Source organism: Streptomyces sp. NPDC051104 (assembly GCF_040682835.1).
Lineage (GTDB): Bacteria > Actinomycetota > Actinomycetes > Streptomycetales > Streptomycetaceae > Streptomyces > Streptomyces cynarae.
In genome coordinates this window covers 411,675-525,127 of record NZ_JBFBBS010000001.1, presented here as the reverse complement: position 1 = coordinate 525,127, position 113,453 = coordinate 411,675, and the positions used below count along the sequence as shown (strand labels likewise).

The 113,453-nt window shown below is 69.6% G+C and carries 103 protein-coding genes and 7 pseudogenes (1 of these 110 only partly in view); 64 read left to right on the top strand and 46 right to left on the bottom strand.

Annotation, left to right across the window (positions count from 1 at the left end; all coding sequences use genetic code 11):
- Positions 1-239 precede the first annotated feature (239 nt).
- Together AB0N14_RS02575 and AB0N14_RS02570 are read left to right on the top strand one after the other, a co-directional pair.
- Complete coding sequence (locus tag AB0N14_RS02575; protein WP_366023890.1) at positions 240-2,063, top strand: phosphoenolpyruvate carboxykinase (GTP); 1,824 nt, start codon at positions 240-242, stop codon at positions 2,061-2,063.
- Positions 2,064-2,378: 315 nt separating this feature from the next.
- Positions 2,379-2,630 carry a hypothetical protein gene (locus tag AB0N14_RS02570; RefSeq protein ID WP_366023889.1) on the top strand — a complete coding sequence of 84 codons (252 nt, stop codon included), beginning with the start codon at positions 2,379-2,381 and terminating at the stop codon, positions 2,628-2,630.
- A gap of 224 nt (positions 2,631-2,854) precedes the next feature.
- On the opposite strand, the gene AB0N14_RS02565 is transcribed toward AB0N14_RS02570, so the two are convergent.
- A complete protein-coding gene (locus tag AB0N14_RS02565) occupies positions 2,855-3,280 on the bottom strand; it encodes a hypothetical protein (protein ID WP_366023888.1) in 426 nt (141 codons plus the stop codon).
- 100 nt (positions 3,281-3,380) lie between these two features.
- Positions 3,381-4,592: a pyridoxal phosphate-dependent aminotransferase gene (locus AB0N14_RS02560; protein WP_200419037.1), complete on the bottom strand. Its 1,212-nt coding sequence runs from the start codon at positions 4,590-4,592 to the stop codon at positions 3,381-3,383.
- A gap of 125 nt (positions 4,593-4,717) precedes the next feature.
- On the opposite strand from AB0N14_RS02560, the gene AB0N14_RS02555 reads away from it, so the two are divergent.
- Positions 4,718-5,464, top strand: a complete 747-nt coding sequence (locus tag AB0N14_RS02555; protein WP_366023887.1) for a hypothetical protein — start codon at positions 4,718-4,720, stop codon at positions 5,462-5,464.
- A gap of 144 nt (positions 5,465-5,608) precedes the next feature.
- Positions 5,609-6,511, top strand: coding sequence for a serine protease (locus AB0N14_RS02550; protein WP_366023886.1), 903 nt, complete (start codon positions 5,609-5,611; stop codon positions 6,509-6,511).
- A 212-nt stretch (positions 6,512-6,723) separates the two neighbouring features.
- Here AB0N14_RS02550 and AB0N14_RS02545 read toward each other — a convergent pair whose 3' ends face one another.
- The 3 genes from AB0N14_RS02545 to AB0N14_RS02535 form a co-directional block, all read right to left on the bottom strand.
- Positions 6,724-7,602, bottom strand: a complete 879-nt coding sequence (locus AB0N14_RS02545; RefSeq protein ID WP_366023885.1) for a hypothetical protein — start codon at positions 7,600-7,602, stop codon at positions 6,724-6,726.
- A gap of 198 nt (positions 7,603-7,800) precedes the next feature.
- Positions 7,801-9,459: a D-aminoacylase gene (locus tag AB0N14_RS02540; protein WP_366024241.1), complete on the bottom strand. Its 1,659-nt coding sequence runs from the start codon at positions 9,457-9,459 to the stop codon at positions 7,801-7,803.
- Positions 9,460-9,528: 69 nt separating this feature from the next.
- Positions 9,529-10,794, bottom strand: a complete 1,266-nt coding sequence (locus tag AB0N14_RS02535; protein WP_366023884.1) for an amino acid deaminase — start codon at positions 10,792-10,794, stop codon at positions 9,529-9,531.
- Positions 10,795-10,932: 138 nt separating this feature from the next.
- On the opposite strand from AB0N14_RS02535, the gene AB0N14_RS02530 reads away from it, so the two are divergent.
- From AB0N14_RS02530 to AB0N14_RS02510, 5 genes and pseudogenes are all read left to right on the top strand, one after another.
- On the top strand, positions 10,933-12,006 hold the full coding sequence (locus AB0N14_RS02530) for a sugar kinase (protein ID WP_366023883.1): 1,074 nt from the start codon (positions 10,933-10,935) through the stop codon (positions 12,004-12,006).
- Positions 12,003-12,764 (top strand): IclR family transcriptional regulator, encoded by a 762-nt coding sequence (locus AB0N14_RS02525; protein ID WP_200419042.1) that lies wholly within the window; start codon positions 12,003-12,005, stop codon positions 12,762-12,764. Before AB0N14_RS02530 ends, AB0N14_RS02525 begins: the two co-directional genes overlap by 4 nt.
- A complete protein-coding gene (locus AB0N14_RS02520) occupies positions 12,761-13,171 on the top strand; it encodes a RidA family protein (RefSeq protein WP_366023882.1) in 411 nt (136 codons plus the stop codon). Before AB0N14_RS02525 ends, AB0N14_RS02520 begins: the two co-directional genes overlap by 4 nt.
- A 144-nt stretch (positions 13,172-13,315) precedes the next feature.
- Positions 13,316-14,836, top strand: coding sequence for a gluconate:H+ symporter (locus AB0N14_RS02515; protein ID WP_366024240.1), 1,521 nt, complete (start codon positions 13,316-13,318; stop codon positions 14,834-14,836).
- Between the two features lie 53 nt (positions 14,837-14,889).
- Positions 14,890-15,803 (top strand): annotated as a pseudogene (locus AB0N14_RS02510) (IS982 family transposase).
- A 14-nt stretch (positions 15,804-15,817) separates the two neighbouring features.
- Here the strand turns inward: AB0N14_RS02510 and AB0N14_RS02505 are convergent.
- Positions 15,818-17,275 (bottom strand): FAD-dependent oxidoreductase, encoded by a 1,458-nt coding sequence (locus AB0N14_RS02505; RefSeq protein WP_366023881.1) that lies wholly within the window; start codon positions 17,273-17,275, stop codon positions 15,818-15,820.
- A 39-nt stretch (positions 17,276-17,314) separates the two neighbouring features.
- Here AB0N14_RS02505 and AB0N14_RS02500 point away from each other — a divergent pair, with 39 nt between their 5' ends.
- Both AB0N14_RS02500 and AB0N14_RS02495 read left to right on the top strand, forming a co-directional pair.
- The gene (locus AB0N14_RS02500; protein ID WP_366023880.1) at positions 17,315-17,965 is read left to right on the top strand and encodes a TetR/AcrR family transcriptional regulator C-terminal domain-containing protein; all 651 of its coding nucleotides are present in this window, start codon (positions 17,315-17,317) and stop codon (positions 17,963-17,965) included.
- 363 nt (positions 17,966-18,328) lie between these two features.
- Complete coding sequence (locus tag AB0N14_RS02495) at positions 18,329-18,919, top strand: hypothetical protein (protein WP_366023879.1); 591 nt, start codon at positions 18,329-18,331, stop codon at positions 18,917-18,919.
- A gap of 504 nt (positions 18,920-19,423) precedes the next feature.
- Here the strand turns inward: AB0N14_RS02495 and AB0N14_RS02490 are convergent.
- A complete protein-coding gene (locus AB0N14_RS02490) occupies positions 19,424-20,464 on the bottom strand; it encodes a M4 family metallopeptidase (protein ID WP_366023878.1) in 1,041 nt (346 codons plus the stop codon).
- 74 nt (positions 20,465-20,538) lie between these two features.
- Positions 20,539-20,922: a hypothetical protein gene (locus tag AB0N14_RS02485; RefSeq protein ID WP_366023877.1), complete on the bottom strand. Its 384-nt coding sequence runs from the start codon at positions 20,920-20,922 to the stop codon at positions 20,539-20,541.
- 186 nt (positions 20,923-21,108) lie between these two features.
- Here AB0N14_RS02485 and AB0N14_RS02480 point away from each other — a divergent pair, with 186 nt between their 5' ends.
- Positions 21,109-23,658, top strand: coding sequence for a DUF6185 family protein (locus AB0N14_RS02480; protein ID WP_366023876.1), 2,550 nt, complete (start codon positions 21,109-21,111; stop codon positions 23,656-23,658).
- Between the two features lie 57 nt (positions 23,659-23,715).
- Positions 23,716-25,170, top strand: a complete 1,455-nt coding sequence (gene argG, locus AB0N14_RS02475) for an argininosuccinate synthase (protein ID WP_366023875.1) — start codon at positions 23,716-23,718, stop codon at positions 25,168-25,170.
- Between the two features lie 274 nt (positions 25,171-25,444).
- Here argG and AB0N14_RS02470 read toward each other — a convergent pair whose 3' ends face one another.
- On the bottom strand, positions 25,445-27,145 hold the full coding sequence (locus AB0N14_RS02470; protein WP_366023874.1) for a glycoside hydrolase family 18 protein: 1,701 nt from the start codon (positions 27,143-27,145) through the stop codon (positions 25,445-25,447).
- Positions 27,146-27,485: 340 nt separating this feature from the next.
- On the opposite strand from AB0N14_RS02470, the gene AB0N14_RS02465 reads away from it, so the two are divergent.
- The 16 genes from AB0N14_RS02465 (at position 27,486) to AB0N14_RS02390 (ending at position 41,188) form a co-directional block, all read left to right on the top strand.
- Entirely contained in the window at positions 27,486-28,352 is an 867-nt protein-coding gene (locus AB0N14_RS02465) for a hypothetical protein (RefSeq protein ID WP_366023873.1), read from the top strand.
- A 96-nt stretch (positions 28,353-28,448) separates the two neighbouring features.
- Positions 28,449-29,162: a Flp pilus assembly protein CpaB gene (gene cpaB / locus AB0N14_RS02460; protein ID WP_366023872.1), complete on the top strand. Its 714-nt coding sequence runs from the start codon at positions 28,449-28,451 to the stop codon at positions 29,160-29,162.
- 75 nt (positions 29,163-29,237) lie between these two features.
- On the top strand, positions 29,238-30,848 hold the full coding sequence (locus AB0N14_RS02455; RefSeq protein ID WP_366023871.1) for an AAA family ATPase: 1,611 nt from the start codon (positions 29,238-29,240) through the stop codon (positions 30,846-30,848).
- On the top strand, positions 30,845-31,258 hold the full coding sequence (locus AB0N14_RS02450; RefSeq protein WP_366023870.1) for a TadE family protein: 414 nt from the start codon (positions 30,845-30,847) through the stop codon (positions 31,256-31,258). The genes AB0N14_RS02455 and AB0N14_RS02450 overlap by 4 nt, the downstream gene beginning before the upstream one ends.
- Before the next feature lie 8 nt (positions 31,259-31,266).
- Positions 31,267-32,607 (top strand): CpaF family protein, encoded by a 1,341-nt coding sequence (locus AB0N14_RS02445; RefSeq protein ID WP_366023869.1) that lies wholly within the window; start codon positions 31,267-31,269, stop codon positions 32,605-32,607.
- A 25-nt stretch (positions 32,608-32,632) separates the two neighbouring features.
- Positions 32,633-33,580, top strand: coding sequence for a type II secretion system F family protein (locus tag AB0N14_RS02440; protein ID WP_366023868.1), 948 nt, complete (start codon positions 32,633-32,635; stop codon positions 33,578-33,580).
- Positions 33,581-33,593: 13 nt separating this feature from the next.
- Complete coding sequence (locus AB0N14_RS02435; RefSeq protein WP_366023867.1) at positions 33,594-34,484, top strand: DUF5936 domain-containing protein; 891 nt, start codon at positions 33,594-33,596, stop codon at positions 34,482-34,484.
- A 2-nt stretch (positions 34,485-34,486) separates the two neighbouring features.
- Positions 34,487-35,785 carry a histidine kinase gene (locus tag AB0N14_RS02430; protein WP_366023866.1) on the top strand — a complete coding sequence of 433 codons (1,299 nt, stop codon included), beginning with the start codon at positions 34,487-34,489 and terminating at the stop codon, positions 35,783-35,785.
- The gene (locus AB0N14_RS02425) at positions 35,778-36,533 is read left to right on the top strand and encodes a response regulator transcription factor (RefSeq protein WP_366023865.1); all 756 of its coding nucleotides are present in this window, start codon (positions 35,778-35,780) and stop codon (positions 36,531-36,533) included. Before AB0N14_RS02430 ends, AB0N14_RS02425 begins: the two co-directional genes overlap by 8 nt.
- A gap of 111 nt (positions 36,534-36,644) precedes the next feature.
- Entirely contained in the window at positions 36,645-36,863 is a 219-nt protein-coding gene (locus AB0N14_RS02420; RefSeq protein ID WP_366024239.1) for a hypothetical protein, read from the top strand.
- Positions 36,860-37,468, top strand: a complete 609-nt coding sequence (locus AB0N14_RS02415; protein ID WP_366024238.1) for a pilus assembly protein TadG-related protein — start codon at positions 36,860-36,862, stop codon at positions 37,466-37,468. The genes AB0N14_RS02420 and AB0N14_RS02415 overlap by 4 nt, the downstream gene beginning before the upstream one ends.
- Positions 37,469-37,483: 15 nt before the next feature.
- A complete protein-coding gene (locus tag AB0N14_RS02410; RefSeq protein WP_366023864.1) occupies positions 37,484-38,077 on the top strand; it encodes a hypothetical protein in 594 nt (197 codons plus the stop codon).
- 7 nt (positions 38,078-38,084) lie between these two features.
- Complete coding sequence (locus AB0N14_RS02405; RefSeq protein ID WP_366023863.1) at positions 38,085-38,747, top strand: OmpA family protein; 663 nt, start codon at positions 38,085-38,087, stop codon at positions 38,745-38,747.
- A gap of 82 nt (positions 38,748-38,829) precedes the next feature.
- Positions 38,830-39,405 (top strand): dihydrofolate reductase family protein, encoded by a 576-nt coding sequence (locus AB0N14_RS02400; protein ID WP_366023862.1) that lies wholly within the window; start codon positions 38,830-38,832, stop codon positions 39,403-39,405.
- 40 nt (positions 39,406-39,445) lie between these two features.
- On the top strand, positions 39,446-40,309 hold the full coding sequence (locus tag AB0N14_RS02395) for an LLM class flavin-dependent oxidoreductase (protein WP_366023861.1): 864 nt from the start codon (positions 39,446-39,448) through the stop codon (positions 40,307-40,309).
- A 108-nt stretch (positions 40,310-40,417) separates the two neighbouring features.
- Positions 40,418-41,188, top strand: coding sequence for a class I SAM-dependent methyltransferase (locus AB0N14_RS02390; RefSeq protein WP_366023860.1), 771 nt, complete (start codon positions 40,418-40,420; stop codon positions 41,186-41,188).
- Positions 41,189-41,349: 161 nt separating this feature from the next.
- On the opposite strand, the gene AB0N14_RS02385 is transcribed toward AB0N14_RS02390, so the two are convergent.
- A complete protein-coding gene (locus AB0N14_RS02385) occupies positions 41,350-41,685 on the bottom strand; it encodes a DUF192 domain-containing protein (protein WP_366023859.1) in 336 nt (111 codons plus the stop codon).
- A 749-nt stretch (positions 41,686-42,434) separates the two neighbouring features.
- Here AB0N14_RS02385 and AB0N14_RS02380 point away from each other — a divergent pair.
- The 4 genes from AB0N14_RS02380 (at position 42,435) to AB0N14_RS02365 (ending at position 47,542) form a co-directional block, all read left to right on the top strand.
- A complete protein-coding gene (locus AB0N14_RS02380; protein ID WP_366023858.1) occupies positions 42,435-43,208 on the top strand; it encodes an isoprenyl transferase in 774 nt (257 codons plus the stop codon).
- A 349-nt stretch (positions 43,209-43,557) separates the two neighbouring features.
- Positions 43,558-44,883, top strand: a complete 1,326-nt coding sequence (locus AB0N14_RS02375; protein ID WP_366023857.1) for a PhoH family protein — start codon at positions 43,558-43,560, stop codon at positions 44,881-44,883.
- A gap of 443 nt (positions 44,884-45,326) precedes the next feature.
- A complete protein-coding gene (locus AB0N14_RS02370) occupies positions 45,327-46,022 on the top strand; it encodes a transglycosylase SLT domain-containing protein (RefSeq protein ID WP_366023856.1) in 696 nt (231 codons plus the stop codon).
- Between the two features lie 173 nt (positions 46,023-46,195).
- A complete protein-coding gene (locus AB0N14_RS02365; protein ID WP_366023855.1) occupies positions 46,196-47,542 on the top strand; it encodes an AI-2E family transporter in 1,347 nt (448 codons plus the stop codon).
- Positions 47,543-47,739: 197 nt separating this feature from the next.
- Here AB0N14_RS02365 and AB0N14_RS02360 read toward each other — a convergent pair whose 3' ends face one another.
- Both AB0N14_RS02360 and AB0N14_RS02355 read right to left on the bottom strand, forming a co-directional pair.
- Entirely contained in the window at positions 47,740-48,273 is a 534-nt protein-coding gene (locus tag AB0N14_RS02360) for an alkyl hydroperoxide reductase (protein ID WP_366023854.1), read from the bottom strand.
- Between the two features lie 3 nt (positions 48,274-48,276).
- A complete protein-coding gene (locus tag AB0N14_RS02355; protein ID WP_366023853.1) occupies positions 48,277-48,831 on the bottom strand; it encodes a peroxiredoxin in 555 nt (184 codons plus the stop codon).
- A 152-nt stretch (positions 48,832-48,983) separates the two neighbouring features.
- Between AB0N14_RS02355 and AB0N14_RS02350 the strand changes: the two genes are divergently transcribed.
- Entirely contained in the window at positions 48,984-50,000 is a 1,017-nt protein-coding gene (locus tag AB0N14_RS02350) for a LysR substrate-binding domain-containing protein (RefSeq protein WP_366023852.1), read from the top strand.
- A gap of 16 nt (positions 50,001-50,016) precedes the next feature.
- Here AB0N14_RS02350 and AB0N14_RS02345 read toward each other — a convergent pair whose 3' ends face one another.
- The 5 genes from AB0N14_RS02345 to AB0N14_RS02325 form a co-directional block, all read right to left on the bottom strand.
- Positions 50,017-52,347: an FtsX-like permease family protein gene (locus tag AB0N14_RS02345; protein ID WP_366023851.1), complete on the bottom strand. Its 2,331-nt coding sequence runs from the start codon at positions 52,345-52,347 to the stop codon at positions 50,017-50,019.
- The gene (locus AB0N14_RS02340; RefSeq protein WP_366023850.1) at positions 52,344-53,033 is read right to left on the bottom strand and encodes an ABC transporter ATP-binding protein; all 690 of its coding nucleotides are present in this window, start codon (positions 53,031-53,033) and stop codon (positions 52,344-52,346) included. The genes AB0N14_RS02345 and AB0N14_RS02340 overlap by 4 nt, the downstream gene beginning before the upstream one ends.
- Positions 53,030-53,554, bottom strand: coding sequence for a PadR family transcriptional regulator (locus AB0N14_RS02335; RefSeq protein ID WP_366023849.1), 525 nt, complete (start codon positions 53,552-53,554; stop codon positions 53,030-53,032). Before AB0N14_RS02335 ends, AB0N14_RS02340 begins: the two co-directional genes overlap by 4 nt.
- 244 nt (positions 53,555-53,798) lie before the next feature.
- Positions 53,799-54,047: a hypothetical protein gene (locus tag AB0N14_RS02330; RefSeq protein ID WP_366023848.1), complete on the bottom strand. Its 249-nt coding sequence runs from the start codon at positions 54,045-54,047 to the stop codon at positions 53,799-53,801.
- The gene (locus tag AB0N14_RS02325; RefSeq protein WP_366023847.1) at positions 54,044-54,979 is read right to left on the bottom strand and encodes an SPFH domain-containing protein; all 936 of its coding nucleotides are present in this window, start codon (positions 54,977-54,979) and stop codon (positions 54,044-54,046) included. Before AB0N14_RS02325 ends, AB0N14_RS02330 begins: the two co-directional genes overlap by 4 nt.
- 238 nt (positions 54,980-55,217) lie before the next feature.
- Between AB0N14_RS02325 and AB0N14_RS02320 the strand changes: the two genes are divergently transcribed.
- On the top strand, positions 55,218-57,614 hold the full coding sequence (locus tag AB0N14_RS02320) for a transglycosylase domain-containing protein (RefSeq protein ID WP_366023846.1): 2,397 nt from the start codon (positions 55,218-55,220) through the stop codon (positions 57,612-57,614).
- 91 nt (positions 57,615-57,705) lie between these two features.
- On the opposite strand, the gene AB0N14_RS02315 is transcribed toward AB0N14_RS02320, so the two are convergent.
- The 4 genes from AB0N14_RS02315 to AB0N14_RS02300 form a co-directional block, all read right to left on the bottom strand.
- The gene (locus AB0N14_RS02315; RefSeq protein WP_366023845.1) at positions 57,706-59,865 is read right to left on the bottom strand and encodes a SpoIIE family protein phosphatase; all 2,160 of its coding nucleotides are present in this window, start codon (positions 59,863-59,865) and stop codon (positions 57,706-57,708) included.
- 274 nt (positions 59,866-60,139) lie between these two features.
- Entirely contained in the window at positions 60,140-60,841 is a 702-nt protein-coding gene (locus AB0N14_RS02310; protein ID WP_366023844.1) for a DUF402 domain-containing protein, read from the bottom strand.
- Between the two features lie 95 nt (positions 60,842-60,936).
- A complete protein-coding gene (locus tag AB0N14_RS02305; RefSeq protein ID WP_366023843.1) occupies positions 60,937-62,322 on the bottom strand; it encodes a class II fumarate hydratase in 1,386 nt (461 codons plus the stop codon).
- A gap of 456 nt (positions 62,323-62,778) precedes the next feature.
- Positions 62,779-64,455: a fumarate hydratase gene (locus AB0N14_RS02300; protein ID WP_366023842.1), complete on the bottom strand. Its 1,677-nt coding sequence runs from the start codon at positions 64,453-64,455 to the stop codon at positions 62,779-62,781.
- A gap of 221 nt (positions 64,456-64,676) precedes the next feature.
- Here AB0N14_RS02300 and AB0N14_RS02295 point away from each other — a divergent pair, with 221 nt between their 5' ends.
- Together AB0N14_RS02295 and AB0N14_RS02290 are read left to right on the top strand one after the other, a co-directional pair.
- Positions 64,677-65,381 carry a DUF1707 domain-containing protein gene (locus AB0N14_RS02295; RefSeq protein WP_366023841.1) on the top strand — a complete coding sequence of 235 codons (705 nt, stop codon included), beginning with the start codon at positions 64,677-64,679 and terminating at the stop codon, positions 65,379-65,381.
- Between the two features lie 163 nt (positions 65,382-65,544).
- Positions 65,545-65,916, top strand: coding sequence for a WhiB family transcriptional regulator (locus AB0N14_RS02290; protein WP_366023840.1), 372 nt, complete (start codon positions 65,545-65,547; stop codon positions 65,914-65,916).
- Positions 65,917-66,005: 89 nt separating this feature from the next.
- On the opposite strand, the gene glpX is transcribed toward AB0N14_RS02290, so the two are convergent.
- Positions 66,006-67,040 (bottom strand): class II fructose-bisphosphatase, encoded by a 1,035-nt coding sequence (gene glpX, locus AB0N14_RS02285; RefSeq protein WP_366023839.1) that lies wholly within the window; start codon positions 67,038-67,040, stop codon positions 66,006-66,008.
- Positions 67,041-67,168: 128 nt separating this feature from the next.
- On the opposite strand from glpX, the gene AB0N14_RS02280 reads away from it, so the two are divergent.
- On the top strand, positions 67,169-67,687 hold the full coding sequence (locus tag AB0N14_RS02280) for a DUF4245 domain-containing protein (protein WP_366023838.1): 519 nt from the start codon (positions 67,169-67,171) through the stop codon (positions 67,685-67,687).
- A gap of 30 nt (positions 67,688-67,717) precedes the next feature.
- On the opposite strand, the gene AB0N14_RS02275 is transcribed toward AB0N14_RS02280, so the two are convergent.
- Both AB0N14_RS02275 and xseA read right to left on the bottom strand, forming a co-directional pair.
- A complete protein-coding gene (locus tag AB0N14_RS02275; RefSeq protein WP_366023837.1) occupies positions 67,718-67,960 on the bottom strand; it encodes an exodeoxyribonuclease VII small subunit in 243 nt (80 codons plus the stop codon).
- A 9-nt stretch (positions 67,961-67,969) separates the two neighbouring features.
- Positions 67,970-69,205 (bottom strand): exodeoxyribonuclease VII large subunit, encoded by a 1,236-nt coding sequence (xseA, locus tag AB0N14_RS02270; RefSeq protein WP_366023836.1) that lies wholly within the window; start codon positions 69,203-69,205, stop codon positions 67,970-67,972.
- A gap of 90 nt (positions 69,206-69,295) precedes the next feature.
- On the opposite strand from xseA, the gene AB0N14_RS02265 reads away from it, so the two are divergent.
- Both AB0N14_RS02265 and ppgK read left to right on the top strand, forming a co-directional pair.
- Positions 69,296-70,300 (top strand): 4-hydroxy-3-methylbut-2-enyl diphosphate reductase, encoded by a 1,005-nt coding sequence (locus tag AB0N14_RS02265; protein WP_366024237.1) that lies wholly within the window; start codon positions 69,296-69,298, stop codon positions 70,298-70,300.
- 65 nt (positions 70,301-70,365) lie between these two features.
- A complete protein-coding gene (gene ppgK / locus AB0N14_RS02260; protein ID WP_366023835.1) occupies positions 70,366-71,112 on the top strand; it encodes a polyphosphate--glucose phosphotransferase in 747 nt (248 codons plus the stop codon).
- Between the two features lie 82 nt (positions 71,113-71,194).
- Here the strand turns inward: ppgK and AB0N14_RS02255 are convergent, their stop codons facing one another.
- The 3 genes and pseudogenes from AB0N14_RS02255 to AB0N14_RS02245 form a co-directional block, all read right to left on the bottom strand.
- Complete coding sequence (locus AB0N14_RS02255; RefSeq protein WP_366023834.1) at positions 71,195-71,848, bottom strand: DUF6542 domain-containing protein; 654 nt, start codon at positions 71,846-71,848, stop codon at positions 71,195-71,197.
- A gap of 379 nt (positions 71,849-72,227) precedes the next feature.
- Positions 72,228-72,338: pseudogene (locus tag AB0N14_RS02250) on the bottom strand (glycosyltransferase); the annotation flags it as partial.
- A 121-nt stretch (positions 72,339-72,459) separates the two neighbouring features.
- Positions 72,460-73,473: a GNAT family N-acetyltransferase gene (locus AB0N14_RS02245; RefSeq protein WP_366023833.1), complete on the bottom strand. Its 1,014-nt coding sequence runs from the start codon at positions 73,471-73,473 to the stop codon at positions 72,460-72,462.
- 377 nt (positions 73,474-73,850) lie between these two features.
- Here AB0N14_RS02245 and AB0N14_RS02240 point away from each other — a divergent pair.
- The 3 genes and pseudogenes from AB0N14_RS02240 to AB0N14_RS02230 all read left to right on the top strand — a co-directional run.
- Positions 73,851-74,291: pseudogene (locus tag AB0N14_RS02240) on the top strand (ABC transporter permease subunit); the annotation flags it as partial.
- Positions 74,283-77,090, top strand: coding sequence for a discoidin domain-containing protein (locus tag AB0N14_RS02235; protein WP_366024236.1), 2,808 nt, complete (start codon positions 74,283-74,285; stop codon positions 77,088-77,090). The pseudogene AB0N14_RS02240 and the gene AB0N14_RS02235, both read left to right, overlap by 9 nt.
- A 540-nt stretch (positions 77,091-77,630) precedes the next feature.
- Positions 77,631-77,897 (top strand): hypothetical protein, encoded by a 267-nt coding sequence (locus AB0N14_RS02230; protein WP_366023832.1) that lies wholly within the window; start codon positions 77,631-77,633, stop codon positions 77,895-77,897.
- Between the two features lie 4 nt (positions 77,898-77,901).
- Here AB0N14_RS02230 and AB0N14_RS02225 read toward each other — a convergent pair whose 3' ends face one another.
- From AB0N14_RS02225 to AB0N14_RS02215, 3 genes are all read right to left on the bottom strand, one after another.
- A complete protein-coding gene (locus tag AB0N14_RS02225) occupies positions 77,902-78,264 on the bottom strand; it encodes a hypothetical protein (RefSeq protein WP_366023831.1) in 363 nt (120 codons plus the stop codon).
- 158 nt (positions 78,265-78,422) lie between these two features.
- On the bottom strand, positions 78,423-78,770 hold the full coding sequence (locus AB0N14_RS02220) for a DUF317 domain-containing protein (RefSeq protein WP_366024235.1): 348 nt from the start codon (positions 78,768-78,770) through the stop codon (positions 78,423-78,425).
- Entirely contained in the window at positions 78,767-79,327 is a 561-nt protein-coding gene (locus tag AB0N14_RS02215; RefSeq protein WP_366024266.1) for a hypothetical protein, read from the bottom strand. The genes AB0N14_RS02220 and AB0N14_RS02215 overlap by 4 nt, the downstream gene beginning before the upstream one ends.
- 198 nt (positions 79,328-79,525) lie before the next feature.
- Between AB0N14_RS02215 and AB0N14_RS02210 the strand changes: the two genes are divergently transcribed.
- The 4 genes from AB0N14_RS02210 (at position 79,526) to AB0N14_RS02195 (ending at position 84,522) form a co-directional block, all read left to right on the top strand.
- Positions 79,526-80,104 carry a TetR family transcriptional regulator gene (locus AB0N14_RS02210; RefSeq protein WP_366024234.1) on the top strand — a complete coding sequence of 193 codons (579 nt, stop codon included), beginning with the start codon at positions 79,526-79,528 and terminating at the stop codon, positions 80,102-80,104.
- Positions 80,105-80,157: 53 nt separating this feature from the next.
- Complete coding sequence (locus tag AB0N14_RS02205; protein ID WP_366023830.1) at positions 80,158-80,844, top strand: hypothetical protein; 687 nt, start codon at positions 80,158-80,160, stop codon at positions 80,842-80,844.
- A 1,064-nt stretch (positions 80,845-81,908) separates the two neighbouring features.
- The gene (locus AB0N14_RS02200) at positions 81,909-83,564 is read left to right on the top strand and encodes an FAD-dependent monooxygenase (RefSeq protein WP_366023829.1); all 1,656 of its coding nucleotides are present in this window, start codon (positions 81,909-81,911) and stop codon (positions 83,562-83,564) included.
- Between the two features lie 349 nt (positions 83,565-83,913).
- The gene (locus AB0N14_RS02195) at positions 83,914-84,522 is read left to right on the top strand and encodes a TetR/AcrR family transcriptional regulator (protein WP_366024233.1); all 609 of its coding nucleotides are present in this window, start codon (positions 83,914-83,916) and stop codon (positions 84,520-84,522) included.
- Positions 84,523-84,598: 76 nt separating this feature from the next.
- On the opposite strand, the gene AB0N14_RS02190 is transcribed toward AB0N14_RS02195, so the two are convergent.
- The 3 genes from AB0N14_RS02190 to AB0N14_RS02180 all read right to left on the bottom strand — a co-directional run bounded on the left by AB0N14_RS02190 (position 84,599) and on the right by AB0N14_RS02180 (position 86,677).
- Positions 84,599-84,811: a recombinase family protein gene (locus AB0N14_RS02190; protein ID WP_366023828.1), complete on the bottom strand. Its 213-nt coding sequence runs from the start codon at positions 84,809-84,811 to the stop codon at positions 84,599-84,601.
- Positions 84,812-84,814: 3 nt separating this feature from the next.
- On the bottom strand, positions 84,815-85,924 hold the full coding sequence (locus AB0N14_RS02185; RefSeq protein WP_366023827.1) for a tartrate dehydrogenase: 1,110 nt from the start codon (positions 85,922-85,924) through the stop codon (positions 84,815-84,817).
- A gap of 87 nt (positions 85,925-86,011) precedes the next feature.
- Positions 86,012-86,677 (bottom strand): GntR family transcriptional regulator, encoded by a 666-nt coding sequence (locus AB0N14_RS02180; protein ID WP_366023826.1) that lies wholly within the window; start codon positions 86,675-86,677, stop codon positions 86,012-86,014.
- 438 nt (positions 86,678-87,115) lie between these two features.
- Between AB0N14_RS02180 and AB0N14_RS02175 the strand changes: the two genes are divergently transcribed.
- The 4 genes from AB0N14_RS02175 (at position 87,116) to AB0N14_RS02160 (ending at position 91,685) form a co-directional block, all read left to right on the top strand.
- Entirely contained in the window at positions 87,116-88,447 is a 1,332-nt protein-coding gene (locus AB0N14_RS02175; RefSeq protein ID WP_366023825.1) for an MFS transporter, read from the top strand.
- A 115-nt stretch (positions 88,448-88,562) separates the two neighbouring features.
- Complete coding sequence (locus AB0N14_RS02170) at positions 88,563-89,651, top strand: GAF domain-containing protein (protein WP_366023824.1); 1,089 nt, start codon at positions 88,563-88,565, stop codon at positions 89,649-89,651.
- A gap of 55 nt (positions 89,652-89,706) precedes the next feature.
- On the top strand, positions 89,707-90,591 hold the full coding sequence (locus AB0N14_RS02165; protein WP_366023823.1) for a polysaccharide deacetylase: 885 nt from the start codon (positions 89,707-89,709) through the stop codon (positions 90,589-90,591).
- Between the two features lie 65 nt (positions 90,592-90,656).
- The gene (locus AB0N14_RS02160; RefSeq protein ID WP_366023822.1) at positions 90,657-91,685 is read left to right on the top strand and encodes an asparaginase; all 1,029 of its coding nucleotides are present in this window, start codon (positions 90,657-90,659) and stop codon (positions 91,683-91,685) included.
- Between the two features lie 89 nt (positions 91,686-91,774).
- Here the strand turns inward: AB0N14_RS02160 and AB0N14_RS02155 are convergent.
- Both AB0N14_RS02155 and AB0N14_RS02150 read right to left on the bottom strand, forming a co-directional pair.
- Positions 91,775-92,331 (bottom strand): annotated as a pseudogene (locus tag AB0N14_RS02155) (IS481 family transposase); the annotation flags it as partial.
- A gap of 83 nt (positions 92,332-92,414) precedes the next feature.
- A pseudogene (locus AB0N14_RS02150) lies at positions 92,415-92,828 on the bottom strand (recombinase family protein); the annotation flags it as partial.
- A gap of 55 nt (positions 92,829-92,883) precedes the next feature.
- Here AB0N14_RS02150 and ychF point away from each other — a divergent pair.
- The gene (ychF, locus tag AB0N14_RS02145; protein WP_366023821.1) at positions 92,884-93,972 is read left to right on the top strand and encodes a redox-regulated ATPase YchF; all 1,089 of its coding nucleotides are present in this window, start codon (positions 92,884-92,886) and stop codon (positions 93,970-93,972) included.
- Between the two features lie 87 nt (positions 93,973-94,059).
- Here ychF and AB0N14_RS02140 read toward each other — a convergent pair whose 3' ends face one another.
- Positions 94,060-94,542, bottom strand: a complete 483-nt coding sequence (locus tag AB0N14_RS02140; RefSeq protein WP_366023820.1) for a hypothetical protein — start codon at positions 94,540-94,542, stop codon at positions 94,060-94,062.
- A gap of 101 nt (positions 94,543-94,643) precedes the next feature.
- Here AB0N14_RS02140 and AB0N14_RS02135 point away from each other — a divergent pair, with 101 nt between their 5' ends.
- From AB0N14_RS02135 to AB0N14_RS02120, 4 genes are all read left to right on the top strand, one after another.
- Positions 94,644-95,336: a response regulator transcription factor gene (locus tag AB0N14_RS02135; RefSeq protein WP_366023819.1), complete on the top strand. Its 693-nt coding sequence runs from the start codon at positions 94,644-94,646 to the stop codon at positions 95,334-95,336.
- Positions 95,333-96,640, top strand: a complete 1,308-nt coding sequence (locus tag AB0N14_RS02130) for a HAMP domain-containing sensor histidine kinase (protein ID WP_366023818.1) — start codon at positions 95,333-95,335, stop codon at positions 96,638-96,640. Before AB0N14_RS02135 ends, AB0N14_RS02130 begins: the two co-directional genes overlap by 4 nt.
- A gap of 85 nt (positions 96,641-96,725) precedes the next feature.
- On the top strand, positions 96,726-97,355 hold the full coding sequence (locus AB0N14_RS02125; RefSeq protein WP_366023817.1) for a PepSY domain-containing protein: 630 nt from the start codon (positions 96,726-96,728) through the stop codon (positions 97,353-97,355).
- Between the two features lie 678 nt (positions 97,356-98,033).
- Positions 98,034-99,050 carry a hypothetical protein gene (locus tag AB0N14_RS02120; RefSeq protein WP_366023816.1) on the top strand — a complete coding sequence of 339 codons (1,017 nt, stop codon included), beginning with the start codon at positions 98,034-98,036 and terminating at the stop codon, positions 99,048-99,050.
- On the opposite strand, the gene AB0N14_RS02115 is transcribed toward AB0N14_RS02120, so the two are convergent.
- From AB0N14_RS02115 to AB0N14_RS02105, 3 genes are read right to left on the bottom strand one after another with little or no spacing between them, the layout of a single operon-like run.
- Positions 99,039-99,173 carry a hypothetical protein gene (locus tag AB0N14_RS02115; RefSeq protein WP_366023815.1) on the bottom strand — a complete coding sequence of 45 codons (135 nt, stop codon included), beginning with the start codon at positions 99,171-99,173 and terminating at the stop codon, positions 99,039-99,041. The genes AB0N14_RS02120 and AB0N14_RS02115 overlap by 12 nt on opposite strands.
- Positions 99,174-99,182: 9 nt before the next feature.
- Complete coding sequence (locus AB0N14_RS02110) at positions 99,183-99,530, bottom strand: hypothetical protein (protein ID WP_366023814.1); 348 nt, start codon at positions 99,528-99,530, stop codon at positions 99,183-99,185.
- 31 nt (positions 99,531-99,561) lie between these two features.
- A complete protein-coding gene (locus AB0N14_RS02105; RefSeq protein WP_366023813.1) occupies positions 99,562-101,790 on the bottom strand; it encodes a transglycosylase domain-containing protein in 2,229 nt (742 codons plus the stop codon).
- 482 nt (positions 101,791-102,272) lie between these two features.
- On the opposite strand from AB0N14_RS02105, the gene AB0N14_RS02100 reads away from it, so the two are divergent.
- Both AB0N14_RS02100 and AB0N14_RS02095 read left to right on the top strand, forming a co-directional pair.
- On the top strand, positions 102,273-102,653 hold the full coding sequence (locus AB0N14_RS02100; protein ID WP_366023812.1) for a BlaI/MecI/CopY family transcriptional regulator: 381 nt from the start codon (positions 102,273-102,275) through the stop codon (positions 102,651-102,653).
- A 26-nt stretch (positions 102,654-102,679) separates the two neighbouring features.
- Entirely contained in the window at positions 102,680-103,096 is a 417-nt protein-coding gene (locus AB0N14_RS02095; protein WP_366023811.1) for a hypothetical protein, read from the top strand.
- Between the two features lie 290 nt (positions 103,097-103,386).
- On the opposite strand, the gene AB0N14_RS02090 is transcribed toward AB0N14_RS02095, so the two are convergent.
- A complete protein-coding gene (locus tag AB0N14_RS02090; protein ID WP_366023810.1) occupies positions 103,387-104,298 on the bottom strand; it encodes a M56 family metallopeptidase in 912 nt (303 codons plus the stop codon).
- Positions 104,184-104,543 (bottom strand): BlaI/MecI/CopY family transcriptional regulator, encoded by a 360-nt coding sequence (locus AB0N14_RS02085; RefSeq protein WP_366023809.1) that lies wholly within the window; start codon positions 104,541-104,543, stop codon positions 104,184-104,186. The genes AB0N14_RS02090 and AB0N14_RS02085 overlap by 115 nt, the downstream gene beginning before the upstream one ends.
- Before the next feature lies 1 nt (position 104,544).
- On the opposite strand from AB0N14_RS02085, the gene AB0N14_RS02080 reads away from it, so the two are divergent.
- Together AB0N14_RS02080 and AB0N14_RS02075 are read left to right on the top strand one after the other, a co-directional pair.
- A complete protein-coding gene (locus AB0N14_RS02080) occupies positions 104,545-104,739 on the top strand; it encodes a hypothetical protein (protein ID WP_366023808.1) in 195 nt (64 codons plus the stop codon).
- A 662-nt stretch (positions 104,740-105,401) separates the two neighbouring features.
- Positions 105,402-107,009, top strand: a complete 1,608-nt coding sequence (locus AB0N14_RS02075) for a glycosyltransferase family 2 protein (RefSeq protein WP_366023807.1) — start codon at positions 105,402-105,404, stop codon at positions 107,007-107,009.
- A 12-nt stretch (positions 107,010-107,021) separates the two neighbouring features.
- On the opposite strand, the gene AB0N14_RS02070 is transcribed toward AB0N14_RS02075, so the two are convergent.
- Positions 107,022-109,268, bottom strand: coding sequence for a bifunctional glycosyltransferase family 2 protein/CDP-glycerol:glycerophosphate glycerophosphotransferase (locus tag AB0N14_RS02070; protein WP_366023806.1), 2,247 nt, complete (start codon positions 109,266-109,268; stop codon positions 107,022-107,024).
- Positions 109,269-109,378: 110 nt separating this feature from the next.
- Positions 109,379-109,522, bottom strand: coding sequence for a hypothetical protein (locus AB0N14_RS02065; protein WP_366023805.1), 144 nt, complete (start codon positions 109,520-109,522; stop codon positions 109,379-109,381).
- A gap of 337 nt (positions 109,523-109,859) precedes the next feature.
- On the opposite strand from AB0N14_RS02065, the gene AB0N14_RS02060 reads away from it, so the two are divergent.
- From AB0N14_RS02060 to AB0N14_RS02050, 3 genes are read left to right on the top strand one after another with little or no spacing between them, the layout of a single operon-like run.
- Positions 109,860-110,165: a hypothetical protein gene (locus AB0N14_RS02060; RefSeq protein WP_366023804.1), complete on the top strand. Its 306-nt coding sequence runs from the start codon at positions 109,860-109,862 to the stop codon at positions 110,163-110,165.
- A 56-nt stretch (positions 110,166-110,221) separates the two neighbouring features.
- Positions 110,222-110,572, top strand: coding sequence for a transposase family protein (locus tag AB0N14_RS02055; RefSeq protein WP_366023803.1), 351 nt, complete (start codon positions 110,222-110,224; stop codon positions 110,570-110,572).
- Positions 110,557-110,823, top strand: a complete 267-nt coding sequence (locus tag AB0N14_RS02050; RefSeq protein ID WP_366024265.1) for a hypothetical protein — start codon at positions 110,557-110,559, stop codon at positions 110,821-110,823. Before AB0N14_RS02055 ends, AB0N14_RS02050 begins: the two co-directional genes overlap by 16 nt.
- Here the strand turns inward: AB0N14_RS02050 and AB0N14_RS02045 are convergent.
- Positions 110,770-111,200: pseudogene (locus tag AB0N14_RS02045) on the bottom strand (transposase family protein); the annotation flags it as partial. The gene AB0N14_RS02050 and the pseudogene AB0N14_RS02045 sit on opposite strands and share 54 nt — an antisense overlap.
- A 95-nt stretch (positions 111,201-111,295) precedes the next feature.
- Between AB0N14_RS02045 and AB0N14_RS02040 the strand changes: the two are divergent.
- Positions 111,296-111,475, top strand: a pseudogene (locus tag AB0N14_RS02040) (IS256 family transposase); the annotation flags it as partial.
- Between the two features lie 538 nt (positions 111,476-112,013).
- Here AB0N14_RS02040 and AB0N14_RS02035 read toward each other — a convergent pair.
- Together AB0N14_RS02035 and AB0N14_RS02030 are read right to left on the bottom strand one after the other, a co-directional pair.
- Positions 112,014-112,961, bottom strand: coding sequence for an alpha/beta hydrolase (locus tag AB0N14_RS02035; protein ID WP_366023802.1), 948 nt, complete (start codon positions 112,959-112,961; stop codon positions 112,014-112,016).
- A gap of 48 nt (positions 112,962-113,009) precedes the next feature.
- Positions 113,010-113,453, bottom strand: partial view of an LUD domain-containing protein gene (locus AB0N14_RS02030; protein WP_366023801.1) — the 3' portion only. The gene runs 201 nt beyond the window's last position; 444 of the gene's 645 nt are visible here — the last part of the coding sequence; its start codon lies beyond the right edge, outside the window — the gene reads right to left on this strand; its stop codon occupies positions 113,010-113,012.

Below are 113,453 nucleotides of genomic sequence, written 5' to 3'. Positions count from 1 at the left end.
GACTGTGGGGGTACGGCCGCCGCGCAAAAAAACCTTCTGTCGAACTCTACGTGCACGCAAAGAAACGCGGCGACGTGTGGCGATCCCCACTCCGCTCAGGTGTGACGTCCTCTGGACAGATGCGCAATCTCGTCGGATGATCAAATGAGTGCGGTCGGCACCGGATGAGCGGCTACGAAGCATCCGGGTCGCAGCCCCCACGGGGCAATCAACACAAAATCCCTCATCTAGGAGCGATCGTGGCGCGCGACATCGCGGCTCCCTCAACCGTCCCCACCCAGCACAAGGACCTGATCTCGTGGGTCAACGAGGTCGCCGAACTGACGCAGCCGGACAGCGTGGTCTGGTGTGACGGATCCGAGGCCGAATACGAGCGCTTGTGCGATGAGCTCGTCCGCAAGGGCACCTTCAAGAAGCTCGACCCGATCAAGCGCCCGAACTCGTACTACGCCGCCTCCGACCCGACGGACGTGGCCCGGGTCGAGGACCGGACGTTCATCTGCTCCGAGAAGGAGGAGGACGCGGGTCCGACGAACCACTGGAAGGCGCCCGCGGAGATGCGGGAGATCTTCCAGGGCGAGAACGGCCTGTTCCGCGGCTCCATGCGCGGCCGGACGATGTACGTCGTGCCCTTCTGCATGGGCCCCCTCGGCTCGCCGCTCTCCGCGATAGGCGTGGAGATCACGGACTCCGCGTACGTCGCGGTCTCCATGCGCACCATGACGCGCATGGGCCAGGCGGTCCTCGACGAGCTCGGCTCCGACGGCTTCTTCGTCAGGGCCGTCCACTCGCTGGGCGCCCCGCTGGAGGCCGGCCAGGAGGACGTCCCCTGGCCCTGCAACTCGACCAAGTACATCTCGCACTTCCCGGAAGCCCTGGAGATCTGGTCGTACGGCTCCGGCTACGGCGGCAACGCGCTGCTGGGCAAGAAGTGCTACGCGCTCCGTATCGCCTCCGTCATGGCGCGTGACGAGGGCTGGCTGGCCGAGCACATGCTGATCCTCAAGCTCACGCCCCCGCAGGGCGAGTCCAAGTACGTCGCCGCCGCCTTCCCGAGCGCCTGCGGCAAGACGAACCTCGCCATGCTGGAGCCGACGATCTCCGGCTGGACCGTCGAGACGATCGGCGACGACATCGCGTGGATGCGGTTCGGCGAGGACGGCCGCCTGTACGCGATCAACCCTGAGGCCGGCTTCTTCGGCGTCGCGCCCGGCACGGGCGAGCACACCAACGCCAACGCGATGAAGACGCTGTGGGGCAACGCGGTCTTCACCAACGTCGCCCTCACCGACGACAACGACATCTGGTGGGAGGGCATGACCGAGGAGTCGCCCGCCCACCTGACCGACTGGAAGGGCAACGACTGGACTCCGGAGTCGGAGACCGCGGCCGCCCACCCCAACGCCCGCTTCACGGTCCCGGCCTCGCAGTGCCCGATCATCGCGCCGGAGTGGGAGGACCCGAAGGGCGTGCCGATCTCGGCGATCCTGTTCGGCGGCCGCCGCGCCACGGCGGTCCCGCTGGTGACGGAGTCCTTCGACTGGAACCACGGCGTCTTCCTCGGCGCGAACGTGGCGAGCGAGAAGACGGCGGCGGCCGAGGGCAAGGTCGGCGAGCTGCGCCGCGACCCCTTCGCCATGCTCCCCTTCTGCGGCTACAACATGGGCGACTACATGGCCCACTGGATCGAGGTCGCCAAGGACAAGGACCAGTCCAAGCTGCCGAAGATCTACTACGTCAACTGGTTCCGCAAGAACGACGAGGGCAAGTTCGTCTGGCCGGGCTTCGGCGAGAACAGCCGCGTCCTGAAGTGGATCGTGGAGCGCCTGGAGGGCAAGGGCGAGGGCGTCGAGACCCCGATCGGCATCCTGCCGGCCAAGGGTGCCCTGGACACGAACGGCCTCGAACTGTCGGACTCCGACCTGGAGTTCCTGCTGACGGTCGACAAGGAGGTGTGGCGCGAGGAGGCGGCCCTGATCCCCGAGCACCTCAACACCTTCGGCGACCACACCCCGAAGGAGCTGTGGGACGAGTACCGTGCCCTGGTGCAGCGCCTGGGCTGACGCCCCATTTGAACTCCGCGGCCGGTCGGACTTGCCCTGACCTGCGACGTCGTCAGGACCGGCCGCGGTGACAGCATCAAGCGAGGCCGGGGCCCGTACAACGGTGTACGGGCCCCGGCCTCGCTGCGTCATGACCCACTCGGCGTGAAGAATATGCCGCTGGCTCACTCCCGGCGGCTTTTTTCGGTGCGGAGGCCGCTCGGGTGATCTCCTTCTGTGACACGGACCGGATCGTAACCATTGAGTTGCCGTGAGTTAGGAATGAATGTCCCGGCCGGTCCCCAGGGCCCGTCCGGACTGACTGACACCTACACCGTGACGGACGCCACCCCGATCACCTCTGCCGACCTCCTCGGGACGGCGTCCATCGCGACGTGCGCCGACAACAACGACGAAGTCACCGGCGGTGGATACCTCGTCTCCGGCCCGCTGAACGCTGTCAACGTGGTCGAGAGCCGTCCGGTCGACTCCGCTCCCGACGCGTGGCGGGTCAGCGCCGACGCCCTCCTGCCCGCCGGGACGACCGTCACGGCCTATGTCGTCTGCGCGAGGGTTCCGGGCGTGTAACTCCCGAACGATCGGCGGCGTGATCTCGGCCGGCCGTACCACCGGGGAAAGGCGACGGCGCCTCGAGGCTTCGGTCTCGTGGGTGCCGTCCGCCGTTTCCGACGACGCGCCGTGCTGAGCCCAAGTGAACGCGGGCCGGCCGAAGTCGTGGCGCCCGGTCCGCGCGTCTTGGTCGTCCACGCGGACCGGGGCCGTCGAGGGGAGCCGTCGTGCGGCTCGGAGGCTCAGCCCGCGGTGATGGGCTCGCGCGGGTCGGCCAGTGCGGCGCTGTGTGCGTCCATGCGTTCCGCCGACAGGATCGCCGCCGCCGTGTCCGCGCGGGACGCCGCCACCACCAGGGCGCGGCCGGCCAGTGCGTGGGCGCGGCGGTGGAGCGCCATGACGTGGGACTCGCCCCCGCGCTGGGTGGCCGTGGCACGGACCGGCGGCACACCGCGCAGGCGTGCCACCTGCCCGGCGAGGCGTTCGGCGGCCGCGTCGAGGTCCGGGCAGGGTGCGAGCGCACGCAGGTCGTCCGTCACCGTGAGCAGCGCCGCCAGATGGCCCGCGAGCTGGATGTCCAGCTCCTCCTCGCGTGAGCGGTGCGGGAAGTCGGCGTCGGTGGGGTCGGCCATCGTGTGGACCGACTTGGTGCGGATCGGTTCGTACATGAGATGGCCTCCTGTGCTCTGCCAGGAAGCCATCTTAGCTTAGAAGTCGTCTAAAGTTGGCTGGATCGCAGAATCGGTCGGTGCTCGCGCATCGCAACCTTCACGGCTGGCTGTAGCCGTCCAGGAAGTTCCCGATGCGGGTGATCGCCGATGTCAGGTCGGCCACCGTCGGCAGGGTCACCACTCGGAAGTGGTCCGGCTCGGTCCAGTTGAAGCCCGTTCCCTGGACGACCATGATCTTCTCGCGGCGCAGCAGGTCCAGGACCATCTGCCGGTCGTCCTTGATCTTGAAGACCTTCGGGTCGAGGCGGGGGAAGAGGTACAGCGCGCCCTTGGGCTTCACGCAGGTCACGCCCGGGATCTGGGTCAGCAGGTCGTATGCCGCGTCCCGCTGCTCCTTCAGTCGCCCGCCCGGCAGTACCAGGTCGTTGATCGTCTGGCGGCCGCTGAGTGCCGCCACCACGCCGTGCTGGCCCGGCATGTTCGCGCACAGGCGCATGTTCGCCAGGATCGTCAGGCCCTCGATGTACGACTCCGCGTGCGCCCGGGGGCCCGAGATGGACATCCAGCCCACCCGGTAGCCGGCCACCCGGTACGCCTTCGACATGCCGTTGAAGGTGAGGGTCAGCAGGTCCGGGGCCACCGCGGCGGTGGGGATGTGCCGCGCGCCGTCGTAGAGGATCTTGTCGTAGATCTCGTCGGAGCAGACGAGCAGGTTGTGGCGGCGGGCGATGTCCGTCAGACCTCGGATGACCGTCTCGTCGTACACCGCGCCCGTCGGGTTGTTCGGGTTGATGATGACGATCGCCTTGGTGCGGTCGGTGACCTTCCGCTCCACATCCGCGAGGTCCGGCATCCAGTCGGACTGCTCGTCGCAGCGGTAGTGGACGGCCGTGCCGCCCGACAGGGACACCGCCGCGGTCCACAGGGGGTAGTCGGGTGCCGGTACGAGTACCTCGTCGCCGTCGTCCAGCAGGCCCTGCATGGCCATCACGATCAGCTCGGAGACGCCGTTGCCGATGAAGACGTGCTCGACGTCCGTCTCGATGCCGAGGGTCTGGTTGTGCATCACGACCGCCCGGCGCGCGGCCAGGAGGCCCTTGGCGTCGCCGTAGCCGTGTGCCGTCGAGACGTTGCGGAGGATGTCCTCGAGGATCTCGGGCGGGCAGTCGAAGCCGAAGGCGGCCGGATTGCCGGTGTTGAGCTTGAGGATGCGGTGACCCGCCGCCTCCAGCCGCATCGCCTCCTCGAGAACCGGGCCCCGGATCTCGTAGCAGACGTTGGCGAGCTTCGTGGACTGGATCACCTGCATGTCCGCGAGCTTACGGCCGCGTAACGGCGCACGCGGCGTGTTTTCCACCACGTGAGACGGGAGAGATCGGCCGGTTGTCACCGCGACTGCACCACCACTCCCTCTCGCCTCTACAATGCGCGCACATGTCATGGCAGCATCACCCCGGTGACGGGGCGTACGGCCCGGATGACGGGGCATACGGGTCGAACGGCGCGGCGGCCGGGTACCCCGCCGGTGCGTCACATCCGGGTGGCGGCGAGGACGGGAATCAGCCGAACGTGTATCACCCGTACGCCGTAGCGGAGCCGGACTACGACGGCTACGCCGATCCGGCGGTCGCCCACGGCTGGCAGAACGCCTACGACGAGACCCGCGAGCTGCCTGTGACACCTGTGAGTCCCGGTGGCGGCAGTGATCCCGGAGTCGTCGGGGAGACCCGCGCTTCGCGGCGCCGGGCCCGGACCCCGTCGCGCTCCCCTCTGCCTCGCCGTGCGGCCCTCGCCGTGGGCGCGCTCGGTGCCGTGGGCGTCGTCGTCGCACTCGCCGGCGGCTTCGGCTCCGGTTCCTCCAGCGCACCTGCGGACGCCGGGCAGTCGGCCCGGCCGGAGGCGGCACCGTCCGCGTCGCCCACGGAGGCGACCGCCTCCTCCACCGCCACCGAGCCGTCCCGTACCGCCGCATCCGTGGCCGCCGTCACCAAGGCGTCCGCCACGCCCGGCGCCTCACGAGGCGCCGCCCCGGTGCCGGCGGCATCCGAGACGCCCACATCCGCCGCGCCCACCGCCGGGGGGTCCTCCGCCTCTCCGACCGTCACCGCGAGCGCCACCACGCCGGGCAACTTCGGCGGCAAGCCCGGCCGTGGGCGGGGGGCCACCAAGGCGCCGAAGTAGGACAGCCGCCCGGAGCCCGCGGCCGAAAACCGCTCCTTGTCCCCGCACGCCCCTCCATTGACAATGCGCATGACAAGTCAGGGACGGCCGGAAGACCTCCGGCCGTCCACGTCATCGCCACCTCATCGAGAGGGGACCCCCCACATGAGCAAGCCTCTCGCCGCCGCGCTCCTCGCTCTGGCTCTGGCCGGAGCCGGCGCGGCGCCGGCGGTCGCGGCACCCGCGCCCGCCGGGACGGCGACGGTCACGGCCGCCCCAGCGGCAACCGCCGCGTCCGCCGGGACGGCGACGAAGGACAGGACGGCCACGATCCAGGCCGTCGACTTCGCCGGCACCGTCTCGCTCAGCAACTGCTCCGGCTCCGTCATCCGCTTCCCGAACTCCGCGGACAGCGATCCCGCGCTCGTCCTGACCAACGGCCACTGCCTGGAGACCGGATTCCCCGGGCCCGGCGAGGTCATCGTCGACCAGGCCTCCAGCCGCTCTTTCGGCCTGCTCAACTCGTCCGGCACCAGGATCGCGACGCTGCGCGCGAGCAAGGTCGCCTACTCGACGATGACCGACACGGACATCACGATCTACCAGCTCACCCGCACCTACGCGCAGATCAAGAGCTCCTACGGCATCAGTGCGCTCACTGTCGCCGACACCCATCCCGTCGCCGGCACCGCCATCAAGGTCGTCTCCGGCTACTGGAAGCGCATCTACAGCTGCAACATCGACGGGTTCGTGTACCGGCTGAAGGAGGGCGACTGGACCTGGAAGGACTCGGTCCGTTACACCTCCGCCTGCGACACCATCGGCGGCACCTCCGGGTCGCCCGTCATCGACAACGCCACCGGCAAGGTCGTCGCCGTCAACAACACCGGCAACGAGGACGGTGAGCGCTGCACGGAGAACAACCCCTGCGAGGTCGACGCGAGCGGCAACGTCACCGTTCGCCAGGGCATCAACTACGCAGAGGAGACCTACCAGATCCCGGCCTGCTTCGGCGCCGGCAACAAGCTGAACCTCAGCGCGAGCGGCTGCGTCCTGCCCAAGCCGTAGGAGACCAGTCCGGCGGGCGGTCCGAGGTCACACGCGAGTCCTGCGGATCGCCCGCCCCGCAGTACGTCCGTCCGCCGCCCGTCCTCGTTGACGACCGCGGGAGGCGCGGCGGCTCCGGCCGGCCCGGAGTCCTTGGGCGCTCCGGCCACGGCCCGAGCATGAGTCCCGGAAGCCACTGCCGGGCATGCGGAGGGTCTCGTAGTCGCGGTCGGTCAGTCCTGCGCGAACAACTCCTCCGTGCCGGCGGCCGTGAGCGCCCGGTCGAACCAGGTGACGAGGGTTTCGAGGTCGGTGCAGGTGACGATGCGCTCGCGGGCGGCTTCGGGGATGTCGATGCCTCGGAGGTCGAGGATGCGGAGAATGTCCTCGGCCTTGCCCTCGGCCTTGCCCTTCAGGCGGGTCTCCTCGATGAGGGTGCCGCTGCCGGGGAAGCGGCTGGTGCGGGTGGCCATCAGTTGCCTCCAGAGTGCGCGGGTCTGGGCGTCGCCCAGGCCGATCTCGGTGAATTCAGCCCAGTCCGCTGCGGTGTCGCCTCCGGTGCTGGCGAGAGCTGTCGCCAGCGCGTCCAGTATCGCAGGGAGGGCGGGATCCTTGGCGTGGGTGAGTGCGGAGAAGACTGAGACGGGGAGGTCTCGTGCCGCCTCGTCCGGGTCGGTGATCGCGGGGAAGTTGTCGGGGCCCAGGACCAGTGGGAAGACCGCGATGCTGGTGTGGGTCGGAGGGCCGATGCGGATGGGTTCTGCTGCCCAGGACGCGGTGGTCTTGTCCTGGCACACGACGAGCAGGATCGGGGGCAGCTCGTACTTGGCGTACAGGTGGGCCAGGTAGTACGTCCAGCTGTTGAGCTTGTCCGGGTCGCGTCTGCCCTGCGACTCCACGGCGAGCAGGTAGCTTCCGTCGCCGGCCGTGTCGATCCGCAGCAGGGTGTCCACACGGCGTTCCAGCGGCTTGATCTCCGTGAGATCGGTGTCCAGGAGTTGGATCGCCGTGGTTTCGGGGAAGGCGATGCCGGCCTTCGGGAGGGCCCGGGTGAACAGACCCGGGTCCTCCCTGAAGATCTGGTGCAACGCCTCGTGTGCTGAGCTGACCATGTGACGCAAGGTAGTGAGTTACTGCGCTCCGGTGGTCGAACGTGATGCGTTCAGTCGTTCGGGTGACTTTGCTGCCGGCTTATGCCGGCGATGGCTGGTGTGGAGTGTGGGAGTGGTTGCGCAGGGCGGATATCAGGGCTGCGGGCCGACGTGCACACGGCCAGTCCATGGAGTACGCGCGGCGCAGGTGGGCCGCGGTCATACCGGATTTCTGCGGACGGCCCGCCCCGGGTTTCTGCGGACCGACCGCCCCGCCAGTACGTCCGTCCGTCGGCCGTCCTCGATCACGAAGCGGCCGTCGATCAGGACGTACGGGATGCCCGTCGGCAGCGTGCGCGGTCGCCCGAAGGTGGAGCCCGCCGCGACCGTGGCCGGGTCGAAGAGCACCAGGTCGGCGCGGTGGCCCTCGCGCACCAGGCCCCGGTCCGGCAGGCGGAGGCGGGCCGCCGGGCGGCCGGTCAGATGCGCCACGCACTCCTCCAGGGACAGCACCCCCGACTCCCGTACATACCGGCCCAGATACTCCGGGAAGGTCCCGTACGCCCTTGGGTGCGGCTTGTCACCCTGGAGGATGCCGTCCGAGCCGCCGGTGTGGACGCGGTGCCGCATGATCGCCCGCACGTTCTCCTCGTGGCCCACGTGCTGGAGGATCGTCGAGCCGAGGCGGTCCTCGGTCAGCAGGCGGCGGGCGAGGGCCCACGGGCTCTCGCCGCGCCGGTCCGCCGACTCCTGGACGGTCCTGCCGACGTACGACGCGAGCGCCGGGTCGCTCACGCCCGAGATCTCGATGGTGTCCCACTCGACGGGCACACCGTGGCAGCCGTCGGCGCCGACGACCTCCATGTGGTGCCGGATCCGCTCGGCCGTCGTGTCGTCGGTGAGCCGCTTGAGGATCTCCGCCGGGCCGCCCTCGCTCGCCCAGCTCGGCAGCAGGGCCGCCAGCGTCGTGGAGCCGGGGGTGTAGGGGTAGGTGTCCAGCGTGATGTCGGCGCCGGCCGCCAGTGCCTCGTCGAGCAGGGACAGCAGCTCGGGGGCGCGGCCCTTGTTCACGCCGAAGTTCATCGTGGCGTGGGCGAGGTGGAGGGGGCAGCCGGCCTCCCGGGCAAGGCCCACCATCTCCTCGTACGCCTCCAGGGCGCCCGCCCCGTAACTGCGGTGGTGCGGGCAGTAGTAGCCGCCGTAGGAGGCCACCACCCGGCACAGTTCGGTCAGTTCGGCGTCCTTCGCGTACATGCCGGGCGTGTAGGTGAGCCCGGACGACATGCCGACCGCGCCCTGTTCCATGCCCTCCGCGACCAGCCGCCGCATCCGGTCCAGCTCCTCGGGCGCCGCCTCCCGATCCTCCCAGCCGACGGCCAGCATCCGCACCGTGCCCTGCGGGATCAGATAGGCCGCGTTGACCGCGATGCCCTCGTCCAGGCGGTCCAGGTACTCGCCCACCGAACGCCAGGTGAAGTCGATGTCGTCGCCGTACCCGTTCCAGCCGGTGATGGCACGGCGCACCTCTTCGAGCGTGCGGTCGTCGACCGGGGCGTACGACAACCCGTCCTGCCCGATGACCTCGAGCGTCACGCCCTGTGCGGCCTTGGCGCTGTGGTCCGGGTCGCGCAGCAGGGCGAGGTCGCTGTGCGCGTGCATGTCGATGAAGCCGGGGGAGAGGGCGAGACCCTCCGCGTCCAGCTCCCGCACCGCCCGGGGGCGCTGGCAGCCCGCCTGGGCGGCCTCCTTGACGATCGAGACGATCCTGCCGTCCTTGATCGCCACATCGGCGCGGTAGGAGGGGCCGCCGGTGCCGTCGACGACGTCGGCGTCCCGGATGACGAGATCGGCGAGGTCGGCGAAGTCCACGGGGTCCATACCGTCCACGGGGCCTCCTGGAAGAACGTGTGATGTGGTCGACCTAGAAGAACGTGTGATGTGGTCGACCTAGAAGAACGTACGGATGTAGTCGACGACCGTGCCGTCCGCCTCCGCCACCGGGATCAGCTGCCACTTGTCGAACGACGTGCACGGGTGCGACAGGCCGAGGCCGATCCAGTCGCCGACCTCGACGTCCGCTTCCGGCGTGGTGCGCAGCCAGGCGTGCTGGTCGGACAGGGCGGTCACCGAGACGCCGGTGGCCGGCCGCTCCTCGCCGTCCCGGCGCACCACCTGGGCGAAGGGCAGGTCCAGGTCGTAGGCCGCGTCCCGCTTGCCCGCGTTGACGAAGGCCTGCTCGGGGCAGGGCCGGGACACCACCTGCGCCCACAGCCGGAACGCCGGCTCCAGCGCGCCCTCCTCCGGGATCCGGGTGAACGGGGTGATCCTGCGGTAGTGGCCGTCGTCGTGCGAGACGTACGCGCCCGAGCGCAGCAACTTCAGGACCGTCGCGGAGAGTTCGGGGATCTCCGTGAAGACGTCCGCGACCGCGTCGAACCAGGCGCTGCCGCCCGCGCTCACCACGATCTCGTCGCATCCGGAGAAGCGCCCGGCCATGTCGAGGTCGACGGCCAGCGCGACCAGTCGGCGCAGCCACGCGCGCACCCGGTCGGGGTCCGGCTGCGGCACCTCGCCCTCGTATCCGGCGACTCCCACCAGCCGCAGTGTCGTGGTGGCGGCCACCGCGTCCGCGACCGCCGCGCACTCCGCCTCCGTCCGCACACCCGTGCGGGCCCCCTCGCCGGCGGCCAGCTCCACGACCACGTCCACCGGGCGGGTGGTTCCGGTCAGCGCCGCGTCCATGAGTTCGACGCCGCGTACGGAGTCGACGTAACAGATGAACCGGAAGTCCGCGTCCGCCGCCAGTTGGTCGGCGACCCAGCGCAGGGCCGCGGGGTCGACCAGTTCGTTGGCGAGGAACACCCGTTGGATCCCGAACTCCCGTGCCACGCGCACCTGGTGGGGGACCGCGAGCGTGATTCCCCACGCGCCGTGCTCGATCTGGCGGTGGAAGAGCTGCGGCGCCATCGACGTCTTGCCGTGCGGGGCGAAGGCGAGGCCGTGACGGGCCGCGTACGTCTCCATGAGCGTCAGGTTGTGCTCGAGGCGCTCGGCGGAGAGGGCCAGCACGGGTGTCGTGAATCCGCCGGTGAACAGATTGCGGCGCTGGGCGGCCAGCTCGCCGACGGTCAGGCCCTCGGCGTCCGGCGGGAGGCCCTTGAAGCGGTGGTCGACGCGTTCATCGGCCAGGCGGACGAGCGCCTCGGTGCCCATGGAGCCTCCTGATCTGGGGCGTTGCAGAGCGTGCAACGGTCATTGCGCGTTTCGCTTACGGCTGTCTAACATCTCGGCCGACGCGGGGTCAACGGACGCCGACCGAACCCGCACCCCCGCAAAGGAGCTACGACCATCGTGACCACCGACGGATCCCGCAAGGCCCCCGACGTCGTGGACGTCGTCGCGCTCGGCGAGTCCATGGTCACGTTCCTGCCCACGGTGCCGGGGCGGCTCGCCGACGTTCCGTCCTTCGAGCGAGCCCTCGGGGGCGCCGAGTCCAACGTGGCCTGCGTGCTGGCGGCCGCCGGGCACTCCGCCCGCTGGGTGAGCCGGGTCGGCGCGGACGGCTTCGGCGACCACCTCGTGGAGACGATCGGGGCGTACGGCGTCGACGTGTCGTCCGTACGGCGGGATGCGGGGCGGCCCACCGGCGTCTACTTCCGCACGGCCGGGGACCGAGCCACCGACGCCCACGAGGTGGCGTACTACCGGGCCGGCTCGGCGGCCTCCGCGATGACGGTGGACACCGTCGACCTGGACGCCGTGCGCGCCTGCCGCGTGCTGCACCTGTCCGGGATCACGGCCGCGCTGTCCGGGCCGTGTCTGGACCTGCTGCGCGAGCTGACCGCGCCCCGCCCCGGCCGCCCGCTGGTCTCCTTCGACGTCAACCACCGTCCCGGGCTCTGGCGCGACGCGGCGGGAGCCCGGGTGCTGCTGGAACTGGCGCGGGGCGCGGACATCGTGTTCGTCGGGGACGACGAGGCGCGCGAGGCGTGGGGACTGCACGGCGCCCGGGCCGTCCGGGAGGCGCTGCCCGAACCGGAGATCGTCGTCGTCAAGCAGGGCCGGGGCGGGGCGACGGCGCTCGGCAAGGACACCGACGGCCCGGGCGAGGACGCCACGGGCACCGCCACCTTCGTGCCCGCGCTGAACGTCGACGTCGTGGCCGCCGTCGGAGCCGGGGACGCCTTCGCCGCCGGTTTCCTCTCCGCGACCCTGCGCGGACTGCCCGTCCGGGACCGGCTGCGCCACGGCCACCTGATGGCCGCCGCCGCGCTCACCGCCCCCGGCGACCTCGCCACGCCCCCCGCCCGCGACCACGCCGACCGCCTGGCCGCCCTCGACGACACCGCGTGGGGGACACTTCGACTCGGCCCCGGCTGGACCGAAGCCGCACCGCGGGCCGAGGAGGAGGTACGTACGCCATGAGCCAGACCGTCGACCGGGCACTGAGCATCCTGCCGCTGCTCGCCGAGGGACCCGCCGATCTCGGGCAGGTCGCCGACCGGCTCGGCGTGCACAAGTCCACCGCGCTGCGCCTGCTGCGCACCCTCGACGAGCACGGCCTGGTCTACCGCCAGTCCGACCAGCGCTACCGCCTCGGCGCCCGTCTCTTCGCCCTCGCCCAGGAGGCGATGGAGAACCTCGACATCCGTGAGATCGCCCACCCCCACCTCGTGCGCCTCAACGAGGAGTGCGGCCACACCGTGCACCTCGCCGTCTACGAGGAGAACGAGGTGCTCTACATCGACAAGGTGGACAGCCGCTACCCGGTCCGCATGTACTCCCGGATCGGCAAGCCCGTCGCCATCACCGTCGCGGCCGTGGCCAAGCTGCTCCTCGCCGACCTGCCCGACGCCGAGCGCCGCGCCCTCGCGGAGAAGCTCGACTACCCCCACTACACGGCCCGTTCCACCCCCAACGCCGCAGCGTTCCTGCGCGAGTTGGAGCAGGTGCGCGAACAGGGCTGGGCCACCGACCTCGGAGGCCACGAGGAGTCCATCAACTGCGTCGCCGCCCCCATCCGCGGCGCCGACGGACGGGTGGTCGCCGCGATGTCGGTGTCCGCACCGAACGTCGTCGTCACCGCCGAGGAACTCCTCACCCTGCTCCCGCAGGTGCGCCGTACCGCGGACGCGATCAGCGGCGAGTACTCCGGCAGAACACCAGTAAGGGACCCCGAATGACGGACAAGATCGCCCTCACCCCGAAGACCCACACCACGCCGCCCGCGAAGTTCTCGCACGGCGTGAAGAAGGGGAACATCCTCCAGGTCGCCGGCCAGGTCGGCTTCCTGCCCGCCGAGGAGGGCAAGGCGCCGACGCCCGCGGGACCCACCCTGCGCGAGCAGACCCTCCAGACCCTCGCCAACGTCAAGGCGATCCTTGAGGAGGGCGGCGCGACCTGGGACGACGCCATGATGATCCGCGTCTATCTGACGGACGTGGACCACTTCGCGGAGATGAACGAGATCTACAACGCCTACTTCGAGGAGCAGGGCCTCACCCAGCCGCCCGCCGCCCGGACCACCGTCTACGTGGGCCTCCCGGCCGGCCTGCTGATCGAGATCGACGCGCTGGCCGTCCTCGGCTGACGCCCCGTCGGCTCCCGCTCACTCCCGCACTCCGTACGCCGTCGCGGCGCGACGCCCACCACCCCCTGGGGCGCCGCGCCGCGACCACCCCTGCCCCGAACCCCCATGGACTTACGAGAAGCGAGAGGACCCCCTGTCATGCCCATGTCCTTCTCTTCGCTCGCGGCGTCCCCCACGCCACCGCCCCCACCCCACACCGGCGGCCTGCTCACCCTCGTCCACGGCACCGCCGGCCTGCTCACCGTCGCCGCGCTCGGCATCGCGCTGCTGCTGGTGCTGATCATCAAGGTGAGACTCCAGCCCTTCGTGGCTCTGCTCGCGGTCTCCATAGCCGTCGGCCTCGGCGCGGGCTTGTCGGTCACCGAACTCTTCGGCACGGTCCAGCGCTCCGACGCCGTCTCCCTCATCGAGTCCGGCATGGGCGGCACCCTCGGCCATGTCGCCATCATCATCGGACTCGGCACGATGCTCGGGGCGGTCCTCGAGGTCTCCGGCGGCGCCGAGGTGCTGGCGTCCAGGCTGCTGGGCCTGTTCGGCGAGCGGCGCGCGCCGCTCGCCGTGGGTCTGACCGGCCTGATCTTCGGCATCCCGGTCTTCTTCGACGTCGGCATCTTCGTCCTCGCGCCGATCGTGTACGCGGCGGCGAAGCGGGGCGGCAAGTCGATCCTGCTCTACTGCCTGCCGCTGCTCGCGGGCCTGTCCATGACCCATGCGTTCCTGCCGCCGCACCCGGGCCCGGTCGCCGCCGCCGGTCTGCTCAAGGTCGACCTCGGCATGGTCATCCTGATGGGCATCGTCTGCGGCATCCCGGCCGTGCTGGCCGCGTGGGCGTGGTCCGCGTGGATCGGGAGGCGGATCTTCGTCCCCGTACCGCAGGACATGGTCGAGGCGGCCGAGGAGGCGAAGGCGGCGCTCGAGCAGGAGCAGCGGGCGGCAGGCGTGACGCCGCCGGAGAAGCCGGTGCCGCTCTCGATCGTCTTCACGATCATCGGTACGCCCCTGGTCCTGATCCTCCTGGCCACCTTCTCCTCGATCGCCTTCGACCCTTCCCCGAGCTCTCCGACAAGCTCCGAGCAGGGGGGACCCCCATCGGGCCGCTCGGTCATCGAGTTCTTCGGCCACCCCTTCGTGGCGCTGACGATCGCGCTGCTGCTGGCGTACTACCTGCTGGGCATCCGTCGCGGCTGGTCCCGCAAGTCGCTCGAGACGGTGTCCACCGCCTCGCTCAAGCCGGTCGGCAACATCCTGCTGGTGGTCGGCGCGGGCGGGATCTTCGGCGCGGTCCTCAAGGGCAGCGGCGTCGCGCAGGCGCTCTCCGACACGTTCCACGACGTGGGCCTGCCGGTGATCGTGCTGGCGTACCTGATCTCCCTGGTCCTGCGGGTGGCCCAGGGCTCGGCGACGGTCGCGATCGTCACGACGGCGGGCATCGTCGCGCCGCTGCTGACGGGGGGTCACCACTCGCAGGCGTTCACGGCCCTGGTCATCATGGCCATCTCGGCCGGCTCGATCTTCGCCTCGCACGTCAACGACGGCGGCTTCTGGATGGTCGCCAAGTACTTCGCAATCAGCGAACGGGACACACTGCGGACGTGGACCGTGCTGGAGAGCGTACTGTCGGTGGCCGGGTTCGCGGTGGCGGCGGTGGTGAGCCTCTTCGTCTAGATGATTGATTCCAAGGGGTAGCGCACGGACGCGAGGGTGCCCAGTCTCGATGTGTGACGACCGAGATAGACACCCTCGCAACTGCACTGTACGTGCGAGTCGATGACCTCTTGACGGCCTCGCCGCATCTCGCCCCGTGGCGGCCGCGGGTGGGCCTGGAGCCCAAGCTCAGCGACGCGGAGCTGGTCACCCTCGCGGTGATGCAGGCCCTGCTGGGCTTCGTCTCCGAAGCCCGCTGGTTGCGCTACGCCCACGCCCACCTGCGGTATCTCTTCCCGTATCTGCCTCAGCAGCCGGGCTGGAACAAGCGCCTGCGGCGAGCCGCCGAGCTGGTCAGGCGGATCCTGCGCGAGCTGGCCACCGACACTGCGCTGTGGACCGACGACGTATGGATCGTGGACTCCACGCCCGTGGAGTGTGGACGCTCCCGCGAGACCGCGAAGCGCTCCGACCTGGCCGGATGGGCCGAGTACGGCTACTGTGCCAGCCACTCACGGTTTTTCTGGGGACTGCGCCTGCATCTGGTGTGCACCCTGCACGGCCTGCCCATCGCCTTCGCCCTGACTGGCGCCAAGGCCGTCGAACGCGAGGTGCTGCTGGACATCTTCAACGTCGACCGGGTCTGCTCACCGGGCGGGCGAGGCCAACGCTGCTGGCGGACAAGAACTACTACGGCCGCGACTTCGAGCGCCACCTCGCCGACCTGGGAGTCCGTCTGCTGCGGCCGGCCCGCAAGGGTGAACCGGAGCGGGGCGGAGCCGAGCTGTTCAAGCCGCTGCGACAGCTGATCGAGTCGGTCAACCAGACCTTGAAAGCTCAACTCGACCTCGAACGACACGGCGGCCGCACGCCCAGCGGAGTCACCGCCCGCGTCCTGCAACGACTCCTCGCCCTGACCGCTGCGATCTGGCACAACCACAAGACCGGTGGACCGATCATCCGCTCACTGGCCGCCTACGACCACTGACGGAATCCAATCATCTAGGCGTCGATGCCCATGCGGGCCGCGTACTCCACCAGCCCCTCCGCGGTCTCGCCCGCCCAGCCCACGTAACCGTCGGGACGGATGAGGAACACCCCTGGACCGTACGCCTCGTACGCCGGAATCCGGACCGTGCGGGCTGTGGCGAGGTGCGGCAGGTCACCGTCCGTGCCGACCGCGAGCAGCGTCCAGTGCGGCCCCCGGAACTCGTCAAAGAGGCGTGTGCCGCCACGGATGCCGTCCGGGGCGCGGTCACCCGCGTGCAGGGCGTCCTCCGACAGGCCCTCCCGGGTCTCCACCGCGAGCGAGGAGCCCCGGTAGCCCAGGCCGAGCTGCTGCGTGGCCGCGCCGCGCCGGATCTCGCCGCGGTGGACCTTGGTGGACAAACCGAGCATGTCGGCGGCGTTGGCCAGCCGCTCCTCCTCGTAGGAGTCGAGGAGAGACTCCGGAGCCTTGCCGCTCAGCACCGCGCCCAGCTTCCAGCCCAGGTTGTACGCGTCCTGGATGCTGGTGTTGAGGCCCTGCGCGCCCGCGGGCGAGTGGACGTGCGCGGCGTCCCCTGCGAGGAAGACGCGGCCCTCGCGGAACCGGTCGGCCAGCGCGGCCCGCGGCCGGAAGTTGGATGCCCAGCGCAGCTCGGTCACGTCCTCGGGGGAGAGGTGCGAGCGGGTGGCGACGACCTTGCGGATGCCGTCGAGAGAGATGTCGATGTCCGTGCCATCCGGGAACTGGGCGATCACCTGGAAGTCCTCGGTCCCCGCCAGCGGGAAGATCACCATGAGGCCCTCGCCGCCGGCGGGCGGGAACATGTGCACGTTGTCGCGATCGAGCCTGGTGAGGCGGACGTCGGCGACCAGCATGGGATTGGGGTCGACGGTCTCGCCGGTCATGCCGATGCCGAGCGCGCGTCGCACGGCGCTGCGGCCTCCGTCGGCGGCGACGGCGTAGCGGGCGCGGACCTGCGGACCCGACGCGAAGGAGGCCGTCACCCCGGCCGTGTCCTGCGCGATCCCCACCAGCTCCCGCCCGAACGCAACGTCTCCGCCGAGCTCTTTCAGCCGGGCGAAAAGGATCTCCTGCGTACGCCACTGCGGCAACATCCACGTCTCGTGGTAGGGCGCCGCCTCCGTCGCCTCGGTCTCGTCGACCATCTTGTGCTCGCCCTTGCGCTCCCCGTCCTGCCAGACAATCGCGGCCGGGTAGGGGCCGGCCGCCGCGCGAACCGCGTCGAGCATGCCGAGGTCGTCGAGGACCTCCTGGGTGCGAGGCTGCAGACCCTTGCCGCGCGAGCCGGGGAAGAGCCCGTCGGAGCGCTCCACGACGAGGGCGCGTACCCCGCGCCGGGTGAGATCCACCGCGAGCGCGAGCCCGGTGGGACCGGCACCTACGACGAGTACATCGGTATCGAATGGATTGACGGCACCCACGCCTATCTCCTTAACGCTGTTAGGTTCCATGATTCCAAGCATGCGATTAACGGCGTTAAACTGTCAAGCGTGGTTACCGAGAGATCCCCCAAGCTGGACAAGGAACGAGTCGTCGACACCGCCCTGCGACTCCTCAATGAGGTCGGCCTCGACGGGCTCACGCTCCGGACGATCGCCAGGGAGCTGGACGTCAAGGCGCCGGCTCTCTACTGGCACTTCAAGAACAAGCAGGCACTGCTGGATGAGATGGCGACCGAGATGTACCGCCAGATGACCGCGGACGCGCGGATCCCCCCGGACGCCACCTGGCAGGAGCGGATCCTGGCGGGCCAGCGCGCCCTGCGCGCGGGGCTACTCGGGTACCGCGACGGCGCCAAGGTGTTCAGCGGCACCCGCTTCACCGGCATCGAGCACGCGGCCGAGATGGAGGCGAACCTCCGCGCCCTGCTCGAAGCGGGCCTCAGCCTCCCCCAGGCCGTCCGCGCCACCACCACAGCCCTCCTCTTCACCCTCGGCTTCGTCGCCGAGGAACAGGGCGTCTGGCCGCTGCCGGGGGAGCGCCGCGAGGGCTACGACGTGGAAGAGCGCGCCGCCCGCATGGCCGACTTCCCCCTCGCGGCCGCCGCGGGCGCCGAAGTATTCCAAAGCTTCGAGGAACGTTTCGAGGAGGGGCTACGCCTGGTGATAGCCGGGATCGAGGCGCGATACGGGGCGACGTGAGGGGTGCGGGCCCCGTCCTCGATCGCCGGAGTGGCACGTGCACGTACGGGGTCATGTGATCGCCGAAACCGAGGCGCCGGGCGGGATCGCTCGGCCGGTGGGGTCCAGGCGCGGGCAGAGACGCCGCGACTGGAGGGGTTGAGGTGCTGGGCAAGCTCTCTCCATATATCTCGGTCGTCACACAGCGAGACCGGGCACTCTCCCGTCCGTCCACTACTCCTTGGAATCAATCATCTAGCCGTCCGGTGACGACGTGAGGGCCAAGACGTAAGACACCCAAGACGTAGGACATCGGGCTGGATTCGTATAACGATGGAGGGGCTGGCTGTGTCCGGCACAGGATCTTCGACCATACTGCCCGCTGTGGAGCAGCGCATTGGTTCGAGCAGCCAGCCCCTGGACGGCGCCGGGGTCGACCCGGCCTTCATCCCCGGGCTCACCTCACCCGTGTCCGTGGACCAGAAGGATTCCGTCGAGCCGGACGACTCCGTGGAGCCGGACGACTCCGTAGAGCCGGAGGACGTGCTTCCGGACAAAGAGGCCGCCGCCGGGGAACCGGAGCAGGAGGCCGCGTCCGGGGAACCGGAGCCGGAGGCCGCCGGCGAGGAGTCCCCCGCGGAGGAGCAAGAGGCCCCTGACGGCCCGGTGTTCGAGGCCGCGGACCGCCGCGCCCGGATCGTCGCCGACCGCAGCGGTGTACGGCTCCGCCTGGACGACCAGGAGTGCGAGTTCCGCTGGGACGAGATCGGCGCCGTGGAGACGGAGACCGCGCGCTTCGGGAAGCGGTTCACGGTGACCGTGCACACCCCGGAACGCCGCTGGTACCCCATCGAGATCGAGGCCGACTCCCGCGCACGCTTCAAGGAGTGGGAGACCCGGCTGGACGAGGTGCTGGACGCGTACTTCGAGGACGGCGAGGAGGAACCCGCCGCCCCCGAGAAGGACGACGACTGACCGTGGGATACGGCCCCCCGGGATACGGGCCCCCTGGGCACCATCCCCCTGTAGCCGGTCCCCCTGTAGCCGGTCCCCCTGTAGCCGGTCCCCCTGTATACGGCCACCCGTCGCCATCGGCCGGACCACCGGGCTTCGGACCGCCGCCACCGGCCTACACGCCGTACCCGTCGTACGCTCCCTCGGCACCCCAGGTCCCACCTGGACCCGACTTCCTGGCCGCCGACCGTCACAACTCGGTGGTGGTGGACGCGTCGGGTGTCGCCTTCGAGATGCGCGGTCTGACGGCGGACTTCCCGTGGCCGGTGGTCCGCAGCGTCCACTACCGCCCCGGCCCCGACGAGAAGGTGCTGATGGTGGCGGTCGTGCACGTCGACGGCCGCGTGTTCGAGTGCGTCGTGGACGCCAAGCGCCGCGAGAAGCTGGAGGAGTGGTTCGCCGAACTGGCGGCGGTACTCGGGCACTACTACCGCCCGATGGGCCGACTCACAGCAGGCGGTCCGCTCACTGCGTGGGCACGCCGACCGCTGTCCACGCCTGGAGCACCGCGTTGCGCTCCTTCGTCCCGTACGCCTCGGCAGCGGCCGTCGTCAGCCCGGCGAACGACCTGAAGTCGGCGTCGGGAGCGAGCCTGCCGCTGGTGAGCACGTCGTACCAGATGCGGCCGGCATGCTCCCAGGCGTAGCCGCCGAGCTGCGTCGCGGCGAGGTAGAAGGCGTGGTTGGGGATGCCCGAGTTGAGGTGCACGCCGCCGTTGTCCGCGAACGTCTCGACGTAGTCGTCCATGTGGGCGGGCTGTGGATCCTTGCCGAGCTCATCGTCGTCGTACGCGGTACCCGGCGCCTTCATCGAGCGCAGGGCCACACCCTGCACCCCGGGGCGCAGCAGCTCCTCGCCGATCAGCCAGTTGGCCTCGTCGGGGGTCTGGCCCTTGGCGTACTGCTCGACGAGGGAACCGAACACGTCGGACATGTGCTCGTTCAGGGCGCCCGACTGGCCGAAGTACTGCAGATTGGCAGTGAACTGGGTGACGCCGTGGGTGAGTTCGTGGCCGATGACGTCGGGGGACTGGGTGAAGTCGCCGAAGATGCGCCCGTCCCCGTCGCCGAAGACCATCTGCTCGCCGTCCCAGAAGGCGTTGTCGTAGTTGTTCCGGAAGTGGACGCTGGCGCCCAGTGGCGAGCCGTCTCCGTCGATGGAGCAGCGGGACAGCGTCTGCAGATAGAAGTCGAAGGTGGCGCCGAGGCCGTCGTAGGCGTGGTTCACGGAGGTGTCCGGCGCGTCCGCGTCGCCTTCGCAGCGTACGCGTCTGCCGGGCAGCTCCTGCAGGTGCTGTGCGTCACAGACGGTCCGCTCGGGATGGTCGGCGGCGCGCGTCGGCGGCGCGACGGTTGGTCCGATCTCCGCCGTCAGTCTCCGGTGGACACGTTCCGCTGCGTCGAGCGCGAGGGTGCGGCGTGCGGGCTCGTGCACGGCCGGATCCTCGGCACGGGCGAGCTTGTTGAGCAGATGCGGGGGCACGATGGCACAGACGTCATGCGTCATGGGATGCGCTCCGATCGATGCGGACGAGCTGGTGCGAGGCGGGTCTGGCGCCACGCACCCGAGGTGACGGCGACTCAGCAACCTTTCTGCTCGCGCCCCGGGCACAGGTCGAGCGGGGAGCACAGCAGGACGACCTGATACGGCTCTCCCCCGGACGCCGCGCTCTGCTCATGCGGCACGAACCGCCACTGCGAGGGCTTGATGTGCCGTGTCCTGTCCGCCTTCTCCACGTGGGTGTGCAGTGTGCGGGCCTGGAGATCGTTGGTCTCCACCAGGACCTCGTCCGGAGCGAGCGGGAAATGGTCGTGCAGAAGACACAGGCCGAAACGGTCCAGGTTGCCGTGCTTCTCCAGCACCGCCACCAGGTCCCGGACGAACTCGGCGTCCTGGGGTCCCAGCCCTTCGGCTTCCTCGAAGCGGGGGAGCGGCCTTCTCGGGGACACCTTTGCGTCGGTCATAGCCCCTCCGTCAAGTGACTGACAGTCATCACAGTCCAGTATCAACTGTTGGTGGTGTACCTGCAATTTCGCTGGCTGAGGGCCGAAGGGGTGGGCGGTTCGGCTGCTGCAGTGTGTCTGTGCATGACACGTAGAGGGCCGTGGCTAAATCGCTGGGTACGCGCAGCCAGAGGAGGAGTCGGCGCATTGACGGAGATCCGGTGGTGGCGACTGCTGTCGCTGGTGGTCGTGGCCGTGGTGTGGGGGTCTTCGCCTGCTGAGGCGCGGCAGGTTACCGGTGACGTCTGCCGCGCGGATCAACTCGACTCCACTGTCGTTGACGCCGAGATTCGGTTCGATCAGCACCGCAAGAACTACGTCAAGGTGTCTTCCAGGATGACGGTCAAGGTGCCCAATAAATGGCGCCATGCGAGACATCTGACATTCGATCGGCAGTCCTCTGAGTATCGGGTGGCGATGCGCTGCCTGTTGCGCGGAGGGGGAAATGCCGGTCGGGTCGACGAGTGGCGCCCCAATGAGCCGCGGGTGACCGCACAGGAACACTGGGTTACGGTGCGGTACGACGCGTTCAAGTGGATCCAGAATTACAAGCCTTTCCGGGTCGGGCCTTGGGAGCTCAGCACTGCGGGGAGAAAGAAGTGGGAGGTTCACCTCCGGCCGTTGACTCTGCAGAAAGTTTCCTGGAAGCACGTCCGGGCCAAGGTGGACGACCTCAATTTCAGTGATCGGTCCGAACTTGCATCGGCTGCCAATAAGAAAGGTCTTGCGTGGAGCGATCAGATGCCGGAGCATATTTGGTTCGAAGTCGATCTACCGTGGCAGCGCGACTTGTACCTGCACCTCGATCAGTCGTTCTGGAAGTACGCCGGTATTGCTTTGTGGTGGGTGTGTTGCTCGTATGTAATTGCACTGGCCGCGCTTCGCGCTCGGTACCCATCCCCGGCGCTGAGTGGAGGGAAACAGGAAGCGCAGGGGTCGAGTGCGCGTGCTGACAGACCTGCGCAGTCGGTTCTGCAGTGGGCTCTCCTCAGCGGGGCGGTGGCGCTGATGCTGCTTCTGCTGAACCCGCAGCGGCAGCCAGTCGTACTGAGGTGGCGCTCGCTCATCTGTATCACCGCGGGCTGGGCTTTGATCCTTGTCGCACGCCCTTGGTGTCGCGGCATGTTGCCCGCTGCCCCGAATGCAGGGAACGGCAAGTCCGACAGCGCCGAACGCCGTCAGGCTCGTGCTGTCATCACGACCGCTTCGGTGGTGGCGGCCCTCGGCCTGGTGGTGGTGCTGGCCCCTGAGCTCTTCGGCCTGCCGGCGGACCTGGTATCGAAAACGGCACCGGCCGCCTTCGGCGACGCCGGACTCGTACTGATGGGCCTGGCGACGCTGTGGTTGTGGCTGGCCGCGATGGCCGCATGGGCATGGCGCTTCGCACGAGAAGGAGGACTGGCCCCTGCGTCATGGACCGCCAAGTGGGACGGCGCTCCGGTCCGCTGGCTAGCGGCCGTCGGAACTCTGCTGGGGGCGGTCGCCGTGGCTCTGCTTGCCTGTACGTGGTGGGCGAACGACCATCAGTGGAAACGTCTCGCGTGGCTGACTGATCACACGGACGACCCCGGTGGCATTCTGGCCAATTTCTCTTTCGCCGATCTCACATGGATGTTCGCATACAGCTGGACCGTGGCAGGCCTCGCCCTCATTGCCCTCCTGCATTTTCGCGTACAGGCCCAGCGGGCTCGTGGCGGTAGCAAAGAGGAACTGTTCGCCTTGGGGCCGGACAAGCCCGAGGTTCTTATGACAGTCGTGCTGTTCGCCTTCTTCGTGGGGCTCAGGGCCGTCACCTTTCTGGGTTTCAAGGGCCAATACGGCGTCTGGCTGTTTCTGAGCATCTGCTCGCTTTACGGGGTTCTCGCCGTAGGGCGGAGGCGTTCTGTACTGGCGCAGATGGGGGAGCGCTTCTGCATGCAGAGGCTGGGCGCGAGGAGGCGCCGGAAAGAATTGATGACAAAGGCCCATCAGTATCGCAACCTGAACCGCCAGCTGCACTTGGTGGACCAAGGGCATGCTGGTGGCGTCACGTCTGAGCAACTGGAGAGTCAGCTGCATGAGCTGCACCAGTGGTTGGTTGCTGGCTGCGGCAGGAAGAATCCGGTCGAACACATCTCTGTGCTTGATGTCGCTCTGGCCTGGGGGCCGGCGGCCCACTGGTGGTCCAATGCGCTGGTTGCCGCACGCACGGCTTTCTGCTTCGGGGTTCCGGCAAGCGGTGTCCTTCTGTTCCTGGACCTGAGAGACTCAAGGAATTGGTTGGAGATCTTTTATACACCCACTGGAATTCCGCAGGTCGTCGTGGAATTCGTTCTCTTTCAGGCGGCATGGGCAGTGGCCGGCTTCGTCCTGGGCGCGTTGTGGCGTCTGTTGCCGGGGCGTAGCAGCCCCGCGCGTGCATGGAGCCTGTCCGTTGCCTACGCCATCCCCATCTCCCTGGCTGCGCTGCTCGTCCGTCTCACTGACGCCGACTACGGCTACGTGTTCCTGTACGTCGTGCTGATGCTCACGATCCTGACGCTCACCAGCATCTGGATGGACACGGTGACGTTCCGGGAGGAGCGGCAGTTCTGGCCCAGTCGTTTCGCCCTGCTGCTGTCCATCTACCAGCTGCGAGGCGTCTCCGGACAGATCGCTTGGCTTCTCGCGCAGGTCGTAGCCGCCGTAGGCATCTGGCACCAACTGGCTCGTCGCTGAGCCCAGAAGCGACCACATCTTGCATAGTCATGCAGAAGTGTGCATATACTTATCCTCGTGTCCAAGGTGCTGACTTCCCTGCCTGTCGGTGAACGAGTCGGGATCGCCTTCTCCGGCGGTCTCGACACCTCTGTCGCGGTCGCGTGGATGCGCGAGAAGGGCGCCGTGCCCTGCGCCTACACCGCCGACCTCGGCCAGTACGACGAGCCCGACATCGCCTCCGTGCCCGGGCGTGCCACGGCCTACGGCGCCGAGGTCGCCCGGATCGTGGACTGCCGGGCCGCGCTCGTGGAGGAGGGGCTCGCGGCCCTGGCGTGCGGTGCCTTCCACATCCGCTCCGGCGGCCGCGTCTACTTCAACACCACCCCGCTCGGCCGGGCCGTCACGGGCACGCTGCTGGTGCGTGCGATGCTCGAGGACGACGTGCAGATCTGGGGCGACGGCTCCACCTTCAAGGGCAACGACATCGAGCGCTTCTACCGCTACGGTCTGCTCGCCAACCCCTCCCTGCGCATCTACAAGCCGTGGCTGGACGCCGACTTCGTCAGCGAGCTCGGCGGCCGCCAGGAGATGTCCGAGTGGCTGCTGGAGCGCGACCTGCCCTACCGGCACAGCGCCGAGAAGGCGTACTCGACCGATGCCAACATCTGGGGCGCGACGCACGAGGCGAAGTCCCTGGAGCACCTCGACACCGGCATCGAGATCGTGCAGCCGATCATGGGCGTGAGGTTCTGGGACCCGGAGGTCGAGGTGACCCCCGAGGACGTCACCATCGGCTTCGAGCGGGGCCGGCCGGTCACCATCAACGGCAAGGAGTTCGCCTCTCCGGTGGACCTGGTCCTCGAGGCCAACGCGATCGGCGGCCGGCACGGCCTCGGCATGTGCGACCAGATCGAGAACCGCGTCATCGAGGCCAAGAGCCGCGGCATCTACGAGGCCCCGGGCATGGCGCTGCTGCACGGGGCGTACGAGCGGCTGGTGAACGCCATCCACAACGAGGACACGCTCGCCAGCTACCACACCGAGGGCCGCCGCCTCGGCCGGCTGCTGTACGAGGGCCGCTGGCTGGACCCGCAGGCGCTGATGCTGCGCGAGGCGCTGCAGCGCTGGGTGGGGACGGCGGTCACCGGAGAGGTGACGCTGCGGCTGCGGCGCGGCGAGGACTACTCCATCCTCGACACGACCGGACCGGCGTTCAGCTACCACCCGGACAAGCTCTCCATGGAGCGGACCGAGGACTCCGCCTTCGGCCCGGTCGACCGTATCGGCCAGCTCACGATGCGCAACCTCGACATCGCCGACTCCCGCGCCAAGCTGGAGCAGTACGCCCGGCTCGGCATGGTCGGCGGCAGCCCGGACCCGGCGCTGATCGGTGCCGCCCAGGCGGCCTCGACCGGCCTGATCGGCGCGATGCCCGAGGGCGGCGCGGAGACGATCGCGTCCCGTGGAGAGGGCACCGCCGACGAGGCCGAACTGCTCGACCACGCCGCGATCGAGTCGGGTACCGACTGAGAGCCCCGAACAAAATGGGCGCCCGGCTCACGACGCCTGACACGCACTCCCCCCAAGCTCTTCGAGCAGGGGGCCCCAGCCGCGTTGCCGGAAGGCCCTAGTAGCTCCGCTACGAGGACCTTCCGGCGCCTTGCGATCGCACGCACCAGACGCCGCGAGCTGATCGGACTCCCATTTTGTTCGGGGCTCTGAGACCCGGACGGGTCCTGTCCTTGAGCGCACGGCCCGCCGCCTCCGCCGGAGGGGCGGGCCGGCCGACGCGGTCAGCCCCTGCCTAAGGCAGCGTGTGCACGTGCGGGCCCACCGAGTTCGACCACGCGTTCCCGGACGCCGCGTCCCAGTTCGTCGACCACGTCATCGCGCCCCGGAGGTCCGGGTACGTCGTCGACGGCTTGAACGTGCCGCAGTTCGTTCCCTTCGCCAGGCAGTCCAGGGCGTTGTTCACCACGGAAGGCGACACATAGCCGCTGCCCGCGGCGCTCGTCGAGGCGGGGACGCCGAGGCCCACCTGGGACGGGGACAGGCCGCCCTGGAGCTGGATGCAGGCCAGGGCCGTCAGGAAGTCCACCGAACCCTGTGAGTACACCTTGCCGTCGCAGCCCAGCATGGAACCGCTGTTGTAGTACTGGGTGTTGACGACCGTCAGGATGTCCTTCACGTTCAGCGCCGTCTGGAAGTACGCGTTCGACGTCGACTGCATGTCGATCGTCTGCGGGGCCATCGTGATCACGAGGGATGATCCCGCCTTCGACGACAACTGCCTGAGCGCCTGCGACATGTACGTCGCGTTAAGGCCGTTCTCCAGGTCGATGTCCACCCCGTCGAAGCCGTACGTCTGCATCAGCGTGTACACCGAGTTCGCGAAGTTCGTCGCCGACGCCGCGTCGCCGACCGACACCGTGCCGTTCTGGCCGCCCACCGAGACGACCACCTTCTTGCCCGCGGCCTTCTTCGCGGCGACATCCGCCTTGAACTGGTCCACCGTGTAGCCGCCCAGGCCGGCCGAGTCGAGGGTGAAGCCCACCGCGCCCGGCGTGCTCGTCGCGTCCGCGAACGCGACCGCGATGATGTCGTACTGCGACGGCACGTCCGAGATCCGCTGCACCGTGGCGCCGTTGTTGAAATTCTGCCAGTAGCCCGTCACCGCGTGCTTCGGGAGCCCCGTGCCGCCCCCGCCGCCGGACGACGCCGTCGTGGCCGTCACCGCCGCCGACTTGGCCGACTCGCCCGCCGCGTTCGTCGCCGTGACCTGGAAGGAGTACGACGTCGAGGGGGACAGGCCCGTCACCGTCGCGGACGTACCGGTCGCCGACGTCACCTTCGTGCCGCCGCGGTACACGGTGTAGCCCGTCGCGCCCGTCACCGCGTTCCAGGACAGGGACACGGAAGAGGACGTCGTGGCGGAGACCGCCAGGCCCGTGGGGGGCGACGGGACCGTGGGGGAGGGGTCGCCGCCCCCGCCGCCGTCCGGGCCGTACACCGACACGTCGTCGGCGTAGTACGCCGCCTGTCCGTACCAGCCGTGCAGGTACACCGTCACCGACGTCGTCGAGGCGCCCGTCGTGAACGTCGTGGACAGCTGCTTCCAGCTCGTCGAGTCCGGCGTCCACGTCGACACGTCCGTCGTGCCCGTCCCTGTCGCGCCCAGGTAGGTGTACCCGCCCTGCACCCATGCGCTCAGCGTGTACGTCGAGTTCGGCTTCACGGCGACCGTCTGGGCGCACTGCGCGTAGTCCTGGCCCGCGGGTGTCGCCTTCAGCGCGGCCGTGCCGCCGTGCACCGGGGAGGACACCGTCGTGCCGCTGCCCGCCGAACAGGTCCAGTTGGCGAGGCCCGACTCGAAACCGGCGTTCTTCGCGTTGTTCACGTCCGCCGCGGCCGCGTGGCCGGCGCCCAGCAGGGAGAGGGCGAGGGCGGCTACGGCGGCCCCGGCGAGGGTCCGTCTGCGGCGGGGCAGGGCTGGTACGCGGTCCACTTCGGCCTCCGATGTGGGGAGAGGAAAGGGAGGAAAGCGCGGGAGGGCATTGCGGAACGGTGGCCACCGCCTGATGCTCCAAGAATTTGGTCCAGACCAATCCCGGTGTCAAGGGTTCGTGCGCCTTCAACGCTCCTGCGAGCGTCGGGAGTTGGGGCATATGCCCCTACTCTGCGTGGATCACGTCCCCACCTTCGGTGAGATGATCTTTCCAATTCTGTGTTGAGCGGGGCATGCCGTGGATATGGTGCTGTTGCAGGACGACGCAACAGGACGTCACAGGGGCCATCTGAGGCGGTGGTTGACCACCCCGCCGCAGTGAACGGGGTGGTGAGCAGCCGTGCCGACCGCGATAGCCGTCACCAGTCCCGACCTGGTGCTCCCACCGCTCGACCGGCAGACGCCGACCGCCGCCGTCCAGCCCCAGCCCACGCTGGAGGCGTCCCTGACCGGCATGCACGCGCTGATCGAGCAGCACGGGTACGTCATCGCCCTGCACCCCGCTTCCGGCGACGACCCGGCCGTGCAGCGGCTGCGCACCGTCCGCTCCGTCCTGGAGAGCGACCGCGTCGCGCTGCTCGGCATCGACCTGCCCCCGCTCGGACTCGCGCTGCTGGCCCAGCAGTTGCGCCAGCTGTCGGTCTGCGACTTCAGCCCCGGCGTCCTGGCGTCCTCCGCGCGCCTGCTGGCCCACTACATCCACGCCGGCGCCCTCCTCGGCTCGGTCGCCAAGCTGGACCGCGTCCCCGTCCCGCTCACGTCCCACGCCAAGTCCTGGGTTCCGGGCGCGCAGTTCGCCGTACTCGCGGGCCCCCGACCCCGGCTCGTCCGCGTCGGGCACGAGGAGTTACCCGGCCCCGAGTTCGGCACCCGGATGCTCGTCGCCTCCGGGCAGCCGCCCTCCGACTGGGTCACCGCCTCCCTCGCCCCCGCGTGGCGGGTCCAGGGCGTCGGGACCGTGCCCCTGCCCCAGGGCTCCGCCCGCTGGTGGGGCACGAACCGGCTCGTCGAGTTCGCGGCCGGCCTGCACGACGTGTCCGTGCTCTACCAGCTCGTGTCGTCCGTACGGCGCGAGACCTGCCACTGGTGCGGACTCGAACTCATCGGCGACCGCTGCGGGTTCTGCGCCGCACCCCTCCCGCCACCCCCCGAACAGCCACCGGCGGCCACGACCGTCCGTGCCGCCCTGCCGCGCGGCGGCACGTAGCCCCGTACGCGTTGGTCCGCAGCACCTCTCGCACAACGTTCGACCGCTCGACCGCCCGACCCGCCGTTTCCCGCCCCGATCGAGGTTGTCCGCGTCATGAACTCACGCCAGCGCCGCGGCGTCATCCTGCTGGTCCTCTCGGCCCTCGCCGCCGTCAGCGCCTTCGCCGGGGTGCTGTCGGTGATCCGCGACGTGAACTCCAAGGTCGGCCCCGAGGTCACGGCGTACCGCCTCAAGAACGACATCGACCCCTACAAGGAACTCACCCCCGGCCAGTTCCAGAAGATCTCCATGCCGAAGCGGTGGCTGCCCGCCACCGCCGTCACCGATCTGGCCCGGATCCGCGGCAAGATCGCCGTGACCCGGCTGGAGCAGGGCTCCCTGCTCCAGAGCGACATGATCGTGGACCGGCCCGAACTCCAGCCGGGGCAGCAGGAGATCGCCATCATGATCGACGCCTCCACCGGCGTCGCGGGCCGGATCGACCCCGGTTCGCGGGTCAACATCTACGCCACCTTCAAGGCCGAGAACGACAAGGGCAAGGACGAGTCCAAGGTCATCCTGACCAACGCCCGCGTCCTCAACGTCGGCAAGCTCACCGCCCTCGACCCCGGCCAGTCCAGCGACGAGCGGCGGCGCACCGCCACCGAGGCCGTCCCCATCACCTTCGCGCTCGACACGGCGGACGCCCAACGGGTCGCGTACGCCGAGTCGTTCGCCACGCACGTCCGGCTCGCCCTGGTCGCGGGCGGCTCCCAGACCACCCTCGCGCCGGGCGACCGTACATACACCCTCGACCAGGACAAGTAGGAGGCCGCGCATGAGGTCCGTACCGGCCCCCAGCGGGCCTGTCCCCACGCTGTCCGACGGTGCGGGGTGTCGCCGATGACCGTCCGCGTCCTCCCCGCCGTCGGCGACCTCGACGCCGCCCGCTCGCTCACCACCCTGCTCGGCCAGCTCCCCGACGCCGAGCCCGCCCCGCCCGTCCACGACTCCACGGCCCTGCTGGACACCCTGGCGCGCCTGGCCGGGGACTCCCTCGACGAGCTGCCCGAGGTCGTCCTCGTGCACGAGCGGATCGGGCCGATGCCCGCGCTCGACCTGATCCGTGACCTGGTGATGCGGTTCCCTGCGGTCGGGGTCGTCCTCGTCACCGCCGACACCAGCACCGGCGTGCTCACCGCCGCGATGGACTCCGGCGCCCGCGGCATCGTCACCCTGCCCCTCGGCTACGACGCCCTCGCCGAACGCGTCCAGGCCGCCGCCGCCTGGTCCGCCGGCATGCGGCGCCACCTGAGCAGCGGCGCCCCCGAGCCGTACGCCGGACCCGGAGGGACCGTGGTCGCGGTGACCGGCGCGAAGGGCGGCGTCGGCGCCACGGTCGCGGCCGTGCACCTCGCGCTCGCCGCCCGGGCGTCGGGCCGTACGGTCGCGCTGGTCGACCTCGATCTCCAGTCCGGGGACATCGCCTCCTACCTCGACGTGCAGTTCCGGCGCTCGGTCGCCGACCTCGCCGGGATCGCGGACATCAACCCGCGCGTCCTCCAGGACGCCCTCTACACCCACGACAGCGGCGTCGGACTGCTCCTCGCGCCCGCCGAGGGCGAACGCGGGGAGGAGGTCACCGACCGGGTGACCCGCCAGGTCCTCGGCGCGCTGCGCTCCCGCCACGACGTGGTGATCGTCGACTGCGGCTCGCAGATGACCGCCGCCACCGCTGCGGCCGTCGAGATCGCCGACCACGCCGTGCTGCTGGTGACCCCGGACGTGGTCGCGGTCCGCGCGGCCAAGCGGATGGTCCGCCTGTGGGACCGGCTCCAGATCCGCAAGGCCGAGGAGACGCTGACCGTCGTCAACCGTCACTCGCGCGGTACGGAGATCCAGCCCGCCCTCGTCGAACGCGTCACCGGCACCAAGGTGGCCCGCGCCGCGGTCCCGGCCGCCTTCAAGGAACTCCAGTCGGTCGTGGACGCCGGACGCCTCCAGGACCTCGACGCCCGCTCCACCGTGAAGCAGGCGCTGTGGGCGCTGGCGGGGGAGCTTGAGCTGGTGAAGGCGCAGGAGGGCGGCGGGCGGCGGCGCCGGGCGCCGTCGGACCGGGGCGCGCTGAGCCTGTGGCGCAAGGGCGGCGACCGGGGGTCGGTGACCCTGGAGTTCGCCGGGATGTTCCCGCTGGTGCTGGTCGTGCTGGCGCTGCTGTGGGAGTGCGTGCTGTACGGCTACACGTACTCGCTGGCGGGCAACGCGGCGGACGAGGCGGCCCGGGCGGCCACGGCGGCGTACGCCGTGGGGGGCGATGTGGCGGGTGCGTGCCAGTCGGCGGGTGCCCAGCATCTGCCGGACGCCTGGCAGGGGGCGGACATCACCTGCACCCCGGCGGGGCCGGTGATGAAGGCGACGGTCCATGCCGACGTCCCGTTGTTCTTCCCGGGCGTCAACCCGGGCTGGCAGGTCGACGGCTCGGCAGGCGCGGCACTGGAGGGGAACAGCCGATGAGGCCCCGCCTCCGCCGCCGAGGGCTGCCCCGGACGGGACGGCGCACCCGCCGCTGGGACGACCGCGGCGTCTCCATGCTGGAGTTCGCCGGCTTCCTGCCCATCCTTCTCGTCATCGGCATGGCGGCCATCCAGCTCGGGCTCATCGGCTACGGCATCAACCAGGCCGGGTCGGGAGCCCGAGCTGCCGCGCGGGCAGGCTCACAGCACCAGGACGGGGTGGCGGCAGGCCGCGCCGCGGTCAGTGAATGGCTGGACGCGTCGCCGGTCGTGCAGGAAGGCGCCGACACCACCACCGCCACCGTCACCGTCCGCGTCCCGGCAGTCATCCCCCTCTTCAGCGACTGGACCGTCATCCGCCGCGCCACCATGCCCAACGACCCGGAACCCTTCATCCCGGGAAGGAGCTGACGACCGGCATGAGCCTCCGCTCCCGTATCGCCGCCCCCGACGACGGGGGAGCCGCCCGTGAGGACGGACACCTCGTCGCGGTCTACCGTGCGAAGCTCCTGGAGGAGATCGACCTTGCCGAGATGTCGGGCCTCGCGACCGCCGAGCGCCGGGTCCGGCTCGAACGCGTCCTCGGGCACATCATCAGCCGCGAGGGCCCGGTCCTGTCCTCGGCCGAGCGCTCCCGGTTGATCCGCCGGGTCGTCGACGAGGCCCTCGGCCTCGGTGTCCTCGAACCGCTCCTCGCCGACGCCTCCATCACCGAGATCATGGTCAACGGCCCCGACTCGATCTTCGTGGAGCGGGCGGGCCGCGTCGAACAGCTTCCGCTCCGCTTCGCCTCCGCCGAGCAGCTGATGCAGACGATCGAACGCATCGTCTCCACCGTCAACCGCCGCGTCGACGAGTCGAACCCCATGGTCGACGCCCGCCTGCCCACCGGCGAGCGCGTCAACGTCATCATCCCGCCGCTCGCCCTGACCGGCCCCACCCTCACCATCCGCCGCTTCCCGCGCGCCTACACGCTCCCCGAACTCATCGGCCTCGGCTCGCTCGACGAGCAGATGCTGATGCTGCTCGCCGCGTTCGTCCGCGCCCGCTTCAACCTGATCGTCAGCGGCGGCACCGGCTCCGGGAAGACGACCCTGCTCAACGCGCTGTCCGGGCTCATCCCCTCCCAGGAGCGCATCATCACCATCGAGGACTCCGCAGAACTCCAGCTCCAGCAGGAGCACGTGATCCGTCTGGAGTCCCGCCCCCCGAACGTCGAGGGCAAGGGCCAGATCACCATCCGCGACCTGGTCCGCAACAGTCTGCGGATGAGGCCCGACCGGATCATCGTCGGTGAGGTCCGCGGCGGCGAGACGCTCGACATGCTCCAGGCGATGTCGACGGGCCACGACGGCTCCCTCGCCACCGTCCACGCCAACTCGGCGGAGGACGCGCTGATGCGGTTGCAGACCCTCGGCTCGATGTCCGAGGTCATGATCCCCTTCGAGGCGCTGAAGGACCAGATCAACTCGGCCGTCGACGTGGTCGTGCAGCTCGCCCGGCACCCCGACGGCTCCCGCAAGGTCGTGGAGATCGCACTCGTCGTGTCCCACGGTCGCGAACAGTTCCGTGTCGCCACCGTGTCCCGTTTCGTGCCCCAGCCCCTCGGCCCCGACCGGATCGTCCGCGGCCGTTTCGAGCACCTCCCGCTGCCGCGGTCGGTCGCGGAGAAGCTGTACGGCGCGGGCGAACCGCTTCCGCCGGCCTTCGGTGTCGCGGACGCCCTCGACGTACTGAACACGAGGCAGGCCATCGGTTGATCCCCGCCCACCTCAGGAGCCGGTCATGAACGACCCCGCCCTCTTCGCCCTCGGCGCCACCGTCCTCACCGGCACGCTCGCCGTCGGGGGCGTGCACTCGTACGCCTCCGGCCGCGCCCACCGCCGGGAGCTCGTCGACCGGCTCTCCGGCGCCGCGGGCGGCCCGATCCGCACGGCGGCCGGCCGCGTACGGCGCTTCGCGGCCGTGGACCGCAGGCTGCGCCGCACCCGCCTGGGACGCGCCATCCACATGCGCCTTTCGGCCACGGGCCTCGATCTGACGGCGGGGGAGTTCTTCACCTACGTCACCGCCGTCGTCGTGGCGCTGTGGCTGATCGCGGCGTCCACCCTGGCGCCATTCTTCGGCCCGATCGCCGGTCTGGTCGGTATCTGGAGCGCGGCCATCTTCCTCAACTGGCAGCGGCAGAAACGCATCGAGGCGTTCATCAACCAGCTCCCCGACGTGGCCCGCCTACTGGCCAACGCCACGGCCGCCGGACTCGCCCTGCGCACCGCGCTCGCCATGGCGGCGGAGGAGCTGGAGGCCCCGGCGGGCGAGGAACTGGCCCGGGTCGCCGACCAGCTGTCGCTGGGCCGCTCGGTCGACGACGCCCTGGACGAACTTGCCGAACGCCTCCCGTCGCGCGAGCTGATCGTTCTCGTCACCACCCTCGTCCTGGCGAACAAGGCGGGCGGCTCGGTGGTCAACTCGCTGCGCAACCTCACCCAGACCCTGGAGGACCGCAAGGAGACCCGGCGCGAGGTCCGCACGATGCTATCCGAGGTCAACGCGACGGCCTTCACGGTCCCGATGCTCGGCCTGGGTTCGCTGATCCTGGTCAACTCCTCGAACGAGGGCGCCCTGGCCCGTGTCACCGGCTCCCCGCTCGGCCAGAGCCTGGTTCTGCTCTCCCTCGGCCTCTACACGATCGGCTTCTTCGTCATCCGCCGCCTCGGCAAGATCGAAGTGTGAGGGGGAGAACGCGATGCTTCCGCTGATCCTCGCCCTGCTGATGGCGGTGTCCGTCGCGGGCGTCCTCCTCGGCATCCGGATGATCCGCGCGGACGCGAGACTCCCGAGCGATCTCGCACTCGCCCTGGAGGTCGGCGCGACCCGGGTCTCCAAGGCGGGCTCGGCGGTCGACCGCCTCGGCATCCGCTTCGCCCCACTCGTGCTGCGCCTGATGGGTCCGCGCCGCGTCGAGGCCAAACGCCGCCGCATCGACATGGCGGGCAACCCCGGCGGACTGACCCTGAGCCGCTACGCCGCACGCCGGGCGGTCTACGGCATCTTCGGCCTGGTCCTCGGGCTGATGTTCCTCACGAACGGCCAACTGCTCTTCGCCGCCGCGACGTTCGCCTTCGGACTGTTCGCCGCCGACGCCCTGATCTGGCAGGCCGTCCGCGAACGCAAGGACGTCATCGACCGCACCCTGCCGGACTTCCTGGACGTCCTCGCGGTCGTCGTCTCGGCGGGCCTCGGCTTCCGGCAGGCCCTCGACCGGGTCGCGGAGAAGTACGAGGGCCCCTGGGCGGACGAACTGCGCATCACCCTGCGCCAGATGGACATGGGCGTCAGCCGCCGCCAGGCCTTCGACGAACTGCGCAGGCGCAACTCGTCCGAACAGGTCGCCCAGTTCGTCTCCGCGCTGCAACAGGGCGAGGAGCTGGGCTCGCCCATCGCCGAAACCCTGATCCAGCTGGCCACGGACATGCGCCGCACGGACGCCCAGAACGCCCGCCGCCGCGCCGCCAAGACGATCCCCAAGGCCACGCTGGTCACCCTGGTGTTCATGCTCCCGGCGACGATGATCCTGATCGCGACGGGGATGTTCCTGGGGTCGGGGACGGACTTCGGATCGATTCTGGGTCGGTGACGATGAGCCGCACGAGTCACCCCGCCCCCGGGTACTTGGAGGACGACGCCCCCGCTCCCGCCAGCGTCCGCCTCCAGCTCGGCGCGCTCCAGGCGCTGTGCCGCCAGACCGTGGCCGTACGCCTCGCCCTGATCCTGATCGGCACACCCTTCGCCCTGGCGAACACGCCCGAAGACGGCCCCCGCTACGCCGTCGTCGCGGCAGCCGCTCTCGGCGTCACGGCCTCGTACGCCGTGCTCCGCGACTGGAACCGCGTGGGCCCGCGCCTCCTCGCGCATCCCACGCTGATGGCGCTGGACCTGCTCTTCGTCGCCGCACTGCTCCTGACCGCCTCCCCGGCCTCCCCCCTCGCGTACGCCACGGTCTGCACGCCCTTGCTGTCCGGCCTGCTGTACGGCTGGCGCGGCGCGGGCGTCCTCACGGGCCTGCAACTCGCGGTGGTGTTCTCGGTCTTCAGGGCTTGGGAACACCATCCCGGCGCGGCCACCAGCACGCTCCTCATCGCCGGTTTCTGCGTCGCCGCCGGCATCATCGGCGTGACTTTGCGAAACCTGATGTTCCGTTTCGGGGCGGCCAGCGAGGCGCTGTCCCGAGCCAATGCCCGCCTGTCCGCTGCGGAGGCGGTGGAGTCCGAACGGGCCCGCCTGGCCAGGGAGATGCACGACTCGGTGGCGAAGACGCTGCACGGCCTGGCCCTGGCGGCACAGGCACTGGCCGCCTCGGCGGACCACGGCGACCCGGACACGCTCAAACGCCAGGCCACGCTGGTCGCCGGGGCCGCGCGCAGGGCGGCGGCGGAGTCCCGCGACCTGCTCTCCGACCTGCGACGCCGTACGGGCGTCGCGCCGGCTCACCTGGACCTGGCGGCCGAACTCACCCTGCTGACGGAAGATTTCGAGAGCCGCACCGGCACGACAGCGGCCCTGAGAGAACCGGACGCCCCCCTGCTCCTGCCGTACACGACCGCCCAGCACGTCCTGGCGATCGTCTCGGAGGCCCTGGAGAACACCCACCGCCACGCCCGAGCGAGCCGGGTACGGATCGAACTCCAGGCGCCCGGCAACGCCGCTTTGGACCTACGGGTGGAAGACAACGGTGTCGGCCTGCCCCCGTCGGCCACGCCCGAGAGCCTGGCGAAAACCGGCCACTTCGGCCTGCTCGGCATGACGGAACGCGCCGTGTCCCTGGGCGGCCGCCTCAGCCTGGGCCGCTCACCGCTGGGCGGTGCCGAGATCCACCTGCACATCCCCCTCCCCGCGACCGCTTCCCCCACCCCGCAAGAGGAGGCCGCACATGCCTGACCTGCCTGACCAGGCACATCCCGGCCCGCGCCTGCGCGTCCTCGTGGCCGACGACAACCCGGTCGTCCGGGCCGGCCTGACCGCCCTGCTGACCGTCCACCACGACATCGAGGTGGTGGCGGAGGCGGCGGACGGCACCCAGGCCCTCACGCACGCCGCCCGGCACCGCCCCGACGTCATCCTCCTGGACCACCGCATGCCGGGCACGGACGGCCTGACGGCACTGCCGCGACTGGCCGCCCAGGCCCCCGTGATGATGCTGACGTACAGCAGAGAACCCGAGGTGGTGGCGGAGGCCCTGCGCCGCGGGGCCTCGGGCTACCTGGTCCACGGGGAGTTCACCACTGCGGAGCTGATCGCGGCCGTACGGGGCCTGAGGGAGGGCCGGCGGACGGTGTCCCCGTGCGCTGTCCGGTCTTCGCTCGGCGTTTCCTACGAAGAGAAGGAAATATCTTCGCACCTGCAACCAGTTGTGGCACAGTCGTCGGGGGTTCCGCCCGCTCGGGCGGGGGGGCTGCGGCGCCGCGTCGCGGGGTGGCCGGTCTTCGGGCTGAGTTCGAGGGAGGTGGAGGTCATGGACCTCATCGCGGCCGGTATGAACAACCGGCAGATCGCCGCCGCCTGCTTCATCAGCGAGAAGACGGTCAAGAACCACATCAACCGCATCTTCGCGAAGCTGCACAGTTCATCGCGGAGCCAAGCGATCGCCCACTGGCTGGGGACGGCTCGGGAGGGTCGGAGCCGATGAGCGCACCGACGCCCGGAAGTTGGGCCCCTGGGCCCACGAACAGTGAGGGTGCTCTCACCTACGGTGTTTCGGTTGATGGTTGCCGCATCGGGTGGGAGGGCCGGGGCCGTGATGAGCAGGATCAGGCGCGGGGTGGGCACGTGGGGGCGGACCGTGGGGGCCCGGATGCGGGGGGCTGGACGGGATGCGGGGGCCGGGTTCGTGGAGTATGCCGGGTTGATGATCATCATTGCCGGGATCTTCACGTTGATCGACCAGATCGGTCTGGATGGAATGATCTCGGGAGCCATCCGGACCGCCGTCACCTCGGTCACGGGTGGCGGCGGCTGATCAGCCAAAGGCTTGCCGGCGACCGCGGGCAGACGCTCCCTCTCTATATCTGGTTGACGGGGATCCTGCTGTTCGCCGCGTTGGCCTTCTTCGTGTTCGCCCAAGCAGCGTCCGCCCGCAATGGAGCTCAGTCCGCGGCGGACGCTGCGGCGTTGGCGGCGGCGCAGGACTCCCGCGAGGAGTTGATGACCGGGCTGCAGGATGCCATCGGCCATGACGACAACTGGCTGAGCTGGCTGAACGGCGGTCGTTTCCAAGGGACCGGCGTTGCGGCCGCCGCCGAGCGGCTGGCCGCCGAGAACGACGCGACCCTGAAGGGCGAACCGGTCCGCACCACCGTGAACGGCTTTCCCGGCTACCACGTGGTGATCGAGACGCGCTACACGGTAGGGGACTCCATCCTCCCGGGTACGGAGAATCGGCACGCCAAGGCCGAGGCCACCGCGGTGATCCAACCGCGGTGCACCTTCGGGTCCAACGCCGATCCGAAGAAGCCAGTGCAGTTGGACTGCGGCGGCGATCTCATCGACATCAACCCCGGGGATTTCAATTCGGACGACCTTCCCGACGCGTCCGTGCTGTTCTCTGTGCATCTGGCCGAGTGAGAGGAAGCCGTACCGATGGATCTCCGGCACACCATGCAGGGCCGCAGGGCGCTGTCCGCAGTGGCGATCACCACGGGGCTGATCCTCATGGTGGCCGGCTGCGGCGGTGGGGACGGCGATGGGAAGCGGAAGGCGACATCGTCCTCTGCCCAATCCACGGCAGGACGCGGCGGTAGCCAAAGCCAGCAGTCGTCCGCGCCGGCTGCGGACAAGGTGCTGGCCGAGGTGAAAGGCGGCGACATCACCCTCACTGTCACCTCCGCGGTCCGCGACCAGGGCGGTTTTGTCACGGTGAGCGGCACGGTCACCAACATCGGCGGCCAGTTCTGGATCGCGTCCAACTGGCGCGGCGACGAGCGGGAGCTGAGCAAGAACGGCGCCTCGCTGGCCGGGGCGTCCCTGATCGACAGCAAGGGCAAGAAGAGGTACCTCGTCCTGCGTGACACTCAGGGGCGCTGCCTGTGCACCAAGTTCGACGGTGGTGGCGTGGACGCGGGGAAGTCGGCCGACTGGTTCGCACAGTTCCCCGCCCCCCCGGAAGGGACGAACCAGGTCAACTTCGAGGTCGGCGCCATGCCCCCCGCCTCCATCGACCTCTCCCAGGGCTGAGGTGACCATGGCCCTCACCTCCCGCACCGCCACCGCCCTGACGGTCCTCACCCTCCTCGCCCTCGTCGGCGCGCCCCCTGTCTCCGCCGACGACAACCCCAGCGCACCCCCCGGCACCGTGACCACCTCCCCACCCCCCTCCATCGACCCCGCCAGCCCGGGCCTGAAGCTCGCCGACGGGGCCGCTCTCGCGCCCGCCAAGGTGCTGGACATCAAGTCCGTCGTGGAGGACCTCGGTGGTGAGGAGCGCCGCGAGGACACCAACGAGAACGTCACCTTCGCGCTCCAGGCGGAAGTGCTCTTCCCCAAGGACAGCTCCAAGCTGAACCCGGAGGCGCGTTCCCGTATCGACGCCATCGCGGACGAGATCAAGAAGCAGAACGGGACCACCGTCCGCGTCTTCGGCTTCACCGACAACCTCGGCTCGTACGCCCACGGCCTGACCCTGTCCAAACAGCGCGCGGAGGCGGTCCACGACCAACTGGCCGCCCGCCTCGGCGGCAACGTCACCTTCGAGGTGCGCGGCTACAGCGAGGACTACCCGATCGCGGACAACTCCACGGAGGAGGGCCGCCGCAAGAACCGCCGGGTGGAGGTGTCGTTCCCGAGGGGAGGCTCGGCGGGTGCCAGTACGTCGGGTGACGGCGGCGCGGCGATTTCCGGCGGCTGACACTCCGGGAGGAACCGATCAGGAGGCGCCTCCGCTGAGTACCGTGGGCGCCGGTGCCGGTCGGACGTCGATGAGGTGGGTCATGAGGAAGATCGTCCTGATGATGTCGGTGTCCCTCGACGGCTATATGGAGGGCCCGAACCGCGAGATCGACTGGCATCTCGTCGACGACGAACTCCACCAGCACTTCAACGACGTCCTGAAGGAGATGGGCGCCTTCCTCGACGGGCGGGTCACCTACGAGCTCATGGCCGGCTACTGGCCCAAGGCCGACCGGGACCCCGACGCCTCCGCCCCCGTCGTCGAGTTCGCGCGCATCTGGCGGAACATGCCGAAGGTCGTGTTCTCCCGCACCCTCCAGCACGCCGGCCTGCACACCACCATCGTCCGGGACGTGGTCGTCGACGACATCCTCGCGCTCAAGGCACAGGACGGCGGCGACCTCGCGCTCGGCGGTGCCGAACTGGCCGCGGAATTCCTGCGGCACGACCTCGTCGACGAGTTCCGCGTGTACGTCCACCCGGTCCTCCTCGGCCGCGGCAGACGACTGTTCCCGGAGGGCGACGAGCCCACCACCCTCCGGCTGATCGACTCCCGCCGGTTCGGCAACGGTGTCGTGCTCCTGCACTACGGGCGCCCGGAGACGGGCGGCCGGTAAAGGTGTTGCCCGGCCGGCGGCCGCTGGGTAGGAAGGCCGCATGACTGGACTCGGTGCTGTGTTCCGGCCCCAACTGCCCCCGGAGCGCCTGCGGACGATCGCGCGGCTCGCGGAGGAGGCGGGCCTCGAGGAGCTGTGGCTGTGGGAGGACTGCTTCCTGGAAGGGGGAATCTCCACGGCGTCCGCCGCGCTCGCCTGGACCGAACGGTTGCGCGTGGGCGTCGGACTGCTGCCCGTCCCGCTCAGGAACGTCGCCCTCACCGCGATGGAGGCCGCCACGCTCGAGCGCATGTTCCCCGGGCGGGCCGTCCTGTCCGTCGGGCACGGCGTCCAGAGCTGGATGGGACAGGTCGGTGCCCGCGCCGAGTCGCCCATGACACTGCTGCGGGAGTATCTGGACGCGCTGCGCGCCCTGCTGCGCGGCGAGCGGGTCACCACGGACGGGCGGTACGTGAAGCTGGACGACGTCGCCCTGGACTGGCCGCCGGCGCAGGCCGTCCGAATCCTCGCCGGGGTCACCGGTCCGCGCTCGCTGCGGCTGTCCGGTGAGGCGGCGGACGGCACACTCCTCACCGCCGCCACGTCACCGGAGGGCGTGCGCGCGGCCCGTGGGATCGTCGACGAGGGACGCGAGGCAGCCGGTCGCACCGACCCGCACCCCGTCGTCGTCTACCTCCGCGCCACCACCGGTCCGGACGCCGCCGCCCGGCTGCGCGCCGAGATCGAGCGGGAGGGAGGGGTGGAACACGGTGTGACCGGGGACGCGGGCACGGTCGCCAAGGCCGTGCAGCAGCTCGCGGAGGCGGGCGCCGACACGGTGGTCCTGCAGCCGACCGGTGACGAGCCGGACCCGGAGGGGTTCGTGCGGTTCGTGGCCGAGGAGGTACGGCCGCTCGTGCCGTAGGCCGACCGTCCGCTGGGCCGGTTTCGTCCGCTGGGCCGGTTTCGTCCGCTGGGTCGGCTACCCGTAATTCGGTCGCGTCCGCTTCCGTGGCGCTGGGAAGATCACGGCATGTCCACCCACCGTTCGTTCGAAGAGCTCGTCCGCGAGGCCGTCGAGGCCCCCGTCGAGGGCTGGGACTTCTCCTGGTTCGAGGGGCGGGCCACCGAGGAGCGGCCGCCGTGGGGGTATGCCCGGTCGATGGCGCGGCGGCTCGCCCGCGCGTCCGCCGCGCTCGACGTCCAGACCGGGGGAGGAGAGGTCCTGGCCTCCGCGCCGACGCTGCCGCCGGTCACCGTCGCCACCGAGGGGTGGCCGCCGAACGTCGCCAAGGCCACCGCTCTGCTGCATCCGCGCGGTGCGGTGGTCGTCGCCTCGGCGGAGGATGCGCCGCTTCCGTTCGCGGAAGCCGCGTTCGACCTGGTCACGAGTCGGCATCCGGTGCGCACCTACTGGGGCGAGATCGCGCGTGTGCTGCGCCCCGGCGGCACGTACTTCTCGCAGCAGGTCGGTCCGGCGAGCGCCTTCGAGGTCGTCGAGTACTTCCTCGGGCCGCAGCCGGAGGAGGTGCGCGGCGGACGCGATCCGCGGCGGGCGCGCGCCGGGGCCGAAGCGGCCGGACTGGACGTCGTGGACCTGCGGGAGGCCCGGTTGCGCATGGAGTTCCACGACATCGGGGCCGTCGTGCACTTCCTGCGCAAGGTGATCTGGATGGTGCCGGACTTCACCGTGGAGCGGTACGAGGACCGGTTGCGGTCCCTGCACGAGCGGATCGTGTCGAAGGGCCCGTTTGTCGCGCACAGCACGCGGTTCCTGATCGAGGCGCGCAAGCCGGGGGCGTAGATTTTCCGCATCGTCATGGAGGCCGACTCCCGTCGGTTCCGGTGGCTCGAGTAAGTTCAGACCAAGGTAAATCGCGTGAGTGAAGCTGCGCGGGCGGAACCGCGCAGTGGAGGGGGCTGCGCGGTGCCGTGCACTCCGTGCCGGTACGGCACCGGTACGGCTCACGGCTCTCGTACGTCGACCCGTACGCCGGGTCTGATCCCCCAGCGCTCCATCGCCCCGGCCTCCGCCTCCAGGACGTGGCGCGCACGCGGGCGGGGGAGGCCGATGCGGCCCGGCGGCATCGTCCGTACCGCCATGACCCGCAATGTCCGGTCCAGATACGCCACGTCGATCGGGAACCGCATGCCCAGGGTGTGCACCGCGCTCGCGGGACTCAGCAGCAGCGCGCCGTCGATCCCGTCGCGCCCGAGCAGCCCGCGCCGCCGGGCCCGCGCGGATCGGGCCACCTCCAATGGCACCGGGTGGGGCGTCTCCGGTGTGGTGAGCATGGGCATGACTGCGAAGTTAGCGGCGGCGTCAAGTGGGGGCTTCTGGTGCGGTCACACGGGCGGAGTATGGCGGGGCGTGTCGCCACGTGACCCACAAGAGGGCGCAAACCCCTTGGATTCCTTGGGTCTCGGCCGGATTACCGGGGAATCCGCCGTGTTTCGGCCATGATCAGGCCCTGAATGAGGGGTTCCGGGACCATCGGGGCGTCGCCGGGCGGTTTCGGAGAGTAGTTGTTGTACGCCGATGCACGCGGAATCCCTTACGAAGGGTTATGGTGGAAACCCCCCCTCGGGCCGGTCCGTCTCCCCCCCACGGACCGGCCCGTTTTCTTTTCCGCCCGCGGGAGTCCCCTGCGCCGGGCATCACCGAAGGGTCTCGCCCCCGCCGCCCCTACCCGTCTCCTCCCGGGGAGCTCCGCCCACAGACCCCTGCCGGGGCCGGAGGACGCGGCTTCACGTCCAGCCCCCCGCTGTCGGCCCACCGCCTCGTCCGCAAACCTCCAAGTCGCCCGAGCAGGGGAAACCTCCAGACGGGCTGACCCGAGCCGGATCCGTTCCGTCCGCACGCGCGGCCAATCACCCCAAATCCCCCCACCCCCGCCCCGATTCACACCCACAAACCCAAACCAACCCGCTGACACCCGTTGGCCGCCCCCGCCCTCTCCGGCGGTAGGCTTCGGCTTCGGGGACCGCCATCTGACGGGGATCGCGCACGACCGCGCCTGTCTGATCCGCACGGAGGGGCTGACAATCACGTGAACCTGCGCGACAAGCTGCGCGGCCTGCTCGTCAGGCTGTACGCACGCCGGGTGGAAGGCCACCTGGACCACGCTCAGGTGCCCAAGCACATCGGCGTCATCATGGACGGCAACCGACGCTGGGCGAAGGCCGCGGGATCGACCACCGCGCAGGGGCACCAGGCCGGAGCCGACAAGATCGAGGAGTTCCTCGGCTGGTGCGCCGAGACGGACGTCGAGGTCGTCACCCTCTGGCTACTGTCCACGGACAACTTCGACCGGCCGAAGGAGGAGCTGGTCCCGCTCCTCGGGATCATCGAGGACGTCGTCCGCTCCCTCGCCGCCGACGGCCGCTGGCGTGTGCACCACGTCGGCGCGCTCGACCTGCTGCCCGCGCAGATGCAGACCGTCCTCAAGGAGGCCGAGGAGGCCACCGCCCACGTCGACGGCATACTCGTCAACGTCGCCATCGGCTACGGCGGCCGTCAGGAGATCGCCGACGCCGTACGCTCCATGCTCCTCGACGCCCGTGAGAAGGGCACCTCGATGGAGGACCTCGCCGAGTCCGTCGACGTCGACATGATCGGCCGGCACCTCTATACGAGTGACCAGCCCGACCCCGATCTGGTGATTCGTACGAGCGGCGAGCAGCGTCTGTCGGGATTCATGCTGTGGCAGACGGCCCATTCCGAGTACTACTTCTGCGAAGTCTTCTGGCCGGCCTTCCGGAAGGTCGACTTCCTGCGCGCACTGCGTGACTACGCGGCGCGGCACCGTCGCTACGGCGGGTAGGGCACCCCGGGCGCCGGCCATCGGCGCCGGCCCGCGCCGCCCGTGGCGTCGCCCGCTCGGGGGACGGGATGTAACAAGGAGTTCACCGGGGCGCCGTCATACGCCGTGGCATGGCGGCGCATTTTCGAGGGCATAAGCCAGACAGGTCGACACCCGAACCACGGGTGTCGTATCTCAGCGGACGGCACGGGGCCGTCCGCCCGGGAGGCCCTTTGCACCAGCCCGACCGTGCGGTCACAGCACGGACGCAGACGCGGAGGGCCGGTCCTCGGCCCGTGCATCGCGGCCGACGACCGGTCCAGCTCCACCTCGTCGCTCCCCGACCTCATCCGAGGGGGTACGTCCTTCCGTGGTGACCAGCACAAAGCGCCCCAAGCCAGACCGGCGCACCTACGTTCTCGACACCAGCGTCCTGCTGGCCGACCCCAATGCCATGACCCGCTTCGAGGAGCACGAGGTCGTGCTTCCGATCGTCGTGGTCACGGAGCTGGAGGCCAAGCGGCACCATCCCGAACTCGGCTACTTCGCCCGGCAGGCCCTGCGCCACCTGGACGACTACCGCGTGCGGCACGGCCGGCTCGACGCCCCCATCCCGATCGGGGACCTCGGCGGAACCGTCCGGGTGGAGCTCAACCACTCGGACCCCAGCGTTCTGCCCACCGGCTACCGCCTCGGGGACAACGACTCGCGCATCCTCGCGGTCGCCCGCAACCTGCAGGCGGAGGGGTTCGACGTCACCGTCGTGTCGAAGGACCTGCCGCTTCGGATCAAGGCGTCCTCCGTCGGCCTCCTCGCCGAGGAGTACCGCGCGGAACTGGCCATCACGGACTCCTCCGGCTGGACCGGGATGTCCGAACTGACCCTGTCCGCCGAACAGGTGGACATCCTCTTCGAGGACGGCCACGTACACGTCCCCGAGGTGGCCGACCTGCCCGTGCACACCGGTCTGACCATCCAGTCGGAGCGGGGCAAGGCGCTCGGCCGGGTCACGGCGGAGGGTGACGTCCGCCTGGTGCGCGGGGACCGGGAGGCGTTCGGCATCAAGGGACGCAGCGCCGAGCAGCGGATCGCGCTCGACCTGCTGCTCGACCCGGACGTCGGGATCATGTCGATGGGCGGCCGGGCCGGCACCGGCAAGTCGGCGCTCGCGCTGTGCGCGGGGCTGGAGGCCGTGCTGGAGCGGCGGCAGCACCAGAAGGTGATGGTCTTCCGCCCGCTGTACGCGGTGGGCGGGCAGGAGCTCGGCTATCTGCCGGGCACCGAGGCCGAGAAGATGAGCCCCTGGGCGCAGGCGGTGTTCGACACCCTCTCCGCGGTCACCAGCCGCGAGGTCATCGAGGAGGTCACCGCGCGCGGGATGCTGGAGGTCCTCCCGCTCACCCACATCCGTGGCCGCTCGCTGCACGACGCGTTCGTGATCGTGGACGAGGCGCAGTCACTCGAACGCAACGTACTGCTGACCGTTCTGTCCAGAATCGGCGCCAATTCGCGGGTCGTTCTGACCCATGATGTGGCGCAAAGGGACAATCTGCGCGTCGGGCGATATGACGGAGTCGTCGCCGTGGTGGAGAAACTGAAGGGGCATCCGCTCTTCGCGCATGTCACGCTCACCCGGTCCGAGAGGTCCCAGATCGCTGCCCTTGTGACCGAAATGCTCGAGGACGGGCAGATCTGACCCAAGTGTTCAACATGGGATAGCTACCCATGAGTTGGCGCCGTCCGGTAAAGGCGTAGAGCCTAGCCGGGCGGCGCTGTCATGTGCGGGAGATCCCGAGAATTCCGTGGTCCAAACGGGATGTGAGCTTTCACACTCATCTCGGAATTGCAACGCGGCGCCGGATTACGGCAGAGTCTCGTTCCTGTCAGGCCCCGCATACGACACAGCTGTACCCCCTGGGGGCACCACCCAGGCGTTAAGCCCTGGGGGAGGCGCAGCGCCACAGAAACACAAACTGCATAGAGCCGTCGTATGCCGCCCGAGCACCACACGGCGCTCCCCCCAGCGGGAGTTGCCCACCGGGCCCGTGCCTCCCGTGACCCGCAGGTGGGAGGCCAGTGTCAGGGGCACGATCGCGTCCGCCAGGGTCACCGAAGCGGGCGATGCTGGAAGGAAACCGTGTGAGCCCGATCTCGGTCCGGGGATTCGCAGTGGCCTCGGCCACGGCGGTCACCGCTGTCGGAAGCGTCGTCGGAGTCGCCTCGGGCAGCACTGCCCAGACGAACGACGCCGAGGCGACCGCAGCCGACTCGACGCTCCTCGCCGACATACCCGCCGGTCAGCAGGCCCAGGTCCAGACGGCGTCGCTGACGCAGCAGGCGGACGCGCAGGCCATCGCCGCGGACACGCTCGCCAAGAAGGACGCCGAGGAAGCGGCCCGCAAGCAGGCGGCCGCGGACGCGATCGCCAAGCAGAAGGCAGCGCAGCAGGCCGAAGAGGCAGCCAAGGCGCGCAAGGAGGCGGAGGTCAAGGCCAGCCGCGACGCGAGCCGTGACTCCTCCAGCTTCCCGGTCCAGAGCTCGTACACCGTCGCGCAGATCCAGGCGATGGCACGCCAGATGGTGGCGGCCGACCAGTTCCAGTGCTTCAGCAACATCGTGAACCACGAGTCCAGCTGGAACTACCGGGCGGTCAACGCCTCCTCCGGCGCCTACGGCCTCTTCCAGGCGCTGCCGGCCGGCAAGTACGCCTCCGCCGGCGCCGACTGGCGGACCAACCCGGCCACGCAGATCAAGTGGGGCCTCAACTACATGGACAGCCGCTACGGCAGCCCCTGCCAGGCCTGGTCCTTCTGGCAGGCCAACAGCTGGTACTGAGCCGCCGGTCCCGCCCGCGCGCGGCGCTCAACCCTGCACAGCCTCTCACCGTCTATGGGTGAGGGGCTGCGGCCGTCTCAGGGACCGCCGCACCCACCATGTACGGTCGGAACCGACGACTCCAGGGGGGAGTGGTGGAGAGCACCCGGAGAAGCGGGGGAAGAGGACGGATCATGTCGCAAGTGCCAGGGTGGCTCTCCCGGCTCGGCGCCGGACTGACCCAGATGGGGGAGCGGCTGGACGAACGCCGAGCGGAGGTCGAGAAGGAGCACGGCGAGCCCGAGCCGCCCCCGGCCGTGGACAGCGTCCCGCCACCCCCGGCGTACGCTCCCGCCGTTCGGCCGCAGCCGCGCCCGCATCCCGCCGAGGCGGTGCCGTGGGGCGTACGGGTCGCGGCGGAGGCGGGCTGGCGACTGCTCGTTCTCGCGGGCACCGTCTGGATTCTGATGCGGGTCATCAGCACGGTGCAGCTGGTGGTGTTCGCGTTCGTGTGCGCGCTGCTCATCACGGCGCTGCTGCAGCCCACCGTGGCTCGGCTGAGGCGTCACGGCGTGCCGCGCGGCCCGGCGACCGCGCTGACCGCGATCCTCGGCTTCGTCATCATGGGCCTCATCGGCTGGTTCGTGACCTGGCAGGTCATGGAGAACATCGACTCGCTGTCCAACCAGATCCAGGACGGCATCGACGAGCTGCGCAAGTGGCTGCTGAACAGCCCCTTCCACGTCACGGACAAGCAGATCAACCAGATCGCCAAGAACCTGCGCGAGGCGATCGGCGCGAACGCGGACCAGATCACGTCGACGGGTCTGGAGGGCGTACAGGTCATCGTGGAGGCCCTGACCGGCATCCTCCTGACGATGTTCTCGACGCTGTTCCTGTTGTACGACGGCCGGCGCATCTGGGAGTGGACCCTGAAGCTGGTGCCGGCGGCGGCGCGGCCCGGGGTGGCCGGGGCAGGTCCGCGCGCCTGGCGCACGCTGACGGCGTACGTCCGGGGCACGGTGATCGTGGCCCTCATCGACGCCATCTTCATCGGCCTGGGAATCTACTTCCTGAACGTCCCGATGGCCGTGCCGCTCGCGGTGTTCATCTTCCTCTTCTCCTTCATCCCCCTGGTGGGCGCGGTGGCGTCGGGTGCGCTGGCCGTACTGGTGGCGCTGGTCACGCAGGGCGTCTTCACCGCGATCATGACGCTGATCGTGGTGCTGGCGGTCCAGCAGATCGAGGGCCACATCCTGCAGCCGTTCATCCTCGGCCGCGCGGTCCGGGTGCACCCCCTGGCGGTGGTGCTGTCGGTGACGGGCGGGGGGATGGTCGCGGGGATCGGCGGCGCGGTGGTGGCGGTACCGCTGGTGGCGGTCGCCAACACGGTGGTGGGCTACCTGCGGTCGTATGCGACGGCTCCAGCCGCACATCAACAGCCGACGGTGCCGCCTCCGTCGCCGGAGAGCACGGTCGTGGGCTCTCCGGCTCAGAGCGAAGGGCAGCCCGAGGCAGCACTCGAGAACAGGGACGACTGAGTCGGGCCCACTGCTGTTGGCGGGTGGGGGGTCTGGGGCGGCGCCCCCAGGAGGGCTCCAGGGGCCGCAGTCCCCGGCGGGGGAGGCCGGGGGCCGAGCCCCCGGGGCTGGGACGGGTAGGGGCGGCAGGGGCGAAAGACGCATCCGGCCCCGCCCACCGCCAAGGTGAACGGGGCCAGATGCACGCACTGGAGCTGTTACTCCGCGAGCACCGCCTCCGCGTCCAGCGTCACACCGACCGCCTGGACGACAGACGCGATCTTGAAGGCCTCCTGGACGACCTCACGCCCGACGCCCGCCTTCCGCAGCACCTGCTCGTGCGAGTCCAGGCACATCCCGCAGCCGTTGATCGCCGACACCGCGAACGACCACAGCTCGAAGTCGACCTTGTCGACGCCGGGGTTGCCGATGACGTTCATCCGCAGCCCCGCCCGCAGGCTGCCGTACTCGTGGTCCGACAGCAGATGCCGCGTGCGGTAGAAGACGTTGTTCATCGCCATGACGGCCGCCGCGGACTTCGCCGCGGTGTACGCCTCCGGCGAGAGGTTCGCCTTCGCCTCCGGCTCCAGCTCGCGCAGCACGATCGCCGAGCGCGACGCGATCGCCGTCGCCAGCACCGTGCCCCACAGCTGCTGCGCCGACAGCTCGGAGTTGCCGATGACCGAGCCCAGGTTGAGCCTCAGGTCCTTGGCGTAGTCCGGCAGGGCGGACTTCAGGGAGTTGAGGGACATATGTCACTCACCAGCCAGCAGCTTGACCGGGTCGAGGGTGTCCTCGCCCTTGTTCCAGTTGCACGGGCACAGCTCGTCGGTCTGCAGGGCGTCCAGAACCCGCAGGACCTCCTTGGGGTTACGGCCCACGGAGCCCGCCGTCACCATGGTGAACTGGATCTCGTTGTTCGGGTCGACGACGAAGACGGCACGCTGCGCGAAGCCGTCCTCACCCTCGATGCCCAGCGCGCGCATCAGCTCGTGCTTGGAGTCGGCCATCATCGGGAACGGCAGCTCGCGCAGGTCCGGGTGGTCCTTGCGCCAGGCGTGGTGCACGAACTCGGAGTCGCCGGAGAACCCGAGGATCTGGGCGTCACGGTCGGCGAACTCGTCGTTCAGCTTGCCGAAGGCCGCGATCTCGGTCGGGCACACGAAGGTGAAGTCCTTGGGCCATGCGAAGACGATCTTCCACTTGCCCTCGTAGGTCTTGTGGTTGATCTGCTCGAACTCCTTGCCCTTCTCCAGTGAGACGCAGGCGGTCAGTTCGAACTCGGGGAACTGGTCACCGACAGTGAGCACACGCTCTCCTTGCAGCACAGAAGCACCTCGAGCGCAAGGTGCTTCTCATGGGTTGGACTGTTCCGATGCTGGCACAGGGTGCATTGATTAGGGAAATAGCTACACTCGGTCGTGTTGATCGGTGTTGGCTATCAGTAACCGGGAGTAAGAGCATGGCCGCGGGTGGGACCAGGGCCAACGGACGTCGCCAGCCCACGCTCGCCCAGCTGCGCGCCTTTGCCGCCGTCGCCGAGCATCTCCACTTCCGGGACGCCGCCGCCGCGATCGGCATGAGTCAGCCCGCCCTGTCGGGCGCCGTCTCCGCCCTGGAGGAGGTCCTCGGTGTCACCCTGCTGGAGCGCACCACCCGCAAGGTGCTCCTGTCACCCGCCGGTGAGCGCCTCGCCGTACGGGCCAAGGCGGTGCTGGAGGAGGTCGGCGCGCTGATGGAGGAGGCCGAGGCCGTCCGCGCCCCCTTCACCGGGGCCCTGCGGCTCGGCGTGATCCCGACGGTGGCACCGTACCTCCTGCCCGCCGTCCTCAACCTCGTCCACGACCGCTATCCGCACCTCGACCTCCAGGTCCATGAGGAGCAGACCGCGAACCTGCTCGACGGGCTGACCACCGGCCGCCTCGACCTGCTGCTGCTCGCCGTCCCCCTCGGTGTGCCCGGAGTCGTGGAACTCCCGCTCTTCGACGAGGACTTCGTCCTCGTCACCCCGCTCGACCACTGGCTCGGCGGCCGGGAGGGGATTCCCCGCCAGGCGCTGCGCGAGCTGAACCTGCTGCTCTTGGACGAGGGGCACTGCCTGCGCGACCAGGCCCTCGACATCTGCCGGGAGGCGGGTCGCGGAATCAGCGGGGCGGGGCGAAGCCCCTCGGTTGAGGGTGGTGGTGGGCGGCGGGAGGGCGTGCCGGTGACCACGACCGCGGCCGGGCTGTCCACCCTCGTCCAGCTCGTCGCGGGCGGCCTCGGCGTCACGCTGCTGCCCCGCACCGCGGTCGAGGTGGAGACCACCCGCAACGGCCGGCTCCTCACCGGCTACTTCGCGGATCCGGCCCCCACCCGGCGCGTCGCCTTCGCCATGCGCGCGGGCGCCGCGCGGGGTCCGGAGTACGAGGAGCTGGCCGCGTCCCTGCGCGAGGCGCTGCGGCCGCTCCCCGTACGGGTGTTGGGGCCCGGCGACTGACCGGGCCCCGCACCGGCTACTCCGTGCGCAGCCCGTCCGGCCGCATCAGCCGCAGCAGCGGCGGCAGGCTGAGCGCGGTGACCAGCAGCACGACCCCCGCGCCGATACCGGTCATCGTCAGCACGCTCTCCCAGTCAACGCTCACCGTGGCGGCGGACATCTTCAGCAGTACGGCGCCCAGCGTCAGGCCGACCACCGAGGCCAGCAGCAGGCCGAGCGCGATGGGGATCGCCGTCTGCCACAGCACCGACAGGCTCAGCGTGCGGCGCCGGGTGCCGAAGGCGACCAGCGACGACAGCAGCTTCTTGCGCTCGCGCAGCTGCTCGAGCTGGGAGACGAGCAGGCTGGCGCCGATCAGCATCAGCACGCACGTGGCGCCGACGAACAACCCCCTGCGGATGGAGGTGAAGCGCACCGACTGCTCGGTGGCTGCCCAGGTCATGGGGGTGGAGTACGGGGCGACCCGCGCCGCGGTGTTCCGTACCAGGTCGGGGGCGTCCGGAACCGAGCGGTCGAGCGCGAGGTAGATCTCCCCCCGGAAGCCGCGCTCAGCCTGAGCGGGCAGGGCGCCGCGGGTGAACAGGAAACCGCCACGCCGCACACCGGTCGGGTCCTCACGGGACTGCGCCTGCTTGAGGCCCTGCGGCACCGTCCAGGCGAACTCCGTTCCCTTCTCGTCGCCGTACGAGGGGTCGAGGTACAGGGTGCGGCCCGGCTTGGCCAGGGCCGGCGTGTCGGTGTCGTATTCGGCGCCCCGCACCACGAAGACGTCGCCCTCCCGGCATGAGGGCAGGTGGGCCACCTCGAGCAGGGCCGCGCAGTCGCCGACGGTCACGTCACTGCTGGTCTGGGGGTCCTTGCGCCGGTCGCCCATCTCCGAACCGGAGAACGCCATGACCTGACGCACGCCCTTGGTCCGGCCGAACTCCTCGGCGGCTGTGCCGACCCGGACGTCGCTCGGCAGGCTGACCTGCATCTGCGCCCGTGACACGTCCTTCTGCGACTGCTTCGTGTAGTCGCCCTCGACGCCGGAGAACAGCATCTGCAGGGCGATCGCGCCGGCCACCGCCACGGCGATGCCGTTGACCATGCGGGCGGCGGTGCCGCTGCCCAACTGGAGCCTGCGAACGGCCAGTTGCCAGGCAACGCCACCGGAGTTCAGCCGGGCCACGACCGTCTCGACGACCCACGGCAGCAGCGCGGTGACACCGACCAGCAGCAGCAGGACACCGCCGACGACCAGGTACTCGTTGAAGTTCCCGTTGCTGAGGCCCTTGCCGAGCATCGGGTAGAGCATCGCGAGCCCGGCCAGCGGCAGCAGCAGGCGCCACCACAGCCTGCGCCGCGCGGGCTTCGCGGTGCGCACCACGCCGAGCGGTTCGATGACGACACCGCGCAGCGCGAACAGGGTGACCATGACCGCAGCCGCCGGGACCGCGACCGCCACGAGCAGGGCCAGCGTGGGAGAGGGGTTCATGTAGCTGGGGAAGACGCTGACGCCGAACACCTCGACGGATGCCGCGAGCTGACGTCCGAGCAGGAAGAAGGCGGTGCCGAAGAGCAGTCCGAGCAGTGACCCCGCGAGCGCCTCGCCGGCGGCGGTCCGCCGGGTCATCCCGCTGTCCGAACCGACGAGCCGCAGTGCCGCCAGCCTGCGGTCGCGCCGCTCGCCGCCGAACCGCACGGCCGCGGCGATGAAGACGCCGACGGGCATCAGCAGGACGACGAAGACGACCAGGGTCAGCAGGAGCAGGACGGGGTCCGTCTTCTCGGACGTGGTCCCGTTGTCCCCGAACATGTCGATACGGGCCACGTCCGGGGAGTTGATCTTCGCGGCGAGCCCCTTGGCGCCCGCGTAGTAGGCCAGTTCGTGGGAGCCGATGAGCCCGCTCTCCGCGATGGTGCCGGTGATCCGGTACGGCAGCCGCTGCCGCAGCAGGGCGCCTTCGTCGGACTGGAGCAGTTTCTTCAGGGTGGGGGAGACGACCATCGTGCCCGGCTCCGGGAACCTGTCGAGGCCGGGCGGCAGCGGCGCCCGGGCGCCCTCGGGCTCCATCAGCCGTCCGCGGACGTCCTTCTGCCGATAGGTGGTGTCGATGTCGGCGATCACCAGGGTGTTGTCGGCCTTCGGCTTCTTCTCCTGGCTGTAGGTGTGGTCCGCGCGCGCGTTGTCCCGCTCGTGCCGCACCGCGATCGCGTTGGGGAGCGCGGTGGTGAGCAGGAGCAGCGCGACGCCGAGTCCGACGCCGAAGCCGGTCAGCAGGAGCCGGGCCCATCCCTCGCGTCCGCTGCTGAACGCGAACCTGGCACCCATCACCAGGTCTCTCGACCACTGACGCCCGTTCATACGAGGCGCTCCATGTCCCGCGACTTGCCGTCGCGTACGACGATCTCGCGGTCGGAGTAGGCCGCCACCCGCGCCTCGTGCGTGACCAGGACGACGGCGGCGTTGGTGGAGCGGGCCGCCTCGGTAAGCAGTTCCATCACGCGCTCCCCGTTGAGCGAGTCGAGGGCACCGGTGGGCTCGTCGGCGAAGAGCACGCGCGGGCCCGTGACCAGGGCGCGGGCCACGGCCACGCGCTGGCCCTGGCCGCCGGATATCTCACCGGGCCGCTTGCCCGCGAGGTCGTCGACCTCGAGCCGGGCCATCCATGACAGGGCGGCCTGCTCGGCCTGTTTGCGGGAGGTGCCGTTCAGCCGCAGCGGCAGCGCCACGTTCTCCACACAGGTCAGCTCGGGGACGAGCTGACCGAACTGGAAGACGAACCCGAACTCGCTGCGGCGAAGCAGGCTGCGTTGGGCATCGCTCATACCGGCCATCTCGCGGCCGTTGTAGACGATGGAGCCGGCGTCGGGTGGCACGATCCCGGCCAGGCAGTGGAGCAGGGTCGACTTGCCCGACCCGGAGGGGCCCATGACGGCGACGATCTCGCCGGGGTGGACGGAGAACTCCGCGCCGTCCAGGGCGAGGGTGGGTCCGTACGCCTTGCGCAGGCCCTCGGCGGCGAGCAGGGAACCAGCGGGAGCAGTCACCGGGTCACCGCCTCGGCGAGCTTGGCCAGGCGTGCGGCGGTCAGCTCGAGCCAGCGCAGGTCGGCCTCCAGGTGGAACAGGGCGTGGTCGCAGATCAGCTGGTCGGCCAGGTCGCCCTCGCGTTTGCGGTCGGTCAGGATCCGCATCATCCGCAGGTGCTCGGCGCACTGGGTGTCGAGGATGCCGGCCGCGTCGCGGTGCGTGAGCAGGGCGATGACGACCTTGGTGTACAGGGTCGACTGCAGATACGGCTCGGGCTTCTCCGGCGTCGCCAGCCACTGCTGGACGTCGGTGACGCCGGCTCCGGTGATCGCGTAGCGCTTGCGCTCCGGCCCGCCGCCGGGCTCGATCCCGTCGACCTCGACGAGCCCGTTCTTCAGCAGCCGGGACATCGTCGAGTAGACCTGGCCGTAGTGCAGCGGCCGGTCGTGACCGAACTTCTCGTCGAAGGCCCGCTTCAGGTCGTAACCGTGGCGGGGCCCGGACTCCAGGAGTCCGAGGAGGGTGTGACCGATGGACATGCAGAGCACTGTACACGCGGCGTATACACATGGCGTATACATGGCGCGTATAGGCAGCGGCAGGCGGTGAGTCCCTGCAGGTGGGGGTTGATTGTCACGGTTCTGCTACACGGACTGCCGCCGGGCCGGGCGGTACCGGTATGTCCGGCCCGTCCGGGGTCCCCCTGCTCGAAGAGCTTGGGGGAGTTCGAGGACGAGGCCGAAGGCCGATATGGGGTCTGGGGGTGGAGCCCCCGGGCGGCGCCTACGCTTCCGGCTCGTCCGAAGCCGGCGGTCGCCCACGGCGGGGGATCGGCTTGGCCTCGCGCGGCAGGCGCCCCGCCTCCGCCAGAGCCCGCCGCAGCAGGAACTCGATCTGAGCGTTCGCCGAGCGCAGTTCGTCCGAGGCCCACCGCGCGAGCGCCTCGTACACCGACGGGTCGAGCCGCAACAGCACCTGCTTGCGCTGCTGCGGCCGACGCTGGGGGTCCGCGCCCCCGGAGGGAACCGTCACTGGTAGAGGGACCCCGTGTTCAGGACCGGCTGCGGCGCCCGGTCCCCGCACAGCACCACCATCAGGTTCGACACCATCGCCGCCTTCCGCTCCTCGTCCAGCTCCACGATGTCCTGCTCCGCGATCCGGGTGAGCGCCGCCTCGACCATCCCGACCGCGCCGTCGACGATCTGCCGCCGCGCCGCGACCACCGCCCCGGCCTGCTGCCGCTGGAGCATCGCGGACGCGATCTCCGGAGCGTACGCGAGGTGCGTGAACCGCGACTCGATGATCCGCACCCCGGCGGCCTCCACACGCGCGTGCAATTCGGCGGCCAGCTTCTCGGTGATCTCCTCGGCGTTGCCGCGCAGCGACAGCCCGTCCTCCTCGTGGGCGTCGTACGGGTACTCGATCGCGATGTGCCGCACGGCCGCCTCGGTCTGTGTGGCGACGAACTTCAGGAAGTCGTCGACCTCGAAGGTGGCCTGGGCCGTGTCCTCCACCTTCCAGACCACCACCGCGGCCAGCTCGATCGGGTTGCCGTAGGCGTCGTTGACCTTCAAAACGGCGGTCTCGTGGTTGCGGACCCGGGTCGAGATCTTCGTACGCGAGGTGAAGGGGTTCACCCAGCGCAGCCCGTCCTGCCGGATGGTGCCCCGGTAGCGCCCGAAGAGCTGCACCACCCGTGCCTCGCCCGGCGCCACCGTGTTCAGGCCGCACATCGCGAGGAACGCCGCGAGGCCGATCAGTACGCCGGCGACGACGAGTGCGGTCTTGACGCCGGACGCGGTGACCGTCGTCCCGCCGGCGACCAGGCCGACGCCCAGTGTCAGCCCCACCAGCCCGAGCAGCAGCGCCAGTCCGCCGCCGATGCTGTGCGCCGTGAACTCCCGCACGCGCGGGCTGGGCATCTCCGGTATGTCCGCGGCGGCGGACGTGGCTTGTGTCGACATGGGTGGTCTCCCCCGGTTTCGCCTCTAGCTTCGATCTAGCTAAGTGATAACACATTACCCGGATGGACAACCTTCCACTCCTCCTGATCGTCGGTTTCGATGGGGCGGGTGCTGGATCTCACGTCCGTAAAAGACGTGATCGACAACCCTTTGTCATACCGCGCGGTGTTAGCTTTCTGAGCTGACCTGAACCACGCACCTGTGTGACCCACGAGAGTGAAGCGGAGCGGATCGACCCATGGGACGAGCGGAAGAGAGACGAGCGCGGCAGCGCGGTGGCCGCCGCGCGGCGCCCAAGAGCTCGCCCAGGACGACCGGGTCCGCGTCGGTCGGCGCGGTCGACACGGTCAGCCCGGGCGGAGCGCCGGTCGGCGGCCGGGCCGCCGCGCGGGCCGCCAGGAGCCGCGGAAAGAGCGGCAAGGGCGGTAAGAGCGGCATACGCCGGTTCTTCACCTGGAAGACGGTCATCGGCTCGCTCTTCGGCTTCGTGCTGCTGGTCATGGGCGCGTTCCTGGCGCTGTACGTGATGACCCCCATCCCGGCGGCGAACGCCGACGCCATGCTGCAGAGCAACGTCTACAAGTACAGCGACGGCTCGATCCTCACCCGCAGCGGCAAGCTCAACCGGGAGACGGTCGACCTCGCCGAGGTCCCCAAGCCCGTCCAGCACACCTTCGTCGCCGCCGAGAACAAGACCTTCTACCAGGACGCGGGCGTCGACCTGAGGGGCACGGCCCGCGGCATCCTCAACACGCTCTCCGGCAAGGGCGCGCAGGGCGGTTCGACGATCACCCAGCAGTACGTCAAGAACTACTACCTGACCCAGAACCAGACCGTCACGCGCAAGCTGAAGGAACTGGTCATCTCGCTCAAACTGGACCGCAAGAAGTCCAAGGACTACATCCTCGCGGGCTACATCAACACCAGCTACTACGGACGGGGCGCCTACGGCATCCAGGCCGCGGCGCAGGCCTATTACCACAAGGACGCCAAGAACCTCACGGCCGAGGAGGGCGCGTACCTGGCCGCCCTGCTCCAGGCGCCGAACCAGTACGACTGGGCGATCGCCACCGACACCGGCAAGAAGCTGGTGCAGGAGCGCTGGAACTACGTCCTGAACAACATGGTCGAGATGCACTGGCTGGACGCGGGCAAGCGCCAGGCCATGAAGTTCCCGGTGCCCCTGGCGCCCAAGGGCGCGCCCGGCATGGAGGGGCAGACCGGCTACCTGGTCGACGCGGCCAACGCGGCGCTGGAGCAGCAGCTCGTCACCCAGGGCACCGCCTCCACCCTCAGCGACGCCGAGGCGCTGATCACCAAGGGCGGCTGGACGATCACGCTGAACATCGACAAGAAGAAGCAGACCGGGCTGGAGCGGGCCGTCAAGCAGCAACTGACCGGCAAGCTCAACCAGAAGAAGCGTGCCGTCGACGGCGCCGTCCAGGCCGGTGCCGTCTCCGTCGACCCGAAGACGGGCAAGGTCCTCGCCCTCTACGGCGGCGTCGACTACTTCAAGCACTACACCAACAACGCGACGCGCCGCGACTACCAGCCCGCCTCCACGTTCAAGCCGGTCATCCTCGCCGCTGCCCTGGACGAGGGCGCCAAGACCCAGGACGGCCGAGCGATCGACGCGAACACGACCTACGACGGCACCAGCGGCCGCCAGGTCGTGGACAACGGCACCAAGGTCGGCTTCGCCCCGCCGAACGAGGACCACCAGGACTACGGACCCATCACCGTCCAGACGGCGATGAACGACTCCGTCAACTCCGTCTTCGCGCAGATGGGCGTCGACGTGGGCATGACCGAGGTGATGAAGGTCGCCGGCAAGCTCGGCATGGACACCAAGGGAATGCAGGCGGTTCCCGCGCAGACGCTGGGCTCCATGGGCGCGAGCCCGATGGAGATGGCCGGCATCTACGCCACCCTCGACAACCACGGCAAGAAGGTAACCCCGACGATCATCAAGTCGGCCGAGCACAACAACACCGCGGTCACCTTCCCGAACCCGATAGGCGGCCAGGTCATCACCCGCGAGGCCGCCGACACGGTGACCTCGGTGCTCACCGGCGTGGTCGACGACGGTACGGCCAAGACATCGGTGGCGAACAACCCGGCGCGCGACGGCCAGCAGGTCGCCGGCAAGACGGGTACGTCCGACAACAACAAGTCGGCCTGGTTCACCGGCTTCACGCCGAACCTGGTGACCTCCGTCGGCCTGTTCGGCGAGGACCCCAAGACCCATGCCCAGGTTCCGATGACGGGAGCCACAGGCGACGTCCCGGGCAGCCCCAGCGGCCGTATCAACGGCGGTAGCTACCCGGCCCTGATCTGGGCGGCGTACACCTTCGAGTCGATGGGCCAGGTCAGCAAGTTCGACCTGGACACCACCCAGGGCGCGGCGGTCCAGCCGAGCGTGACGCCGACCCTCTCGCAGTCGCCGACCACCACGCCGTCGTCGACGCCGACCTCGCAGAAGCCGACGACCCAGCCCCCGACGACCTCGGCCCCGCCGTCGAGTTCGCCCACGACGAGCAAGCCTCCGACGAGCTCGGCCCCGCCGTCGCCGACCAACTCGCCGTCGACGCCGACCCCGCCCGAGAATCCGCTCAACCCGAACGGCGGGCAGTAGGCCCTGTCGTACGCGAAGGGCGCCCGGTGGACCGGCCACCGGGCGCCCTTCGCGCTGTCGTACCTCAGAGCCTGTCTCCGCAGGCGGGCTCTCACCCTCGGTTCAGCTCGAACCAGACCACCTTGCCGGTGCTCAGCCGGGTCGCACCCCAGCGCCGGGCCAGCCGGTTCACCAGGTAAAGGCCCCGGCCCCCCTCGTCCGTGGCCCGTGCCTGCCGCAGACGCGGCAACTGCGGCACGTCGTCGCCCACCTCGCAGCGCAGCACGTCGGTGCGCAGCAGCCGGAGCGTGATCGGACGCGTCGCATACCGCACGGCGTTCGTGACGACCTCGCTGACCAGCAGCTCCACCGAGTCCGTCAGCTCCTGAAGCCCCCAGCGGTCGAGCGCCCGGCGCGCCAGCCGCCTCGCCCGGCTCGGCGCCGCGTCCTCGGGCTCCAGCACCCAGTACGCGACGTCGCTCGGGGCGATGCCGTCGAAGCGGGCGGCCAGCAGCGCGATGTCGTCGTCGCGGTCGCCGGGCCCGAGCATGTCGAGCACCTCGTCGCACAACGCCTCCAGCGGCGGCGGGTGGTCGGCACCGGTGATCCGGGCGGTCGCGGCGAGCTTCTCCCGCAGCTGCTCTATGCCGGTCCACACGTCCCGCAGACGCGACTCGACCAGTCCGTCGGTGTACAGCAGCAGGGTCGCGCCGGCCGGGGCGTCCAGCTCCACCGCCTCGAAGTCCACCCCGCCCACGCCGATGGGCGCGCCCGCGGGCACCCGCAGTACCTCGGCGCGGCCGCCCAGGTGCAGCAGCACCGGCGGCGGATGGCCCGCGTTGGCGATGGTGATGCGGTGCGAGACCGGGTCGTACACCGCGTACAGGCAGGTCGCCATGCGGTCGGTGCCGAGCCGCTGCGCCTGCTCGTCCAGATGGTGCAGCACCTCCTGCGGCGGCAGGTCGAGCCCGGCCAGCGTCTGGGCCGTCGTCCGCAGCTGCCCCATGATCGCCGCGGACGTCATGGAGTGGCCCATCACGTCGCCCACGACGAGCGCGACCCGGCTGCCCGGCAGCGGAATCGCGTCGTACCAGTCGCCGCCGACCCGCGCGGTCTCCGCGGCCGGCAGATAGCGGGACGCCAGCCGTACGCCCGTCGGGTTCGGCAGCGTCTCCGGCAGCATGGTGCGCTGCAACTCGTCCGCGATGTACGCCTCACGGCCGTACAGCACCGCCTTGTCGATGCCGAGCGCGCTGTGCGTGGCGAGCTGCGCGGCGACCAGAAGGTCGTCCGCCTCGAACGCCAGGCGCTCCGCGCGGCGCAGGAACAGCACGGCGCCGATGACCCGGCGCCGTCCGCGCAGCGGCGCAAGGATGGCGCGCTGGCCCGGGGGCACCGCCAGGTCGTCGCCGAGCAGCTCGGGCAGCGCGGCCCGGGCGGCGGGCGCGTCCGCGAACACCGGCCGCACCCCGCGCAGCACCTCGGCGAGCGCACCGCCGGGCCGCACCTCGCACAGCTCGTTGCTCAGCTCCACGACCCCGGAGTCCTCCGGCACCGGAACCGGCAGGATGCCGTCCTCCAGGTCCCGCTCCTGCGGTATCCGGTCGGTGCGCCGCAGCCGCAGCACCAGGGGCCCGGTAGGACGCTCGTCGCCCACCGGCAGCGGGTCGCGCAGATACACGAGGATCGCGTCCGAGAACGTCGGCACGGTGGCCCGGCACAGGCCCATCACGATCTCGTCCAGGTCGATGCCGCGGGCGATCCGCCGGGTCGCGGCGCCCACGAAACGCAGCCGGTCGCCGTCGCGCCGCATCGGCATGGGTCCGCCCGGCCGGCCCTGACCGGTGCGCCGCTCCTTGCCCCCGGGCGGGGCGGCCGGGGGCAAGGAACGGCGCACCTTGCCCTCGGGCGGGGCGGCCGGACGGTTCTGCTCCCCGCTCGGCTGGACCGGGATCACCTCCGGGGCCGGACGCGGCCGGTGCGTGTCGGGCTCGTCCGCGGCCGGCTGCGAGTGCTCGGTGCCACCCGCCGCGGGCAGCGGGGTGGACGCGCCGCCCGGAGAGCCCGGCGATCCGTGCTGGGCGCAGGGCGGCGGCGCGGCGGAAGAGGCGGGTGTGTCGCCCGCCCGGGTCTGTGCGGGTAAGGCCGTGGCCGGCTGGACGGTCAACGGCTCAGGGGTACGCAGGAGCGCCCCGCGGGGCTCCGCGGGGCCGCCGCCCGGCTGGGGGCGCTCGTGGGAGGTCGGGTGCTCCGTCACGCGTGTCGAATCCATCCGTCCGGGGCTGCGCGCCGTGCGTGCAGTTCGTCCCGCCGTGAAGCCGATACCCGGAATACGTGCCCCAGGAACGGATTTCCCGCCAGGTCACACGCCGTTCCTGGTGCACCGGTCGGACGAGCCGTCCCGGTCTGGCCCTCGTACCCCTCGCTCACGTCCTGCCGCCCCTCGGTGACGTTCGGTCAAGCCCAGTGCTTACTGCGGGAGTTGCTGTGGTGCGCCCTTGCGGAGGACGATCCTACGGTTGTACCGCGGGGGCGCAACAAGGGTCTCATGACGTCATGTACGCGGGAGTACGGTCCCAGTCGTCCGGCAGCCGCGGCACCGACCAGGACGGATCGGGACGCCAGTGCTGCCAGCCGTCCGAGAACGGCGTGCCCCAGGCGCGGATCACCTCCACCGCGGACCGTCCCGCCTCCCGTACCCGCTCGGCGAGCTGAGGGCCGATCAGGCCGTCCTGCTGGGCCTGTGCGAACTCGTCCTCGTCGCGCCAGCCCCAACTGCGGTCCGGGTAGACGCAGATGTCCAGGAAATGGTCCTCGGAGTCGACGCCGCCGACCCAGCGCACCAGCGGCTCCTCCAGGTTGACGTACCAGTTCTTGAAGCGCCAGCCCGGCTCCCAGAACAGCCACACCGACCAGGGCTCCCCGGGACGGGCCAGCTTGAGCACGCCGGTGCCGAACCAGCGGTCGAGCTGCACGGTGCGCGGCTTGGTGTAGCGGGTTCGGAGCGGTTCGGCGTGCAGCGGCGTGCCGTCGGCGAGGACGGGCCGCACGCACGTCGTCCCCGGCGCCATCCACACGGCGAGCAGGTCGGAGTCGTCGCGTACGACGGTCACGGGGCGGGCGATGTGAAAGCGCTCGCCCGCGTTCTCCCGGTACCGCCACAGGATCTGGTCACCGGGCGCCCAACGCCCCGTCACCCCGTCGGCTTCGCCTGCTTCCACTCGTCTCACCGCTCCACCCTCTGCCATGCACAGATATTAGGTGCCCCAGGCATACGACGCTGTGGTGCCCGTCATCGGTTCGCGTCACGGGCGGGTGATGTGCGGCGATATGGGGCGAGGCGTTACGGGTGTGTCATCCGCAGGACATCAAGCGCCTCGTCGAGCTGGTCGAGGGTGAGGTCGCCGCGGTCCACGTAGCCCGACTCCAGGACGACCTGACGGATCGTCTTGCGCTCGGCGAGCGCCTTCTTCGCGACCTTCGCGGCCTCTTCGTAGCCGATGTACCGGTTGAGCGGCGTGACGACGGAGGGTGACGACTCGGCGTACTCGCGGGCGCGTTCGCGGTGGGCGACGATGCCGTCGATCGTGCGGTCGGCGAGGAGCCGCGAGACATTGGCGAGGAGCCGGACGGACTCGAGCACGTTCTTGGCGATGACCGGCATCATCACGTTGAGCTCGAAGTTGCCGGAGGCGCCGGCGGTGGCGACGGTGGCGTCGTTCCCGATGACCTGGGCGGCGACCATGAGAACGGCCTCGGGGATCACGGGGTTGACCTTGCCGGGCATGATCGAGGAGCCGGGCTGCAGGTCGGGGAGGCTGATCTCGGCGAGGCCGGTGCGCGGCCCGGATGCCATCCACCGCAGATCATTGGCGATCTTCGTGAACCCCACGGCGATGGTGCGCAGCTGCCCGCTGATCTCCACGATCCCGTCCCGGGCGCCCTGGGCCTCGAAGTGGTTGCGGGCCTCGGTGAGCGGCAGTCCGGTGGTGCGGGCGATCTCGGCGATGACGGCGGCGGAGAAGCCGGGCGGGGTGTTGATGCCGGTGCCGACGGCGGTGCCGCCGAGGGGGAGTTCGGCGAGGCGGGGGAGGGAGGCGGTGAGCCGCTCGATGCCGTACCGCACCTGTGCTGCGTACCCGCCGAACTCCTGACCGAGCGTCACGGGCGTGGCGTCCATGAGGTGCGTCCGGCCGGACTTCACCACATCGGCGAACTCCTCGGCCTTGCGTTCGAGGGAGGTGGCGAGGTGGTCGAGGGCGGGGACGAGGTCCCGGCTGACGGCGGCGGTGGCGGCGATGTGGAGGGAGGAGGGGAAGACGTCGTTGGACGACTGGGACGCGTTGACGTGGTCGTTCGGGTGCACGTCCCGGCCGAGGCGCTCGGTCGCGAGGGTGGCGACGACCTCGTTGGTGTTCATGTTGGAGGAGGTGCCGGAGCCCGTCTGGAAGACGTCGACGGGGAAGTGCTCGTCCCACCGGCCCTCGGCCACCTCGGCGGCGGCCTCCTGAATGGCGTCGGCGACGTCCTTGTCGAGCACGCCGAGCTCCGCGTTGACCTTGGCGGCGGCGGCCTTGATGCGGGCGAGCGCCTCGATGTGCGCGCGCTCGATCCGCTGCCCGGAGACGGGGAAGTTCTCCACGGCACGCTGTGTCTGCGCGCGCCACTTGGCGTGGAGGGGGACCTGGACCTCGCCCATGGAGTCGTGCTCGATGCGGTATTCGCTCATGCCGGGTACAGCGCGGGGGAGGGCGGGGTTGTTCCGGAGGTGGGCCGGACGGGGGGCGGGCCGGCGGGTGGTGGCGGCCACCGGGTCCGCCCCCGCCGCCCCTGCCCTTCCCATCTCTGGGGGCTGCGCCCCCAGACCCCTGCCGTCGGCCTACGGCCTCGTCCTCAAACGCCGGAAGGGGCTGAAAAATCAGCCCTTCCGGCGTTTGAGGAGCGGCGGTCCGGGGGCCGGCCCCCGAACGGGGTCTGGGGCGGAGCCTCAGCCGGGGTGCGGGGGCGGAGCCTCAGCCGGGGTGCGGGGGCGGAGCGGCGTGAGGGGTGCAGGGGACGCGGTCCCCGCCCGGGGTTCCGGGGGCGGAGCCCCCGGCGGGGTCGAAGGGGCGGAGCCCCTGGAGGTGGGACGGGTAGGGGCGGCGGGGGCGAAACCCCAGGGGCAGTCCCCGCCGTACCCGGAGGGTTACGCCAGCCCCGGCCCCCGCACCGGGATCGACGTGAACGTCGGCTGGGGCGCTGGGTCCTTGAAGAAGTCGTTGCCCTTGTCATCAACTACGATGAACGCCGGGAAATCCTCCACCTCGATCTTCCAGACCGCCTCCATGCCCAGCTCCTCGTACTCGAGGACCTCGACCTTCTTGATGCAGTCCTGGGCGAGGCGGGCCGCCGGGCCGCCGATGGAACCCAGGTAGAAGCCGCCGTGCGCGGCACACGCGTCCGTGACCTGCTTGCTCCGGTTGCCCTTCGCCAGCATCACCTTCGAGCCGCCCGCCGCCTGGAACTGCTCCACGTACGAGTCCATGCGGCCGGCCGTCGTCGGGCCGAAGGAGCCCGAGGCGTAGCCCTCGGGGGTCTTCGCCGGGCCCGCGTAGTACACCGGGTGGTCCTTCAGGTACTGCGGCATCTCCTCGCCCGCGTCCAGGCGTTCCTTGATCTTCGCGTGGGCGATGTCCCGGGCCACGACCAGCGGGCCCGTCAGCGACAGCCGCGTCTTGACCGGGTACTTCGTCAGCTCGGCGAGGATCGCCTCCATCGGCTGGTTCAGGTCGATCCTCACGACTTCGCCCTCGTCCAGATGCGCGTCCGTCGTGTCCGGCAGGAAGCGGGCCGGGTCCGTCTCCAGCTGCTCCAGGAACACGCCCTCCGCCGTGATCTTGGCGACCGCCTGCCGGTCCGCCGAGCACGACACCGCGATCGCCACCGGGCAGGACGCGCCGTGCCGCGGGAGGCGCACCACGCGCACGTCGTGGCAGAAGTACTTGCCGCCGAACTGCGCCCCGATCCCGATCTTCTGCGTGAGCTCGAAGACCTTCTCCTCCAGCTCCTTGTCACGGAAGCCGTGCCCCAGCTCGGAGCCCTCGGTCGGCAGCTCGTCCAGGTAGTGCGCGGAGGCGTACTTCGCGGTCTTCAGCGCGTACTCGGCGCTCGTACCGCCGACGACGATCGCCAGGTGGTACGGCGGGCACGCTGCCGTGCCCAGCGAACGGATCTTCTCCTCCAGGAACTTCATCATGGAGGCCTCGTTCAGGACGGCCTTCGTCTCCTGGTAGAGGAAGGACTTGTTGGCGCTGCCGCCGCCCTTCGCCATGAACAGGAACTTGTAGGCGCCGCCGTCCGTCGCGTACAGCTCGATCTGCGCCGGGAGGTTCGAACCGGTGTTCTTCTCCTCCCACATCGTCAGCGGAGCCATCTGCGAGTAGCGCAGGTTCAGCTTGGTGTAGGCGTCGTAGATGCCGCGGGAGAGGGCCTTCTCGTCCGCGCCCTCCGTCAGCACGTTCTGGCCGCGCTTGCCCATCACGATCGCCGTGCCCGTGTCCTGGCACATCGGCAGCACGCCCGCCGCCGCGATGTTCGCGTTCTTCAGCAGGTCCAGGGCCACGAACTTGTCGTTGGCGCTGGCCTCCGGGTCGTCGATGATGCGGCGCAGCTGCGCCAGGTGGGCCGGGCGCAGGTAGTGCTGGATGTCGTGGATGGCCTCCTCGGCCAGCTTGCGCAGCGCCTCCGGCTCCACCTTGAGGAACGTACGCCCGTCGGGTCCCTCGACGGTGGAGACGCCGTCGGACGTCACCAGCCGGTACGGGGTGGTGTCCTCTCCCGTGGGGAGCAGATCGGTGTACGCGAACTCAGGCATCTCGCCCATTCCTCACTAGACAGACAGCGGCTGGCCTCCGTTGGCAGCGTCCACCAGCGTAGAACCCGGGTCCGACCGCGGACCTGTGAGGTAGGGCTCAGTCCCGGGTTCTGTCCCGATGGCCCGTTCCGACGGTTCGATGGTTCGATTTCGCCGGTTCCCCGGGCTGGTTTTCCACAGGCCCGTTCGAGGGCTAGTCGCGATCTATCGCGTTTCGCTACGCTGCTGCCGTGGACCTTCACAAGAGCCCCGCCCCGACCGATGACCGGCCCGTGCCCCCGGGTGAGCTGCGCTGCTCGGACGCCGACCGCGACCGCATCACCGACATCCTGCGCGACGCCCTCGCCGAGGGGCGTCTCACGGCCGAGGAGCACGCCGAGCGTGTCGAGGGTGTGCTGCACGCCAAGACGGTCGGTGAGCTCGACCGGTTCGTCCGCGACCTGCCCGCGGCCCACCCGCGCCGCACCGCCCCGGCGTACGCCGCACCGTCGGGCCGGCCCGCTGCGGGTTCGATACCGAGGGAGCCCGATGAGAACGTGATGGCGGTCTTCAGCAGCGCCATCCGCCGGGGCCGCTGGCGCCCCCGCCGCCGCACGCACGCGTACGCGATCTTCGGCAGTGTCGAGATCGACCTCAGCGAGGCGCTCTTCGAGTACCAGCAGGTGGTGATCAAGGCGGTCTCGGTCTTCGGCGACGTGCAGATACGCGTCCCGGAGAACGTGTCGCTGCGCAGCACCGGCGGTGGCGTACTCGGCAACTTCGAGGTGAGCCCGCTGGATTCGGGGGATCCCGACGCGCCCGTCATCCATGTCGACGGACTCGCCGTGTTCGGGAACGTGGAGGCGAGGCCCAAGCGCGGCAAGACGGTCGCCGACATTCTCGACCGCGTGTCGCACAAGGTGGACAAGACTTTGCGCAAACACCTGGGCCATTGACGCTTGTGAATTCGGCCGGGCTCGGCATGCGCCGGTCACATTCCGAAGGCATGAACAACCCCTGGAGTCCCTGCGGCTGGGAACTCAGTGCATAGGCGCGCGCACAGCGGGTAGGCCTTGCTGCATCGTCTCTCGCTCGCGAAGCCGTCGTCAGGAGTAGACCGTGCTGCAACCGTCGCATTCGTCCCTGCAGGTCGCTGACGTTCCGCACCAGCGGGTGCCAGTGCGCGACAGGGATCAGGACGCCCCGTGGCACACGGAGGCGGTGTGCCGGCGCGACGAGGCCGGCCTGTTCTTCGCCCCCTCCAAGGAGCCCACCGCGGCCCGGCTGTCCCGCGAGGAGGCGGCCAAACGGGTCTGTGCGCGCTGTCCCGTGATGGTCGAATGCCGGGAACACGCGCTGCTGCAGCCCGAGCCGTACGGAGTGTGGGGCGGGCTCACGGCCGCCGAACGCCGTGTGGTGCTGGCCCGGCGCCGCCGCCGCGAACTGGAACTGAAGAAGGCCGCGCGGGGGACGATAGCGGCGGCCGGCTGAACGCCGCGCATTCAGGCGCATACGAAAAGGGGCGCCCTCTCCGCACCGAGGGCGTCCCTTTCCGTACGGGCCTACTTCTCCGTACGGGCCTACTTCGCCCGGTCGAAGTCGATCGCGCTGTACGCGCGCAGCTTGCTCAGCCGGTGAACGGAGTCGATCCGCCGGACCGTGCCGGACTTCGAGCGCATGACGATCGAGTCGGTGGTGGCGGTCTCCGACCGGTAGCGCACACCGCGCAGCAGCTCGCCGTCCGTGATGCCGGTGGCGACGAAGAAGACGTTCTCACCGGAGACCAGGTCGTCCGTGGTCAGCACCCGGTCGAGGTCGTGGCCCGCGTCGAGGGCGCGCTGCCGCTCCTCGTCGTCCTTCGGCCACAGCTTGCCCTGGATGGTGCCGCCCAGGCATTTCACCGCGCAGGCGGAGATGATGCCCTCGGGCGTACCGCCGATGCCGAGCAGCAGGTCGATGCCGGTGCCCTCGCGCAGCGCCAGGATCGAACCGGCCACGTCGCCGTCCGAGATGAGCTTGATGCGCGCGCCGGTCTCCCGGATCTCCCTGATCAGACCGTCGTGGCGCGGCCGGTCGAGGATGACGACGGTGACGTCCTCGGGCGTGGAGTGCTTGGCCTTCGCCACCCGGCGGATGTTGACCGAGACGGGGGCGTTGATGTCGACGAAGTCGGCCGCCTCGGGGCCGGTGACCAGCTTGTCCATGTAGAAGACGGCGGACGGGTCGAACATCGTGCCCCGGTCGGCGGCGGCCAGCACCGCGATCGCGTTCGGCATGCCCTTCGCGGTGAGCGTGGTGCCGTCGATCGGGTCCACGGCGATGTCGCACTCCGGGCCGGTCCCGTCGCCGACCCGCTCTCCGTTGAAGAGCATCGGGGCCTCGTCCTTCTCCCCTTCGCCGATGACGACGACGCCGTTCATCGACACGGTCGAGACGAGGGTGCGCATGGCGCGCACCGCGGCGCCGTCCGCGCCGTTCTTGTCCCCGCGGCCGACCCAGCGGCCCGCGGCCATCGCGGCGGCCTCGGTGACCCGGACGAGTTCGAGGGCGAGGTTGCGGTCCGGGGCCTCGGAGGGAACTTCGAGCTCGGACGGCAGATGATGATTCTCGGTCATCGGTGCGCACCTTTCTGATACGACGACGGCCGGATGAGGGTTATGCCCCCCGACTCTATCGTCGGACAGACAAAATGAGCAGGGCACCCCACGGATGAGCAGACCCAGGCACCTGCGACGATAGGGGCGTGGCAGGTATGAAAGGCAAGCAGACGGTCCGGGACATGATCCTCTCCCTGGCCCTCGTCGGGCTCATGGCGGGCGTCATCTATCTCTTCATCCCCCATGACGACCACGCTCCCGACCTCAAGCGCGTGGACTACCGCGTCGAGCTGCTCACTGCGCGCCGCGCCGCGAGCTACCCGGTCGCGGCGCCCGAAGGCCTGCCCGACACCTGGAAGGCCACCTCGGTGCGTTTCCAGGACGAACCCTTCGACGCCTGGCACCTCGGCTTCCAGGACCCCGACGGACAGTACGTGGCGGTCGAGCAGTCCACCGAGAGGGCGTCCACGTTCGTCGACGACGCCAGCCAGGGCGCACAGGAGACCAAGGACACCCAGCGCATCGGCGGCCAGACCTGGCAGCGCTACACCGGCGGCCGCTACGACGCGCTCGTACTCAAGGGCAAGGGCGCCACGACCGTGGTGACGGGCACCGCGTCGTTCGCGCAGCTGACGAAGTTGGCCGAGGCGCTGAAGACCGGCTGACGACGTGGGACGCAGGGCGGCGCCGCCCGGTCACCCGGCCCCTTCCGCGCCCTCGCCCTGCTCGTCGTCCTCCTCCTCGGCCAGCGCCGCGTCGAGCCGCCTGCGGGCGCCCTCCAGCCACGTCCGGCACACCTTGGCGAGCTTCTCCCCCCGTTCCCACAGCGCCAGGGACTCCTCGAGCGTGGTGCCTCCGGCCTCCAGGCGCCGCACCACCTCGATCAACTCGTCCCGCGCCTGTTCGTAGCCGAGTGCCTCGTCCGTCCTGCTGGTCATGCGCCCACCCTAAGATCCCTGGTTGCCGACGGAACCCTCGCCGTCGGCCCGTACCGTGAACTCGCCCGCGGCGACCCGCGCCCGCAGCGCCTCGCCCGCCGTCACCTCGTCCGGTGCGCGGACCACGTGCCCGTCGGCCTTCTGGAGCACCGCGTACCCCCGCCGCAGCGTCGCGGCCGGGGACAGCGCCACCACGCGTGCGTGCGTGTGCGTGAGCTCCGAATCGGCGCGGTCGAGCAGATGCCCTAGGGTGCGCCGGGCGCGGTCGACCAGCGCGGTGACCTGGTCGGCCCGCTCGTCGACCATACGGTGCGGGTCCTGCATGCAGGGCCGCGCCAGCGCGTGCGCCAGTCCGCGCTCCTCACGCTCGACGAACGCCTGCGCGCACCGCCGTGCCCGGTCCCGCAGCTGCCGTACCCGCTCCAGCTCCTCCCCGACGTCCGGGACGACCTTCTTGGCCGCGTCGGTCGGGGTGGAGGCGCGCAGGTCGGCGACGTGGTCGAGCAGTGGGTTGTCCGGTTCGTGCCCGATGGCGGACACCACGGGCGTGCGGCAGCCGGCCACCGCCCGGACGAGCTGCTCGTCCGAGAACGGCAGCAGGTCCTCCACACTGCCCCCGCCGCGCGCCACGATGATCACGTCCACCTCGTCCAGCGCGTCCAGCTCCTTCACGGCCTGCACCACCTGCGGTACGGCGTGCACGCCCTGCACGGCGACGTTGCGCACCTGGAAGCGGACGGCGGGCCAGCGGTGCCGCGCGTTCTCCAGCACGTCGCGCTCGGCCGCCGAGGCCCGGCCGCACACCAGCCCGATCAGCTGCGGCAGGAACGGCAGCGGCTTCTTGCGCTCGGGCGCGAACAGGCCCTCGGCGGCGAGTGCCTTCTTCAGCTGTTCCAGCCGCGCGAGCAGTTCCCCGACGCCCACGGGCCGTATCTCGGCCGCCCGCAGCGACAGCTGTCCCCTCGGGGCGTACCACTCGGGCTTGGCGAGGACGACGACACGGGCGCCCTCGCTCACGACGTCGGCCACGGAGTCGAACACCTGGCGGTAGCAGGTGACGCCGACGGAGATGTCGTGCGACGGGTCGCGCAGCGTCAGGAAGACGACCCCGGCGCCGGGCCGCCGCGACAACTGCGTGATCTGCCCCTCGACCCACACGGCCCCGAGCCGGTCGATCCACCCCCCGATGAGCCGCGACACCTCACCGACGGGCAGGGGGTTCTCCGCGGACGTGTTGACAGCCATGCGCCCGAGCGTAGTGGCCGGGACCGACAACGCCGGTCGGCACAACCTCTCCCCATGGAGGCGATCTACGACTCCGGGCCCGGCCTTACGATGGATCGCATGACTGCTTCGTCTGGCCGCCGTGTCCTGCTCGCCGCCCCCCGGGGGTACTGCGCGGGTGTCGACCGTGCAGTGATCGCCGTCGAGAAGGCCCTCGAGCAGTACGGGGCGCCGATCTACGTCCGCCACGAGATCGTCCACAACAAGTACGTCGTGCAGACCCTGGAGAAGAAGGGCGCGATCTTCGTGGAGCGGACGGAGGAGGTGCCCCCGGGGAACATCGTGATGTTCTCCGCGCACGGCGTGGCGCCCACCGTCCACGAGGAGGCCGAGCGCGGCCGGCTCGCCACCATCGACGCCACCTGCCCGCTGGTCACCAAGGTCCACAAGGAAGCGATCCGGTACGCCAACGAGGACTTCGACATCCTCCTGATCGGGCACGAGGGCCACGAGGAGGTCATCGGCACGTCCGGCGAGGCCCCCGACCACATCCAGCTCGTCGACGGCCCCGAGGACGTCGCGAAGGTCGAGGTGCGCGACCCGTCGAAGGTCGTCTGGCTGTCCCAGACCACCCTGTCGGTCGACGAGACCATGGAGACGGTCGACGCGCTCAAGGGGAAGTTCCCGCAGCTGGTCTCCCCGCCCAGCGACGACATCTGCTACGCCACCCAGAACCGCCAGCTCGCGGTGAAGCAGATGGGCGCCGAGGCGGACCTGGTGATCGTCGTCGGCTCCCGCAATTCCTCCAACTCCAAACGGCTGGTCGAGGTCGCCAAGCTCGCGGGTGCGCGCGAGGCGTACCTGGTGGACTTCGCCGACGAGATCGACGAGTCCTGGCTCCAGGGTGTGTCGACGATCGGCGTGACCTCGGGTGCCTCCGTGCCGGAGGTCCTGGTGGAACAGGTGCTCGAGTGGCTCGCGCAGCGCGGCTTCGAGGACGTCGAGATCGTCAAGGCGGCCGAGGAGTCCATCACCTTCTCGCTGCCCAAGGAACTCCGCCGTGACCTGCGCGAGGAGGCCGCGGCGCGGATGGCCGAGCGCACCGGCGAGAAGTAGCGCACCCGGCGGGAGGCCTCGTGCAGGATGCCATGGCGTGACTGTCGGCGCGTACCGTGGTCCCCATGCAGATCTTCGGCGTGGACATCGGCGGATCCGGGATCAAGGGCGCTCCCGTGGACCTGGAGCGGGGCGACCTGGCTCAGGAGCGCTTCAAGGTGCTCACCCCTCACCCGGCGACGCCCGACGGGGTGGCGGACGGGGTGAAGGAGGTCGTCGACCACTTCGGGTGGACCGGGCCGGTCGGCCTGACGTTCCCTGGTGTGGTCACGGACGGCGCCATGATCCGTACGGCGGCGAACGTCGACAAGAGCTGGGTCGACACGGACGCGCGCGCCCTGTTCGGCGAGCGCCTGGGCGGCCTCCCGGTGACCGTCGTGAACGACGCGGACGCGGCGGGCGTGGCAGAGATGCAGTTCGGCGCGGGCCGAGGCCGCAGGGGCACGGTCATCGTGCTGACGTTCGGTACGGGCATCGGCAGCGCCATGTTCGTCGACGGCGTCCTCGTGCCGAACACGGAGCTGGGTCACCTGGAGCTGAACGGCCACGACGCGGAGAAGCGTGCCTCCAGCAAGGCCAAGGACGACAACGACCTGACGTGGGAGCACTGGGCCCGCCGTGTGCAGAAGTACCTCGCGCACGTGGAGATGCTGTTCTCGCCGGAGCTCTTCGTCATCGGCGGTGGCGTCAGCCGCAAGTCCGAGAAGTTTCTGCCGTCCATCGAGGGCATCGAGGCGGAGATCGTCCCGGCCCAGCTCCAGAACAACGCGGGGATCGTGGGAGCGGCGATGAGGGCGGCGAAGCAGGGATAGCAGCCGGTACGGGGACGAGCAGGTAACGGGACAGAAGCAGACAGGGAGCGGGACGCTCGGTGCGAGCGGGCGTCCCGCGTCGTCAACCGCTCCGACGGCGCGCCGCCACCTTGCGACGCAGCATCCGCACCTTGCGCACGGTCGTGATGACGCCCGCGATCAGCGTGCCGCCGTACAGCCAGCCGGCCTGCGTGGCGAGCGCGGTGACCAGCCCGACCAGGCGCCCGGCGACCCCGCCGTCGCTGTCGGCCACGACCAGCAGCCCGGCGGCGAACGCGATGGGCACGACCACCGGCGCGGTCACCAGGTCCCCGCGCCGCACCCACAGCGCGGTCAGCGCGGCCACCGGCAGGAACAGCACGCCGTAGACCGTGAGGGACGCCCCGAGCAGCAGCTGGTCGAGACACCCCAGCACCAGCATCACGGCGCCGCAGAACAGTCCGCCGCCGAGCCCGGTGAGCCGGGGGCCGGGCAGCCGCCGTGCCGCCTGGTCGAGCGGGGCGGCGTTCCGTACCCGAGCCGCCGGGCGCCGCTGCGCACCACTGTTGCCCTGGCCCGCCGGCCGTGCCCAGCCGGCCCCGTCGCCCACCTCGGGCCGACCGGGACCGCCGGGCCGGGGAGGCCGGGCGGCCGCGCCGGACCGTACGGGCGCGGCGGCGCTGCGCCGGCCCTGCGGGGGAAGGGGGGCACCGCGTCGCGGTCCGTGTTGCGGGGGTCGCGTCCTGTGTTGCTCCACTGGACCAACTTAGGTCGGTTTATGTGCGGAATGGCGTATGACACACGCCGTTGGCGAGAGCTTGTCCAAGCGTTCGATACGTCGCCGAAGCGCGGCCCGGTACGCCGTAGACTGGTGGATCGGCCCGCACACTCTCCTGACGGACCCGGGCCCGCAGCCCAGCCCAGTCCTCCAACCTCACGTACGGGAAGTCGCAACGTGTCGCTCACGATCAAATGCAGGCCCGGGACCGGGCGCTGCACCGGTTGCTCGGCATAGAGACGGCCGAAGCGGTCCACCAGGTCGAACCGGTGCCTGCTGCCTCCAAAGCTCCGTCGTATAGGCACGTTCACGCCAGCGTCCTGGCAGGGTGACCCGCCCCGCGAAGCACGGCCGCACCGGCGAGGTCGAAGGCGTTGCAGATGACGCGGCCGTTCCGGACGCCGCGGTCGCGCAGGAAATCGGCCCAGTAGGGGGCCAGGCACACGACGCCGCGGCACTGCGGCAGGACCGAGGCCCGGCACCCTCCTATCGACGCATGAGCGCCTCTTCCTCCATCGGCCACAGCGCCGCGTCATCGCGAGCCGATCGCGGGTCGAGCGAGGTACTCCGCTCGTATCGGTCCATGGCCATCACTCGGCCTGCCAGTTCATCCGTGGGTCACCGTCCACGAACCCCAGGGACACGGACAGGGGCTCGCCTTCGGAGCTGGACGTCAGGCTGATGCGGTGGCACTCCCGCGAGACCATCCAGTTCATGAGGGCGTCTACGGCTGCGCGCGCATATCCGCGGCCGCGGAAACAGGGATCGGTAGCGACCGTGTTGATCTCCCCCTTGAACGGCTTGCTGCTGTCGGGGCCTGGAAGGCGGGGTAGTAGAAAGCCCACCGCGCCAGCAGCTGCCAGGTCTTTCGCCATGCCCAGCCGCTGGCCCTTCAGGGCGGGCCGGCCGCGGCGCCCGGTGGGCGGCGGGGCCAGGTCGTACAGCACCGCCGAGGCAGGCAGCCGGGTGGTGAACGTGCAGGTCGCGGGCAGGTCCCGCAGCGCCCTGCCGTGGTAGGCGGCGTCCGCGACGACGTGGATGCGCCGGGCATAGTGGCAGGCGGCGAGCAGGCGGATCATGGACGCAGCGAGGTCGACCTTGGACTGCTCCTGCTTCGGCCGCCACAGCCGGGCTATCACCGGCAGGCACACCGGCCGTGCCACAAACGGCAGTTGAACCACGATGCCGACGACCACGAAGCAGGTCCCGCGTCCGACCGGTCTGGATCCTTTGGCCGCGCCGTCGTGCTGCCAGGCCGCACCGTGGACTTTCTTCCCGTGCCGCTTGAACAGCGTGTCGTCCACCGCCACGGTCAGCACCGCGCCCTCGGGCAGCAGGCGCCGCACGATCATGTGGGAGAGCGAGATGCCCAGGATGTCCGGACTCCAGCGTGCGCGGGAGAAGAAGGCGTGGGAGCGGTCGTGGGACCAGGTCCGCGTCAACCCCGCACCGAGCAGTATCCCGGTCACCGTGGACCGGCCCGTCTGCGCGATCAGGCCCGTGACCAGCGCAGCGAAGGTGCGGAACGTCGGCGCGGTGAAGCAACCACGCACCATCTCCAACACGTTGAGCAGCGAAGCGGGTACGGTCGGATCCAGAAGCATCGGCGGGTCCCTCTCCGGAGGAGACGTTAAGCACCGCCGATGCTTCTCTGCTATCGCCAGCCAACGCGGCCAGATGACATCACATCACCCGCCACAGCGACCCACACGACGATCAACGAAAACGTCGAAAGCCGAGTTGATCACCGGTGTTGCACCGCAGCCGGCCGAAGAATGGGATCAATCTGCGAAGGTCTTGCGTCACCAAGATGATATGTTTCATACTCATCGCGTGGTGATCAAGGTCGCTCATCTCGATCCCGGGGAGCCCGACGACGGGCGCTACCGGCCCGGCTACGAGCTGGTAGGCGAGCAGCTGTTGCAGTACATCGCCCGGGAGAACCTGCGGCCCGGTGATCGGCTACCGCCGAGCAGGGGCTGTCGGCACGGTGTGGTCGATCGTGCTGCCGTTCTCGTTCTACCCGTTCGGCGTGTACCCGGCGTACATCTACTTCGCCACCAGCCTGCCCCGTGACATGCTCGCGGCGGCCCGCATCGACGGCTGCAACTCATGGCAGGTGTTCTCGCGGATCGCACTGCCACTGGCCCGGCCCGTCATCGGACTGGTCGCGTTCTTCAGTTTCGTCGGCAACTGGAACAACTTCTTCCTGCCCTATCTGGTGCTGCCCAGTAGCCAGCAGTTCCCCATCCAGCTCGGCCTGAACCAACTGCTGTCCTCGACGCCGTCGTTCACTCCCGTGGCAGGCAAGGGTCTGGACATCACCAGCCCCGAACTCGCCCTGGCGATCATCACGGCGATCCTGCCGGTGCTCGTGCTCTTCCTTTCCTCGCAGCGAACCCTTGTCTCCGGCATGCTGGCCGTCCACAAAGGAGTGAACATGCGATTGAGAACGCCCATCTGGCGCCGCGGCATCATCGCCGCAGTCGGCGCCGCCGCTCTGATCAGCGGGGCGATGACCAGCGTCGCCAGCGCGGCGTCAGCACCGCCGATCTCCTACTACGTGTCACCCAACGGGTCCGGCAACACGTGCGCGCAGGACGCCCCGTGCTCGCTGACGACCGCACAGGGCCGCGTGCGGTCGGTCACCGGCACCGCCAACGCCAACGTCGCGGTCGTCTTGGCAGGCGGGACCTACAACCTGCCCGACACGTTCGCGTTGGACGCGGCCAAAGGCGACGGTGCGGCACCGGGCTACACCGTGACCTACGAGGCCGCGCCCGGCGCGCATCCCGTGCTCAGCGGCGGCGAGCGGATCACCGGCTGGACACAAGGGCCCGGCGGCGTCTGGCAGGCCAACGTCCCTGCGGGCACCGACACGCGGCAGTTCTACGTCGACGGCGTGCGCGCCAACCGGGCCGCGGGTTCGGTCCCCACCAGCCTGACCCGCACCGCGACCGGCTACACCGCGGGCAGCACGGTGTTCGACTCGTGGCCCAACATCACCCACGTGGAGTTCGTCTACAACGTCGCGTGGACCCAGGTGCGTTGCGACATCGCGTCGGTGTCCGGCACCACCATCACAATGGACCAGCCGTGCTTCGACAACTCCACCAAGAAGCCGTACGGCGTCAACATCGACCTGCCCAGTTCCGTGGAGAACGCGAAGGCGCTGCTGACCGATCCCGGCCAGTGGTACCTCGACCAGAGCAGCAACGTCGTCTACTACATTCCCCGTGAGGGGCAGGACATGAGCACCGCGGACGTGGAGATCCCGCGGCTGCAGACCCTCGTCTCCGGAACGGGCACCGAGCAGCAGCCGCTCTCCGGTGTCGCGTTCTCCGGCATCTCCTTCGAATACGGAGGCTGGACCGCGCCGAACGGCCCGGACGGCTTCTCCGAGGTGCAGGCGAACATGCACCTCACCGGTCAGAACGCCTGGCAGTACCAGGGCACCTGCACCCGGTACTCCACCACCAACCCCGGCACGTGCCCCTACGGCGCCTGGACCATGACGCCAGGCAACGTCGTGTTCGACCACACCTCAGGGCTTTCCATCACCGGTAGCACGTTCGAGCATCTCGGCGCGGCCGGCCTCCAGCTCGGCCAGGACGTCAACGGCTCGACCGTCCAGGGCAACGTGTTCACCGACATCTCCGCCAACGGCATGGAGATCGGCAACGGCAGTGACGCCGCTCCGACGGACATCGCCTTGATACCGGCGCACAACACGATCGCCGACAACTGGGTGCATAACGTCGCCGTCCAGTACACCGGCGGGGTCGGCATCTTCCAGGGCTACGCCCGCTACGACACGATCGAGCACAACCAGGTCAACGACGTCCCCTACAGCGGCATCAGCTCCAACTGGGGCTGGGGACACAACCCGACCGAGACCTTGGGCAACCAGATCCTGAACAACCTGGTCTTCGACCACATGCAGCTGCGCTCGGACGGCGGGGGCATCTACGTGCTCGGCATCGAAGGCGACTCAATGGCCGACGGGTTGCTGATCCAGGGCAACGTCGTCCGCAACACCAACTCCGCCGGCGGCGGCCACGCCATCTACACCGACGGCGGCAGCGAGTACATCACGATGACCGGCAACGCGATGTTCGCCAACAACACCCCGTCGATGGGCGGCTGCAACGAGGGCGGCGGCACGCCGTACGGCAACTTCTCCTTCACCGGCAACTATGTCGAGAACCCCACCCCAGACTGGCCGTGCGGAGCACCGAGCAACGCCACCATCAGCAACACCCAGGTGGCACCGGACGGCACCGGCGTGCCCGCTTCGCTGCTGGCCAACGCCGGCCTCGAACCGCAGTACGCCTACCTCGCCGCCGCCCCCACCGGACCCGCCCTGCCCAACCTCGCCCTCGGCAAGCCGGTGCAGGCGCAGTACCTCGACGGCTCCACCGCGCAGTTGCAGCCGTACTCGCAGCTGTCGTATGCGACCGACGGCAACCCGGACACCTACGTGCAGGCCAGCGGTCAGTTCCTGTGGCAACTCGTCGTTGACCTCCAGGCCCAGGAAAACCTCGGCCACGTGACCGTGACCATGCCGCATGCGCACTTCGCCACGGCCTTCCACGTCGACGCGTCCACCGACGGCAGCAACTGGACGACCGTCGGCCGGATCACCAACAGCGGCTGGGGCACCATCCCGGTCATCTTCCCGAACCCGGTGACCACGCGGTACATCCGCATCGTCGCCGACGCGCCGACCAACTGGAACCAGCGAGGCGACCAGATGGCGATCAGCGAGGTCGGCGCCTTCGCCGCCACGCCCGGCCAGCAGAACCTCGCGCTGGACGAACCCGCCCAGGCCCTCTACATCGACGGCACGCAGGCACTGATGCAGCCGAACTCGACGCCGGCACTCGCCGACGACGGCAACCCCAGCACCTGGTCACAGGCAACCAACCAGTACCGCTGGATCCAGCAGATCGACCTGACCAGGCCGGAGACCATCGGCGTGATCTCGCTGCTCCAGCCGGACGACAAGTTCGCCACCAACTGGCACATCGACGTCTCCCTCGACGGCTCGACGTTCTGGACGGTCGCCCGGCACGCCGACAATGCCGGTGGCCTGTCCGGTGTTCAGTGGGTTCCGCCGGTCCAGGCGCGCTATGTCCGCGTCATCGCGGACATGCCCAACCAGGGCGGCCAAACCGGTGGCCAGATGGCAGTCAGTGAGATCGCCATCTACGCTGGCTGACGACTGAACAGAACTGGCCGCCGCGTCGCTTCCGGTGACGCGGCGGCCAGTGAAGTTCCAGGGCTCGGCGTCGGAGGGGAGGACCCGGACCTGCCAGACGATGCCGCGCTTCCAGGCGGTGGTGTCCTCGGGGAGCCAGCCGACGTAGACGCGGCCGTCCGGGCTGGTGCAGTGCACGTTCGCCTCCGGGGTGTCGACGATCGCCCATCCGAGTGCGCCGAGCAGTTCGAGCACTGGGCCCGCGCAGTGGTCGCTGGAGAGCCAGGCGCGATCCTCCACGGCGGGGCGGACGACGGCTGGCAGGAGGGTGCTGGAGGCGTTCACGAGTGGACAGTCCCTTCGTTGACCTGCGGTTTTCCCGACGTCCGTACGTTGACATGCTGTGTGCCGAAGTACGTAGTCGTTTCCGGGAAGGTGAGGTCTGCCGTGGGCGAACTGGCCGCCGAGGGTGAGAGGCCGGCGAGCCGGGGAATGGATCGGCGCGGCCGGTTGTCGTAACCCGGTTGCGGCGCAGGGCCGTACAGAGCAGATGGGATAGGCGTGGCGGAGTCGAGCAGACACCGGGGCGGTGCCGGGCTGGAGCGCAAGATCTGCGGCGCCGGGCGGCCGTGGACGGTGGGCGACATAGCGATGGTGGCCGACGGCCAGTGGGCCGTGGGCACCCAGGCCGGGAGGCAGCGTGACGGGGAAGCCGTGGTGGAGCGCCGGATCGCGGACGGGCGGCGCGTCGAGCTGACGTTGGCGGAGCTGGCCCACGCGATGGGCTCCCCGCTCGGCGTGGCCCATGGCGACGAAGACGCGGGCTGATCGGTTACCGTCGGGGCCCTGTCGCGGCCACCGTCGGGCCGACAGCGGCCGACGGGGCGGGCTGGTCCGGTGGTTGGCCCAGGGCGCGTAGTGTGTGCGCGGAGCGGGCTACAGCGGCCTGGGCCAGGCGGAGTTCCGGTGCCCGGTCCGCGGTCACGGCGGCGTCGCGGGCCTCGATCACGTGGCTGATCGCCTGCAGGGCGATGTGGCTCTCGGCCTGCGCGACGCGCAGGTCCACCGCCGGGCTGGTGATCCGCTCCAGGTCGTAGAAGGCCGGCACATGGCCGGGCCGGGTCAGGGCGTGCAAGCGGTCCTGGTGGACGGCGACCGCGTTGTTCGAGACGACGAGGCTCGATCGGATATGCACCGCCGAGCGCAGGAGCGGGTCCTGACAGGGCGACGGACCGCGAGAGTCTCCAGCACATCGATGGGGCGGCCCCAGGCTTTCTCGATCATCGCGTCGGCCTGTTCGAGGGCAGTGGCGTCGGACACGGGTGGCTCCGGAGGGCGAGAAGGGGATGGTGGTCAGCGGCTGTTCCCTGGGCGCGGGAGCTGTGGAGCTGACGGCGGGCGCGGTGCCGGGATGAACGGCCGCGCGCCAGCAGGCGAGGGCGCCACGGTGGAGCGGGCGTTGGCAGCCTGGGCGCGGCGTACGTCCAGCGGCGTCGGCACCGGGGGCTTGACCGGGGTTGCGGTGGCCTGTGGGGGAAGGCGGCGCAGGTCGTCGCCGTAGCGGATGACCGGTGCCGGGTCGGTGAGGGCGGTGTTCATCGCGGCCATGAGGCCCTCCGGAGTGAAGGACGAGGCGGTGGCGTACCACTGGTTTCCAGGCGGTCCGGCCAGCATGAGCCAGGGTTCTTGATGGCCTGTCAGCTCGGCGGCGTGGTCGAGGCGGTTGCGGCGCAGGTGGACTTCGGCCAGGCCGTCCGGGGATTGAAGGAGATGTCGGTCGCGCCGTAGCGGCGGCTCCAGTCTGCTGCCGCCAGCGGCGTGCCGACGTCGAGGGCCGCCAGCTCGCTGTTGCCGTAGTAGAGGTAGGAGTCGGGGCCCTCGGTGTAGGCGGCGGCGAGCGCGGTGGTGAAGCCCTGTTCCCGCTGCTCGGACCACTGCGCCCCGCGGGGGCGCGGCCGGGTGGGCAGGGCGCGGACGACGGGATCGTGCTCGGCCAGCTGCCGGCGAAGCAGCTCTCCGCGGTCTCCCCGACGCCTGGGCGCGCGCCGTACCGGACGACGAACCGGGGCGGCTGCGCGCGGACTTCGCCAAGGGGGTCGGCGGCGGTCAGGCCGCCTGAGCCCGGTCGGGCAGGGAGGGAGGGGGCGCCGCCGTCGACGCGGGTGGCGGCCGCCAACGGCCGCACCCCGGGCGCTATCCGGCGACGCGGCGACCCCTTGGCAGCCTGCGACGTCCGCGAGCGGCCGTTCCGTGGCCACACCCCCGCCACCTGCCGGGAATGCCGGTCGGAGCTGCATACCCAAGAGCCGGGTGCCGCTTGAGAGCTTCACACGTTCGCGCGACCTGAGGCCGAACATGGTGAGTGACCCACGACACAGAGTTCCCCGACCGAATTAGCTGTACATTAGTACCGCAAGTTAATGGTACATTTGTACGGATAGTCGGCGGGGGTGACGATGCACAAGGCGACCGACGGACGCCTCGCGCGCGGTGACGCCCGCCGGACGCTGCTGCTCGATGCGGCCGTACGCATCGTCGGCGAGCAGGGCGTGGGTGCGCTCACGCACCGAGCGGTCGCCGCCGCCGCCGCTGTGTCGCTGGCCTCCGTCACCTACCACTACCCGTCGATCGACGACCTCCGCCGCGCGACCTTCGAGCACGCCGGCTCACGGATCGGGTTGGAGTTCGTCGGTCTCTCCGCCCACACCGCCGAGGAACCCGACGCTCTCCCGGACCTCTGCGGCGACTTCACCGCGCATCTCGTCACCGAGCGGCGGACCGACACGATCGCTGTTTTCGAGATGATCCTCGCGGCCGGCCACGATCCGGAACTCGGTCCGGTCAAAGGGCTTCTCGAGCAGCGGCTCGCCCGGCTCCTGACGCCCTATGTCGGCTCAGAAGCGGCTGCGTTCACCGTTACCGCCGCGATGCAGGGACTCGTACTCACCGCTCTCGCGCTCGACCGGGCGGGTGAGCCGGGCCGGTTGCGCGACGCGGTGAGCGATCTCATCCGCCGCTACCGCGCCACCCCCTGACCTCGGCTGCCCGGCACCCCGCGCGTCGTCCCATCCACCGCAGGAGAATCCTCATGGACCCATTCCTCAGTGCCGTCAGCGGCCTCGCCTGGACGATCGTCTACATAGAAGCGATCCGGATCGGGTTCCGCCACAAGACCTACGCGATGCCGTTGGCCGCGCTGGGCCTCAACATCGCGTGGGAGTCGACCTACGCGGTGCGCGACCTGACGGGCGCGATGTCGCTGCAGGGCGTGGTCAACATCGTGTGGGCACTGGCCGACCTCGCCATCGTGTACACCTTCTTCGCCTTCGGCCGCGCCGAGTTCCCGCGCTTTGTGACCCGGCCGATGTTCGCCGTCTTCGGCGTTCTGGTGTTCGGCACCTCCTACGCGGTGCAGTGGCTGTTCTTGGCGGAGTTTGGCGAACACGGCGCCGCCCGCTACTCGGCCTTCTTGCAGAACCTGCTGATGTCGGGCCTGTTCATCGCGATGCTCGTCGCGCGGCGGGGCCTTCGCGGGCAGACCCTCACGATCGCCATCGCAAAATGGCTCGGCACTCTTGCTCCCACCATCTCGATCGGCGTGATCGACAACTCACCGTTCATTCTGGGTATCGGCATCCTGTGCAGCGTGTTCGACCTCGTCTACATCGGCCTCGTGGTATGGGCGAAGAGGCACCCGGAGGCTCTTGCCGCGGCCGATACGCCTACCGTGGCACCCGCGGCCGAGACGTCGGCGCAGCGGGGCGTCCCGGCCTGACGGCCCAGGATTCGGGACGCGGCAACCGGCACCTGCGCCGCGGTCCGCATAAGTCGCCATCGCTCGACCCGCGCTGCGAGACCCGCCGGACCGGTCACCCGGGACTGGGCTACCCGGCAGGCCAGGATTCTCGCCGCTGAACTCCACACGCGCATAGAGGTTCTGCGCTTCCCGCTGCGTGAACTCGACGGCAAGTACGGAGTGTTCGTCGACGCTGTCTTCGAAGCCGAGGACATGAATGTGATCAAGAGTGCGCCGCGGGCTCCCCGGACGAACGCGCACTGCGAGAGGTCATCGGCAGCATCCGGAGCGAGGCTCGCGACCCATCCTCATCATGGGCGAGGCCCACGCCCGACAGGTTCTGGCGGACTATCAGCGACATGACAACGAGCATCGCCCCCACCGCACCCGCGACCAGCTTCCACCTGCGGCCCACCAGCGGCCTGCTGCTGTGTACGACCTTTACGCCCGCAGGCTCCTAACGAACCCGAGTCCTCGGCGGCATCATCAACGAGTACCGATACACGGCCTGACGTGCGGCGATGACTTTCCGAGCCCCACAGGACTCTGTCGCCCGATTCCGCCGACCTTCGGCGAACCAGCTGACCGCCGCAAGCAGGGACGCACAAGACGCAGGTCGCGGTGATCGACTCGGTGCCCTTCTCGAATCGGGTGACAAAGTCCCACAGGTCACGAAGCCCTCGCGCACCCACCCGGGCATCTTTCGGATACAGTGTATCCGAAAAGTCGCTCGCCACGTCGTAGCAGGAGCCATGCGTCCAAGCGCGAGCAACGGCGACGGCCTCAGAGGGCCTGGCCCCGCGCGGCCGCCCGGCCGGCGGCAGGGATCAGTGAGCCCGCAGCGGCCCACGATGACAGCTTCTTCATCGCCCGGAGCGAACGACGCCACCCGATTGACCAGGTGGACCGGATGTGGACCCCGCTGCGGGCCGACCGGATCCACCTGATCGAAAAAAGCAGCCATGGGGCGCCCTTCGAGCCACCGAGGCGGTCGCCACCCGGCTGACCGACTCTCTGCGCATCTTCACCACAAAGGCGGCGATATGACTACCGAAGACCCGAACACCACCGAGAACATCAGCGGCCTGGACGGCGGAGGGATGGGCTTCGACGTCGATGTCCTCGTGGTCGGCGCGGGGCCGGTCGGACTGGCGCTCACCCTGGACCTGGCCCGCCGCGGGGTGCGGGTGCGGCTGGTCGACCGCGAGGAGGGCACCTTCCCCGGCTCGCGCGCCAAGGGCGTGCAGCCCCGCACCCTGGAGGTGTTCGATGACCTGGGCGTCCTTGACGCCGCCCTGGCTGCGGGCGACCGTTACCCGCCGATGGGCCTGCACCTGGGCCCGTTCTCCAAGAAATGGGTCATGCAAAAGCCTCTGCCCACCGACCCCACGACCCCCTACCCCGACATCCTGCTGTTGCCCCAGTCGGCCACCACCGCGATCCTGCGCGACGCCGTCGAGGCCCATTCGGTCCAGATCGGCTTCGGCATCGGCGTAGAGGGGGTCGACCAGGACGCTCAGTCCGCGACCGCATTGCTGTCCAACGGCGAGCAGGTGCGAGTCCGCTATCTGGTAGGCGCCGACGGCGGCAGCAGCACCGTCCGCAAGTCCTGCGGACTGCGGTTCGAGGGCGCGACCGACGAATCCGACCGGATGATCATCGTGGACGGGGCGATCGACGGTCTGTCGCGCGACCGCTGGCACGTTTGGCCACGCGCCGGAGGCCGCTTCGTCGGAGCGTGCCCGCTGCCCGGAGGCGACCAGTTCCAACTTATGATCAAGCTCCGGCCCGACGACCCCGTCGACCTTACCGACCCCGCCCTCGCCGCACTGTTCGACCGGCTGGTCGGAGGCTCGCTGCGGCTGCGGAACATCACCTGGTCCTCGCTGTTCCGGCCCAATGTTCGGCTGGCCGAGCACTACTGCAAAGGCCGGGTCCTGCTGTGCGGCGACGCCGCCCACGTCCACACCCCCGCCGGCGCAGAGGGTCTCAACACCGGCGTCCAAGACGCCTACAACCTCGGCTGGAAGCTCGAGCAGGTCCTGGCCGGCGCACCGGAGGGGCTGCTGGGCAGCTACGAGGGCGAGCGCCGGCCCGTCGCCGCCCAGGTCCTGGGACGCTCGACCGAACTGTACGAGGGACTCAAGCGGGTGCGCCCGTCGAAGTTCACCCGCGGCGGCGAGGACCGGCAGCTGGGCATCTCCTACTACGGTGGTCCCCTCGCTCCCACAGACTCCGGCCAGACTGTGACGCTGCGCGTGGGGGACCGCGCCCCCGACGCTTTCCTGCCGCACCCGTCCTCACGGCCTACCCGCCGCCTGTTCGACCTGTACCGCGGCCCGCACTTCACCCTCCTGGCCTTCGGCGAGCAGGCCAGTGTGGCCCTGCGTGACATCGCCTGGCCCTCCCGCGGCACCAAGCTCCACCGGCACACCGCCACCCGGCGCGCAGTCCCCGTCGGCCCAGCCGAAGAAGCGCTCCTCACCGCCTACGGCATCACGGGTGACACCCTGCTCCTCATCCGCCCCGACGGCTATATCGGCCACATCGACACCGCCGGCTGGGACACCCGCCTCGACTCCGTCGCCCGCCGCATGACCCCAGCCGCGCAGACCACGACCCTATGCCCCCGCGGCACCGCAGCAGCTGCGCACCCCTCACCATCTGGTGGACGGAAGCCGGACGGTGATCGCGTTTGAGGAGCCCGGTCACCGCGGAGCCCACGCCGACGGCGTGCGCGGTCCGGGTGAAGTCGGGGCAGGCACCCCCGGGCCGCCGCACCCATCGCTTCACTTGAGCTGCGCCGACCTCCTTGACACACCTCCGAATGATTACCGGGGTGTCACGGAATGGATACGGAACGGCATTTTGGATACGATGGCGTCGACGCTTTCGGATACGGCGACTCCGTAAACGGGGGTGCGGAGAGGGGAGAAGCCGATGGGCTCAGCGCCTCCGGACGTCCCAGGCAGCCCGGCCTGGTGGGCCAGCCGCCCACCGGCGCCCACAGCCCAACGACGCGGGCGCCCGCCCCTAGACGTCGGGCGGATCGTCTCCGCCGCACTCAAGCTCGTCGACGAGGTCGGCGTCCAGGCGTTCTCGCTGCGCATGCTCGCCGACGTCCTGGAATCGGGCACCGCGACGCTGTACCGCCATTTCGCCAGCAAGGACGAGCTCATGGCGTACGTCGTCGACCGAGTCCTGGGCGAAGTGCACGTCACCGGCCAGGAGGACTTCGCCACCTGGCAGGATGCGATCACGGCCGGGGCGGAGGCGTTCTACGAGACGTTGCGCCGCCACCTCAACGTACTCCCCCTTCTGATGGCCCAGGTACCGGTCGGGCCCAACGGCCTGGCCAACCGCGAACGCCTCATCCAACTGCTGCTCGGCCACGGATTCCCCGTTGAGCTTGCCGCTCGCGCCTTCACCGCCATCGGCCACTACGTCGTCGGGTTCGCGGTTCAACAGCATGGCCCCGGATCGGCTGGCCCTGAGAGCGGACCGCAACTACTGGATTTCTACCGCCACCTCGATCCTGCCACCTACCCGGCCACCACCTCAGCCGCCGAAGAACTCACCACGGTACCCCTCGAAGAGGAATTCCGGTTCGGCCTACGGCTGATCATCAAAGGCCTGGAAAGCGGACGAGACGTCTGAACGAACCCCGACAAGAAACGATCTTGTCGGGGTTTAATCTCAAGCGTGCGTCCAGCAGCTCGGGCATCACCCCAGCTCAAATGAGGTGGAGGGGATGTAACCGGGCGTCAAGCGCGGCAAGACTGTCCGATCCAGACAGTCTCACGTCCAAGGTGGCGAGGTCGACGCCGCGCGCGTGGAGTTCCTTGGAGAGCTGGATGTGGTTCTCCAGCGAGCGGCCGAGGGCGTCGAGCTTGGTGACCACGAGTTGGTCGCCTTCGGGGGCGACGAGGAGGGTGCCGCGGGCCACATTTCATGGTCGGCCAGAAATGATGTCAAGAACCGCTGTGGTGACGTCAGCAGTGCTTGCTGTACCACCGATGTCAGCGGTTCGGGAACTACTTACGGCGGTGGCAGTCATCAGTGCTTCGGTGATGGCTTGTGCGGCCTCAGGTTGTCCGAGATGGTCGAGCATCATGCTGGCCGACCAGATAGCCCCGATTGGATTGGCGATGCCTAGGCCGACGATGTCCGGCGCCGAGCCGTGGACCGGCTCGAACATCGACGGGAAGGTTCCATCGGGGTTGAGGTTCGCCGATGGCGCGATACCGATGCTCCCGGCAAGCGCCGCGCCCAGGTCGCTGAGGATGTCACCGAAGAGGTTGGAGGCGACCACGACGTCCAGCGACCCTGGATCGAGGACGAATTTGGCAGCGAGCGCGTCAATATGCATTAGACGCCACTCTACATCCGGATAATTCTCCGCCACCTCGGAGGCTATTTCGTCCCAAAACGGCATTGTGTGGGTTATGCCATTTGATTTGGTGGCCACCGTGAGCGTTTTTCGCCGCTTCAGGGCCAGGTCGAACGCGTATCGGATGACACGTTCACAGCCGGCGCGGGTAAATATGGACTCTTGAATGGCCATTTCATCACGTATTCCCGAGCTGAAACGCCCGCCTACCTGCGAATATTCGCCCTCCGTATTTTCTCGCACTATGACGAAGTCAAGACCCGAAGGTGGCACCTGCCGAAGAGGGCTAGAGATACCAGGAAAGAGCCGGACGGGTCGCAGGTTGACGTATTGAGAGAATGCGCGCCTTATCGGGATGAGGAGCCCCCACAATGACACGTGATCGGCAACATCCGGGTGCCCAACGGCACCCAGCAAAATCGCATCGGCGCTCGAGAGCTGGGTCAGGCCGTCCTCGGGCATCATCGCTCCGCTGCTCTGGAAGAATTCGCACCCCCATGGTTTATGGTCAAATATACACGAAAAATTATATTTGTCTGCGACGTGGTTGATGACCTGGAGAGCCGAAGCGGTCACCTCGGTTCCTATGCCATCCCCGGGGACAACGGCTATCCGGTAGCGTTCCTGTCCATTTTTTGGCTGGACTTGCTGATCGGCTGAAAATGTCATGCGGTCGTTCTCCTCGTCTCACGACAGATGGGTGTTGAAGTACGGGGTGCCGAAGTGGACGCGCGATCAACGTGGGCGCGTACGGGTTCAGTTCTCTCGGCCTTCGAGGTTCTTCAGCAACGCGGCGCGGGCGTGCTCAAGGTGCATGGTGACGATTTCAGCGGCGCGCTCGGAGTTTCCCGCTGCTATTTCTCCCACGATCATGACGTGTTCGTCGTAGATGCTTCTTGGTGTCAGCAACCGCCTCGACTGCACCTGGGCCATGCATAGCCTCACCTCGCCCATGAGGGAGGTGTAGAGCGATGTGAGCCTGGCGCTGCCGAGTCCGTCCGTGAGCGCCCGATGGAACTTGATGTCCGCGGCAACGATGTCAAGTAGCGGGGACTCGCTCTTGGCGGCGAGCAGGTCGACAAGGGCCGCGTGCGCCTGAGGGGGGACGGTCCGCCGATCCGCCAGTGCCCGCGCCACCTCCCGGTCGATGCATCCACGGGCAAAGTAGAGGTCATTGATGTCGGCGGCAGTCAGTCGCGGCACGCGTGCGCTCGCGTGGGCGCTCCGCCGGAACAGTCCTTCTTGAACCAGGCGGTCGATGGCCGCGCGCGCGGTCGGGCGGGCGATCCCGAACCTGCTCGCGACGAGGCTTTCGGTGACCTGGACACCTGGCGGAATCTCTTCAGTCATCACCTGCTCGCGCAGTGTGTCGGCAACAGCGTCAACCGCGGTGGGCGGCGCTGAGGATCGGGCAGCAGCCACATGTCCTCCTTCCGGGACGGCCGACCCCATGGTGACAGGGCGTATCCAGCGCCTGTGCTGACACACGCGGTCCGTCCTTGTTCGTATACCAACCTTGACACCTTACAAGATTGCCATGCAACATACCTCAACGCCGCCGATTGTCATACAGCTTACCCATGCCGGACTCTCGGCTCGATGCGGCGGAGGGTGGTCCGGCCTGCAGGGAAGCACCAAACAACTCTCGGGTCCCGGCCGGGATCAGAGCGGGCACTGGGTACGCCCGGCGCTCGACGCGTCCGGCCGCCTCTCCAAAGATGTGACGCCGGGGACCTCCTAGACACCTGGGGGTTCTGTTTGGCGCTACCAGCGGCCTCGCTGCCTATCGCGCACGACACGCTGACGAACCCGTACCAACCAGACTTCGGAACAGGTCCTGACAAGGAAAAGGAGGGCGCAATGGGAGATTCCGTCGAACTCGTCGATGATTTGCCGAGCGGAGCGCCTACCGCGCAGGCGGCTGCCCGCCCCACGCGTGTACGGTGGAAGATCTTCGTCCTGCTGCTGGGGATCGTCGCGCTGAACTATGTCGACCGAGGGTCGATCTCGGTCGCCATGCCGTTGATCACGAAACAGCTGCACATTTCCAAAGGCGCCACTGGCGTTGCGCTGTCCGCCTTCTTCTGGAGCTACGCGCTGATGCAGCTACCTGCTGGTTGGCTGGTGGACAGGTTCAAGCCCCGGGTGATGGCTGCGATTTCGTGCACCGGCTGGGGCATTGCGCAGGCGCTTACGGCCGCCGCGTTCAGTCTCGGCGGGTTGATGTCCTTCCGGCTGCTGCTCGGTGCGGCCGAGGCACCGATCTACCCGGCGGGCGGCAAGCTCAACGCCAACTGGATGACGCCGGCCGAGCGTGGGCGAGGCGGGACGTTGCTCGACGGTGGTGCCCCCCTTGGCACCGCGATCGGTGGTGTGAGCATCTCGTGGTTGATCGGGCTCACTGGTGGCTGGCGACCGGCGTTCGTCATCGCTGGGGTGGCCACGTTGGTGGTCGGCCTGCTCGCGGCCTGGTACATCCGCAACACCCCGCGGGAGCACCCGGCGGCCAACGCAGCGGAGATCGCGTACGTCGAGGCTTCGCACAGGCAGGAGGACGCCGATGATCCTCAGCCAGCCGGCCGGGTCAGCCTGTTGCGGTACGCCCGCTACCGCTCCTTCTGGGCTATGTGCCTTGGCTGGTGCGGGTTCAACGGTGTGTTCTACGGCCTGCTCACCTGGGGACCCCTGTACCTGTCGGAGACCAAGCATTTCCAGCTTGCCGCCATCGGATACTCCACTCTGGTGATCTTCGGTGCCGGCTTCGTCGGTGAGCTCGTCGGTGGCTGGCTGGCCGACTGGTGGCGTGCCCGGGGCGCGTCCCCCAACGTTGTGCTGCGTACCTTGTTGGGCGCTGCCGGGGTCTTCGTGGTGCTTGCTTTGCTCGGGGTAACTCTCGTGCCCAATGCGACGGTCGCCGTCGCCTTCCTGTCCGTGGTGATGTTCTTTCTGCGGTGGGCCGGCGTCTACTGGAGCGTTCCGTCGATCCTGGCCGGCCGGACCAACGCGGGGATCATGGGCGGAGCCATGAACCTTGGCGGGAACGTCGCAGGCATCCTCAGTCCGATCATCGTCGGGTTCATCGTCGGCGCAACCGGCAGCTATACCGGTGCCCTGCTGTTCTTTGTCGGCTGCGGTGTGCTGTTCACCGTATGCAACGTGACATTGGACTACGCCCGTCGGCTTCCAGTGTGAACCTTCTGACTACTTCTGCCGGAGAACAGTGATGGAGAACAACGAATCCGGACAGCTCCGGGTCGGCATGCTCACGCCCTCGTCCAACACATGCCTGGAACCGGTGACGTCGGCGATGCTGCTCGGAGCCGGAACGCCCGCCGTCATGTACGCCAGCCGGGTACCGGTGTCCAGGATCGCCTTGGACAGCGAGGCCACTGCGCAGTTCCAGGTCGAACCCATGATAGCGGCGGCACGGCTGCTCGCCGACGCGCAGGTTGATGTGATCGTCTGGAACGGCACGGCCGGATCATGGCTGGGTGTGGACCACGATCAGGCGCTGGTCGCGGCCATCGAAAAGGAAACCGGTATCCGCGCGACCACCTCCACGCTCGCCCTGCTGGACGCCTGCCGCGCCTTCGGGGTGACCCGGCTGGGCCTCGCGGTGCCCTACACCACCGACGTGACCGAGCGGATCGTGGCCCGCTACGCCGAGCACGGAGTGGACTGTGTGCGTACGGCGTCTCTGGGGCTGACCGAGAACACGGACTTCGCCACCGCACCTGCGCAGCGGGTCCGGCAGCTCATCGAGCAGGCCGGATCGGGTGATGTGCACGCGGTCGCAGTGGTCTGCACCAACGTGTACGGCGCGCCGCATGTCGTCGATGTGGAAAACCAGTTGGGCATACCGGTGTTCGACAGCGTGGCGGCGACCCTGTGGCACGCTCTGCGCCTGGGCGGTACGTCCGGAGTCATCAATGGCTGGGGACAGCTGCTGGCCACCGGCACACTGCGCATGCGATTCCAGCACGCGCTGGAGAACCTGCTGTCCGCGACCGGCGCACACCGCACCACATTCCGCATCGACCTGCCGGAACACGGCATGCACGTGGACCTGACCGCGGGCGAGGCCGTCGCACCCGGTGTTCGGTCGATTCGCCGTGACAGTTCCCTGGACCAGCGGCGGCTCAATACCGTGCAGTGGCTGGAACAGCATCGCCGTCCGCTGGTGCAGCCGCACTTTCGCGCCGACCCGACGCCGCCAGACGCATTGATCACGGTGTACGGCGTCAACGCGCAGATGCTCGCTCCCATCGAACGTGGCCGCAAGCTGATCGGCTGGCTGTCGGTGCACAGTCTCAGCGAGCGCGAGTGGAGCGAGGCCGACCAGAACGCACTGACTGAGGCGACCCGACAGGTGCACGAGGCGCTCGACGGTAGCTGACCCTTGGACTCGCCATCCACGACGTCTTCACCCTATGTCAAGGAGAACTTCTGATATGACCAAGGACATCCAGATCTGCCTCGGTGTCGATGTCGACGCGGTAGCTGGCTGGCTCGGCTCCTACGGTGGCGAGGATTCGCCCAACGACATCCAGCGTGGCATGTTCGCCGGCGAGGTGGGCGTCCCGCGCCTGCTGCGCCTGTTCGAGAAGTACGAGCTGCGAACCAGTTGGTTCATTCCCGGCCATTCCATAGAGACCTTTCCCGACCAGATGCGCGCGGTCGCGGACGCTGGGCACGAGATCGGCGCCCACGGCTACTCACATGAGAACCCGATCGCGATGAACCCGCAGCAGGAACGGGACGTGCTCGCCAGGAGTATCGAGCTGATCGAGAAGCTCAGTGGCCAGCGGCCACGGGGCTATGTCGCGCCGTGGTGGGAGCTGAGCGAGTACACCGCATCGCTGTTGCAGGAGAACGGATTCAGCTACGACCACTCGCAGAACTACAACGACTTCACGCCCTTCTACGCCAGGGTGGGCGATTCCTGGACGAACATCGACTACAACAAGAACGCAGCCGAGTGGATGCGACCACTGGTCCGTGGCCGCGAGGTCGACCTCGTGGAGTTTTGCGGCAACTGGTACGTCGACGATCTACCGCCGATGATGTTCATCAAGCAATCCCCGAACAGTCACGGATTCGTCAACCCACGCGACATCGAAATGCTGTGGCGCGACCAGTTCGACTGGGTCTACCGCGAGATGGACTACGGGGTCTTCCCAGTCACCCTGCATCCCGACGTCTCCGGCCGACCCCAGGTGCTGCTCATGCTGGAGCGCCTGATCGAGTACTGGCGCGGCCACGAGGGCGTTCGGTTCATCACCATGGAAGAGGCCGCCCGGGACTTCCGGCGCCGGTTCCCGTTCAACGGGCGCTGAGCGTGCCGGAGCATTTCGTTCACCACATCACCGGTCGGCCGGGTACGGCTCTGAGAGGAACTCCCATGTCAGCTTCCGATGTTACGGTCTCGTCCGACCAGCGCCTTACGGTGTTCGGCCTTGGCGGCACGATCTCCATGACGGCCAACGACAACGGAGGCGTCGTCCCGGCGCTGTCAGCGAAACAACTCGTCGCCTCCGTGCCCGGTCTGGACGATACCGGGATCTGCCTCGAGGTCGAGGACTTTCGTCGTGTTCCTGGGTCCTGCCTCGGTTTCGACGACCTTGCCGCACTGTCGGACGCGATAGACCAGCGGTTCCGCCAGGGGGTGGACGGGGTCGTCATCATCCAGGGGACCGACACCATCGAGGAAACCGCGTATCTACTTGATCTGGTCCATGACCGGCCCCAACCGGTGGTGGTCACCGGGGCGATGCGCAACCCCACCCTGGCGGGCGCCGACGGGCCGGCCAACTTGCTTGCCGCGGTGCGCACTGCCGCCAGTCCACAGGCCCGTGACCTGGGCGTCGTTGTGGTGTTCGCTGACGAGATCCACGCCGCCAGCCGCGTCCGAAAGGCCCACTCCACCAGCGCATGCCCATTTCAGTCAGCCAACGGCGGCCCACTCGGATACGTTGTGGAAGGACGGCCGCGAGTGCTCAATCACCCCTTCGGCCGGACCGTCGTTCCGATGGTCGACGCGCAGCGTCGTGCTGTAGAGATCGGCCTGGTGACGATGGTGCTCGGGGACACCGGATGGTGGTTGGACGGTGCCACCGATCGGCTTGACGGGCTGGTCATCGCCGGTTTCGGCGCAGGGCACGTGCCCGACCGGGTGGCGGACGCACTCGCTGAAGTGGCCTCCCGCATCCCCGTGGTGCTGTCCTCCCGCACCGGTGCCGGTTCGGTGCTGGCCCGCACCTACGCCTATGCCGGCTCCGAGTCCGACCTACTGAGCCGTGGTCTGATTTCCGCCGGGTTCCTCGACCCGCTCAAGGCACGCATTCTGTTGCGTCACTTGCTTGTCGGTGGGCACGATCGCTCCGCTGTCCAGGCAGCATTCATGCATGCGGGAGGCCACGTCGATCAATAATTGGGGGTCGAGATCTCTCGTCTTCCGCACTGGCCGGTCAACGGCGCGTGCGTGGGTGACTCAGGGAGGTGATCATCCGGGGGGGCGGGCTAGCTGTATTGCCCTGAGAGGTTAGGAACGCGGCTGGCGGGTGGCTGGCCTTTCAGCGCGGTGTGTCCGCGGTGGTGATTGTAGGTGTGCAGCCAGTCGGGGAAGGCGTCGCGTCGTTGTTGTTCTGACCGGTAGGGGCGGGTGTAGGCCCACTCGTCGAGCAGAGTGCGGTTGAACCGCTCGACCTTGCCGTTCGTCTGCGGCCGGTAGGCGCGCGTGCGCTTGTGCGTGATGCCGGCTGCTGCCAGGGCATCGCGCCACAGACGGACTTGTAGCAGGAGCCGTTGTCGGTCAAGACGCGCTCCACGGTGATACCGCAGGAGGCGAAGAACGCCTGCGCCCGCCCCCAGAAGGCGACGGCGGTCTCCTTCTTCTCGTCGGTGAGGATCTCGCTGTAGGCCAGGCGGGAGTGGTCGTCGACGGCGGTGTGCACATAGCTGTAGCCGGCACCGGAACGCGTCTTGCGACCTGCCTGGCGGCCCAGGACCTTGTGGCCGCCGCCGTCGGGGATGTTGCCGAGCTTCTTGATGTCGACATGCACCAGCTCGCCGGGCCTGTCGCGTTCGTAGAGGGGGGCCGCCGACGTCGGTGGTCATGGGTTTCCATCCACGATTCACGGCTGCGGTCCACCTCGTACTCGGCGACCACGAGGTGGGTGTTCCGGCCAAGCCGTCCACCGCTGCTTGAGGTGTCGATGTCCTCCTCGGCAGCGCGTATCTCACCGCCGCCCCTCTCCAGGCGCTTGATGTTGTACGAGCTGAGCGTGGCGTCACGACCGAATCGTGACCAGCGCCATACCAGGACGACATCCGCCTCGCCTCGGGCCACTCGCTGGATGATCTGCTCGATCTGCCGTTTGGCGAAGTACTTGCCGCTCAGATTGAGGTCCTGCAAGACGTCGACGACGACCATGCCCTCACGCTCGGCGAGAGCGGTACAGGCCTCGATCTGGAGTTCGGGCGAGATCTTCTCGTCCTTGTCCCTGTACCGTGATACCTGCACGTAGATGATGGCGCGCTTGGGCTGCCGGGGAGTCGAGGAGCCGATGAGCATGCCGGGAGTCACGGCTGTACCCCCCCGTTGGCGATCTTGAGCGGACGTTTGTGTCATGAGTACTAGTATCGGAATCGTCGGTCTGCCCAACGTCGGCAAGTCGACCCTGTTCAACGCCCTGACCAAGAACGACGTGCTCGCGGCCAACTACCCGTTCGCCACGATCGAGCCGAACGTCGGCGTCGTCGGTGTCCCCGACGCCCGTCTCGCCAAGCTGGCGGAGATCTTCAAGTCGGAGCGGATCCTCCCGGCGACCGTGGACTTCGTCGACATCGCAGGCATCGTGCGCGGCGCCAGCGAGGGCGAGGGCCTGGGCAACAAGTTCCTCGCGCACATCCGTGAGTCGGACGCGATCTGCCAGGTCATCCGCGCCTTCAAGGACGAGAACGTCGTGCACGTGGACGGCAAGGTCTCGCCGAAGGAGGACATCGAGACGATCAACACCGAGCTCATCCTCGCGGACCTGCAGACGATCGAGAAGGTCCTGCCGCGCCTGCAGAAGGAGTCGCGGATCAAGAAGGACGTCGCCCCGAAGGTGAAGGCGGTCGAGGAGGCCAAGGAGATCCTGGAGAAGGGCGACACGCTCTTCGCGCACGGCATCGTTCAGGGCACCGAGCGCAACGAGCTCCTCCACGACCTGCACCTCCTCACCACCAAGCCCTTCCTCTACGTCTTCAACGTCGACGAGGACGAGCTGATGGACGACGCGTTCAAGGGCGAGCAGCGCGCGCTGGTCGCCCCCGCGGAGGCGATCTTCCTCAACGCCAAGCTGGAGGCGGACCTCGCCGAGCTGGACGAGGACGAGGCCCTCGAGCTCCTCGAGTCGGTCGGCCAGCACGAACCGGGCCTCGCGACCCTGGCCCGCGTCGGCTTCGACACCCTGGGCCTGCAGACCTACCTCACGGCGGGCCCGAAGGAGTCCCGCGCCTGGACGATCAAGAAGGGCGCCACGGCCCCCGAGGCGGCCGGCGTCATCCACACCGACTTCCAGAAGGGCTTCATCAAGGCGGAGGTCATCTCCTTCGAGGACCTGGTGGAGACCGGCTCGGTGGCGGAGGCCCGCGCCAAGGGCAAGGCCCGCATGGAGGGCAAGGACTATGTGATGCAGGACGGGGACGTGGTGGAGTTCCGCTTCAACGTCTAGTTGCCGCGACTCCGATATGGCCCGCGGCATCGCCGTCCTGGACCATGGGCCGCCGGATCGCTCCCGGCGCCTGGAGGCGGCGCGCTTTCAGTCGTCCTGTTTCCAGGAGTCGGTGGGCCGGCCGTTCACGCAGCTCACCCGGAGCTCGATCTTGCCGGTGGCTCCCTCGAACGTCACCTCGGCGTGCTCGTCCGGGCCCCGGTCGGCGCGTTTGACCCCGAAGCCCTGCGCGGGGGCCCATGACACCAGCCGCACCGTGGCGCCGTTGCACTCGGCGATGACTGTCCCGCCCGGAGTGGAGAGCGTCTTCTTGACCGCGCCGGTGGACGGGATCCGGGTGGTCGGTGCGGGTGTCTGCGGCGGGGTGGGCGACGCCGTGCTCGGATCGGCCGATTGCGAAGCCGTCGCGGATGCGAGTTGCCGCTCGACCTGCTGGGGGGTGAGCACCCCACTGTCGGTGGAGGCCGTGATCCCGTCGCCGATGAGCTGGACGGCGGCCAGGCCGGTGAGCGTGGCGGTCACGGCGGCGGCCGTCCAGCCGGCCATGGCGAGGAGGGCGCGGCGAGGCATGTGCAGGACTATGCCGCTTCTGTCGTTAAGGACGGAACCGGGCAACCCTAAGGGACGGTTAACGGCCCTGGCGCGCCCGCTTGTTGAGATAGCGTGCCGATGTGGCGCGCCTGCTGCTCATCGAAGACGACCCGACGATACGGATGCCGCTGATCCGTGCCCTGGGAGAGTGCGGCCATGCGGTCGCCGCCGCGCACACCGCGATGGGCGGCCTGCAGACCACACTGGACGAGCGTCCCGACCTCGTGGTCCTCGACCTCGGCCTGCCGGATCTTGATGGCATCGAGTTGCTGCGGATGCTGCGTGCGGTCAGCTCGGTGCCGGTGATCATCGCGACGGCACGGGACGACGAGGCGGAGATCATCCGTGGACTGGATGCCGGCGCTGACGACTATGTGGTGAAGCCGTTCACCGCCGCCCAACTCGAGGCGCGGGTCCGGGCGGTGCTCCGGCGGGGGATCGGCCACCAGGATGGCGCGGCCGTGACCGTCGTCGGTGATCTGCGCATCGACCCGGGCGCCCGCGAGGCGAGCCTGACCGGCGTCATGCTTGATCTCACTCCGCGTGAGTTCGACCTCCTGCACTACCTCGCCGACCGGGCCGGACAGGTCGTCACCAAGCGGGAACTGCTCACCGAGGTATGGCGGGTGCCCTACGGCAGCACTGACAAGACGGTGGACGTACACCTGTCCTGGCTGCGTCGCAAACTCGGCGAAACCGCACAGGAGCCGCGCTACCTGCACACCGTGCGCGGAGTCGGGGTCCGGCTGAGTGCACCCGCGGACCGGCGATGAGGCGCAGGCTGACACTGCTCGTCGCAGCCACCATGTGCCTGGCTCTCCTCGCCTTCGTGGTGCCCTTGGCGCTGCTGCTGCGTACCGTGGCACAGGACCGCGCCGTCGTCGCAGCCAGCGCTGACGCCCAGAGTCTGGTGTCCGTGGTGGGCACCGCCGAGCAGGACGCCCTGCGATTCAGCGTCGAGCACATGGCCGCCGAGTCCCGCGGCCCGATCACGGTCTTCCTCCCCGACGGGTCGGTGCTGGGCACGCCTGCACCACGGACCAGCGCCGTGCAGCTCGCGGCCCGGGCGGGAGTCAGCCGGACGGTGGAGCGTCCCGACGGCCGCGAAATCGTGGTGGCCGTGATGGGACGGCCGGACGGCACCGCCGTGATCCGAGCGTTCGTGCCGGCTGCCGAAATGACCCGCGGGGTGGCCCGGGCCTGGCTGGTCCTCGTCGGCCTCGGCGTCTCGCTCCTGCTGCTCGGCCTTCTCGTCGCGGACCGGCTCAGCCGCACCCTGGTCGCCCCCATCGCGGAGCTGTCCGCCGTGTCCCACCAGCTGGCACGGGCGGATCTCACGGCACGCGCCCACCCGGTCGGTCCACCGGAGCTGCGTGAGGTCGCCGGGGCGCTCAACCACCTTGCCGGGCGGATCCAGGAGCTGCTGCGGGAGGAGCGCGAGCAGGTCGCGGACCTGTCCCATCGTCTGCGTGCACCGCTGACGTCACTGCGGTTGGAGGCCGAGTCACTGGCCGACGGCGCCGACGCCGCCCGTATCGCCGTGCGTGTGGACGCCATGGAGCGGGCGGTCACCGGCCTGATCCGCCAGGCCCGCCATCGCCGGGATACGTATACCGGCGCGGGCTGCGAGGCGACCGCTTCGATACGCGACCGGGTGGCGTTCTGGACCGTGCTGGCCGAGGACACCGGCCGGGCCGTCACCCTCGACGTGTCGGCGAGCGGCCCGCTGCCGGTCGGGGTCCCCGCCGACGAACTCGGCGCCGCCGTGGACGCTTTGCTGGGCAATGTGTTCGCCCATACTCCCGACGGCACCGCCTTCGCTGTCACCCTGGCGCCCAGGTCCGGTGGCGGAGCCGTGCTGACGGTGGCGGACGACGGCCCCGGCCTGTCGTCGGACCAGGTCCGGCGTGGTGCGAGCGGCGGTGGGTCGACCGGACTTGGACTGGACATCGCCCGTCGCGTCGCCCAGTCCAGTGGCGGGCGGCTGGATCTGGCGACCGGTCCGACCGGCGGTGCCCGGGTGACGCTTGAACTGGGGCCGCCCTCGCCCGGTCCGCGCCCGCAGGGACCGTCTTAGCCTGCTCTTAGCACGGGCGCAGCGCGGCCCTATCCCGACTCGGGCGAACCTTGCAGCACCACACGGCATTCGCAGGAGGTTCGCCATGAAGCGCACGTCCATGATTCTGCTCGCTGCGGGGGCATTGGCCGCCGGGGTCGCCGGCACCGCTCTCGCCGACGACAGCCACGGCACGACCCCCACCCGGAGCGCGTCGTCCGTTGCGACCACGACGCCCACCCCCGTCCCGGCGGCCGATGTGACGGCGGGTCCGACCGCGACCGCGAGCACGCCGGTGAGTCCCGGACGCGCCGGCGAGATCGCCCTTCTTCACGTAGGCGGTGGGAAGGTCATCGAGGTCGAGCCGGAGGTGGAGCACGGCCGTACGGCATGGAGCGTGAAGATCCTCAAGAACGGCAGCCGGCTCAGGGTATACGTCGACCGGGGCAGCGGCCGGATCGTGAGGGCGGAACACGAGTCAGCTCGCGACGATCGCGGCCGCGACGGCGAGGGCGGCGCCATCGACGACGACCCCACCGGGACCGACGACCGTCGTGCCAGGGACGACTTCACCGGGACCGACGACCGTCGTGCCAGGGACGACTTCACCGGGACCGACGACCGTCGTGCCGGCGACGACCGCTCCAAGGCCGACGACCATGGTGGCCACGACGACGGACGCCACGGTGGCACTGACGACATGGGCGGCGACAACCACGGTCGGAGCCGCCACTGACAGTGCCACCCATCATCGGGTCGCACGCAGTGGAGGTGCCGAACCCCACGTGTAGGTGCGCGGCGGCCCGATGACGGGACACCCGAGGCGGACAGCCCGAGCATCGGGCCGATGGCATCGAGCTGCTTCACGGACAGCCGCGAGGCGAAGAAGATCCCAACCAGGGTGGCCAGGGTCCGCGCCACGACCGCCCAGGTGGCCGGGAGGCAGCCTCGGGCCGGAACATCAGCGGTTCCGGCTCTTCCTCCTCGCCGTCCTGGTCCTGACCTCCGGGGATCTCCCGCCGGCAATAGAGCGCGTACGCGGCGAAGAACAGCGCCGAGCGGCGCTCCCCAGCGCCTGCTCCTCGGGAGCGGGCTGTGCTGCTCGGCGCCGCTACGGGGCTACGGCCGGGTGAATTCTTCGGGCTCCGGCCCCCCGGCCTACGTCTGCCGGATCTGCTGCTCGACCGAGACGGTGGCGTGATCGACTGCCCACAGGCTGGTCAGGCGGTGCGCGGGCGGCGGTGAGTCGCCGGGCGGTGACGGAGGGCGAACCCCTCCAGATTGGGGATGGCGGGGTACCCAAGACGTGGCTGCCGGGGCGGGCGTGCGCTCGTCACTCTTGAGATTGCCTCAGTACCGCCGACTGCTCAGCGCCCGTCGGGTGGGGCATTTCTCAACGAGGGGGGAAGCCGTCATGAGCAAGTTTGCGCGGGGCGCGAGCAGGGGGAGACGTACCGCGGCCGCAGGCGTCGTCATTGCCGTGACCGCGGTCAGCGCATCGATCGCACCGCTCGCCGCCCAAGCCGCCGTTCCGGCTTTTCCGGACAACATCACCATCTTCCCGGACCGGGACTACGTCTCGATCGACGGCTTCTCCGAACACGCGGGCGAGCAGGTGACCATCGAGGTACGGCGCCCGGGAGTCGGCGTGGTCGGCTCGGCCACCGGCACGCTGGGGTCGGCTGCCTCTATCGCGGCCGGTAATCCCGCGATCGAGGTGAACCACCCCGGCGGACTCTGCTGGGGCGCCGGTGGCGGCCTGCAGGTCACGCCCGACATCCGGGCCGGTGATGTCGTGTCGGTCAAGTTCGCCGGCACCGTCGTCGCCGACACCACGGCGCTCGACGTCGCCGTCACCGGTGGCACCCTGACCGCACCGACCACGCTGGTGATCCAGGGCCGGCTCGGTCCCGCGGTCGACCCGGCGTTCACGGAACAGCGGATCGTGGAGCCCGCCCTGCGGGAAACCGAGATCGGGCGCCGCGACGTTCGCTCCGTCCCGGGCCCGCTGGCGAACGCGCCGAAAGGCGGTTACGCCTCCGGCCTCAACGTTGCCGACGGCAGCTTCACCGCGACGTACGAGTTCCTCAACGCCGACACCGCGGCGATCGCGGCCGGCGGGCAGTACCAGGTGATGGCCTGGCAGGACCAGGACGCCGACGGTAACACCCAGGGTGTGACGATCTCGGAGTTCGGTGAGCTGGGTGGACCCGGCATGGGCGGCTGCCCGCCGGGCCCGGTCCAGCAGGGACCGCCCTCGCCGACCGACGTCGTGGTGCGCGACGACGGCGACTCGACCTCTGTCAGCTGGACCCCGCCAGTACCGACTCCGGGTACGGCGCCGATCCTCGGCCAGGTCACGGCACGAATCGTATTTTCGAGCGGCACAGGGCCCTGCGGTAACGCCATAGATCGACGATCAAGGCTGTGACCTGGGCGGATGATCTATCGGCACCTGCAATCTCGTGAACAAGGCCACCGGGTCGCTCATCGGCAGCAGGCGCAGCACGGCGAACGCGTTCGTCACTGTCAGGTAGGCCAATTGCAGCAGCACGATCGGCCATCATGCTGCGGCGAGTACCAGCCGTGCGAGAGGACCCCTTCGAACGCCCGATCCCCCGCGCATCCCGCACATCATCTCCCACCAGAGACTGATGAGGTTTTCGGCAGGCGCAACGTTCTCGACTGCGGCGTTGGCCGGTGGGCGGTCCTTGCTCTCCCCGCTCGCGTCGAAGGTCTTGATGTTGCCGTTGAGCTGGAGGTAGAGGGCACCGGCTCCCGCGATGAGCAGGATCGTGACGGAGGCCAGCGCGGCGACGCTCCACCGCCTGCGGCTCCGCGCCCGCCGCCGGCCCGCGCGGCGGCGGGCAGCGTCCTCCTGCGCCGTGTGACGTCCGCTCGTCTCCGCCACTTGCCTGTCGTGCGTATCACTGGGCCACCGCTTACGGATGCCGGCCGGGGCGGGTGGAACTGGTCGTGGGCGTGGGGGCGGAGGAGGTGCCGCCGGTGGTGCCGCCGAGCAGCCCGCCGCCCCCGCCGCCGGTCCAGCCACCGGTCCCGCCGGTGGTGGTGCCCGAGGTGTCGGTCGGGGTCGGGCTGGCGCAGTCCTTCTTCCGCCCCTGGCACGGTCCGGTGGTGGGGCTCGGCGTGACCGGTGCGGTCGGGGTGGCCGGCGGGGCGCTCGCGGTGGCGGAGGGGGTGGGTGAGGGGGCGCCGTACTCGTCGGCGCTCTGGCCCGGTTGGGGTGCGGGCGGGAACTGCTGGATGGACTGTCCCTGGAGGGCGGCGGTCATGTAGCCGGTCCACACCTCGGTGGGCATGTCGGCGCCGAAGACCTTGGAGTAGCCGCCGACGCCCTGCATCGACTGCAGGCCGGCCTTTTTCGGGTCCTCCTTGAACATGCTGACGGCCGTGGTCAGTTGGGGCGTGTAACCGATGAACCAGGCCGACTTGTAGTCGTCGGTGGTGCCGGTCTTGCCGGCCGCCGGGCGGCCGAGGGCCTGGGCGTTGGTGCCCGTGCCGTTCTTGACGACGCCCTGCAGGACGTCGGTGACGGTGCCGGCGGTCGAGGCGGGCATGGCGGTTGTGCCCTTGGGCTTGTCGAAGCCGGGCAACTGCTGGCCCTCGGCAACGACCTTGGTCACCGAGTACGGCTCGTGCTGGACGCCGCCGTCGTCGAAGGTGGCGTACACGCCGGCCATTCGGATCGCCGAGGGGGTGGAGGTGCCGATGTAGAAGCCGGGGGTGTCGTACTGCAGGCTCGTGCGCAGCAGGCCCGCCTTGAGGGCTTCGTTCTCCACGTTGTCGTAGCCGGCGTACTCGCCGAGCTGGACATAGGGGGTGTTGACCGACTGCTCCATCGCCTTGCGCAGGGTGATGTATCCCCACCGTGTGGTGGTGTCGTTGTGCTGGTGGAGCAGTCCGGTGGGGTCGCCCGGGTCTGGTTGCGGTCGGCCCTGCTGGTTCTTGATGGTGATGCCGTCGTCGCCGTTGAACTTGGAGTCGGGGGTGATCGGCGAGGGCGGCTGGCCCGGGGAGAGTACGGCGCCGTGGTCGAGTGCGGCGGCCAGGTCGATGGGCTTGAAGGTGGAGCCGACCGGCACGCCGGTGGCGTCCGCGTTGTCGGTCCAGTGGCCTTTGTCCCAGCCCGCCCCGCCGTACAGGGCCACGACCGCGCCGGTCGACGGGTCGATCGACGCCGCGCCGACCTGGACGTTCTTGTCCGCCGACCGGTGGTTCGGGTTGAGGTGCTTCTTCTCCATCGCGGCGACGGACGTCGACAGTGCGTTCACCTTCTTCGTGTCGAAGGTGGTGTAGATCTGGTAGCCGCCGTGGCCCAGTTGCTGTTCGGTGAGGGACGAATGGGCCTCGACGTACTTTTCCGCGGTCTGTACCAGGTAGCCGGTCTGCCCGGACATCCCCGCCGACGGCGTGTAGGGCTTAGGCGTGGGGAACCCGGCGGCGAGGTACTGCTGTTCCTGCGCCTGGCTGATCTTGTGGATGATGGCCATGCGGCCCAGCACGTACTTCCAGCGCGCCACGGCCTGGGCCTTGGCCTGCGGGTCGGTGTCGGCGAGCATCATCACGCTCGGCTCGTTGACCGTGGCTGTGAGGAAAGCGCCCTGGCTGACGGTCAGTTGGGAGGCGTGCACGTGATAGTAGGCGTTGGCTGCGGCCTCGATGCCGTAGGCGCCCCGCCCGTAGTAGTTGCTGTTGAGATAGCCCTGCAGGATCTGCTGCTTGGACAGCTGGCTGCCGATCTTCAGGGAGATAAGGATCTCCCTGAACTTGCGGGTGATCGACTGACTCTGGTTGAGGTAGGTGTTCTTCACGAACTGCTGGGTGATGGTGGACCCGGACTGCACCTCACCGCCCGTGGCCATGTGGTAGACGGCGCGGAGCATGCCTTGCGTGTCGACGCCGGGATCGGTGTAGAAGGTGGCGTTCTCCGCGGCGAGGAAGTCCCACTGAACTAGCTTGGGGACTTGGGCGAGGTCGACGTTCTGCCGGTTGGTCGACCCCTGGGTGGCCATCACCGAACCGTCCGACCAGTAGTAGGTGTTGCTCTGCTGCTGGGTGCTGGGATTCGCGCTCGGGATGGTCGTGCTGGCGTACGCGTACGCGACCAGGCCCAGCAGGCCGCCACAGAGCAGCAGCAAGGTGCCGAGCACCCGCTTCCACGAGGGCAGCCACCGCCTGAGGCCCGACTTCCCGGCGCGCGGATGGTTGACGCGTCCGCGCCGGCCGCTCCGCCCGGCATCCGGACGTCGCGTGTCAGCGCCGGCACCACGGCGTCCCGCTCGTCCGCCCCCGGCCTGGGCGGCCCTGCGCGCCGCGGCCCGGCCGCCGTACCGTATGTCGTCCGGGCCGGACGGCTCGGTCCTCCCAGACGGCCTGCGCCGGTGTCCGCTCATGTTCGCCACTCCTCAGCCAGGCGCGGGCCCGCTCTCCGCTCCGAAGTCGACCCTGCCGCCCCGCCGTGGTTCGCAACGGGGGACCGCGGCCTGGGGGCGAGCTGACGCTCCCGGATATGTCCTACGAGCTGTAAGATTAACCCGCGTCTTGCCTGCGACGGCAACCGTCCCTGAGTGAAGTCGCACAGCGGGTAGGATCGGGCGCGGTGCGAGTGCGGGAGGAATCAGGAGGACTGGTCATGGCTGGCGACGGCGATGGCGAGCACCCTGACCGCAGGGCGAGCGGGGCTCTGGAGGCCGAGGTCATGGCCGTACTGTGGAGTGCCGGGGAGCCGATGACCGCGGGCGCCGTCCAGGATGCCCTCGCCACGGGGCTCGCCTACAAGACCGTGCTCACCGTGTTGGGGCGGCTGCACGCCAAGGGGATGCTGGAACGCGAGCGCATCGGCCGGGCCCACGCCTATCACCCGTGCCAGGAAGCGGCCCAGGCTTCCGCCGAACAGATGAAGACCGCGCTGGACCGCGGCCACGACCGCACCGCCGTACTGCAGCGCTTCGTCGAGACCCTGGACCCTGCGGACGAGGCCGCCCTGCGATCCCTGCTCGGCCCGGGCGAGTGACGCCGTCCGGAAGAAACGCCACGCACGTGGTGTCGGCCCCCCGGCTGCTGGGCCGTACGACCCAGCAGCCGCTGGAGCGCCGCCTGGCAGGCCGCCCTGGTCGCGCTGCTCACCGGACTGACCCTCGCCCCCTCGACCACCACCTGCGGCCGCTGTTCTGGGTCGCGGTCGTCTCCGCGATCGGCTCGGTCTTCCTTGTGGCAGCCGTCCGCGAGTCCCGCGCCGTGCCGCCGACCGTCCCCACGCGGGAGACGAAGCCGAAAGCGGCCTGTCGGTCTCTCCCGGGCGGCTACTGGCGCGTGCTCGCCGTGCTGACCACCTTCAACCTGGTCAACTTCCCCGACGCACTGCTGCTGTTGCGCGCCCATGACCTGGGCCTGTCCACCGCGCTCGTGGTCGCCGCCTATGCCGTCCACAACTGCCGTCGTCTACGCGGTGCTTAGTTACCCGGCCGGCGTGCTGTCTGTCCGACCGGTTGCCCCGGCAGGCCGTCTTCGCCACCGGGCTGGTCTTCTTCGCTGCCGGATACCTCGGCCTTGGCCTTTTCCACTCCAGCTGGGCCGTCTTCGCCGTCTACGGCGGCTTCAACGCCTTGCCGACGGGGCTCGCCGGTAGGTTCCCCGCGAGTGGCGTGCTTTGCGCCCGCAGTTCGCTCATGGTGGCGCCGGTCTCGGCAATGTCGCCGTCCAGGGGTTCGCGGACGGCTCCCGGAGCGAAGTGCCGCGGTCTGACCTCAGGACAGATGCAGGACGTGCACGCAACGGGCCAGGTCGGAAGTGACTTCGGCGAAGGCCAAGCCAGTCAGGGCGGTGACCGCTACGGCGGGCAGGATCGCGGCCCAGCGGCTGGTCGGACGTTCGGCCTGCAGGGCGCCAACGCGCGCGGTGACCTTGTGCCGCAGATAGGCCAAGACCGCCTGCGGCCCATGGGTTCGGGCGGCGTCGGCGATCGCGAGCGCGGCACGGGCCAGGGAACGGGCGGCCAGCGGGCGGCTGCCAGTGGTCAGCGCGGCTTCCTCGTCCGCCCAGCGTTCGATGTGGAAGGTGATGTGGTCGCGCATAGGCCGCAACAGCGGGTTGCAGGCGGCCGCTGACTCGGCGACCACCGCGTAGAGGTGGTGCCGGTGGAGCAGGTGGGCGCGTTCGTGGGCGAGCAGCACGGCCTGTTCGTCGGAGGGCAGGGCGCGCAGCATCGCGGCGGTCACAACGATCCGCCGCGGTCGGCCCGGCAGCGCGTACGCGTCCGGCCGGTCCCCCTCGACCACGAGCAAATCACCGGCTGCGGGCAGTTCCCTGAGCTGGGCAAGCTCGCGCACGGCACGCCGTCGGCGCCACATCACCGTGAGCGTCCGGAGCAGCCCGCTCGCGAGCAGGCCGGCGGCCAGCGCCCCCAGGACGTTGGGAACCGGGTCGGAGCTGGCCAGGGCGGCCGGGCTGCTGTGGGCGTGGTCCTGGAACGCGTCGGTGCGTCCCAGCCCGCCCACTGTCAGAGCGGTCAGACCCCACACGGTGGCGACCGTCGCGATGATGCTCAGCCCGGTGAGTGTGCGCACCACGGCGGCGGGGGCCAGATGGCGTGCCAGGTGCGGGCCGAGGAAAGCCAGCAAGGCCGGGGCCAGCAGGAGGAGGTAGACGGTGATGCGCACGGCAACCAGCTCCGGTCGGCGGTTTCAGTTCCGGGCGTCGAGCAGGGCGCGCATGGCCGCCTTGTCGGCGGGGCCAGGGCCTCGACGAAGCGCTGGAGGACAGCGGCGCGATCGCTGCCGCGCGCCAGAGTCGCATTCATCTGGTGGGCGGCGGTCTCCGGGGGCGCCTGGCACGGCCTGTAGGTGTGGGCACGCCCGGCCTGCTCGCGCTCCAGCAGGGCCTTGGCGTGCAACCTGGCCGGCACCGTGAGTACCGTCTTGGTAGGCGAGTTCCTGCCCGACGGCCGTGTGGACCTGCATGACGGTAATCGCCTCGTCGCCGACCCACAGCGTGGCCATCACCTCGGCCTCCAGCGCTCCCGCCGGGCGTCGACCGCCCTGCAGATCATGCGCGTGGTCGTGCGCCGGCATGTGCCTGCTCTCCTCATGTCCGCTCCGTAGACCCGCCGCTCCAGTAGAGCACGCCCCCTGGCCTCTTTGTCGCGCATCGGGTAGGAAATGCGTTAATTCTGCAAGCTTCATCAGTCCCGCACCCCTGTGCCTGGCGGGGCCCCCGGCTGAGGCGCCGAGGATGGCCCGGCGGTCTCCGGGCCCAGTGGCTGCGCTTCGTACACGCAGGGATCGCGACCCAGGCAGTCGTCGTCGCGGCGCTGCTGCTCACGGTCCGGCTCGGCCGGTCAGATCGTGCCCGGCGGTGACGGTGCACGCGGGCCCGTACTGCAGCGCCCTGGTGATCTTGTTCGTTCGGGGGCGCTCGACAAGCGCGGTCGCGGTGGTTGCGTGTGCGGACGGCCTGGGCTGACAGGTCCAGGTTTTCACTGATGTGGCGCGCCGCGCACGCTGGGTCCCCGAGTCGGGCGCGGCGGTTGACGGAGCTGTTGGGGGCATAGCGGGTTCCGTTGGCGCGGTGACGCGAAAGCCTCCGGGAGTCTCCTCGCCAGGGAGCCTGTGCGGCGCCCTGGCGCACACGATGTAGGAGGTCCCGATAGTTTGGTCCCACATAATGTAGGAGTTCAGGGGCCCTGCCCGAGCCGGGCCCTCTGCTCCACCGACGGCAGGGGGTGCCGGTTACGGGTGCACGAATGGGAGCAAGGGTGTCCAGCGTGAACGATGGCGTCGTGACGGTGGCGGTCATCACGTACAACGACGCGGAGCATGTTGCGGAGGCGGTCGCCTCGGCGCTCGCACAGGGCGAGGCGGTCGGCGAGGTCGTCGTCGTCGACGACGCTTCCACCGACGACACCCCGCGCGTACTGGAACGGCTCGCAGCCGCCGAGCCACGGGTGCGCGTCGTGCGCCGTGCGGCCAACAGCCGCGGCTGCGGCACCCCGCGCAACGACGGCATCGATGCGGCCCGCTCCCCGTGGCTGGTCTTCCTCGACAGTGACGACGTGCTGCCGCCGAAGGCTGTGGACGCGCTGCTCGCCGTCGCACTGCGGCATGACGCCGATGTGGCGGCGGGGCTGTGCGTACGGCGCGAGCTGCACAGTGGACGCGAGATCCCCTGGCAGGAGCAACTGTTCACGAGGGAGTCGGTGCACGACGGGGTGGCCGGGCGCCCGCAGACGCTGTGGGACACGCTGTCGGTGAACAAGATCTATCGCCGTGATTTCCTGCTCTCCCGACAGATCCGTTTTCCCGACGGCGCGGCGCACTACGAGGACTTCGTCTTCACCGCGCGTGTCTATGCGGCCCGTCCGCGCCTCGCCGTCACCCCCGAGACTGTCTACGTCTGGAATGTGCGCTACGGCACCGGTCGGGCCTCTATCTCGCTGCGCCGAGACCGGATCCAGAACTGGAAGGACCGGGTCGCCGCCCATCAGCAGGTGCTGGAGATCATGCGGGACAGGGGCGACCAAGAGCTGCTGATCGCCGCGCAGACCAAGTTCCTCGAGCACGATCTTGCCGTTTACCTGAGCGAACTGCCGCGGCGTGCGTCGGAGTATCAGGACGTCTGGTGGCGGATCTCGCGCGAGCATGTACGCCCCTTCGCGGCGGAGGCCGTACGCCGGGCCACGCCCGCCGCCCGCTGGCGCACCGCGGTGCTGCTCGGACGCGAGCGGAAAGCCGCGAACATCCGGCGGCTCGCGGAGCTGGCGGCCGACCCGCCGCGGCTGGCGCCGCCGTACGCCGGTGACACACGGCGACCGCTGTGGGACGAGGCAGATTCCGTCTCTGACGGGATGTACGAGATCGTGCTCGACGGCCTCGCCGAGGCCCCGATCGGACAGCTGCCGCTCTATGTCGCAGCGGACGTGCGCGCTGGCCGCCGTCTCGTCCTCGAACTGCGGCTGGCCGACCTCTACGGAAGAACCGGGCACGCGGGCCCGGAGCACGCGACCGTCGAGCTGCGCCACCGGGTGAGGGGGACGACGCACCGGTACGAGACCGCGTGGGAGGCCGGGCCGAGCGGACACGGCGGCTGGCGTGCCACCGTCACCGTCGACCCGGCGGCGCTGTGCGAACCTGGCGCGATCACCACCTGGGACGCCTGGGTGACCCTGACCTTCCGGGACGGTGAGCCGGTCACGACGCCCCTGCGTGCCGAGTCGGGCCTCAGACGGCTGGTGCACGTCGGCCGCCGAGGGCAGGTGCTGCTGCTCCAGCCGCACGCCACCAACAGCGGCTGCCTCGCCGTGCGCGTCGCCGACGGCCTTGCCGGTGCGGGCCGCGTTCTCGCCGGACGGCTCGCCCGCCGCGTGCGGCACTGAGCGGCGACGCGGTCAGCTGCTCGTCGGTGCCGTGCCGGACGCGTCTGCCAGCTCCTCGGCCGGCTCGCCCAGGAAGACGCGACGCACCACGCGCTCGGCCGCGTGCCCGTCGTCGTAGGGGCAGAAGCGCGCCCGGAACCCGGAGAGCCGTTTGGCCGCGCCCGGCCCCGTGTACTCGCCGCTGCGCAAGACCTTCGCGAGCTGCTCCTGCGTGGTGGCGATCGCGCCGGGCGCCTCGGCGAGGAGGTCGAAATAGGCCCCTCGTGTGCGCCGGTAGATCTCCCAGTCGGGCGCGTAGATCACGATCGGCCTGTCCAAGGCGGCGTAGTCGAACATCACCGAGGAGTAGTCGGTGATCAGCACATCGGCCGCGATGCAGAGGTCTTCGATCGACGGGTGGGACGAGACGTCCACGACGCCCCGCGACGCCGCGTTCTGCGGGGCGTCGAAGTAGTGCAAGCGCAGCAGCAGGACATGGTCGTGGCCGAGCTGGACGGCGAGCCGCTGCGCGTCGAGCAGAGGCGCCGCCTCGTCCTGGTGGTCGCGGTGGGTGGGCGCGTAGAGGACAGCGGTCTGCCCGGGGGCGATGCCCAGTTCGTCCCGTACGCGGTTCACTCGGTCGGGCGAGGCGTTGACCAGCCGGTCCACGCGCGGATAGCCCGTCTGGAGTACCTCGTAGCCGCCGGGATAGACCCGGGTGAACACCTCGGTGGTGTGCGGGTTCGGCGAGACCAGGAAGTCCCACCGCCCGGACTGCTCCACCAGCCTGTCGAAGTTCATGCCGCGCGCGGCCGCGGGGTGGTCACGCAGGTCGATCCCCATCTTCTTCAGAGGGGTGCCGTGCTGTGTCTGCACCAGCACCGCGCCGCGCCGCTTGGGCAGCTCATACGGGAAGTTCACATTGTTGACCAGGTACTTCGCCCGCGCCATGGTGCGCAGACAGCGGGCCGAGCCGTCCACCACGTACTCGACGCCCGGCGGGATCGAACCCGTCCTGTCCTCGGCGACCACCCACACTCCACGGATGCCCGGCGCGAGCTCGCGGGCCTTGTCGAAGATGGCCGCGGGGTTGCAGGCGTACCCGCGGTTCCAATAGGCAGAGTAGACGGCAAGGGTGTCGTCGGCGGGAAGCAGCAGGCAGGCGCGGAAGTAGGCCCGCCGCACCGCCGTCGCAGCGAGCCGGGATGCCCGCAGTGCCACACCGCGCGTCCGGCCGAGGGCGGCACGAAGTGCGAGACGAAGTCGGTTCACCGGCTCCAGCGCCGCGTACGCGCGGAAGGCATCCCGCTCCACCAGCCGGTACTGCAGGCCGCGCAGGCCGGACGGGTACGAGTAGCCCTGTGGCCGGAACCGCCGGAAGTGCTCCGACGTCCGCCGGAAGAAATCGCGCCGCAGCTTCTTCGGTACCAGGCCGGGGGTGGCGAGTACGGTCGTCGCATGGCGCACGGTGCGGTCGAAGACGGCCTTTCGGAACAGCTCGGCGGTCGCGGCCTCGCGGTCGATGAAGGCGAAGATCCGCTCGTACTGGCCGAAGAGATCGAAGTGCCTCGGGCTGGAGGTGTTGGTGATTGCGCCCTCTCGCCCGCGCCGGTAGTGGTAGCAGACCCGGTCGAGCATGCTGAGTCGACGCGCGGCGAGCAGTAGGGGGTAGGTGACGGAGATGTCCTCGTAGAACCCGCGTCCGAAGTCCACGTCCAGGCCGAGGAGGAACTCCCGGCGCAGCACCCTGCTCCACGCGGTCATGATGAGGTCCAGGGTGCTGGGGCGCACGGCGAGCGTGAACGTCTCGGGGGCGTCCCAGAAGAGATGCGCGCGCACGTTGCGCTCCACACCTCCGTCCGGGTTGGCCAGGGCGAAGTCGACGAGAAGTACGTCGGGGCTGGTCCGCCGCAGCCGCTCGGCGACCGCGGCCAGCGCCCCGTCGGTCAGCCGGTCGTCGCTGTCGACGAACCAGACGTATTCGCCCTTGGCCCGCGCCAGGCCCTCGTTGCGCGCCTGGCCGAGGCCGACGTTCTGCGGCAGGTGCACCACGCGCAGCCGCGGGTCCCGAGCCGCGTACTCGTCGAGAAGGGCACCACTCCCATCGGGGGAGCAGTCGTCCACGGCCACGACCTCGACCCCCCTGAAGGACTGCGACGGCCCGAGCACCGAGTCCAGACACTCTGGCAGATACTCCTGCACCTGATAGACGGGCAGGACGATACTGATCAGTATCCCGTCCTCGGACAGCGGCGTGATCTGGGTGCCAGTCGTTGCCACGTGACCTCCAAGCACATGTCGGTGTGTATGCGTCCTGCGCACCTCGTCATCGGTTCGCGTTGCGGCCTGGCCGATGCACGGGTGCCCGCAGGAATCCCGGAACCGTCGCCCTATACCTCTATGCCGAGGCTCCGTGTGCCGGCGGCGCTGGTGCTGTGCCGCCCGCTGGTCTGCGTCGGGACGCCGTCCACGGGCACCGCCAGCGGCAGCAGCACCGCTCCGATAACGGCTTTCCGCCGTGCTCGCGAAGTCATCTCGCACCTTTCCGAGCCACGAACGGACGATCTGCCCGTGGCCGCGCACCGCCCCCGGACCTACGTCTGCGCAGGGTTATGCGGCGGACTCTCAGGCCCAGAGTAGTCCTACATGATGTAAGAGTTCTAGTGCGACCGTGAATGGTGAGGTGGAGCAGCCCACTCGGAGATAGCGGGAAGCGTGTCCGTTCCCGCGCCCGGAACCCCACCGAAACGCCACCCGAAAGAGCGGGTCCGCGCAGAACTTCATCGCCGATCACGGCTACCTGGTCGTGTTCCTCCTGATGCTGGCCGAACGGGCGTGCACCCCGCCCCGTCGGAGCTGATCATTTTGCGAGTGCGCGCCCGCTTCCTCGTCCCCGGCGGCCGACTGTGCATCACCGACGTGACGGCCGTCCCCGACCGGCTTCCGTCCGAACTGACCGGCCCGGCCTCGCGGATCGCCTGCATCGCCGATGCCCGCCCGCTGGACGAGTACGCCGAGATCCTGGCCGCCGCCGGGCTGCGCACGGAGCGCCACGACCACGCCATAACCCGCATGATCGACCAGATCGAGGCGGTCGTTGCTGTACTGCGCTGCTGTGCGGCAACCACCGCCGTTCGCAGGACTGTAAGACGTTCGGCTCTTACAAGATTTTCGTAGTCGGTGATCGGGTCGGCCGCAGCTCGGGACGTGACGTCAGTTTGGTTGCAGGCTGGGTGGTGTGTGATGTCGAGTTGGAGGTCCTGCTGCCGCATCTGGCCGCGGTGCAGGTCGAGGGGCTGGAGGCTGGCACCGGGCTGATCCGCATCACGGCACGGACCCGTGACGGCATCGCGGTGGCCTGCCCGGACTGCGGCCGGTCCTCGGACTGGGAGCACAGCCGGTATGTGCGGCACGTGACGGACGAAGCGGTCGGCGGCCGCCCGGTGGTGATCGACTTGTCGGTGCGCCGCCTGTACTGCGAGAACCCGGACTGCCCGAAGACCACCTTCGCCAAGCAGGCGGACGGGCTGACTGCGCGCTACCAGCGCCGGACCCGGCCCTGCAGAGGGTGGTTGAGCAGGTAGCTGCCGCTTTGGCAGGGAAGGCCGGCGCGAGGCTGCTGAGCCATCTGCACCAGGTTCTGTCCTGGTCGAGCATGCTGACCTGTCTGCTGCACATCCCCCTGCCGCTCCTGGAAACGCCCGCGGTGCTGGGCGTGGACGACTTCGCGCTGCGGCGCGGACATCGCTATGCCACGATCCTTATCGACGCCGTCCATGGCGCGCAGGGCAGTGTGACGAGACAGGCCCGCCGCGAGTATCGCCAGCAGACGTGATCCCGCCCGGCCCGCCAACTCCTTGACCACAGCCTTGACTTGCCTGGTCAGACGGGCCGTGCGTCGCTGGTAACGCTCCAGCACCCCGGGCACCTGCTCGCGGAAGGTCTGCAGGCAGCCGCGCGTGGGACACACCAAGCGTCGCACCCGCACCCGCACCACCACCCGCCGTCCGTCGACCGGCACGTCGGCCACCGTCCGCAGGTGAGATCCGTGCACCCGCCCCGACGACGCGCCGCACACCGGACAGACCGCGGTGCCCTGCGGAGTCCGCGCACGCACCACGATCCGCTCGCCCTCGTCGGCCACATCCTCTATGACCAGCCGGGGAAAGACCCGAAAAACACCGTCTGCACAAGCTCGTTGACATCCTTCACGCGAGTGTCAACGATCCTCACGACTCTCCGTCACCACCGAATGTGAGACAGGGCCTAGTCAACGGCGGATCTGCTGATCAAGGGAGAGACGCCGCGTGAGCGAGACGACGATCGAGCACGAGTCCGTGGAGGAGCCGGTCGGCGGTGGGATGCCGTCTGCCGCCTCGGACGAGCAGCTCGTCGCGATGCTGGTTGATCGGGCCCAGAGTGAGGGTCTGCGACTGACCGGCGAAGGCGGGCTGTTGCAGATGCTGACCAAGCGGGTGCTGGAGTCAGGGCCGAATGGCAGAACCGTCCCCTCGACCGCGGCTCTGTTGTTCAGCTCGCCGACGGGGCTCCATGGATGTCCTGGACACGGCCGGGCAGCTCGCCGAGCTGCGCGAGCGCACCGACCATCTACTAGACCGGATCGCGGTCAATCGTGTGCGAAGTGGACGAATGGACGACCGTCTTCGGTCTCGTGGCCGAGGGAGCAGGTGTCACCTCCGTCTCCCAGCCGCTGAACTTCGCCTGCTCCCGGGCAACGTCGGTCCTGCGGTCCCTGCGGCGGATCCCGCTCCGTGGAATCAGCCTGGAGTGTCGCATCGATCTCGTCCCGCCGAAGGGACACGCCGCCAGCCCCGCCGCCCGCCGCTTCGTGGAGTACGCACGCACGCGCTGCCCGCCGTGCGGGACCCTTCGTGAGCGCCCTCGTGGGCTCCGGGGGAGGACGATGCGGGTGTCGTGCCGGAGGGCGAAGGCCCGGCGCCCGTGTGCCAGTTGGCGGTGGCTCCCGGCGTGCGCCGGGGCGGGCTCACTCGGCCGAGCGCGAGGTCACTGGGCAACCGGCCGGATTTCCGCGGCCCGGTCGGTCGCGGGGCGGCGCAGGTGATGGGCGAGGAAGGCGACGCAGCGGGCGACGACCGGAGCGACGTCGGCGTTGAGGAAGATGTGCTCGGCGCCCGGTACGGCGACGAGCTCCGCGTGGTTGCCGGCGGCCCGCAGGAGTCCGGCCAGGCGCTCGCTGTGCTCGAAGGGGACGAGCGTGTCGTGGGTCCCGTGGACCAGGAGGAAGGGCGGCGCCGGGGACCGCGCGTAGCTGACCGGGCTGGCGGCTGCCGCCAGGTGCAGCCTGTCGGCCGGGTCGCCGCCCAGGAAGGTGACGAAGGGGTCGTGGGGGCCGGGCGCGTCCGGCAGCAGCGCCCCCACGTCGGTGATCCCGTACCAGTCCACGACAGCCCCGACCGTCGTGTCGCCCTGTGCGATCCCTTCCGTTCCTTCGAGCGAGGGGTGGGCTGCGTCGGTGAGCCCGGCCAGCGCGGCCAGGTGACCGCCGGCCGACTCGCCCCACACGCCGATCCGCGTCCCGTCGATCCCGAGCGTCCCGGCGTAATGGCGCAGGTAGCGGATGGCCGCTTTGACGTCGTGCAGTTGGGCGGGGAAGGGGGCTTCGCGGGCGTGGCGGTAGTCGATGGTGGCGACGGCGAGTCCGGCCCGCAGCAGGGAGCCGAACAGGAGGTCCGCGCTCACGGTCGGCGGCGGGTGGCGCCGGTCGCCCTCCATCCAGGCGCCGCCGTGGATCCAGACCACCACGGCGGGGGGTTCGGCAGCCGCCGGCACGGACAGGTCCAGCAGCCGCGGCCGGTAACCGGAGTTGGTGGCGTAGCTCAGCCCGTCGTATCGGCGGACGCCGTCGGCGGCGGTGGTGGGGGCGGTCGGTGGGAGCTGTACCGGCGGTACGGCGAGCTCGGGCGGCGGCCAGGCGATCGGCTCGGAGGGCAAGGCTGCTCCAGGTGTCGTCGGGTGAGGGGTGCGCGGCGCCGGTGCGGCTCAGGGGTGGACGAGGACGACGTCGAGGATGCGGGGGCCGTGGACGCCTTCGACGCGTTCGAGTTCGATGTCGCTGGTGGCGGAAGGACCGGAGATCCAGGTGAGCGGGCGGTTCGGTGACAGCCTCGCCACGGCGGCCGGAACCGAGGCGACGACCTGTTCCGGAGCGCGCACCACGCAGAGGTGGTGGTCGGGGATCAGGCTCAGCGCACGCCGGCCCTGCCCCGGCCCGCCGTCCAGCACGATCGTGCCCGTCTCGGCTATGGCCAGCGCACACCCCGTCACCACGCTGTCCGCCGCGTCCCAGGCGCGCGGGCTCAGCGGCGGGGTGTCGGTGAGCCGTTCGACCACGGCCTCGGACAGCCACTCCTCGGGCAGCCCCTCGGGGACGACGACCGTACGAGCACCCCGCCGGGCCAGCACCGCGGCCACCGTCCCGGGCAG

Excerpts from the sequence above, each read along its gene's own strand:
- AB0N14_RS02400 (WP_366023862.1), top strand. The coding sequence starts at position 38,830 with ATGAGGAAGATCGTCCTGATGATGTCGGTGTCCCTCGACGGCTATATG.
- AB0N14_RS02310 (WP_366023844.1), bottom strand. The coding sequence starts at position 60,841 with ATGGCAGAGGGTGGAGCGGTGAGACGAGTGGAAGCAGGCGAAGCCGAC.
- xseA (WP_366023836.1), bottom strand. The coding sequence starts at position 69,205 with ATGGCTGTCAACACGTCCGCGGAGAACCCCCTGCCCGTCGGTGAGGTG.
- AB0N14_RS02125 (WP_366023817.1), top strand. The coding sequence starts at position 96,726 with ATGAAGCGCACGTCCATGATTCTGCTCGCTGCGGGGGCATTGGCCGCC.
- AB0N14_RS02185 (WP_366023827.1), bottom strand. The coding sequence starts at position 85,924 with ATGACATTTTCAGCCGATCAGCAAGTCCAGCCAAAAAATGGACAGGAA.
- AB0N14_RS02120 (WP_366023816.1), top strand. The coding sequence starts at position 98,034 with ATGAGCAAGTTTGCGCGGGGCGCGAGCAGGGGGAGACGTACCGCGGCC.
- AB0N14_RS02520 (WP_366023882.1), top strand. The coding sequence starts at position 12,761 with ATGACGGACAAGATCGCCCTCACCCCGAAGACCCACACCACGCCGCCC.
- ppgK (WP_366023835.1), top strand. The coding sequence starts at position 70,366 with ATGCAGATCTTCGGCGTGGACATCGGCGGATCCGGGATCAAGGGCGCT.
- AB0N14_RS02130 (WP_366023818.1), top strand. The coding sequence starts at position 95,333 with ATGAGGCGCAGGCTGACACTGCTCGTCGCAGCCACCATGTGCCTGGCT.
- glpX (WP_366023839.1), bottom strand. The coding sequence starts at position 67,040 with ATGACCGAGAATCATCATCTGCCGTCCGAGCTCGAAGTTCCCTCCGAG.
- AB0N14_RS02390 (WP_366023860.1), top strand. The coding sequence starts at position 40,418 with ATGTCCACCCACCGTTCGTTCGAAGAGCTCGTCCGCGAGGCCGTCGAG.
- AB0N14_RS02405 (WP_366023863.1), top strand. The coding sequence starts at position 38,085 with ATGGCCCTCACCTCCCGCACCGCCACCGCCCTGACGGTCCTCACCCTC.
- AB0N14_RS02455 (WP_366023871.1), top strand. The coding sequence starts at position 29,238 with ATGACCGTCCGCGTCCTCCCCGCCGTCGGCGACCTCGACGCCGCCCGC.
- AB0N14_RS02235 (WP_366024236.1), top strand. The coding sequence starts at position 74,283 with ATGCTGGCCGTCCACAAAGGAGTGAACATGCGATTGAGAACGCCCATC.
- AB0N14_RS02550 (WP_366023886.1), top strand. The coding sequence starts at position 5,609 with ATGAGCAAGCCTCTCGCCGCCGCGCTCCTCGCTCTGGCTCTGGCCGGA.
- AB0N14_RS02560 (WP_200419037.1), bottom strand. The coding sequence starts at position 4,592 with ATGCAGGTGATCCAGTCCACGAAGCTCGCCAACGTCTGCTACGAGATC.
- AB0N14_RS02490 (WP_366023878.1), bottom strand. The coding sequence starts at position 20,464 with ATGACGCATGACGTCTGTGCCATCGTGCCCCCGCATCTGCTCAACAAG.
- AB0N14_RS02335 (WP_366023849.1), bottom strand. The coding sequence starts at position 53,554 with ATGTCCATCGGTCACACCCTCCTCGGACTCCTGGAGTCCGGGCCCCGC.
- AB0N14_RS02395 (WP_366023861.1), top strand. The coding sequence starts at position 39,446 with ATGACTGGACTCGGTGCTGTGTTCCGGCCCCAACTGCCCCCGGAGCGC.
- AB0N14_RS02140 (WP_366023820.1), bottom strand. The coding sequence starts at position 94,542 with ATGCCTCGCCGCGCCCTCCTCGCCATGGCCGGCTGGACGGCCGCCGCC.
- AB0N14_RS02525 (WP_200419042.1), top strand. The coding sequence starts at position 12,003 with ATGAGCCAGACCGTCGACCGGGCACTGAGCATCCTGCCGCTGCTCGCC.
- AB0N14_RS02555 (WP_366023887.1), top strand. The coding sequence starts at position 4,718 with ATGTCATGGCAGCATCACCCCGGTGACGGGGCGTACGGCCCGGATGAC.
- AB0N14_RS02365 (WP_366023855.1), top strand. The coding sequence starts at position 46,196 with ATGTCGCAAGTGCCAGGGTGGCTCTCCCGGCTCGGCGCCGGACTGACC.
- AB0N14_RS02100 (WP_366023812.1), top strand. The coding sequence starts at position 102,273 with ATGGCTGGCGACGGCGATGGCGAGCACCCTGACCGCAGGGCGAGCGGG.
- ychF (WP_366023821.1), top strand. The coding sequence starts at position 92,884 with ATGAGTACTAGTATCGGAATCGTCGGTCTGCCCAACGTCGGCAAGTCG.
- AB0N14_RS02175 (WP_366023825.1), top strand. The coding sequence starts at position 87,116 with ATGGGAGATTCCGTCGAACTCGTCGATGATTTGCCGAGCGGAGCGCCT.
- AB0N14_RS02450 (WP_366023870.1), top strand. The coding sequence starts at position 30,845 with ATGAGGCCCCGCCTCCGCCGCCGAGGGCTGCCCCGGACGGGACGGCGC.
- AB0N14_RS02485 (WP_366023877.1), bottom strand. The coding sequence starts at position 20,922 with ATGACCGACGCAAAGGTGTCCCCGAGAAGGCCGCTCCCCCGCTTCGAG.
- AB0N14_RS02425 (WP_366023865.1), top strand. The coding sequence starts at position 35,778 with ATGCCTGACCTGCCTGACCAGGCACATCCCGGCCCGCGCCTGCGCGTC.
- cpaB (WP_366023872.1), top strand. The coding sequence starts at position 28,449 with ATGAACTCACGCCAGCGCCGCGGCGTCATCCTGCTGGTCCTCTCGGCC.
- AB0N14_RS02160 (WP_366023822.1), top strand. The coding sequence starts at position 90,657 with ATGTCAGCTTCCGATGTTACGGTCTCGTCCGACCAGCGCCTTACGGTG.
- AB0N14_RS02065 (WP_366023805.1), bottom strand. The coding sequence starts at position 109,522 with ATGACTTCGCGAGCACGGCGGAAAGCCGTTATCGGAGCGGTGCTGCTG.
- AB0N14_RS02540 (WP_366024241.1), bottom strand. The coding sequence starts at position 9,459 with ATGGACCCCGTGGACTTCGCCGACCTCGCCGATCTCGTCATCCGGGAC.
- AB0N14_RS02360 (WP_366023854.1), bottom strand. The coding sequence starts at position 48,273 with ATGTCCCTCAACTCCCTGAAGTCCGCCCTGCCGGACTACGCCAAGGAC.
- AB0N14_RS02440 (WP_366023868.1), top strand. The coding sequence starts at position 32,633 with ATGAACGACCCCGCCCTCTTCGCCCTCGGCGCCACCGTCCTCACCGGC.
- AB0N14_RS02200 (WP_366023829.1), top strand. The coding sequence starts at position 81,909 with ATGACTACCGAAGACCCGAACACCACCGAGAACATCAGCGGCCTGGAC.
- AB0N14_RS02245 (WP_366023833.1), bottom strand. The coding sequence starts at position 73,473 with ATGCTTCTGGATCCGACCGTACCCGCTTCGCTGCTCAACGTGTTGGAG.
- AB0N14_RS02315 (WP_366023845.1), bottom strand. The coding sequence starts at position 59,865 with ATGGATTCGACACGCGTGACGGAGCACCCGACCTCCCACGAGCGCCCC.
- AB0N14_RS02265 (WP_366024237.1), top strand. The coding sequence starts at position 69,296 with ATGGATCGCATGACTGCTTCGTCTGGCCGCCGTGTCCTGCTCGCCGCC.
- AB0N14_RS02435 (WP_366023867.1), top strand. The coding sequence starts at position 33,594 with ATGCTTCCGCTGATCCTCGCCCTGCTGATGGCGGTGTCCGTCGCGGGC.
- AB0N14_RS02165 (WP_366023823.1), top strand. The coding sequence starts at position 89,707 with ATGACCAAGGACATCCAGATCTGCCTCGGTGTCGATGTCGACGCGGTA.
- AB0N14_RS02515 (WP_366024240.1), top strand. The coding sequence starts at position 13,316 with ATGTCCTTCTCTTCGCTCGCGGCGTCCCCCACGCCACCGCCCCCACCC.
- AB0N14_RS02350 (WP_366023852.1), top strand. The coding sequence starts at position 48,984 with ATGGCCGCGGGTGGGACCAGGGCCAACGGACGTCGCCAGCCCACGCTC.
- AB0N14_RS02385 (WP_366023859.1), bottom strand. The coding sequence starts at position 41,685 with ATGCCCATGCTCACCACACCGGAGACGCCCCACCCGGTGCCATTGGAG.
- AB0N14_RS02410 (WP_366023864.1), top strand. The coding sequence starts at position 37,484 with ATGGATCTCCGGCACACCATGCAGGGCCGCAGGGCGCTGTCCGCAGTG.
- AB0N14_RS02170 (WP_366023824.1), top strand. The coding sequence starts at position 88,563 with ATGCTGCTCGGAGCCGGAACGCCCGCCGTCATGTACGCCAGCCGGGTA.
- AB0N14_RS02275 (WP_366023837.1), bottom strand. The coding sequence starts at position 67,960 with ATGACCAGCAGGACGGACGAGGCACTCGGCTACGAACAGGCGCGGGAC.
- AB0N14_RS02430 (WP_366023866.1), top strand. The coding sequence starts at position 34,487 with ATGAGCCGCACGAGTCACCCCGCCCCCGGGTACTTGGAGGACGACGCC.
- AB0N14_RS02210 (WP_366024234.1), top strand. The coding sequence starts at position 79,526 with ATGCACAAGGCGACCGACGGACGCCTCGCGCGCGGTGACGCCCGCCGG.
- AB0N14_RS02445 (WP_366023869.1), top strand. The coding sequence starts at position 31,267 with ATGAGCCTCCGCTCCCGTATCGCCGCCCCCGACGACGGGGGAGCCGCC.
- AB0N14_RS02505 (WP_366023881.1), bottom strand. The coding sequence starts at position 17,275 with ATGGAACCTAACAGCGTTAAGGAGATAGGCGTGGGTGCCGTCAATCCA.
- AB0N14_RS02300 (WP_366023842.1), bottom strand. The coding sequence starts at position 64,455 with ATGGGCGAGATGCCTGAGTTCGCGTACACCGATCTGCTCCCCACGGGA.
- AB0N14_RS02205 (WP_366023830.1), top strand. The coding sequence starts at position 80,158 with ATGGACCCATTCCTCAGTGCCGTCAGCGGCCTCGCCTGGACGATCGTC.
- AB0N14_RS02420 (WP_366024239.1), top strand. The coding sequence starts at position 36,645 with ATGAGCAGGATCAGGCGCGGGGTGGGCACGTGGGGGCGGACCGTGGGG.
- AB0N14_RS02305 (WP_366023843.1), bottom strand. The coding sequence starts at position 62,322 with ATGAGCGAATACCGCATCGAGCACGACTCCATGGGCGAGGTCCAGGTC.
- AB0N14_RS02545 (WP_366023885.1), bottom strand. The coding sequence starts at position 7,602 with ATGGTCAGCTCAGCACACGAGGCGTTGCACCAGATCTTCAGGGAGGAC.
- AB0N14_RS02535 (WP_366023884.1), bottom strand. The coding sequence starts at position 10,794 with ATGGGCACCGAGGCGCTCGTCCGCCTGGCCGATGAACGCGTCGACCAC.
- AB0N14_RS02325 (WP_366023847.1), bottom strand. The coding sequence starts at position 54,979 with ATGTCGACACAAGCCACGTCCGCCGCCGCGGACATACCGGAGATGCCC.
- AB0N14_RS02565 (WP_366023888.1), bottom strand. The coding sequence starts at position 3,280 with ATGTACGAACCGATCCGCACCAAGTCGGTCCACACGATGGCCGACCCC.
- AB0N14_RS02345 (WP_366023851.1), bottom strand. The coding sequence starts at position 52,347 with ATGAACGGGCGTCAGTGGTCGAGAGACCTGGTGATGGGTGCCAGGTTC.
- AB0N14_RS02320 (WP_366023846.1), top strand. The coding sequence starts at position 55,218 with ATGGGACGAGCGGAAGAGAGACGAGCGCGGCAGCGCGGTGGCCGCCGC.